This is a genomic window from Bacteroides sp. MSK.20.12 (genome assembly GCF_019052435.1).
In the GTDB taxonomy this organism is placed as follows: Bacteria; Bacteroidota; Bacteroidia; order Bacteroidales; family Bacteroidaceae; genus Bacteroides; species Bacteroides xylanisolvens.
Genome location: NZ_JAHQVH010000007.1, coordinates 1 through 115,343, shown reverse-complemented (window position 1 = coordinate 115,343; position 115,343 = coordinate 1). Strand labels below are relative to the sequence as shown.

Annotated in this window: 82 protein-coding genes and 3 pseudogenes; 39 read left to right on the top strand and 46 right to left on the bottom strand. The window is 43.0% G+C overall.

All coding sequences use genetic code 11. The annotated features are described in order from the left end of the window. Positions 1 to 83 precede the first annotated feature (83 nt). The 6 genes from KTR06_RS05925 to KTR06_RS05900 form a co-directional block, all read right to left on the bottom strand. Entirely contained in the window at positions 84 to 923 is an 840-nt protein-coding gene (locus KTR06_RS05925) for a FecR family protein (protein WP_004304423.1), read from the bottom strand. A 10-nt stretch (positions 924 to 933) separates the two neighbouring features. Then, the gene (locus tag KTR06_RS05920; protein ID WP_008025991.1) at positions 934 to 1,524 is read right to left on the bottom strand and encodes an RNA polymerase sigma factor; all 591 of its coding nucleotides are present in this window, start codon (positions 1,522 to 1,524) and stop codon (positions 934 to 936) included. 77 nt (positions 1,525 to 1,601) lie between these two features. Continuing rightward, positions 1,602 to 3,176 carry a peptide chain release factor 3 gene (locus KTR06_RS05915; protein ID WP_004304425.1) on the bottom strand — a complete coding sequence of 525 codons (1,575 nt, stop codon included), beginning with the start codon at positions 3,174 to 3,176 and terminating at the stop codon, positions 1,602 to 1,604. A 90-nt stretch (positions 3,177 to 3,266) separates the two neighbouring features. After that, positions 3,267 to 4,133, bottom strand: coding sequence for a dTDP-4-dehydrorhamnose reductase (gene rfbD, locus KTR06_RS05910; RefSeq protein WP_004304426.1), 867 nt, complete (start codon positions 4,131 to 4,133; stop codon positions 3,267 to 3,269). Further along, positions 4,134 to 4,679, bottom strand: a complete 546-nt coding sequence (locus tag KTR06_RS05905) for a DUF4924 family protein (protein WP_004304427.1) — start codon at positions 4,677 to 4,679, stop codon at positions 4,134 to 4,136. Positions 4,680 to 4,690: 11 nt separating this feature from the next. Further along, positions 4,691 to 5,344: a LysE family translocator gene (locus KTR06_RS05900; RefSeq protein ID WP_004310295.1), complete on the bottom strand. Its 654-nt coding sequence runs from the start codon at positions 5,342 to 5,344 to the stop codon at positions 4,691 to 4,693. Positions 5,345 to 5,602: 258 nt separating this feature from the next. Here KTR06_RS05900 and purL point away from each other — a divergent pair, with 258 nt between their 5' ends. The 4 genes from purL (at position 5,603) to KTR06_RS05880 (ending at position 14,792) form a co-directional block, all read left to right on the top strand. Further along, the gene (purL, locus tag KTR06_RS05895) at positions 5,603 to 9,307 is read left to right on the top strand and encodes a phosphoribosylformylglycinamidine synthase (protein WP_009040525.1); all 3,705 of its coding nucleotides are present in this window, start codon (positions 5,603 to 5,605) and stop codon (positions 9,305 to 9,307) included. 268 nt (positions 9,308 to 9,575) lie between these two features. Further along, positions 9,576 to 13,586, top strand: a complete 4,011-nt coding sequence (locus KTR06_RS05890; RefSeq protein ID WP_008644839.1) for a two-component regulator propeller domain-containing protein — start codon at positions 9,576 to 9,578, stop codon at positions 13,584 to 13,586. Further along, positions 13,583 to 14,125, top strand: coding sequence for a chromate transporter (locus KTR06_RS05885; RefSeq protein WP_004300957.1), 543 nt, complete (start codon positions 13,583 to 13,585; stop codon positions 14,123 to 14,125). Before KTR06_RS05890 ends, KTR06_RS05885 begins: the two co-directional genes overlap by 4 nt. Before the next feature lie 118 nt (positions 14,126 to 14,243). Next, on the top strand, positions 14,244 to 14,792 hold the full coding sequence (locus tag KTR06_RS05880) for a chromate transporter (protein ID WP_004300958.1): 549 nt from the start codon (positions 14,244 to 14,246) through the stop codon (positions 14,790 to 14,792). A 111-nt stretch (positions 14,793 to 14,903) separates the two neighbouring features. Here the strand turns inward: KTR06_RS05880 and KTR06_RS05875 are convergent, their stop codons facing one another. Further along, the gene (locus KTR06_RS05875) at positions 14,904 to 16,490 is read right to left on the bottom strand and encodes a glycoside hydrolase family 10 protein (protein ID WP_004321541.1); all 1,587 of its coding nucleotides are present in this window, start codon (positions 16,488 to 16,490) and stop codon (positions 14,904 to 14,906) included. 16 nt (positions 16,491 to 16,506) lie between these two features. On the opposite strand from KTR06_RS05875, the gene uvrA reads away from it, so the two are divergent. Beyond that, positions 16,507 to 19,278, top strand: coding sequence for an excinuclease ABC subunit UvrA (gene uvrA / locus KTR06_RS05870; RefSeq protein WP_004321543.1), 2,772 nt, complete (start codon positions 16,507 to 16,509; stop codon positions 19,276 to 19,278). 97 nt (positions 19,279 to 19,375) lie between these two features. On the opposite strand, the gene KTR06_RS05865 is transcribed toward uvrA, so the two are convergent. Genes KTR06_RS05865 through KTR06_RS05855 form a run of 3 tightly spaced genes read right to left on the bottom strand, consistent with a single transcriptional unit; the run spans position 19,376 to position 21,523 of the window. Further along, entirely contained in the window at positions 19,376 to 19,861 is a 486-nt protein-coding gene (locus KTR06_RS05865; RefSeq protein ID WP_004300961.1) for an outer membrane beta-barrel protein, read from the bottom strand. Positions 19,862 to 19,865: 4 nt separating this feature from the next. Further along, positions 19,866 to 20,096, bottom strand: a complete 231-nt coding sequence (locus tag KTR06_RS05860) for a hypothetical protein (protein ID WP_004300962.1) — start codon at positions 20,094 to 20,096, stop codon at positions 19,866 to 19,868. Beyond that, positions 20,093 to 21,523 (bottom strand): carbon starvation protein A, encoded by a 1,431-nt coding sequence (locus KTR06_RS05855; protein ID WP_004310289.1) that lies wholly within the window; start codon positions 21,521 to 21,523, stop codon positions 20,093 to 20,095. The genes KTR06_RS05860 and KTR06_RS05855 overlap by 4 nt, the downstream gene beginning before the upstream one ends. 108 nt (positions 21,524 to 21,631) lie before the next feature. Between KTR06_RS05855 and KTR06_RS05850 the strand changes: the two genes are divergently transcribed. Next, complete coding sequence (locus tag KTR06_RS05850) at positions 21,632 to 23,098, top strand: glycoside hydrolase family 10 protein (RefSeq protein ID WP_217290054.1); 1,467 nt, start codon at positions 21,632 to 21,634, stop codon at positions 23,096 to 23,098. A gap of 832 nt (positions 23,099 to 23,930) precedes the next feature. After that, positions 23,931 to 25,487: an ATP-binding protein gene (locus KTR06_RS05845; RefSeq protein WP_004300977.1), complete on the top strand. Its 1,557-nt coding sequence runs from the start codon at positions 23,931 to 23,933 to the stop codon at positions 25,485 to 25,487. A gap of 10 nt (positions 25,488 to 25,497) precedes the next feature. Here KTR06_RS05845 and KTR06_RS05840 read toward each other — a convergent pair whose 3' ends face one another. Continuing rightward, positions 25,498 to 26,700 (bottom strand): hypothetical protein, encoded by a 1,203-nt coding sequence (locus KTR06_RS05840; RefSeq protein ID WP_008025966.1) that lies wholly within the window; start codon positions 26,698 to 26,700, stop codon positions 25,498 to 25,500. 162 nt (positions 26,701 to 26,862) lie between these two features. Here KTR06_RS05840 and KTR06_RS05835 point away from each other — a divergent pair, with 162 nt between their 5' ends. Together KTR06_RS05835 and nifJ are read left to right on the top strand one after the other, a co-directional pair. Then, entirely contained in the window at positions 26,863 to 28,041 is a 1,179-nt protein-coding gene (locus tag KTR06_RS05835; protein WP_004311727.1) for an ATP-binding protein, read from the top strand. A 32-nt stretch (positions 28,042 to 28,073) separates the two neighbouring features. After that, entirely contained in the window at positions 28,074 to 31,622 is a 3,549-nt protein-coding gene (nifJ, locus tag KTR06_RS05830) for a pyruvate:ferredoxin (flavodoxin) oxidoreductase (protein ID WP_217290053.1), read from the top strand. Between the two features lie 152 nt (positions 31,623 to 31,774). Here nifJ and KTR06_RS05825 read toward each other — a convergent pair whose 3' ends face one another. The 4 genes from KTR06_RS05825 to KTR06_RS05810 form a co-directional block, all read right to left on the bottom strand. Next, the gene (locus KTR06_RS05825; protein WP_087318462.1) at positions 31,775 to 32,641 is read right to left on the bottom strand and encodes a glycine betaine ABC transporter substrate-binding protein; all 867 of its coding nucleotides are present in this window, start codon (positions 32,639 to 32,641) and stop codon (positions 31,775 to 31,777) included. A 20-nt stretch (positions 32,642 to 32,661) separates the two neighbouring features. Next, positions 32,662 to 33,486 (bottom strand): proline/glycine betaine ABC transporter permease, encoded by an 825-nt coding sequence (locus KTR06_RS05820; RefSeq protein WP_008025959.1) that lies wholly within the window; start codon positions 33,484 to 33,486, stop codon positions 32,662 to 32,664. Next, positions 33,483 to 34,709 (bottom strand): glycine betaine/L-proline ABC transporter ATP-binding protein, encoded by a 1,227-nt coding sequence (locus tag KTR06_RS05815; RefSeq protein WP_004300984.1) that lies wholly within the window; start codon positions 34,707 to 34,709, stop codon positions 33,483 to 33,485. Before KTR06_RS05815 ends, KTR06_RS05820 begins: the two co-directional genes overlap by 4 nt. A gap of 299 nt (positions 34,710 to 35,008) precedes the next feature. Further along, positions 35,009 to 35,347: an MGMT family protein gene (locus KTR06_RS05810; RefSeq protein ID WP_120067339.1), complete on the bottom strand. Its 339-nt coding sequence runs from the start codon at positions 35,345 to 35,347 to the stop codon at positions 35,009 to 35,011. Positions 35,348 to 35,430: 83 nt separating this feature from the next. On the opposite strand from KTR06_RS05810, the gene KTR06_RS05805 reads away from it, so the two are divergent. Continuing rightward, positions 35,431 to 36,819: an LruC domain-containing protein gene (locus KTR06_RS05805; RefSeq protein WP_217290052.1), complete on the top strand. Its 1,389-nt coding sequence runs from the start codon at positions 35,431 to 35,433 to the stop codon at positions 36,817 to 36,819. An 80-nt stretch (positions 36,820 to 36,899) separates the two neighbouring features. Here KTR06_RS05805 and KTR06_RS05800 read toward each other — a convergent pair whose 3' ends face one another. The 3 genes from KTR06_RS05800 to KTR06_RS05790 form a co-directional block, all read right to left on the bottom strand. Continuing rightward, positions 36,900 to 39,725 carry a substrate-binding domain-containing protein gene (locus tag KTR06_RS05800; protein ID WP_317196110.1) on the bottom strand — a complete coding sequence of 942 codons (2,826 nt, stop codon included), beginning with the start codon at positions 39,723 to 39,725 and terminating at the stop codon, positions 36,900 to 36,902. A 436-nt stretch (positions 39,726 to 40,161) separates the two neighbouring features. Continuing rightward, positions 40,162 to 41,049, bottom strand: a complete 888-nt coding sequence (locus KTR06_RS05795; RefSeq protein WP_008025948.1) for a carbohydrate kinase — start codon at positions 41,047 to 41,049, stop codon at positions 40,162 to 40,164. 35 nt (positions 41,050 to 41,084) lie between these two features. After that, complete coding sequence (locus tag KTR06_RS05790; RefSeq protein WP_120067341.1) at positions 41,085 to 42,251, bottom strand: MFS transporter; 1,167 nt, start codon at positions 42,249 to 42,251, stop codon at positions 41,085 to 41,087. 196 nt (positions 42,252 to 42,447) lie between these two features. Between KTR06_RS05790 and KTR06_RS05785 the strand changes: the two genes are divergently transcribed. Further along, positions 42,448 to 42,621 (top strand): hypothetical protein, encoded by a 174-nt coding sequence (locus KTR06_RS05785; protein WP_165450467.1) that lies wholly within the window; start codon positions 42,448 to 42,450, stop codon positions 42,619 to 42,621. 106 nt (positions 42,622 to 42,727) lie between these two features. On the opposite strand, the gene KTR06_RS05780 is transcribed toward KTR06_RS05785, so the two are convergent. From KTR06_RS05780 to KTR06_RS05760, 5 genes are all read right to left on the bottom strand, one after another. Continuing rightward, complete coding sequence (locus tag KTR06_RS05780) at positions 42,728 to 44,563, bottom strand: DUF4980 domain-containing protein (protein WP_217290051.1); 1,836 nt, start codon at positions 44,561 to 44,563, stop codon at positions 42,728 to 42,730. 100 nt (positions 44,564 to 44,663) lie between these two features. Further along, complete coding sequence (locus KTR06_RS05775; RefSeq protein ID WP_217290050.1) at positions 44,664 to 46,232, bottom strand: glycoside hydrolase family 32 protein; 1,569 nt, start codon at positions 46,230 to 46,232, stop codon at positions 44,664 to 44,666. Between the two features lie 17 nt (positions 46,233 to 46,249). Further along, positions 46,250 to 47,635 (bottom strand): DUF4960 domain-containing protein, encoded by a 1,386-nt coding sequence (locus KTR06_RS05770; protein WP_120067344.1) that lies wholly within the window; start codon positions 47,633 to 47,635, stop codon positions 46,250 to 46,252. A 26-nt stretch (positions 47,636 to 47,661) separates the two neighbouring features. After that, a complete protein-coding gene (locus KTR06_RS05765; protein ID WP_120067345.1) occupies positions 47,662 to 49,374 on the bottom strand; it encodes a RagB/SusD family nutrient uptake outer membrane protein in 1,713 nt (570 codons plus the stop codon). 27 nt (positions 49,375 to 49,401) lie between these two features. Continuing rightward, positions 49,402 to 52,515, bottom strand: coding sequence for a TonB-dependent receptor (locus KTR06_RS05760; RefSeq protein WP_217290049.1), 3,114 nt, complete (start codon positions 52,513 to 52,515; stop codon positions 49,402 to 49,404). Between the two features lie 291 nt (positions 52,516 to 52,806). On the opposite strand from KTR06_RS05760, the gene KTR06_RS05755 reads away from it, so the two are divergent. Both KTR06_RS05755 and KTR06_RS05750 read left to right on the top strand, forming a co-directional pair. Then, positions 52,807 to 53,679: a Bro-N domain-containing protein gene (locus KTR06_RS05755; protein ID WP_120067347.1), complete on the top strand. Its 873-nt coding sequence runs from the start codon at positions 52,807 to 52,809 to the stop codon at positions 53,677 to 53,679. Positions 53,680 to 53,707: 28 nt separating this feature from the next. Continuing rightward, positions 53,708 to 54,580, top strand: a complete 873-nt coding sequence (locus KTR06_RS05750) for an aldose 1-epimerase family protein (RefSeq protein WP_217290048.1) — start codon at positions 53,708 to 53,710, stop codon at positions 54,578 to 54,580. 171 nt (positions 54,581 to 54,751) lie between these two features. Here KTR06_RS05750 and KTR06_RS05745 read toward each other — a convergent pair whose 3' ends face one another. Beyond that, positions 54,752 to 56,632, bottom strand: a complete 1,881-nt coding sequence (locus tag KTR06_RS05745; protein WP_217290047.1) for a DUF4980 domain-containing protein — start codon at positions 56,630 to 56,632, stop codon at positions 54,752 to 54,754. Positions 56,633 to 56,857: 225 nt separating this feature from the next. Between KTR06_RS05745 and KTR06_RS05740 the strand changes: the two genes are divergently transcribed. After that, complete coding sequence (locus KTR06_RS05740) at positions 56,858 to 57,880, top strand: YafY family protein (protein WP_217290046.1); 1,023 nt, start codon at positions 56,858 to 56,860, stop codon at positions 57,878 to 57,880. 90 nt (positions 57,881 to 57,970) lie between these two features. Here the strand turns inward: KTR06_RS05740 and KTR06_RS05735 are convergent, their stop codons facing one another. Further along, on the bottom strand, positions 57,971 to 58,816 hold the full coding sequence (locus KTR06_RS05735; RefSeq protein ID WP_004301000.1) for a patatin family protein: 846 nt from the start codon (positions 58,814 to 58,816) through the stop codon (positions 57,971 to 57,973). Further along, entirely contained in the window at positions 58,797 to 61,019 is a 2,223-nt protein-coding gene (locus tag KTR06_RS05730; protein WP_217290045.1) for a cation:proton antiporter, read from the bottom strand. The genes KTR06_RS05735 and KTR06_RS05730 overlap by 20 nt, the downstream gene beginning before the upstream one ends. Positions 61,020 to 61,203: 184 nt before the next feature. Between KTR06_RS05730 and KTR06_RS05725 the strand changes: the two genes are divergently transcribed. Then, positions 61,204 to 61,731: a hypothetical protein gene (locus KTR06_RS05725; RefSeq protein ID WP_004314253.1), complete on the top strand. Its 528-nt coding sequence runs from the start codon at positions 61,204 to 61,206 to the stop codon at positions 61,729 to 61,731. Here the strand turns inward: KTR06_RS05725 and KTR06_RS05720 are convergent. Together KTR06_RS05720 and KTR06_RS05715 are read right to left on the bottom strand one after the other, a co-directional pair. Beyond that, complete coding sequence (locus KTR06_RS05720; protein ID WP_008025926.1) at positions 61,695 to 62,009, bottom strand: hypothetical protein; 315 nt, start codon at positions 62,007 to 62,009, stop codon at positions 61,695 to 61,697. The two genes, KTR06_RS05725 and KTR06_RS05720, sit on opposite strands and share 37 nt — an antisense overlap. Further along, positions 61,996 to 62,229, bottom strand: a pseudogene (locus KTR06_RS05715) (hypothetical protein); the annotation flags it as partial. The gene KTR06_RS05720 and the pseudogene KTR06_RS05715, both read right to left, overlap by 14 nt. Positions 62,230 to 62,353: 124 nt before the next feature. Here KTR06_RS05715 and KTR06_RS05710 point away from each other — a divergent pair. Beyond that, positions 62,354 to 63,538, top strand: a complete 1,185-nt coding sequence (locus KTR06_RS05710) for an aminopeptidase C (protein WP_049703468.1) — start codon at positions 62,354 to 62,356, stop codon at positions 63,536 to 63,538. 707 nt (positions 63,539 to 64,245) lie between these two features. On the opposite strand, the gene KTR06_RS05705 is transcribed toward KTR06_RS05710, so the two are convergent. Further along, on the bottom strand, positions 64,246 to 65,097 hold the full coding sequence (locus KTR06_RS05705; RefSeq protein WP_004314250.1) for an AraC family transcriptional regulator: 852 nt from the start codon (positions 65,095 to 65,097) through the stop codon (positions 64,246 to 64,248). A 239-nt stretch (positions 65,098 to 65,336) separates the two neighbouring features. Here KTR06_RS05705 and KTR06_RS05700 point away from each other — a divergent pair, with 239 nt between their 5' ends. The 13 genes from KTR06_RS05700 to KTR06_RS05640 all read left to right on the top strand — a co-directional run bounded on the left by KTR06_RS05700 (position 65,337) and on the right by KTR06_RS05640 (position 85,353). Further along, positions 65,337 to 66,695 carry a DUF4925 domain-containing protein gene (locus tag KTR06_RS05700; protein ID WP_074705352.1) on the top strand — a complete coding sequence of 453 codons (1,359 nt, stop codon included), beginning with the start codon at positions 65,337 to 65,339 and terminating at the stop codon, positions 66,693 to 66,695. 31 nt (positions 66,696 to 66,726) lie between these two features. Next, a complete protein-coding gene (locus KTR06_RS05695; protein ID WP_120067353.1) occupies positions 66,727 to 69,573 on the top strand; it encodes a TonB-dependent receptor in 2,847 nt (948 codons plus the stop codon). 135 nt (positions 69,574 to 69,708) lie between these two features. After that, entirely contained in the window at positions 69,709 to 70,389 is a 681-nt protein-coding gene (locus KTR06_RS05690; protein ID WP_120067354.1) for a hypothetical protein, read from the top strand. Between the two features lie 40 nt (positions 70,390 to 70,429). Continuing rightward, on the top strand, positions 70,430 to 72,304 hold the full coding sequence (locus tag KTR06_RS05685) for an alpha-L-fucosidase (RefSeq protein ID WP_217290044.1): 1,875 nt from the start codon (positions 70,430 to 70,432) through the stop codon (positions 72,302 to 72,304). Between the two features lie 103 nt (positions 72,305 to 72,407). Next, complete coding sequence (locus KTR06_RS05680; RefSeq protein WP_049703455.1) at positions 72,408 to 72,722, top strand: nucleotidyltransferase domain-containing protein; 315 nt, start codon at positions 72,408 to 72,410, stop codon at positions 72,720 to 72,722. Then, positions 72,719 to 73,132, top strand: coding sequence for a HEPN domain-containing protein (locus KTR06_RS05675; protein WP_049703454.1), 414 nt, complete (start codon positions 72,719 to 72,721; stop codon positions 73,130 to 73,132). The genes KTR06_RS05680 and KTR06_RS05675 overlap by 4 nt, the downstream gene beginning before the upstream one ends. A 704-nt stretch (positions 73,133 to 73,836) precedes the next feature. Then, positions 73,837 to 74,709, top strand: coding sequence for an electron transfer flavoprotein subunit beta/FixA family protein (locus KTR06_RS05670; RefSeq protein ID WP_004314244.1), 873 nt, complete (start codon positions 73,837 to 73,839; stop codon positions 74,707 to 74,709). A 2-nt stretch (positions 74,710 to 74,711) separates the two neighbouring features. Next, positions 74,712 to 75,731, top strand: coding sequence for an electron transfer flavoprotein subunit alpha/FixB family protein (locus KTR06_RS05665; RefSeq protein ID WP_055278939.1), 1,020 nt, complete (start codon positions 74,712 to 74,714; stop codon positions 75,729 to 75,731). 6 nt (positions 75,732 to 75,737) lie between these two features. Next, positions 75,738 to 77,444 (top strand): acyl-CoA dehydrogenase family protein, encoded by a 1,707-nt coding sequence (locus tag KTR06_RS05660; protein WP_007748504.1) that lies wholly within the window; start codon positions 75,738 to 75,740, stop codon positions 77,442 to 77,444. Positions 77,445 to 77,595: 151 nt separating this feature from the next. Continuing rightward, on the top strand, positions 77,596 to 79,350 hold the full coding sequence (locus KTR06_RS05655; RefSeq protein ID WP_217290042.1) for a rhomboid family intramembrane serine protease: 1,755 nt from the start codon (positions 77,596 to 77,598) through the stop codon (positions 79,348 to 79,350). A gap of 7 nt (positions 79,351 to 79,357) precedes the next feature. Then, positions 79,358 to 79,777 (top strand): hypothetical protein, encoded by a 420-nt coding sequence (locus KTR06_RS05650; RefSeq protein WP_004314240.1) that lies wholly within the window; start codon positions 79,358 to 79,360, stop codon positions 79,775 to 79,777. A gap of 37 nt (positions 79,778 to 79,814) precedes the next feature. Next, entirely contained in the window at positions 79,815 to 84,875 is a 5,061-nt protein-coding gene (locus KTR06_RS05645) for a DUF4132 domain-containing protein (RefSeq protein WP_217290041.1), read from the top strand. A 7-nt stretch (positions 84,876 to 84,882) separates the two neighbouring features. Further along, positions 84,883 to 85,353: a GAF domain-containing protein gene (locus KTR06_RS05640; RefSeq protein WP_009039291.1), complete on the top strand. Its 471-nt coding sequence runs from the start codon at positions 84,883 to 84,885 to the stop codon at positions 85,351 to 85,353. A gap of 112 nt (positions 85,354 to 85,465) precedes the next feature. Here KTR06_RS05640 and KTR06_RS05635 read toward each other — a convergent pair whose 3' ends face one another. From KTR06_RS05635 to KTR06_RS05610, 6 genes are all read right to left on the bottom strand, one after another. Continuing rightward, positions 85,466 to 85,780, bottom strand: a complete 315-nt coding sequence (locus tag KTR06_RS05635; RefSeq protein WP_008025905.1) for a chaperone modulator CbpM — start codon at positions 85,778 to 85,780, stop codon at positions 85,466 to 85,468. A 14-nt stretch (positions 85,781 to 85,794) separates the two neighbouring features. Further along, a complete protein-coding gene (locus KTR06_RS05630) occupies positions 85,795 to 86,760 on the bottom strand; it encodes a DnaJ C-terminal domain-containing protein (RefSeq protein WP_217290040.1) in 966 nt (321 codons plus the stop codon). 94 nt (positions 86,761 to 86,854) lie between these two features. Next, positions 86,855 to 88,558: a phosphoethanolamine transferase gene (locus KTR06_RS05625; protein ID WP_217290039.1), complete on the bottom strand. Its 1,704-nt coding sequence runs from the start codon at positions 88,556 to 88,558 to the stop codon at positions 86,855 to 86,857. Further along, positions 88,545 to 89,744: a BamA/TamA family outer membrane protein gene (locus KTR06_RS05620; protein ID WP_217290038.1), complete on the bottom strand. Its 1,200-nt coding sequence runs from the start codon at positions 89,742 to 89,744 to the stop codon at positions 88,545 to 88,547. The genes KTR06_RS05625 and KTR06_RS05620 overlap by 14 nt, the downstream gene beginning before the upstream one ends. Before the next feature lie 89 nt (positions 89,745 to 89,833). Continuing rightward, on the bottom strand, positions 89,834 to 90,847 hold the full coding sequence (locus KTR06_RS05615) for a low specificity L-threonine aldolase (RefSeq protein WP_217290037.1): 1,014 nt from the start codon (positions 90,845 to 90,847) through the stop codon (positions 89,834 to 89,836). Between the two features lie 171 nt (positions 90,848 to 91,018). Next, positions 91,019 to 91,237 carry a winged helix-turn-helix domain-containing protein gene (locus KTR06_RS05610; RefSeq protein WP_120067363.1) on the bottom strand — a complete coding sequence of 73 codons (219 nt, stop codon included), beginning with the start codon at positions 91,235 to 91,237 and terminating at the stop codon, positions 91,019 to 91,021. A 134-nt stretch (positions 91,238 to 91,371) separates the two neighbouring features. Here KTR06_RS05610 and KTR06_RS24715 point away from each other — a divergent pair. Then, positions 91,372 to 92,370, top strand: a pseudogene (locus KTR06_RS24715) (thiamine pyrophosphate-binding protein); the annotation flags it as partial. 235 nt (positions 92,371 to 92,605) lie between these two features. On the opposite strand, the pseudogene KTR06_RS24710 reads toward KTR06_RS24715, so the two are convergent. After that, positions 92,606 to 92,674: pseudogene (locus KTR06_RS24710) on the bottom strand (hypothetical protein); the annotation flags it as partial. Here KTR06_RS24710 and KTR06_RS24690 point away from each other — a divergent pair. The 4 genes from KTR06_RS24690 (at position 92,674) to KTR06_RS05590 (ending at position 95,728) form a co-directional block, all read left to right on the top strand. Continuing rightward, positions 92,674 to 93,213: a thiamine pyrophosphate-dependent enzyme gene (locus tag KTR06_RS24690; RefSeq protein ID WP_284515549.1), complete on the top strand. Its 540-nt coding sequence runs from the start codon at positions 92,674 to 92,676 to the stop codon at positions 93,211 to 93,213. The pseudogene KTR06_RS24710 and the gene KTR06_RS24690 overlap by 1 nt on opposite strands. A gap of 155 nt (positions 93,214 to 93,368) precedes the next feature. Then, positions 93,369 to 94,286, top strand: coding sequence for a DUF2157 domain-containing protein (locus tag KTR06_RS05600; protein ID WP_120067364.1), 918 nt, complete (start codon positions 93,369 to 93,371; stop codon positions 94,284 to 94,286). After that, the gene (locus KTR06_RS05595) at positions 94,270 to 95,244 is read left to right on the top strand and encodes a DUF4401 domain-containing protein (protein ID WP_120067365.1); all 975 of its coding nucleotides are present in this window, start codon (positions 94,270 to 94,272) and stop codon (positions 95,242 to 95,244) included. The genes KTR06_RS05600 and KTR06_RS05595 overlap by 17 nt, the downstream gene beginning before the upstream one ends. Then, the gene (locus KTR06_RS05590) at positions 95,231 to 95,728 is read left to right on the top strand and encodes a GDYXXLXY domain-containing protein (RefSeq protein ID WP_120067366.1); all 498 of its coding nucleotides are present in this window, start codon (positions 95,231 to 95,233) and stop codon (positions 95,726 to 95,728) included. The genes KTR06_RS05595 and KTR06_RS05590 overlap by 14 nt, the downstream gene beginning before the upstream one ends. Positions 95,729 to 96,014: 286 nt before the next feature. Here KTR06_RS05590 and KTR06_RS05585 read toward each other — a convergent pair whose 3' ends face one another. The 4 genes from KTR06_RS05585 to KTR06_RS05570 all read right to left on the bottom strand — a co-directional run bounded on the left by KTR06_RS05585 (position 96,015) and on the right by KTR06_RS05570 (position 102,295). Next, positions 96,015 to 98,867, bottom strand: a complete 2,853-nt coding sequence (locus KTR06_RS05585; protein ID WP_120067367.1) for a PL29 family lyase N-terminal domain-containing protein — start codon at positions 98,865 to 98,867, stop codon at positions 96,015 to 96,017. 374 nt (positions 98,868 to 99,241) lie between these two features. Then, on the bottom strand, positions 99,242 to 100,180 hold the full coding sequence (locus KTR06_RS05580) for a site-specific integrase (RefSeq protein WP_004314005.1): 939 nt from the start codon (positions 100,178 to 100,180) through the stop codon (positions 99,242 to 99,244). A 161-nt stretch (positions 100,181 to 100,341) separates the two neighbouring features. Beyond that, positions 100,342 to 101,979, bottom strand: coding sequence for a chaperonin GroEL (gene groL, locus KTR06_RS05575; protein WP_004314006.1), 1,638 nt, complete (start codon positions 101,977 to 101,979; stop codon positions 100,342 to 100,344). Positions 101,980 to 102,022: 43 nt separating this feature from the next. Beyond that, positions 102,023 to 102,295, bottom strand: coding sequence for a co-chaperone GroES (locus KTR06_RS05570; RefSeq protein WP_004314007.1), 273 nt, complete (start codon positions 102,293 to 102,295; stop codon positions 102,023 to 102,025). 244 nt (positions 102,296 to 102,539) lie between these two features. On the opposite strand from KTR06_RS05570, the gene KTR06_RS05565 reads away from it, so the two are divergent. Next, positions 102,540 to 103,589: a L,D-transpeptidase gene (locus KTR06_RS05565; RefSeq protein WP_120067371.1), complete on the top strand. Its 1,050-nt coding sequence runs from the start codon at positions 102,540 to 102,542 to the stop codon at positions 103,587 to 103,589. Between the two features lie 410 nt (positions 103,590 to 103,999). Here the strand turns inward: KTR06_RS05565 and KTR06_RS05560 are convergent, their stop codons facing one another. From KTR06_RS05560 to KTR06_RS05550, 3 genes are all read right to left on the bottom strand, one after another. Then, a complete protein-coding gene (locus tag KTR06_RS05560) occupies positions 104,000 to 104,707 on the bottom strand; it encodes a DUF5039 family protein (protein ID WP_087322711.1) in 708 nt (235 codons plus the stop codon). A gap of 59 nt (positions 104,708 to 104,766) precedes the next feature. Next, positions 104,767 to 105,315, bottom strand: coding sequence for an NUDIX hydrolase (locus KTR06_RS05555; protein ID WP_004314010.1), 549 nt, complete (start codon positions 105,313 to 105,315; stop codon positions 104,767 to 104,769). Between the two features lie 70 nt (positions 105,316 to 105,385). After that, positions 105,386 to 105,559: a hypothetical protein gene (locus KTR06_RS05550; protein WP_008015767.1), complete on the bottom strand. Its 174-nt coding sequence runs from the start codon at positions 105,557 to 105,559 to the stop codon at positions 105,386 to 105,388. Between the two features lie 147 nt (positions 105,560 to 105,706). On the opposite strand from KTR06_RS05550, the gene KTR06_RS05545 reads away from it, so the two are divergent. From KTR06_RS05545 to hydF, 4 genes are all read left to right on the top strand, one after another. Further along, positions 105,707 to 107,176: a 4Fe-4S dicluster domain-containing protein gene (locus KTR06_RS05545; RefSeq protein WP_004314012.1), complete on the top strand. Its 1,470-nt coding sequence runs from the start codon at positions 105,707 to 105,709 to the stop codon at positions 107,174 to 107,176. Further along, entirely contained in the window at positions 107,157 to 108,233 is a 1,077-nt protein-coding gene (hydE, locus tag KTR06_RS05540) for a [FeFe] hydrogenase H-cluster radical SAM maturase HydE (protein WP_217290036.1), read from the top strand. Before KTR06_RS05545 ends, hydE begins: the two co-directional genes overlap by 20 nt. 52 nt (positions 108,234 to 108,285) lie before the next feature. Beyond that, complete coding sequence (gene hydG, locus KTR06_RS05535) at positions 108,286 to 109,707, top strand: [FeFe] hydrogenase H-cluster radical SAM maturase HydG (protein ID WP_217290035.1); 1,422 nt, start codon at positions 108,286 to 108,288, stop codon at positions 109,705 to 109,707. Between the two features lie 76 nt (positions 109,708 to 109,783). Beyond that, positions 109,784 to 110,974: a [FeFe] hydrogenase H-cluster maturation GTPase HydF gene (gene hydF, locus KTR06_RS05530; RefSeq protein WP_149964458.1), complete on the top strand. Its 1,191-nt coding sequence runs from the start codon at positions 109,784 to 109,786 to the stop codon at positions 110,972 to 110,974. A 172-nt stretch (positions 110,975 to 111,146) separates the two neighbouring features. On the opposite strand, the gene KTR06_RS05525 is transcribed toward hydF, so the two are convergent. From KTR06_RS05525 to hisS, 3 genes are all read right to left on the bottom strand, one after another. Further along, complete coding sequence (locus tag KTR06_RS05525) at positions 111,147 to 112,418, bottom strand: agmatine deiminase family protein (RefSeq protein ID WP_217290034.1); 1,272 nt, start codon at positions 112,416 to 112,418, stop codon at positions 111,147 to 111,149. A gap of 87 nt (positions 112,419 to 112,505) precedes the next feature. Beyond that, complete coding sequence (locus KTR06_RS05520; protein ID WP_004301083.1) at positions 112,506 to 113,750, bottom strand: leucine-rich repeat domain-containing protein; 1,245 nt, start codon at positions 113,748 to 113,750, stop codon at positions 112,506 to 112,508. Between the two features lie 93 nt (positions 113,751 to 113,843). Then, entirely contained in the window at positions 113,844 to 115,208 is a 1,365-nt protein-coding gene (hisS, locus tag KTR06_RS05515; RefSeq protein ID WP_004301086.1) for a histidine--tRNA ligase, read from the bottom strand. Positions 115,209 to 115,343: the final 135 nt, after the last annotated feature.

The window sequence follows — 115,343 nt, the reverse complement described above, 5'->3', positions numbered from 1 at the left end:
TGTTGTTTTTTTACCAAGAAAAAATGAAGAAAATTTGAAGAAAAACAAAAAAGCCTCTTCTGGATAGTCAGAAGAGGCTTTTTTTATTGCAAAATAATTTCTTTCCCTCGAATTTGATAACTGATCCCACACGATCCAAAGACTTTTTCCAGTGTGGCGTTCAGGTCTTTCGTTAAGACCGTCCCGTTGTAGGTCAGCCCCTCGCATTTCTCATGTCCGACGACTGTTACTTCAAATATATGCTCAATATCTGCCACTACATTTATTAGCGGATCGTCTTCATACCCCAACACCTCGGGGAACTCCGATTCTTCTGCCTTTTTCTCTACCGGCACAATCTTGTTCTCATCGCAATGAACGCTTTCCCCGGCAAGCAATGTACGCTTACCTACAGCAGTCTCGACTTGCACACTTCCTTCCTCACAGTTGACGGTCATCTTCTTTCCTTGCTGATCGATGAGGAATTTCGTTCCCAGTACGGTTACGTCGCCGGCTTCTGTACGGACCGTGAATGTCTTGCCTTTGGTTACGTTAAAAGAGGCTTTACCCAATAGTTGCAATTTGCGCTCCCAAAGCCATGTGATATGATTGTAAGTCAGGCGGGAATTTTCCATCACCTGCACAGTACTGCCATCCGGCAATTCATAGTTCATAGCAGTGTTATCAGTCACCACCTTTTCTTCTGCCAGGAAGTAACCGCCTATCCCCAAAAGAAGGACAACTGCCGCTGCCACTCCCCATGAGAAAGAGAAACTTCTCCCCGCACCTTGCTTTCTTCTCCGGCTTAAGGCGATCTTATGGCTCTCCTCACGTTGCAACTTCAGCTTATCACCTATTTCTTTTTTACGAGAAAAGATTTCGCCAACCAGAGGAAGTTTTCCTTCTTCTAAGTATTTATCTAAAGATTCTGTCCACTTTTCCATATCTCACACCTCAATTAAAAATCCACAAATTAGCTGCTACCAACAACAAGAAAGATTTGCTCATACGCTCCCGCAAACTGGAGATAGCCATATGAGTAGTATTGTAAACCGTACGTGAAGTGAGTCCCATCACCTGGGCTATTTCTTCCGGACTCATCTTCTTATAATACTTAAGATACAATACCTCCCGCTGTTGCTTTGTCAAATTGTTCAGCTCTTTCTGCAAAACTTCTAGCTGTTCTTTTTCTAACTCTGAACGGATAATAGCAGTTTCAATATCAATCTCCAGATCAAACTGATATTCATTTGTGCCTACTTCATCCAGTGATTTTAATGAGCCACTATTCTCCTTTTTCAGTTCGTTCACTATCATGTGTCTCAACGAAACACATAAGTAAGCGGGTATGGATTGAGGAGCCGTGCAAGTTTCTCTTTTCTCAAAGATGTAAACAAACAACGACTGTATCGCCTCGGTTACCAGAGTCTCATCACCGGCTATCTTCATGCCATATCCATACAGTAAATCTGCATATTGCTCATAAAGCTGCCGGAATGCCTCTTCATCCCCTTGCTGAATTTTATCCCAGGATAGTGTCTTCATTTCTATTCACTCATTTATATGAGATATTTTTTTCCTTTTTTTACCTGATTTTTTAGTTAAAATCAACGGAATATGTTTTAAAACTCACTTGTAAAGTGGAATTTGATGTGTTTAAAGTCCATCTGCGCCATCTGAAGTACATAACCGGAGTCTGCCAGGAACACATCGCGCCCTTCTCTATCCTTTGCCATATACTGGTATTTACGTTTCTTGAAGGCTTCCAGTTCTGCGGGATCATCGCTTTCTACCCAACAGGCTTTATAAAGACTTACCGGTTCCCAGCGACAGGACGCATTGTATTCATTCAACAAACGGTACTGAATGACCTCAAACTGCAACTGTCCCACCGTACCGATAATCTTACGGCCATTGAACTGATTGACAAACAACTGTGCCACACCTTCATCCATCAACTGATCGATACCTTTCGCCAACTGTTTCTGCTTCATCGGATCGGCATTTTCAATATACTTGAACATCTCCGGCGAGAAGCTCGGCAATCCGCGGAAATGAAGCATTTCACCTTCTGTCAGCGTATCGCCAATCTTAAAGGTACCATTATCCGGCAGACCGATAATATCTCCTGCATAAGCTTCATCAATCGTTGTTTTACGCTGTGCCATAAACTGGGTAGGCGACGAAAAACGCATGGTCTTTCCATGACGGACGTGTGTATATGGAGCATTGCGAACAAACTTACCGGAACAAATCTTACAGAATGCCACACAAGAACGATGGTTGGGATCAATGTTGGCGGTTATCTTAAAGATGAATCCGGTAAATTTCGGTTCGTCAGGTTTCACTTCACGCTCTTCTGCCTGTACAGGACGAGGGCTGGGAGCTATCTCTACGAAACAGTTCAGCAACTCTTGCACACCGAAGTTGTTCAGCGCTGATCCAAAGAATACAGGCGCACAGTCTCCTGCCAAATAGGATTCAGAATCAAATTCCGGATAAACACCCTCAATCAGTTCCAAATCGCCACGCAGTTTGTCTGCCAACGACTTGCCAATCTGCTGATCCAGTTCTTCCGAATGAATATCGACTGCCACTTTCTCTGTTACCATCTGTTTGGATGGCTGATACAAGTCCAGTTTCTGTTCATAGATATTGTATACCCCTTTAAAACGTGCTCCCTGCTCTATCGGCCAGGACAAGGGACGAACCTGAATCATCAGTTCTTCTTCAAGTTCATCAAGCAAATCGAACGGATCTTTTCCTTCACGGTCCATTTTGTTGACGAAGATTATTACCGGAGTCTTTCTCATACGGCACACCTCCATCAGTTTACGTGTCTGCGTTTCCACACCTTTCGCACCGTCTACAACGATGATAACACTGTCTACAGCTGTCAGTGTGCGATATGTATCTTCGGCAAAGTCCTGGTGACCGGGAGTATCGAGAATGTTAATCTTATAGTCCCGATAGTCGAATTCCATCACGGAAGTCGTTACCGAAATACCACGTTGTTTCTCGATTTCCATCCAGTCGGACGTAGCCGTCTTTTTAATCTTATTACTCTTTACAGCACCTGCTACCTGTATCTGACCACCGAAAAGCAATAGCTTTTCCGTCAATGATGTCTTACCGGCATCCGGATGCGCAATAATGGCGAACGTTCGCCGTCTCAAAATTTCTGTATTATCTGCCATATATTAATATGAATGAAGAATGAAGAATGATGAATGATGAATGATGAAAGAAGAATTGTTACGCTATCTATAAAGCCGCATCGAAATTCTTCATTCTTCATTTTTCATTCCTAATTTTATCAAGCATTGTTTGAGGCTCTCCTCCCAATGAGGAATCTCTATATCGAACGTTGTTTTTATTTTTGTTTTATCAAGCACGGAATATGCCGGGCGGTTTGCTTTCGCGGGATATTCGGCTGTATGCAAAGGTTTCACTTTGCAGGTGGTTATTCCTGCCAGACGATGAATAGCTACCGTGAAATCATACCAGGAACAAACTCCCTCATTGCTGAAATGGTAGATACCGCGAACAATACCTTTATTAATAATAGCATAGATGGCCCGTGCCAGGTCATTGGCATACGTCGGAGTCCCGATCTGGTCGAAAACAACTCCCAGGCTGTCACGCTCTTTTCCAAGACGAAGCATCGTCTTTACGAAATTATTGCCAAAAATAGAATAGAGCCATGCGGTACGGATAACGACTGCTTGCTCGCAGTGATTCATTACCTCCTTTTCTCCTTCCAGTTTAGTGGTGCCGTATACAGAATCCGGGCAAGGATTGCAGTCTTCCGTGTATGGAGTATGCGCAGTACCGTCAAATACATAGTCAGTAGATACTTGTATCATGGCAGCACCATTGGCTTGTGCTGCACTTGCCAGTTGTTTCGGTGCTTCACAATTCAATTTGTATGCTAATTCTTGATTATCTTCAGCTTTATCTACAGCTGTATAAGCAGCACAATTAACAACAAGCTCAATCTGCTTCTCTGCCATATAAGTCCACACAGCTTGCTTGTCACAGATATCGAGTTCCTGCACATCTGTGAAATAATACGTATGTTGCGGGTTCTCTTTCGCAAGCACCTGCATCTCATTGCCAAGCTGACCGTTGGCACCCGTTACTAAAATTCTCATTTATTCATCCAGTTTTAATTCACCTTTACGGTCTTTATCATAATAATTTGCCAACATAGAAAGGAAACTAGTGATAGCTTCCACTGCCTTGGCAGTTCCTTCGCTGATAGGCTTCTTTTGAAGACGAAGCAGGAGTACTCCATACAACGCTTCAAAACAGGTTTCCAGTTCGGGTTCATCTTTCTTGCCGTTTTTATTCCGTAATTCTACGATAAACGGTAATGCCTTGAAATAAGCAGCACTGTAAAAAGGAAATTTAGGAGAAGAGGACAATGCGTTGTGCAACTCTGTCAGATTGATAATTACATTTTTATTAATCTGCAGATGACCCTTTTCCCGTACTCCTTCCTCGCCCATCATCGTAATCAGGTTGGTATACCATTCTCGCATGGCAGGCCGCTGTTCTTCCGGATAGCGGGCAATTACATTTGCCTCCATCTCTTCCGGTTCACAATGATTGGCACGGATCAAGTCTTCCTCTTGCCACATATATATAAGGTATTCGGCAATATTCTTCTCTTTCAGTTGTTGTGCTATCTGATTCATTATGTTATCTCTTAATAAAGTGACTCTCCCAACAAAGTATAAATCAATCCGGCAACAGATACCAGCATTACGATACTTCCTACAACACGATTCAGTATCCAGATACCACGTAAATTGAATTTAGTGCGCACCTTATTCACAAAATAAGTGATACCCAACCACCAGGTCAATGCTCCTATAGCAATTGCAAGATATCCCGTGATCTCTTCAAAGACCAGCACCCCCGGCTGCACAAAGGCAAAACGGGCGAAAAGTCCGATAAACAGAAAGATTATCAAGGGATTGGAGAGAGTGACGAAAAATGCGGTAATAAAGTTATGGAAATAAGAACCTTTGCTGGAGGAAGCCGGACGAATGGACTGCACCGGGTTGCTACGAAAGGTATATATACCAAAAAGGAGTAGCATGATGCTCCCCAATAATTGCAGATAGAAAATATTCTTATTAATATAATCGAACACAAAGCTCATCCCGTAGCCGGTGAGCAAAGCGTATGCTATATCGCTCAAAGAGGCTCCCAGACCTGTTACAAATCCATACCAACGCCCCTTATTCAAAGTCCTCTGGATGCATAATACGCCCACCGGACCGAGGGGTGCGGACACAACAACGCCAATAATAAAGCCTTTCACTAATATATCGAATATTGTCTCTATCTGAATCATGTCGCAAATATCGCACTTTTTTGTGATATGGGGATAGTATATTAACGTTTTTTCCACACAAGAATCACTATATATAGCGATAATAAGTAAAACGTACATCGAAAATAAACATATTAAATAAGGTATAGGAATTTATTCTCTATTTTTTTCCTACCACCAACGAAATTGATTATCTTTGCGCCACAGAAAAAGAGAAGAGTTTCTCCTGCAGGAACTTCAATCGTAAAATCGTAAATCGTAAAATCGTAAATATACAACATGATTCTTTTTTTCAGAACCCCTTCCAAGAGCGTGATTGCCGTAGAGAGCAACCATCAGCTCACCCCTGACGAAAGTAATAAACTCTGCTGGCTTTTTGGCGAAGCCGTGATGGAAAGTGAAGAAAACCTGAAAGGCTGTTTCGTTGGCCCACGCCGCGAAATGATCACTCCCTGGAGTACAAACGCAGTAGAAATCACCCAAAACATGGGGCTCGAAGGCATAAGCCGCATCGAGGAGTACTTCCCTGTTAAGGACGAAAATGCCGATTACGACCCGATGCTCCAACGCATGTACAAAGGACTCGACCAAAACGTATTCACGACAAACCGTCAGCCGGAACCAATCATCTACATTGAAGATCTCGAAGTGTACAACGAAAAAGAAGGTTTGGCTCTTTCCAAAGAAGAAATGGACTACCTGAAGAAAGTAGAAAAGGACCTCGGACGGAAGCTGACCGACTCTGAAGTATTCGGTTTCGCACAAATCAACTCCGAACACTGCCGCCACAAAATTTTCGGCGGAACGTTTATCATCGACGGCGTAGAGCAGGAATCTTCCCTGTTCCAGATGATTAAAAAGACTACACAGGAAAATCCGAATAAAATAATCTCTGCTTATAAAGATAACGTAGCCTTCGCTGAAGGTCCGGTTGTGGAACAATTTGCTCCGGCAGATCATTCAAAACCTGATTTCTTCCAAGTAAAGGACATCAAGAGTGTTATCTCACTGAAAGCGGAAACTCATAACTTCCCTACTACTGTTGAGCCATTCAATGGTGCTTCTACCGGTACCGGCGGTGAAATCCGCGACCGTATGGGTGGTGGTAAAGGTTCATGGCCGATTGCGGGTACTGCAGTCTACATGACTTCTTATCCACGCACAGAAGAAGGACGCGAATGGGAAGAGATTCTTCCGGTACGCAAATGGCTATACCAGACTCCGGAACAGATTCTAATCAAAGCATCCAATGGTGCTTCCGACTTCGGTAACAAGTTCGGCCAACCGCTGATCTGCGGTTCGGTACTGACTTTCGAACATACAGAAAACAAAGAAGTTTATGGTTACGACAAAGTAATCATGCTTGCCGGTGGTGTTGGTTACGGTACACAACGCGACTGCCTGAAAGGCACACCGGAAGCTGGAAACAAAGTAGTGGTTATCGGTGGTGACAACTACCGTATCGGACTGGGTGGCGGTTCCGTATCTTCTGTTGATACCGGTCGTTACAGCAGTGGCATCGAGTTGAATGCCGTGCAACGTGCCAACGCAGAAATGCAAAAACGTGCCAATAACGTAGTACGCGCTCTTTGTGAAGAAGAGGTGAATCCGGTGGTTTCTATCCATGACCACGGATCTGCCGGACACGTAAACTGTCTGTCCGAACTCGTGGAAGAATGTGGTGGTTTGATCGATATGAGCAAGTTGCCTATCGGTGACAAGACTTTGTCTGCCAAAGAAATCATCGCTAACGAAAGTCAGGAACGTATGGGTCTGCTGATTAAAGAAGAGGCTATTGAACATGTACGTAAGATTGCCGAACGCGAACGCGCTCCAATGTACGTAGTCGGTGAAACAACCGGTGATCATCGTTTCGCTTTCCAACAGGCTGACGGTGTACGTCCGTTCGACCTTGCCGTAGAACAGATGTTCGGTTCTTCTCCCAAAACCTATATGGTAGACAAGACCGTAGAACGTCATTATGAAATGCCGAAATACGAATTGTCTAAACTACATGAATATCTGACGAATGTATTGCAGCTTGAAGCTGTAGCCTGCAAAGACTGGTTGACAAACAAGGTAGACCGTTCGGTAACAGGCAAAGTGGCTCGTCAGCAATGTCAGGGTGAACTTCAGTTGCCGTTGAGCGACTGCGGTGTCGTAGCACTCGACTACCGTGGCGAGAAAGGTATCGCTACCTCTATCGGACATGCTCCGCAAGCAGCATTGGCTGATCCGGCTGCCGGCTCTATTCTTTCTGTATCCGAAGCGCTGACCAATCTTGTTTGGGCTCCAATGGCGGAAGGTATGGATAGCATTTCACTGTCTGCCAACTGGATGTGGCCTTGCCGCTCTCAAGAAGGTGAAGATGCCCGTCTTTACACAGCTGTAAAAGCTTTAAGCGATTTCTGTTGCGCGCTGCAGATCAATGTTCCTACCGGAAAAGACTCTCTATCTATGACACAGAAGTATCCGAACGGCGAGAAAGTGATTTCTCCGGGAACTGTGATTGTTTCTGCCGGTGGTGAAGTTTCCGACGTGAAGAAAGTGGTATCTCCGGTATTGGTTAACAATGAAAAGACTACGCTTTATCATATTGACTTCAGCTTCGATGAACTGAAACTGGGTGGTTCGGCTTTTGCACAATCTCTGGGTAAAGTTGGTGACGAAGTACCTTGCGTACAAGATGCCGAATATTTCCGTGATGCTTTCCTTGCCGTACAGGAACTTGTCAACAAAGGATTGATTCTTGCAGGACACGATATCTCTGCCGGTGGTTTGATCACTACATTGCTCGAAATGTGCTTCTCTAATGTAGAAGGCGGTATGGAAATCAGCCTCGACAAGATGAAAGAACAGGATATCGTTAAGATTCTGTTTGCTGAAAATCCGGGTATCGTTATCCAGATCAGCGACAAGCATAAGGATGAAGTGAAGAAGATTCTGGAAGATGCAGGCGTAGGCTATATAAAGCTGGGTAAACCGACTGACGAACGCCACATTTTGGTATCTAAAGACGGTGCTACTTACCAGTTTGGTATCGATTATATGCGTGACGTATGGTATTCTTCTTCTTACCTGCTCGACCGCAAACAATCTATGAACGGTTGCGCAAAAGCACGTTTTGAAAACTATAAGATGCAACCTGTTGAATTCGCTTTCATGCCGGAATTCAAAGGTAAGCTTTCTCAATACGGTATTACTCCGGATCGTCGTACCCCAAGCGGTATCCGTGCGGCTATCATCCGTGAGAAGGGTACAAACGGTGAGCGCGAAATGGCTTACTCACTCTATTTGGCAGGTTTCGACGTAAAAGACGTTACAATGACCGACCTCATCAGCGGACGCGAAACACTGGAAGACGTAAACATGATCGTTTACTGCGGTGGTTTCTCTAACTCCGATGTACTGGGTTCTGCTAAAGGATGGGCAGGCGCATTCCTGTTCAACCCGAAAGCTAAAGAAGCATTGGATAAATTTTATGCACGCGAAGATACATTGTCATTGGGTGTCTGCAACGGTTGCCAGCTGATGATGGAACTCAATCTTATCAACCCGGAACTGAAGAAGAAAGGAAAAATGCTACATAACAATTCACACAAATTCGAATCACGCTTCCTTGGTCTTACTATCCCGACTAACCGCAGTGTGATGTTCGGCTCTTTAAGTGGAAGCAAACTGGGTATCTGGGTAGCTCACGGAGAAGGAAAATTCTCTTTGCCATATGACGAAGATAAATATAATGTAGTAGCGAAGTATAGCTATGATGAATATCCGGGCAATCCGAACGGTTCCGATTATTCTATCGCAGCACTGGCCAGCGCAGACGGACGCCACTTGGCTATCATGCCTCACTTGGAACGTTCCATCTTCCCATGGCAGAACGGTTGCTATCCGGCCGACCGCAAGAACAGCGATCAGGTTACTCCATGGATAGAAGCGTTTGTCAATGCCCGCAAGTGGGTGGAAGCGAAAATGAAATAAATCATTTCCATATTTTACAGAGGCTGGTACTTTAAATAGTGCCAGCCTCTTATTTTACGGAACTTTCCATTCTACCGGAAGACTTCTGATAGATACCAAAATACCGAAAACAAACAGTATATACAAATAGTTATAAAATAGTCTATTTTCTTCATTTTTGGAGCGCTGTTATCTTTCATCAAAATTTTGTAATATCAAAAAATCTTCTTAATTTTGTCAAACTTTCCCCCTCATAAAAGATTCAATAACCCTTAAAAGTCCTATTTGTATGAAAAAATGGCTTTTTCTAATCTTATTGTTTCCTCTAATTTGTGTCGCGCAGACGTATCGATATCTCGGAGTGGAGGATGGGTTAAGTAACCGGCGGGTTTACTGCATTCAAAAAGATAAAACCGGATACATGTGGTTCCTCACGCACGAAGGTATTGATCGATACAATGGAAAAGAGTTTAAACGATATAAGTTAATGGATGGTGACGCAGAAGTGAACTCTCTGTTAAATCTAAACTGGCTTTATATTGATCAGGAAGGAGTCTTATGGGAAATCGGGAAAAAAGGAAAAGTATTCCGGTATGACCAGATTCACGACTGCTTCAGTCTTGTATATAAATTACCGATGGAAAGTTTCAGCGAACAGCCGGACCCGGTCACTTATGCCTGGCTCGACCAGAACAAACACATCTGGCTATGCAATAAAGATACTATCTTTCTCTATAATACGGACACCAAACAAGTCACCCATATAAAGAATGATATAAGTGAAGAAATCACTGATATTGAACAAATAGACGAATCGCATTTCTTCATCGGTACGGAAATGGGGATTCATTATGCCCAATTAGAAAACAACGCATTGAAACTTATCAATTGCGATAAGTTGGAGAGCGTGAAAGCCCAAGTAAGCGATTTACACTTCGACAAAAAGATTCGGAAACTATTCATCGGCACTTTCTTGCGGGGAATTATGGTTTATGATATGAATACCAAATCCGTCATACGACCGGATTATAACCTGAAAGATATCAGTATCACACGGTTCAAGCCGCTAAATGACAAAGAGTTATTAATAGCTACCGATGGCGGAGGAGTACACAAAATAAATATGGATACTTATCAAATAGTACCCGAAATTGTGGCTGATTATAACAGTAATTGTGGCATGAACGGTAACAGTATCAATGACATTTTTGTGGATGATGAAGAACGGATATGGCTGGCTAATTATCCCATCGGAATCACGATACAAAACAACCGTTATACGAGCTACAAATGGATTAAGCACTCCATCGGTAACAAACAGTCTTTAATCAACGATCAAGTAAATGCCATTATTGAAGACAGAGAGGGAGATTTATGGTTTGCAACGAACAATGGCATCAGTTTTTTTAATTCAAAGACCGGACAATGGCGATCGGTGCTTAGTGCTTTTGAAGAGTCGCAAGGTAATAAAAGCCATATCTTTCTTACTATATGCGAAGTGGCTCCCGGAATTATCTGGGCAGGCGGGTACTCTTCCGGTGCTTACCAGATAGATAAGAAAACGTTCAGTGTCAGCTATTTCATGCCGCCTTTGTACACTCATACAAACAAGCGACCGGATAAATATATACGTGATATTCGTACAGATATGCAGGGTTATATCTGGTCGGGAGGATTCTACAACCTCAAGCGTATTAATCTGAAGACGCAGGAAGTACGGTTTTATGATGGATTAAATTCCATTACCGCCATCGTTGAGAAAGATGAAAAAAGTATGTGGATCGGTAGTGCCACCGGCCTATGTCTTTTAGATAAAGAATCCGGAAAATTCGAGCGCATAAAACTTCCGGTAGAGTCGAACTATATCTATTCCCTGTACCAAGCAAAAAACGGTTCATTGTATATAGGTACCAGCGGGTCGGGACTATTGATTTACGATATTAATAAAAAACTGTTCACTCATTACCACACGGAAAACTGTGCTTTGATATCCAATAATATCTATACCATATTATCGGATGCGGACAAAGATATAATCATGAGTACAGAAAGCGGATTGACAAGTTTTTATCCCAATGAGAAAAAATTCTATAACTGGACCAAAGATATGGGATTGATGACCACCCATTTCAATGCGCTATCAGGTACGTTACGGAAAAACAATAAATTCATTTTAGGCAGTTCTGACGGAGCAGTGGAATTTGACAAGGATATGAAATTGCCCAGAAGTTATTCTTCTAAAATGATTTTCAGCGATTTCAAGCTTTTTTATCAAACAATCTATCCGGGTGATGAGGATTCTCCGTTGAAAGCAAGCATCAATGATACAAAGGTACTAAAGTTAAAATACAATCAAAACAGATTCTCTTTGCAGGTTTCTTCCATCAACTATGACTATCCTTCCAATATTCTTTACTCTTGGAGGCTAGAAGGTTTCTATGATAAATGGAGCAAACCCGGAACAGAGAACACGATTCGTTACACCAATCTTGCCCCGGGCAAATATACGCTAAGGGTACGTGCCATCTCCAATGAAGACAAACGCATCATGCTTGAAGAAAGAAGTATGGATATTATCATAGCCCAACCTTTCTGGCTGACATTCTGGGCCATGCTGGTTTATACAGCTATCCTTTGTCTCATTGCCATCGTCCTATTGCGTATACTGATTTTGAGGAAGCAACGCAAAGTCTCCGATGAGAAAATACACTTCTTTATCAATACGGCACATGATATCCGTACCCCATTGACGCTTATCAAAGCACCTTTGGAAGAACTACGCGAGAAAGAGGAGTTGAGTAAAGAAGGTATTTCGAACATGAATACGGCATTACGAAACGTAAATGCCCTATTACGTCTTACCACCAATCTTATCAACTTTGAAAGAGCGGACGTATATTCTTCCGAATTATATATTTCAGAGCATGAGCTAAACACGTTTATGAATGAAATATTCAACGCGTTCCAGCAGTACGCCAACATCAAACATATCAACTTCACTTATGAAAGTAATTTCAGGTATATGAACGTATGGTTTGATAAAGAAAAGATGGAATCTATCTTTAAGAACATCATTTCGAACGCACTGAAATATACTCCGGAAAATGGAAATGTACAGGTTTTCGTTTCAGAAACATCTGACTCATGGAGCGTGGAAGTCAGAGACACAGGAATCGGCATCCCGGCCAATGAACAAAAGAAATTGTTCAAACTTCATTTCCGTGGCAGCAATGCTATTAATTCCAAAGTAACAGGAAGTGGTATCGGACTGATGCTTGTATGGAAGCTAGTCCGCCTGCATAAAGGAAAGATTAATCTGTCAAGCATCGAAAACCAGGGATCGGTTATCAAAATAACATTCCCTAAAGACAGCAAGCGCTTCCGGAAAGCACATCTGGCAACTCCGAGCAAACAGCGTATAGAAAATACGATTGATAACGTTCCGCCTCCATCACCTGAAATTTACGAAAATGCACAAAAGAAAGAGAACATTAATCATCGTCGCATCTTGATTGTGGAAGATAATGATGAGTTGCGCAACTATCTGTCGCAAACGTTATCCGAGGAGTATTTCGTACAGGTTTGCTCCAATGGAAAAGAAGCATTGACGATTATTCCCGAGTACAAACCAGAGCTGGTTATTTCAGACATTATGATGCCTGAAATGCGGGGGGATGAATTATGCCAAGCTATCAAGAATAATATCGAAACCTCCCACATTCCTGTTATCCTGCTGACTGCTTTGAATAATGAGAAAGATATTCTCTCGGGACTTCAGATTGGTGCGGATGAATACGTTGTGAAGCCATTCAATATTGGTATATTGAAAGCTAATGTTGCCAATCTGCTGGCTAACCGTGCACTATTGCGCAGCAAATTCGCAAATTTAGATCTGAATGATGAGGAAAATGATGAAGACTGCATCAACTGTTCGCAAGACATTGACTGGAAATTCATAGCAAACGTCAAAAAGAACGTGGAAGATAACATTGACAATCCTGCTCTCACGGTAGATGTATTATGCAGCCTGATGGGAATGAGTCGCACAAGTTTTTACAATAAATTAAGGGCATTAACCGATCAGGCACCGGGAGATTATATCCGGCTGATTCGTCTGAAACGTGCCGTACAATTACTAAAAGAAGACACACATAGCATAACAGAAATTGCAGAAATGACGGGATTCAGTGACGCCAAGTACTTCCGCGAAGTATTTAAGAAGCATTATAATGTAAGTCCCAGTCAATATGGCAAAGAGAAAAAAGCAGTTAGTAAGGAAGGAGGAGAAAAGAAAGAATGAACATTTATCTCGAAGCATTTGGAATCTTTTTTAAAATAGGCGCCTTTACTATTGGAGGAGGATATGCAATGGTGCCACTGATTGAAAATGAAATTGTCACCAAACGGAAATGGATTGCGCAGGAAGATTTTATCGATCTGCTGGCTATCTCCCAATCCGCACCGGGAATTTTGGCAGTCAATATTTCTATCTTTATAGGATATAAGCTGCGTGGAATCCGGGGAAGTATTATCACAGCATTGGGAACAATTTTGCCGTCTTTCATTATTATATTGGCTATCGCCCTGTTCTTTCATAGTTTCAAAGACAATCCGATAGTGGAACGTATTTTTAAAGGAATTCGCCCGGCAGTGGTGGCACTCATCGCGGCGCCGACCTTTACCATGGGACGATCCGCAAAAATCAACCGCTACAATCTGTGGATTCCTGTTGTCTCGGCAATATTAATCTGGCTGTTGGGCTTCTCCCCTATCTGGATTATTATTGCGGCCGGTGTAGGAGGTTTCCTGTGGGGGAAATTTAGAAAAGTTGAGAGTTGAGAATGGAGAGTTGAGAAGGCGCGGATTAACGCTGTTGTTTTACAGATTCATAATTCTAAAAGCCGGGAAATCCGTGTAATCCATGCCTAAAATTATTATATAATAAATTATTAATCACATGATTTACCTACAGTTATTCTATACATTTTTCAAGATCGGGCTCTTTGGCTTCGGTGGCGGTTATGCCATGCTTTCCATGATTCAAGGCGAAGTGGTAACCCGCTATGGATGGGTGAGTTCGCAGGAGTTCACGGATATTGTCGCAATCAGCCAAATGACTCCAGGACCTATTGGTATCAACGCAGCTACTTATGTAGGGTTTACTTCTACGGGTAGCGTATGGGGTTCCATCATTGCTACCTTTGCCGTAGTCCTTCCCTCTTTCATCTTGATGTTGACCATCAGTAAATTCTTCCTAAAATACCAGAAACATCCGATAGTAGAATCTATTTTTAATGGATTACGCCCGGCAGTAGTCGGATTACTCGCCTCCGCCGCGTTGGTATTAATGAACGCAGAAAACTTCGGTTCGCCTACGGAAGATACTTATTCATTCGTTATCAGTATCATTATCTTTCTGATTGCATTCATCGGAACAAGAAAATATAAAGCCAATCCGATATTAATGATTATCGCCTGTGGTATTGCAGGTTTGCTGCTCTATTAATAACGAGCGGCTGAACAGTAAACAAAAAAACAGTAAACAAAAAAACGGTGAATAAACTGCGTTATCATTCAGCAGAGTGTTCACCGTTTTATCGTTGTTTATTCTATACCTTTACAGTTTTAACTTCTTACTTACGGATTTCGATTCATTATGTAAACGATCTAAAGCTGTCACTACATAACGGCATTTTGTTTTTCCTGTTTCATAAGGAAGTCTATAGAATGGATTGCGCGTGATAGCTACAATATGAGAAGGATCGTCCAAATTCACCTTTTCTTTACTGTCAAAACGATAGACTACATATTGAACTGCCTTATCCATCTCTGTATCAGCTTTCGGAGCTGTCCAAAAAAGGATATAGCCATCTTCCGTCCATACCTTTTTCATTTTACGTACCTTGCCCGGAGCTTTATCATCCATAAAATCAAAGACTGGAATCAAAGCAGGATATTTATGATATTCACTGATTAAAGCATCGCGATATCTACCCTGGTTCTCAACAACAGCTGCTGCATACCATTGACAGCTACCTCCGATTGTTTGGTAAGCACGTTGCAAAGCCATCTTGCGGGGAAGCTGATTGATAGAAGAATTCTGCGGATCGGCAAACTGAACTGTCTTTGGCACCGACTGACCAATGAACAACGGCCGGTTTTCCGAATGAGTAGCCCACCATTTCACCAGTGTCTCATAGTCGGCAGCTTTGTGGCCAATCTCCCAGTAAATTTGCGGAATATTATAATCAATCCATCCTTCACGTGCCCAAAGGAGTACATCGGCATAAAGATCATCATAGTTCTGCAAACCATTGGTGTTGCTTCCCAATGGATCGCTCTTCTGATTACGATAAATACCGAACGGACTGATACCAAACTTCACCCAAGGCTTGATGCCACGAATCGTTTCGTGAAGCTTCTTTATCAACACATTCACATTACTACGACGCCAATCTGCCTTATTGGTGAAACCTCCACCATAACGGGCGAAACTTGCATCATCCGGAAAATCCAATCCATTAACCGGATAAGGATAGAAATAATCATCCATGTGAATAGCATCTACATCATAACGAGACACAATATCGGTCACAATTTTACAGATATGCTCCCGGCTTTCGGGAAGTGCCGGATCGAAATATAGCTGATCGCCATAAGTAACAAACCATTCCGGATGCTGGTGATAAATATGCTCCGGCGCCAACTTATTTTTTAATGAGGTCTTCACACGGTAAGGATTGATCCAGGCATGAAACTCCATATTCCGTTTCTGACATTCTTCAATCATAAACTGCATCGGATCCCACATAGGAGAAGGCATCTGACCTTGCGTTCCTGTCAGAAAACGACTCCACGGTTCATGCTGGGAAGCATATAATGCATCCGCTTCAGGGCGTACCTGAAAGATGATTGCGTTAATACCAGCTTCCTGAAGAGAGTTCAACTGACTAATCAATATTTGTTTCAGCCTCTCTGTGGGAATGCCACGAAACTGACCGTTAACAGCTTGTATCCACGCTCCACGGAATTCACGTTTAGGATATTTATTGCCTGATGGCACCTGTGCCCTCACTCCTACCACCAGAAGAAGAGCTAAAAGTAAAAGATAGTTTTTCAGCTTCATAATATTCTTAAATCGTAATAATGTGACGCAAAGATAATACAAACTCTCGATAAATTCGCTAACTTTGCCGACTACCATAAAAAAGGAGTATTTTATGTCAGAAAACAACTATATTTCGATCAAAGGCGCACGAGTCAACAACCTCAAAAACATCGATGTAGATATTCCCCGCAACAAACTTGTTGTTATCACCGGATTGTCGGGTTCGGGAAAATCATCACTTGCTTTTGATACCCTTTATGCAGAGGGACAACGCCGCTACGTAGAAAGCTTAAGCAGCTACGCGCGTCAGTTCCTGGGGAGAATGAGCAAACCGGAGTGTGACTTTATCAAAGGGATTCCTCCCGCCATTGCCATCGAACAAAAAGTAAACAGCCGTAATCCCCGTTCCACCGTGGGCACCTCGACTGAAATTTACGAATATCTACGCCTGTTATATTCACGGGTGGGGAAAACGTATAGTCCCATCAGCGGGCAGGAAGTGAAGAAGCACTCCACAGAGGACATCGTCAACTGTATGCTTTCTTATCCGGAAGGCACAAGATATACGGTACTGACGCCTATCCGCCTGCGTGAAGACCGCACATTACAACAGCAATTGGAGATAGACCTGAAACAAGGATTCAACCGTATCGAAGTGAACGGTGAAATGAAACGAATCGATGAATATACGCCTGTGGCAGGTGATGAAGTCTATCTGCTGGTCGACCGTATGGCGGTTGCCACCAGCAAGGACGCCATCAGCCGACTGACTGATTCTGCCGAAACAGCCATGTATGAAGGCGACGGAACCTGTATGCTGCGTTTTTTTCTATCGGATGGAACTACGAAACTTCATACTTTCAGCACTAAATTCGAAGCGGACGGCATCATCTTTGAAGAACCGAACGACCAGATGTTTTCATTCAACTCGCCTATCGGCGCTTGTCCGGCGTGCGAAGGATTCGGCAAAGTAATCGGCATCGACGAGCACTTAGTCGTTCCGGATCGTTCATTATCGGTGTATGAAGGAGCTATCGTATGCTGGCGTGGCGAAAAGATGGGCGAATGGAAAGAAGAATTAATTCATAATGCGGAGAAATTCGACTTCCCCATTTTCACTCCTTATTATGAGTTGACAGACGCGCAACGCAGGTTACTTTGGGAGGGCAACCAATATTTCCACGGCATCAATGATTTTTTCAAGATGCTGGAAGAGAATCAATATAAGATACAATACCGGGTGATGTTGGCGCGTTACCGGGGAAAGACGCTTTGCCCGAAATGCCACGGCACCCGCCTGAAACCGGAAGCCGGATATGTACGGGTGGGCGGAAAGAATATTTCCGAACTGGTGGATTTGCCTATCACAGAACTGAAGCAATTCTTCGACCATCTGGAACTGGATGAGCACGACAGCAATGTGTCCCGACGTATCCTGATTGAAATAAATAGCCGAATTCGCTTTTTAATCGATGTAGGTTTGGGCTATCTGACGTTGAACCGACTTAGTAATTCCTTATCGGGTGGAGAAAGCCAGCGTATCAATCTGGCAACCTCGCTGGGAAGTAGCCTTGTGGGTAGTCTTTATATTCTCGACGAGCCAAGCATCGGACTGCATAGCCGTGACACAGACCGTCTGCTCCATGTGTTGCGTCAACTGCAACAATTAGGAAATACGGTAGTGGTGGTAGAGCACGATGAAGAAATTATCCGTGCAGCCGATTACATTATCGACATAGGTCCCAATGCCGGACGCCTAGGTGGAGAAGTTGTCTACCAGGGAGATATGAAGGATTTAAAGAAGGGAAGCAACAGTTATACGGTACGTTATCTTTTAGGAGAAGATGAAATACCCGTTCCGAAGCATCGCCGGCCATGGAATAACTATATAGAATTGAAAGGCGCACGTGAGAATAATCTGAAAGGAGTAAACGTACGTATCCCTCTCAATGTAATGACAGTTGTTACGGGTGTTTCCGGTTCCGGGAAGAGTACATTGGTAAGAGATATTTTCTTCCGGGCATTGAAACGTGAATTAGACGAATGTAGTGACCGACCGGGAGAATTCACTTCAATCGGAGGAAGTTTGCGTGACCTGCGGAATGTAGAATTTGTAGACCAGAACCCGATTGGCAAATCATCGCGCTCAAATCCGGTGACTTACATCAAGGCTTACGACGAAATCCGCAAACTATGGTCCGAACAGCCTTTGGCGAAACAAATGGGATATACCCCCGGATTCTTCAGTTTCAATAGCGAAGGCGGACGTTGCGAAGAGTGTAAAGGAGAAGGAACCATTACTGTAGAAATGCAATTTATGGCAGACTTGGTATTGGAGTGTGAATCTTGTCATGGAAAACGCTTCAAATCCGACACGCTGGAAGTGAAATTCAACGATAAAAGTATCTACGATGTATTGGAGATGACCGTCAACCAAGCGATTGAGTTCTTCAACGAACATGGACAGAAGAAAATTGTGAAGAAGTTGCTTCCTTTGCAGGATGTAGGACTGGGATATATCAAATTAGGACAGGCTTCTTCTACCCTTTCCGGTGGTGAAAACCAACGTGTCAAACTCGCATTTTATTTAAGTCAGGAGAAAGCTGACCCAACGATGTTTATCTTTGACGAACCGACTACAGGATTACACTTTCATGATATCCGCAAACTGCTGGATGCTTTCGACGCATTGATTCGCCGGGGACACAGCATCGTTATCATCGAGCATAACATGGACGTCATCAAATGTGCCGATTATGTAATCGATCTCGGACCGGAAGGTGGAGATAAAGGCGGAAATATCGTAGCAGTGGGTACCCCGGAAGAAGTTGCTGCCTGCGGAGCAAGCTATACAGGGCAGTTTCTGAAAGAAAAACTAGGATAAGCAATCGTCAAAACTATAATAATACATTTATGTAATTAAGCCCTTGCAGAAATTCTATATCTGCAAGGGCTTAATATATGAAAAAAATCAATCTCTCTTACAAGTAGAAACCGAATCCAATCTTCACACCGAAACGTGACATATCTCCATCATTGAAACGCCATTTATAATAAACGGCAGGTTCAATGGTTACCGTACGCGAAAGAAAGTAAGCGTATCCGGCTTCGATACCCAGTCCCCAGTCTGTCTGATGTTTTCCACCACTCCAACGGAAGCGGTTCCAGTCGAGTCCACCACCCAGATAGATACCGGTTTTATTGAAGTAGAAGCGTACTCCTGTGCCCAGTGTATACTCATCTACCGGTTTCGACCAGTCGGCTCCGGCATTTACCATCAAGGCAATACCCTCGGCAAAGAATGTACCGACCTGTGCACCAACTCCAAACTTTGCTTTATCGTTTTTACTATACGAAAAGTCCAACCCCGACAATGAAGGATTAATAATCGTAGTTCCTTTCTCAAATTGCGCTTGTGCAGTAAAAGAGACTGCCAATAAGCAAAGAGCCAAAGCTAATTTCTTCATAAACTTACTTTTTTAAGTGAATAGATTGTTCGTCTTTTTTGCGGCGTTCGCGCATTTGTTCCTTTTTCCGAAGCACCAGCCAAAGAAGGAGGACGATGACATAAGAAACTGCCACCGTAATTATTTTCTCTGTCAGGCTGACTTCCGTATTACGAGGCAACAAATAAGCCGCTGTTACAGATACATAAATAAGGAATGCAAGCGCCACTCCTGTTGATTTTCTTATTTTCTTCATTCTGATAATTTTCTTGTTTTTTGCTTATTTATCCAGATATAGAACCAAACAGTCGCAACCATTACACACGCTATACCAACGCCATAGGAGACTGTATGCGAGAGTCCTAATCCTTCAGGAGCAATACATATATAAGTAGAACATACACATGTCATAAACAGTGCCGGTACCAAAGTAATGATATAAGGTTTCTTGGATACCGCCAGAAAAACTGTTATAGCCCACAAGGTAAACACAGCCAATGTCTGATTTGCCCAGGCAAAATAACGCCATATCATATTAAATCCGTTTGCATCACGCAAACTATACAAAAGCAAACCAATAGCTAGTACAAACATCGGAATACAAATGTACAAACGACGGCGCATACTTTTTTGTTCCATCCCCAGGAAGTCTGCCACAATCAGACGTGCCGAACGGAAAGCCGTATCACCCGAAGTTATCGGAGCGGCAATCACCCCCAAAATAGCGAGTACTCCGCCGATTGCCCCTAACCATTCTTTTGTGATGGCATCAACGATAACAGAAGCATTGCTTTCTTCCATTCCGTTTTCATGGAAAAAATAAGTAGCGGCAGCAGCCCAAATAAGAGCAACAATGCCCTCGGTAATCATTGCACCGTAAAATACCGGACGTCCATGCCGTTCCGAAGTCATACAACGGGCCATCAATGGGCTTTGCGTAGCATGGAAACCTGAAATGGCACCACAAGCAATACTCACAAACATAATCGGGAAGATAGGAAGTTCGCTCGCTTCCGGGTTAGTATTTTGCAATCCGTCCCATAACTCCGGCAAAGCCGGATGGTTAACGTAGAGCATCACCAAAATGCCTACTGCCATAAACAACAAGGCAACCGCAAACAACGGGTAGATTTTACCAATTATTTTATCAACAGGCAGCAAAGTAGCCAGAATATAATATGCAAATACAACGATAATCCAAAACGTAGCATCCAAACTTTCCGGAGTGAGTTTTGCCAACAATCCGGCAGGACCTGCAACAAAAACCGAACCCACCAGAATCATTAAAATGACAGTGAATCCTCTCATCACCTGCTTGGTAGTCAGTCCCAAATAACGACCTATTATTTCCGGCAGGCTTTCACCTCCATTACGCAAAGAAAGCATTCCGGCAAAATAATCATGCACTGCCCCCGCAAAAATACTTCCCAGCACAATCCACAAGTATGAAGAGCTACCAAATTTCGCTCCCATGATTGCCCCGAAAATAGGACCTAATCCGGCAATATTAAGAAATTGAATCATGAAAATCTTCCAGGTAGGCAATGGAATATAGTCCACTCCATCCGCCTTGGTAAGAGCCGGTGTTTTACGGTCGTCAGGACCAAAGACGCGTTCCATGAGGCGTCCATACGTAAAATAGCCTACTATCAACGCCAGCAGGCATAGAGTAAATGTAATCATAGCGTGTCGTTTTTTAACTTGGCAAATGTAACATAATCTCACGAAACAGCCCAACAATACCGACACTTTTACTAACTTTGCAGGGATTTAAAACAAAAAATAAAGGATATGCGCTATACTATTTTCATTCTTTCACTTTTGTTTCCTTTCCTCTCAATTGTTGCGCAACCCAAGCACGAAGTTCGTGCCGCATGGGTGACAGCGGTGTACGGACTGGATTGGCCTCGCACACGTGCAACAACCCCTCAAACAATCCGCAAGCAGAAAGAAGAGTTAATAGATATTCTTGATAAGTTGAAGGCTGCCAACTTCAACACTATCCTATTTCAAACCCGTACTCGTGGAGATGTATTATATCCTTCGGCAATCGAACCTTTCAATTCGATCCTGACCGGAAAGACAGGAGGAAATCCGGGATATGATCCACTGGCTTTTGCCGTTGAAGAATGTCATAAGCGAGGGATGGAATGTCATGCCTGGATGGTAACTATCCCACTAGGGAATAAGAAGCATGTTGCTTCGCTCGGCAGTCAGTCTGTCACCAAGCGGATGAAAGAAATATGCGTTCCTTACAAGCGCGAATATTTCCTCAACCCGGGACATCCGGCAACGAAGGAGTACTTGATGAAACTGGTGCGGGAAGTCGTTAGCGGTTATGATGTAGACGGAGTGCATTTCGACTATCTGCGTTATCCGGAGAATGCTCCTCTTTTTCCTGATAAATATGATTTCCGACGATACAATAAAGGACGCACACTGGATCAGTGGCGCCGGGATAATATCTCCGAAATTGTACGTTATATATATAAAGGTATAAAAGCTATGAAACCTTGGGTGAAAGTTAGTACCTGCCCGGTAGGTAAATACCGTGATACTTCTCGTTACCCCTCCCGTGGATGGAATGCTTTCTTTACCGTTTATCAGGACCCGCAAGGTTGGATGGGAGAAGGTATTATGGATCAGATTTATCCGATGATGTATTTCCAGGGAAACAATTTCTACCCTTTCGCCCTCGACTGGCAGGAACAGAGCAACGGACGGCAGGTGATTCCGGGACTCGGCATTTATTTTCTCCATCCCGATGAAGGTAAATGGACACGCGACGAAATAGATCGTCAGATGAACTTTATCCGCAAGCAGAAAATGGCGGGTGAAGGGCATTACCGGGTGAAATACCTGATGGAGAACACGCAGGGGATTTATGATGAATTATCTGAGAATTTTTATGCATACCCTGCTTTACACCCCCCGATGCCTTGGCTGGACAATGTTCCGCCTACGGCTCCTTCTGCACTGAAAGTTACTCATATTGATAATGGATATACGGAATTAACCTGGCAAGCGGCTACTGACAATGACCAGCGTAACAAGCCTATGTATGTTATTTATGCTTCTAATGATTATCCGGTAGATATCAACCGACCAGAAAATATCGTTGCACAAAATATTCGAGAGACGAGTTACGTATATGCCCCTATCCTGCCTTGGAATGCAAAAAAGCACTTCGCAGTGACGGCTATTGACCGCTATGGAAATGAAAGTACAGCGACACAGGAGCAAACGGTCCAGCAGTAAACCAAGTATTTAGAATCGACTTATTTGTTTCAAAACAGTATAAAAAAGAATGAAACGGTGCAGAAATGAACGAAAGTTTTTCCTACTATAAAGTTGAAAAACATAAAAACATCTGCCACCTGCAACCAAACGCATGTAATACAGTAGTTAATAAGTAGTTAGAACGTGGCAGATACCTGTGGCAGATAGGTTGCAGATAAAGTATCTGCAACACGTTATATAATCAAAGAAAAAGCCTTGATTCCTTTATGCAAAGCTATGGGATAATTGGGATCACTCTATGGAGAAATGACAGTGTCTCTACGGGGAAACGACAGTATCCTTACCTAGAAACTGTAGTGTCCCGCCTTAGAAACTCTCGTTTCCTGCCGTGGAAACTGTAATTTCTAATGCCGGAAACGACAGTTCCCCGCCTGGAAACGGGAAGTTAATGTATACAATAAACTTTTGCACTCATGGAGAATTAGTTTATGTAAGGTTTATACTGTGTTGCAGATACTTTATCTGCAACCTATCTGTCGCAGGTATCTGCAACGCTCCAACTACTTATTAACTACTGTATTACATGCGTTTGGTTGCAGGTGGCAGATGTTTTCATGTTTTTTCAACTTTATAGAGGAGGATTACGCATTAAAATTAGGGTCACAACCGTAAGTCATAAAACAAATTCACCTCTGTGTCCTCCGTGTCCTCTGTGGTGAAAACCGTGCAAGAATGAGCTAAATGATAATTTTCCAGTTAAACAAAATTATAACGCCCGTTCTTTGAGATATTGAAAACGAAATATTACGAAAATAATGATTATCTTTGAACCACTAAAAGGAAAATAACAATGAATGACCTGCTTCGTAAACTCCCTATCGGGATACAGACCTTTGAGAAACTTCGTAAGGGCGATTATCTATATGTAGATAAAACAGAGCTTGTATGGAAAATAGCTTATACATCTACTCCATACTTCCTGAGCCGTCCACGCCGTTTTGGTAAAAGTCTTCTTCTCTCTACCTTTGAAGCCTACTTTGAAGGAAAGAAAGAACTCTTCGAAGGGCTTGCCATTGAAAAACTGGAAACGAAATGGGAAAAGCATCCTGTGCTGCATCTGGATTTAAATGCCGAGAAGTACGATTCCCCAGAAAGACTTTATGATATCCTCAGCCGTCAACTCACCTTATGGGAAATCCAATATGGCAAAGGAATAGACGAGAACACTCTTTCCGGTCGTTTCTCCGGCGTCATCCGTCGTGCCTACGAACAAACCGGTAGCAGCGTCGTAGTTCTGGTAGACGAATACGACAAACCTCTATTGCAAGCTTTAGGCAATGATGTCTTACTGGATGAATACCGTAAAACTCTGAAAGCCTTTTACGGAGTATTGAAAAGTGCCGACCGCTACCTACGTTTCGTCTTCCTCACAGGAGTAACGAAATTCTCACAAGTAAGTGTATTCAGTGACCTCAACCAATTGCAGGACATCACTTTATGGCCCGATTACGGAACCCTTTGCGGCATCACTCTTCAAGAATTATTGGATACCTTCCAGCCGGAAATCAAGATACTGGCAGCCAATAATTCCATTTCTTATGATGACGCGGTACAACGAATGACACGTCTCTACGATGGCTATCATTTTTGCATTAATTCAGTAGGTATCTTCAACCCGTTCAGTGTACTGAATGTCCTGAAATCAAAAGTGTTCGACAATTACTGGTTCCAGACCGGCACACCGACTTTCCTCGTCGAGATGCTGCAAGAAACCGAATACGACCTGCGTACTTTGCTTGACGGGATCGAAGCACCGTCTTCCATGTTCTCCGAATATCGTGTAGATTCCAATAATCCGATTCCGTTAATTTACCAAAGTGGCTATCTGACGATAAAAGATTTCGATAGGGAATTTGGTAACTATCTATTGCAATTTCCTAATGATGAAGTCCGCTACGGCTTCATTAATTTCCTGGTTCCATTTTACACCGGAGTGAGAAACAGTGACCAAGGATTTTACATCGGCAAGTTTGTACAAGAACTTCGTTCGGGAGACTACGATGCCTTTCTCACCCGCCTGCAAGCCTTCTTTGCCGATTTCAACTACGAATTGAACGAGCAGACAGAGCGTCACTACCAAGTGGTTTTCTATATTGTCTTCAAACTTATGGGACAGTTCACCGATGCCGAAGTACGCAGCGCCCGCGGTCGTGCAGATGCCGTAGTGAAAACACCTAAATATATCTATGTCTTCGAATTCAAGCTGCATGACACGGCAGAAGCGGCATTGAAGCAGATCGACGATAAAGGCTATCTGATACCGTATCAGGCAGACGGACGTGAAGTGATAAAGATCGGGGTAGAGTTCAGTGCGGAAAAACGCAATATCAGTCGCTGGCTGGTGTGAACAGATAAAGTTAAATATTATCAGGAGTTACCCATATCCACGCCCGATAACAACTTCTCCTATGAACAGGAACCAAAGGTAAATAACCGGAGTACACTCTACCTTCCCTGATTTTCAACGGATAAGTTGCGGACATTCGTTCATGTTCCTGCAAGGCTTCACCTTCCGAAGGATGATAATCAATCACAAAACGCCCTATTGAACCTGGATGTACATAATGGTCATATAAAAAACGCGCAACAACTCCCATATTCATGCGCAGATTGATTTCCACACAGGGATGAATCCGAAAAACCGGCTTTTCATTTTCCGGAAACCGACAAATCATCATATCAACTCCAAGATAACCTTTATAAACGGTTCCTACCAACGCAGAAAGCCTATATTTCAAGCAGTTCTCCAAATCCGTCAGAACCTTTGAAGGGACATATTGCGAAAGTTGTTTCCAGATTGCCTCATTAGAAAGCAAACGATTCCCTTCATACATCCCACTCTTTCCGGTATGGAAGAGGGAATATCCCATAAATGTCACTTCACCTGTACCATCGGAATAAAACTCCATGGCAAAATCCTCTACCTTATTATATATAGGTTCCGCAATGATTCCACCCTGCGAAGCAGCCACACGCGTACACCAACCGGAAATAAAAGGAGTAAATATGCCTTTACACCAGTTCAAGCCTTTACCGCTTCCCGAAAGCGGAGCTTTCAACAGGCAGCATTCCCGCTCTTCCACAAAAGTTTTCCATTCTTCCAGTGCCTTCAAATAATAAGATTCTCCGCAGAAATATTCATTCAGTTGTAATTCCGGAAGTAACGAGACGGCTTTAGAACGATGGGAGTATTCCCGCAAACCGTTTAATTGCTCCATAGAAGGAAGCAGGGCTTCGTCCACGCCCAGCCCTAAAAGCCGTTTCCGCAAAGCTACATCCCACCCCCAAGGACGAATATCCAAATCCGGTCCGACAGCAAGTTCCGGTTCAGTCATCAAATGAATCGAAACTCCCAGCAATTCCTGCATTTGCTTCAAATAATCCAGATTATAAGCGGAAGAAGCTAATACAGCACTCCCCTCCTCTGCATACCACATCGGAAGCAAAGCCAACTCGGAAGCCATACGTCTGGCCGAAGCTGGAGCCATATAATTAGTTTCACCGCTGGCCAACGCCAAGTCATGTTCCGGATTGAATATATAAAGAGCCTTTTTTGTCATTTCAAATGAATTCAAAACTTTATTCTGCAAATATATACAGGAAATAGTCAGGAATGACTACAATAAACAGAAAGTTGGAATTAAACACACAATTTTGCCATCTCTACTTTGCAAATCCTAAAAAAAGCAGTATATTTGCCACCCGAAAAACAAAGAACTGAAATGGAATCATTCTACCGCACACACGCCTACCTCGTTGAGCACACCAATGCCCCCGTTCGCCGCGATCTTATGGACGAGATCGACTGGAGCGACCGCCTGATTGGTATCAAAGGGACACGTGGCGTAGGAAAAACCACTTTCCTTCTCCAATACGCCAAAGAGAAATTCGGGAACGACCGTTCCTGTCTGTTCATCAACATGAACAACTTCTATTTCTCGGGCCACAGCATTGTAGACTTCGCCAACGAATTTCAGAAACGTGGCGGAAAAGTATTGTTGATCGACCAGGTGTTCAAACATCCGGAATGGAGCAAAGAGTTACGCATGTGTTACGACCGTTTTCCTAACCTGAAAATTGTCTTCACCGGCTCGTCCGTGATGCGACTGAAAGAAGAAAATCTTGAATTACGTGATATCGCCAAGAGCTATAACCTGCGTGGATTCTCTTTCCGTGAATTCCTAAACTTGCAAACAGGCATGAAATTCAGGGCATATAGCCTCGAAGAAATTCTTAGCACTCACGAACAGATTGCCAAAGGAGTACTCTCCAAAGTCCGTCCGTTGGATTATTTTCAGGATTATCTGCACCACGGATTCTATCCGTTCTTCCTTGAAAAACGTAACTTTTCGGAGAATCTGCTGAAAACGATGAACATGATGGTGGAAGTAGATATACTTCTCATCAAACAAATTGAACTGAAATATCTTTCAAAGATAAAAAAATTGCTATATTTGCTCGCTGTCGACGGGCCGAAAGCTCCAAATGTGAGCCAACTGGCAAGCGACATACAGACATCTCGCGCCACGGTGATGAACTATATCAAGTATCTGGCAGATGCGCGACTCATTAATCTGGTTTATCCGAAAGGGGAAGAATTCCCTAAAAAACCTTCAAAGATAATGATGCACAACTCCAACCTGATGTATTCCATCTATCCGGTGAAAGTGGAAGAGCAGGATGTGCTCGACACATTCTTTGCAAATTCTTTATGGAAAGACCATAAGGTACATAAAGGAGATAAAAACGTCTCTTTTATGGTAGACGAAGTAATGCCGTTCAAAATTTGCCAGGAAGGCGCAAAGATCAAGAACAATCCGAATGTAACGTACGCGTTGCATAAGGCTGAAATAGGTCGGGGCAACCAGATACCTCTCTGGATGTTCGGCTTTTTATATTAAAAGATTTATTTACTTAAATATTTAATTTAGTTATGACTAAACAGAAGAAATTCATCACTTGTGATGGTAACCAAGCTGCAGCGCATATCTCGTATATGTTCTCTGAAGTAGCAGCTATCTACCCCATCACTCCTTCTTCGACTATGGCTGAGTACGTAGACGAATGGGCTGCCGCAGGACGTAAGAACATCTTCGGCGAAACAGTATTAGTACAGGAAATGCAATCTGAAGGTGGTGCTGCCGGTGCAGTTCACGGTTCTCTTCAGGCTGGTGCGTTGACTACTACTTACACTGCTTCCCAGGGTCTTCTCCTGATGATCCCTAACATGTACAAAATTGCCGGTGAGTTCTTGCCTTGCGTATTCCATGTGTCTGCTCGTACATTGGCTTCTCACGCATTGTGTATCTTCGGTGACCACCAAGACGTAATGTCAGCTCGTCAGACTGGCTTTGCTATGTTGGCTGAAGGCTCTGTACAGGAAGTTATGGATTTGGCTGGTGTTGCTCACTTGGCTACCATCAAATCTCGCGTTCCGTTCATGAACTTCTTCGATGGTTTCCGTACATCTCACGAAATCCAAAAGATTGAAATGTTGGAAAATGATGATCTTGCTCCGCTGATCGACCAGGAAGCTTTGGCTGAATTCCGTGCCCGCGCACTGAACCCGATGAAACCGGTAGCTCGTGGTATGGCTGAAAATCCTGACCATTTCTTCCAACATCGTGAATCATGCAACAACTACTATGAAGCAGTTCCTGCTATCGTAGAAGAATACATGAATGAAATTTCTAAGATCACAGGTCGTAAATACGGTTTGTTCGATTACTATGGTGCAGAAGATGCAGAACGCGTAATTATCGCTATGGGTTCTGTAACAGAAGCTGCCCGCGAAGCTATCGACTACCTGGTAGCAAACGGCGAAAAAGTGGGTATGGTTGCCGTACACCTATATCGTCCGTTCTCTGCTAAACACTTCTTGGCTGCTGTACCTAAGACTGCTAAAACTATCGCAGTTCTTGACCGTACTAAAGAACCGGGTGCTAACGGCGAACCTCTTTACCTTGACGTTAAAGACTGCTTCTACGGTGCAGAAAATGCTCCGGTTATCGTTGGCGGTCGCTACGGTTTGGGTTCAAAAGATACTACTCCTGCTCAAATCCTTTCAGTATTCGAAAACTTGGCTATGCCAATGCCGAAGAACCACTTCACTATCGGTATCGTAGACGACGTTACTTTCACTTCTCTTCCTCAAAAAGAAGAAATCGCTTTAGGCGGCGAAGGTATGTTCGAAGCTAAATTCTACGGTTTGGGTGCTGACGGTACAGTAGGTGCTAACAAGAACTCTGTAAAGATTATCGGTGACAACACTGACAAACACTGCCAGGCTTACTTCTCTTATGACTCTAAGAAGTCGGGCGGTTTCACTTGTTCTCACTTGCGTTTCGGTGACAATCCAATCCGTTCTACTTATCTGGTAAATACTCCGAACTTCGTTGCTTGTCACGTTCAGGCTTACCTGCACATGTACGATGTAACTCGTGGTTTGCGTAAGAACGGTTCTTTCTTATTAAACACAATTTGGGAAGGTGAAGAACTGGCTAAGAACCTGCCTAACAAGGTTAAGAAATATTTCGCACAGAACAACATTTCTGTATACTATATCAACGCAACACAGATTGCACTGGAAATTGGTTTGGGTAACCGTACCAACACAATCCTTCAATCTGCATTCTTCCGTATCACAGACGTTATTCCTGTAGAACAAGCTGTTGAGCAGATGAAGAAATTCATCGTTAAGTCTTACGGCAAGAAGGGTGAAGACGTTGTTAACAAGAACTATGCTGCCGTTGACCGTGGTGGTGAATACAAGACTTTGGCTGTTGATCCTGCTTGGGCTAACCTTCCGGATGACGCAAAAGCTGAAAACAACGATCCTGCATTCATCAACGAAGTAGTTCGTCCGATCAATGCACAAGACGGTGACTTGTTGCCGGTATCTGCATTCAAGGGTATCGAAGACGGTACTTGGTATCAAGGTACTGCTAAATACGAAAAACGTGGTGTAGCTGCATTCGTTCCTGAATGGAATCCGGAAAACTGTATCCAGTGTAACAAGTGTGCATACGTTTGTCCTCACGCTTCTATCCGTCCGTTCGTACTCGACGCTGAAGAGCAGAAGGGTGCTAAGTTCGAACAACTGAAAGCTGTAGGTAAAGCATTCGACGGTATGACATTCCGTATCCAGGTGGACGTTCTCGACTGTCTGGGTTGCGGTAACTGTGCTGACATCTGTCCGGGTAATCCGAAGAAGGGTGGCAAAGCATTGACAATGAAACACCTCGAAAGCCAATTGGCTCAAGCTGAAAACTGGACTTACTGTGCTGAAAACGTGAAGACTAAACAACATCTTGTTGATATCAAGGCTAACGTGAAGAACTCACAGTTCGCTACTCCGTTGTTTGAGTTCTCCGGCGCTTGCTCTGGTTGTGGTGAAACTCCATACGTGAAATTGATTTCTCAATTGTTCGGTGACCGTGAAATGGTTGCTAACGCTACTGGATGTTCTTCTATCTACTCTGGTTCTGTTCCTTCTACTCCGTATACTACAAACGAAAACGGACACGGTCCTGCTTGGGCTAACTCACTGTTCGAAGACTTCTGTGAATTCGGTTTGGGTATGGAATTGGCTAACGAAAAGATGCGTGCTCGTCTCGTGAAAGTGATGAACGAGGCTATTGCTGCTGATTGCACTCCTGCTGAAGTGAAAGAACTGTTCGCTGAATGGATCAACAATATGCTGGATGCGGACAAGACTAAGGAATTGGCTGCTAAGATCATTCCGGTTGTTGAAGCTAACAAGGATAAATGTAACCACTGCAAACAAATCGCTGAACTGCAACAATATCTTGTAAAACGCAGCCAGTGGATCATTGGTGGTGACGGTGCTTCTTACGATATCGGTTACGGTGGTCTTGACCATGTAATCGCTTCCGGTAAGGACGTTAACATCCTCGTTCTGGATACTGAAGTTTACTCTAACACAGGTGGTCAGTCTTCTAAAGCTACTCCGGTAGGTGCTATCGCTAAGTTCGCAGCTGCTGGTAAGCGCGTACGTAAGAAAGACCTCGGTCTGATGGCTACTACTTACGGTTATGTATATGTTGCACAGATCGCTATGGGTGCTGACCAAGCTCAAACTCTGAAAGCTATCCGTGAAGCTGAAGCATATCCGGGACCATCTTTGATTATCGCTTATGCTCCGTGTATCAACCACGGTCTGAAAGCAGGTATGGGTAAGAGCCAGGAAGAAGAAGAAAAAGCTGTTAAGTGCGGTTACTGGCACTTGTGGCGTTACAACCCGGCTTTGGAAGAAGAAGGCAAGAACCCATTCCAATTGGATAGCAAAGAACCGAACTGGGAAGATTTCCAAGGTTTCTTGAAGGGTGAAGTTCGTTACGCTTCTGTAATGAAACAATATCCTACTGAAGCTGAAGAACTGTTCAAAGCTGCTGAAGAAAACGCTAAATGGCGTTACAACAGCTACAAACGTTTGGCTAGAGAAAACTGGGGTGCTGAATAATAGTAATACCCTATAAATATAAAACGGTAATCTTGTAGAAGATTACCGTTTTTTTATTGTATGAACTCTGTCTAACATAAACAATACTCCCTTTTTCCCACTAGAGTTCATGTCTATTTTATATTTAAAATTAAGAATAACAATGCTCCAATCTATTTATTCTCAGACTTCGGAATCCAACTATCCACCAACTGCCGATGTTCATCCCTCCATTTGCGGGCTATTTCTTCTTCATCCATCCGGGCATCCTTCATAGCTGTCATAAAAGAGCTAAGTTCTTCTGTCGTTAGTTTAATGTTGCCAAAGAATTCGGCAGCAAACGGATCTTTCTCACTGAATCCTTTCCATGCAATAGCATGTATTTCTTCCAAGTCTCCATATACTTTCTTCGGATCATCCAAGAATTTCAAGTCAAACTGGTCGAACATCCAATGCGGTGTCCACCCCGTGATGACAATCCATTCTCCTTTGTCCATCGCTTTTTTCAAAGAAGCCAGCATGGTGGAACTACTTGAAGTCATGAGGGTATACCCATCAAGTCCATAAGCAGCAATGGCCTTATCGGTCGTCTTCATTATCCCTGCTCCGGCATCAATTCCCACTATTTCGGAAGAAAAACGGTCTTTGTTAGCTTCCAGCTCACTAATAGACTGGAACGTAACATATTGAGGAACAACCAGTCCTACACGGGCTTCTCCATATACCTCACCCAGGAATTCGATGCTGTCTCCATACTGATCCATATAATCTTTCATCGTTATTGGTAACCAGGCATCCAGAAAGACATCAGATTTCTTTCCTGACATAGATACAAAGATGGGGGCAAGGTCAGCATTTTGCAGTTCAACCTCATATCCATGTTCTTCCAATACCACCTTAGCCAAATGACTCATGGCAATACCTTCCAGCCAATTGGCATAGGCTATTTTTACTTTCTTTTTCTCTAAGTCTGAATTAGTACAGGAAGCCAGCAAAAGTATAGCTGACAATACTATTCCTACTATTTTATATATTCTCATACGTATTTTATCCTTTCCGTTTAGTTCTTATTTTTTCGTCCTGCCATTCCTTGTGTGATACGGTCTAAGATGATAGCTAAAATAACAACTGCGATACCACCTTCAAACCCAAGTCCGATTTTCATTTGGGTAATACCTTTCAATACAATTTCTCCCAGACCACCGGCAGCAATCATGGCAGCAATGACAACCATAGAAAGCGACATCATTATTGTCTGATTGACACCTGTCAGGATGGTTGGCAACGCCAAAGGAAGCTGCACTTTATACAATAACTGCCAACGGGTAGCCCCGAACGAACGGGAAGCTTCCACTACATTTTTAGGAACTTGCCGTATTCCCAATCCGGTAAGACGGACCACAGGAGGCATAGCAAAGATAATGGTGGCAAACACTCCCGGCACTGCTCCCAATCCGAAAAATAAAACGGCAGGAATCAGATAAACAAAAGCAGGCATCGTCTGCATCAAGTCGAGAACAGGACGGAGTATTTTCTCTGCACGCGGACTGTTTGCCGTCCACACTCCTAAAGGTACACCAACAATCAGAGCCAGACAGGTAGATGAAAAAACGAGAGCCAGGGTTTGCATAGTAGCCTCCCAAAATCCCATTCCATAAATCAGTAATAATCCCAATGCGGTGAAAATTGCCGTACCACGTCCTGCCTTCATCCATGCGAGTGCAGCAAGCACTAGAATGGTTATATAAAAAGGTATTCCAAAAAGTACGTGTTGGAATCCTATAATAAAACTACCGATGCCTGCATTTATGGCATCAAAGAAAGTGGAAAAATGTACCATCATCCAATTGATGGCCATCTCTATATATTGTCCTATATTTATCATAAATCTATTGCGTTTTGAATTATTTCGTTTATTTCTTCTTTATCTTTCCCCGTCACTTCGATGATTAAGGAGGAAAGCGGGATTGTTCCTAAAAACTCATGCGTCTCATCAATCACCCATACCGGCGAATTGCTCTTTGTCATTAAAGGAAGTATATCCTCCAACACTGTATCCTCCAATACAGAATGTACTTCTGTACGCACAATCGTTTCAATGGATTTTTCCTGTCTGCTACGTAACTTAAGCAGGTCGTTCAGACGTACTTCTCCGACCAGTTTATCATCGGCGTCTATGACAGGTAATACGGTGATATTCTTCGCACGCATCTTACGAATCAATACTTCAGGTCCCTCTTTCTTCAAACGGGCCACCAGTGGTTTGTCAATCATTAAAGAAGAAGCGGTGATAATTTTACTCCTGTCCACGTTTTCAACAAAACGGGCTACATAATCGTTAGCCGGTTCGGTCAGTATTTCTTCTGAAGTACCTACCTGCACCACCTCTCCGTCTTTCATAATGGCAATACGGTCGCCCAGTTTAATCGCTTCACTCAAGTCATGGGTAATAAAGACAATTGTTTTTTTCATCTTCGATTGCAAAGCCAACAGTTCATCCTGCATTTGCACACGAATCAGAGGATCGAGCGCAGAGAAAGCCTCATCCATTAGAAGTACTTCAGGATTATTAGCCAGGGCACGGGCCAGTCCGACACGCTGTTGCATTCCACCGGAAAGCTCGCCTACCATCTGATTTTCGTATCCTTTCAATCCGACAAGCATCATGCTTTCCATAGCTTTCTTCTCACGTTCCTCCTTCTTCACTCCCTGAAGTTCGAGACCGAATGCAATATTACTCAATACGGAACGGTGAGGCAACAGACCGAAATTCTGGAAAACCATCGCCAGCTCTTTCCGACGAACCTGCAATAACTCTTTTTCGGATATTTTAGATATATCTACTCCGTTTACAAGCACTTGTCCGGCAGTAGGACGTATCAGACGATTGATACAACGCAGTAATGTCGATTTTCCACTTCCCGAGAGTCCCATTATCACAAAAAACTCTCCTTCATTAATTGAAAGATTGGCATCTTTCACTCCTACCGTACAACCGGTATCTTTCAGAATTTCCTCTTTACTCTTATCTTTTTTCAACATCTTGAGTGCTTTCTGCTTCTCGTGACCAAAGATAAGGTACAAATCCTTTATTTCTATTTTACTCATATAATATATTGGTTTAGATTATAATAGTTGTTTTGTTTTCAACTGCTGCGTTCCTCATTCTCACTTACGATAAACAAGTTGAATGTTCGCATGGTTCAGTCATGTCACATGACAACATGATGATCCGACGTTTTTTAAAATGGTTTTAAAAGACAGACTGAGTAGTTTAAAAGGAATAGAATTTGATAAGATTATCCTCTCAATGAACAGTAGAAAACAGTATTTTCATAAATAAATAACAGTCTGTTCTTGCATATTGTTGGCACAAAGGTAAGGAAAATAGATTAAATATGCAAATTTCATTCAGATACGGAGTAATTCCAAAGATGCTTTTTCAAGTCTACGCATCCATTTTGCTTGAAAGAGATCCCTTCTTCCAACAAGAGTTGTTTCTGCTCTGTCCACCCCGGAACAAGGCGTCCCGATGCATTGACAACCCGGTGACAAGGCGTAGATAAATCATCCGGAACCTGTTTCAAGGCACGCCCCACCATACGGGAACATTGAGGCATTCCCAATAATGCGGCAATTCCCCCATAGGTAGAAACTTTACCTACCGGAATTTCCCGAACAACCTGATACACCTCTTGACAAAAGGATGCGGAGAGACTCGCTTTGTCTACTTTATAATCTTTCATCACTCAAACATTACTTTATTTCAGTTCCAAAACTAGATAAAAAGAAAAGAATTTGCAAATAATAAAAGCATTTCAAATAAAATATGCAACTTTATTTGCTTTATTTACAAATAATCCCGACCTTTGTACCCATTAAAAGCAACCCTATTATTAACAAAACAAGCACTGCTGTTATGAAAAAGAAGACAATTCTATTCGCTTCTTGTTTATTTGGAGTATTCGCTTTCAGCTCCTGTGAGAAGAACCTTTATGATGAAAGCAAGCAACCTGAAAAAGAAATTCAAGTAAAAGACCTGAATATACCCGCAGGCTTTCAATGGAAATTAACTCAAGTAGCCGCAGGAACAGTAGCTGCTACTACCCCCACTATGGTTTCCTTCTTTTTGGATGAAGCATGTAGTAAAGAAGAGAAAATAGCCGACATTCCTGTAGATACAGAAATTTCAAGTCTCCCTTTGAGCATCCCAACCTACGTAAATACATTGTATGCCCAGTACAAAACCAGCACCAATGAAACAAAAAAAGTAGCCATACCTGTAAATGCAGATAGAAGTTTCTCACTGAACATTGCTAATGATGCCAAATCCAAATCTAACACCACCCGGTCAATCACTCGTGGGCATGATATAGAAGATGACATCCAATTGGCAAAAGGAGTCATTTCTCATCCCAAAGATGGTTGGGGAACAATCATGTTTGAAGACCAATTCCCATCATTAGGAGATTATGACTTTAATGATTTTGTAGTCAATTATAAGGTGCAGTTCCAAGGTATTAAAAAGGTTGACAAAAAATACACTGCGCAGTATATACAAATAGGATTACGTCTAAAAGCTATCGGAGGAATATTCCCTTATTCTCCTTATTTAAGACTGAAAGAAATAGATTCTGACGAAGTGGAAAGTATAGAAGTTTATGAAACTAAAAACGTGATTCCTGCGATCGACGGAGTAGATCTTGTCCCCAATAAACATCTTATCATTGATTACAGCCCTTTAATTAAGAATCTGGCTAAACCTGCAGGCAGCCAATATTATAATACAGAAAAGAATGCTTTGGTAGCAACAAGTGATTTACCGGAGATCAATATTCTGATCACCCTAAAGAAGAGAAAAGAAGTAAAGGAAATATTAGAAGGCGATGAATTCGACTTGTATTTAAAACGTAATGATAGCGGAACAGAAATCCATATGAATGGTATTGAACCGATCACTTACCAATATCCATTCAATGATAAAAATCTGCTACCGGTATATACAAACGGGGACGAAGAAGATGATAATTATTATTTTAGTGCAGGACGCCTGATTTGGGGATTAAGAGTACCAGGCAACGCAGCACATGCTATTGAAAAAGCTAATTTCTTGGAAGCCTATAAAGGATTCGCAAAATGGGCGCAAAGTAGTGGCAAAAACGAACAAAACTGGTATAATCAAGGAAACGCAGATAAAAGTTTATTGATTCATAACTAACACATATCAATAAATCCCGGTAAACATTGAAAATTCAAGTTACCGGGATTTATTGTATTCTGACGTGAATAGTTTTGATTCTATCCTTTCCTTTTCAGCAAATCTGTCGGACTTTCACCAAACTGCTCTCTATAACATTTAGTAAAATAAGAAGGAGAACTGAAACCAACTTCATAACCTATCTCTGCCACTGTCATATCCGACGAAGCAAGCAGGGAAGCAGCTTTCTTTAAACGAGCGATACGAAGCAATTCATTCGGAGAATAATTAGTCAGGGATTTTATTTTGCGATAGAGTTGCACACGACTTAATCCCATATCCTTACCCAAATCCTCTACATTCAAATTTGAATCTCCCATCTTTGCTTCAATCAAAGCCTTGAATTTTTCCACAAAGTCTTTATCCATATCGCAAACATCCTCTTTTGCCAACGTTTGTCCGTCACCAAAGAACTGCTTCAGGCGGCGATGTGAATCTATCAGATTACGAACGCGTGCCAACAGCAATTGCGAACTGAAGGGCTTGGAGATATAAGAATCCGCACCTCCGTCATATCCCTGAATCCGTTGTTCATCCAAAGAACAGGCTGTCAATAAGATGACAGGGATATGGCAGGTTTGCAGTTCGCTTTTCAGCCGACGACAACACTCTATTCCATCAATACCAGGCATCATCACATCAGAGATTATCAAGTCCGGGACATATTTCATTGCTTTGCGGATGCCCTCCGAACCGTCTGCTGCTTCAATAACAGTATAATCGGTATGGAGTAATCCGCGTACATACGAACGGATATCCGCATTATCATCAATTACCAAAACGGAAGGCTTGGAAGAATCATAGCCTTTTTCCAGTTCCTCTTCTTCGACAGCTAAAGTTTCATTCAGGTCGGAAGAGGCGGAAGAGGCGGGAGAACCGGGATTTAAAGGAACTGCAGAGATTGATGACTTTAGAGAATCTTCGGCCAGAATAGTTTCACAAGTCTGTACCGGTAAATCAACGGTAAAGACAGTGCCCTGCTTTTCATCACTTTCCACAGAAATTGTACCTTTATGCAATTCAACGAAAGCTTTGACCAATGCAAGTCCGATTCCCGAACCGGCATGGTGCATGTCTATTTTATAAAAACGATCGAAAATGCTCCGGATATGTTCGGCGGAAATCATTGAACCGGTATTGGCTATAGTAAAACGAATCCAGCGAGTATCCTCTTTCGTCAAGGAGGATAAACGAACCGTTATCTTTCCATTTTCCGGTGTGAACTTGAACGCGTTGGAAAGCAGATTAAAATAAATACGTTCCAACTTTTCCATATCCGCCAATGTATGGTAATCCGTATCCGGCATATTATCAAAAGAGAAATGAATGTGTTTCTTCCGGGCCGCTGCAAGGAATGATTCGTTCCAGCCCTCAAAAGAGGAAAGAACATCTACCTGAACAGGTGTATATTCCATCTTACCGTTCTCGTATTTACGGAAATCCAGAATCTGATTAACAAGACGCAAAAGGATATTCACGTTTCGTTGAATCAGCATCAACATTCGATGCTGATCTCCACTTAGTGTATGATCGGCCAATAAATGTTCTACCGGATCGGCAACCAATGTCAGCGGAGTACGGAAATCGTGAGATATATTTGTGAAGAAAACCAGTTTGGCATGCGTTGCCTCTTCCAGTTGATGAGAAAGCTGGATGAGCTGATCCCGTTGCTCTTCCAGTTTGTCCCGCTGTTCTTCTAATTGGTCGCGTTGTTCCTCTAACTTGTCCCGCTGCTCTTCCAACTGTTTCTTCTGCTCGGAAAGTTCCTTATTCAGACGATTTTTAGCACGGAGAGATTTATAGACTACCAATAATAAGCCTGCCACCAATAGAAGAATGACCAAACCGCCATACATCACCACCTGCTGTGTAGCAACACGAGACAGATATCCGCCGATACGTCCGTTCAATGTTTCAATCTTCTGATCCAGTTCCGAGATGTGAGTTGTCTGAAGTTGCATGACATGCGCATTCGTACGGTCGACCACCGCAGTGTTCATGACCGTTTCCCGGGGATAAGGCTTTTTCTCAAGGATATTCATTGCCAGTTGCATCACTTTGTCGCCATTGGTCGGATAAATAAAAGTAGCATTCAACACACTGTCGAGCACCATTTCCAATCCGTTGCCTTTGCCGGGGAGAGCATCGATACCGACAAAAATCATTTCCTTCTCCCGTCCCACTTTCTTTGCAGCCTGATAAGCTCCCGGAGCAATACGGTCATTATGCGCATACACGGCGTCTATCTTCGGATGCCGACGGAGCATACTATCCATTTCCACTTCCGCCGGTTCACGCTCCCACGCAGCATCCGCTTTATCAATCAGTTTGATATCCGGAAAGTTACTGATAGCAGCCATAAATCCTTGATGGCGTTCCATGGCAGGAGTTGAGCCACCCAGTCCGGTAAGTTCCACCACATTCCCTTTTCCTTTCAGGCTCGATGCAATGTAGTTTCCTACCGCACGTCCTATTTCATAATTGTCGGCACCGATATAGGCAGTATATTTATCAGAAAGAATCTTTCGGTCTACCAAGATGACAGGTATTCCCTTTTGATAAGCTTCCTCTACAATCGGAGTCATGGGGGCCGCTTCGTTGGCAGAGATAATCAATAAGTCAACCCCTTCATCTATAAAATAATGAACGTCCTCCGCCTGTTTGCGATTATCATCCGCAGCCGACCGGATTTCAACCGATACTCCATCATAAAACATTGCTTCGCGGAGAATTTCATCATTCATCTTATGCCGCCAGGAGTCATCGCTGCATTGCGCCACCCCGATACGGAAACGCGGTGCATCCTGCCGACAAGCCGTCATGCCAAGAAGACAGAGCAAGACTGCTATCCACTTCGTATATCCCATCATTCTAATCATTCTCATTTTTTTCGTATTTCTTTCTATGACCCAAATGGACGATTGAGAACAAAAATAAGAAATAAAACTGTGAGTATGCTATCTATCACCCAATTATTCTCATCATTACCCCTCCAAAGAAATGCAAAACAGTTCCCAATATTCAACCGGAAACTATTAACAAAAGTATAAAGCGTAAGACAAACACTCAATAAATGTTATAAAACATCTCTTTTTATTTGGATTATTTGCAGATTTAGCAGAAGTCCGTATCTTTGCAATGTGTTTTTCATAGTATTAGATTTAAGGTTAACAAAGGTTGGAGCAAGGCGTTGCTCCTTTTTTTATACCCCTACCTCTCATATCATACGAATCATGCAAAAAGAACAAGAGGTATATTCCCACGGAATGAGATATACCTCTATACTTACTTTCCATCAAACAATTACATTAGTCTGTCTTTCAAAACCTGCGGAAGTTCGGGCATTGCACCGCTTTGCGTGCAGACATAAGCAGAAACTTCAACAGCAAGTTTGTGAGCTTCGGGAACCGGTTTTCCATTCAAAATGGAAGCACAGAAAGCAGCCGTAAAGGAATCACCTGCCCCCACCGTATCGGCAACCGGAACTCTCGGTGTCTCCTGGAAAGAGACAACACCCGGGGTAAACACATAACTGCCATTAATTCCGCAAGTCAGAATCAGCATCTTCAGGTTGTATTTTGCCAACAGAATCCAACATTTATCCTGTAAGTCGATGCCGGGATAGCCAAACATACGGCTGATGGTCACCAGTTCTTCGTCGTTTATCTTCAGAATGTTGCAACGGCGGAAAGATTCGCGCAATACCTCTTTGGTGTAGAAGTCCTGGCGGAGATTAATATCAAAGATTTTCAGTTGTCCGTCTATATCGGGCATCGTATCCAGAAAACGGTTGATAGTGGCACGGCTCACTTCATTACGTTGAGCCAGGGAACCGAAGCAAACGGCACGCGTACTCAATGCCAAACGTTTCAGTTCATCCGTAAAAGGTATGTTATCCCATGCCACGCCTTCTTTGATTTCGTAACAAGGTACACCCTCGTTATCCAGTGTCACCTGTACCGTACCGGTAGGATAATCCACTTGTTCAATCTGCGTTTTCAGTTTCTTCTCGTTGAATACGTTCAGAATCTCATCTCCCAACTCATCCTTGCCCACGGCACTCACCACGCGACTGTCAAAACCAAACTGTGATACATGATAGGCAAAGTTTGCCGGAGCACCACCTATTTTCTTTCCTTCGGGCAACACATCCCAAAGTGCCTCGCCCATTCCTACGATTATATTATTCATGATCTACGGATTTTATTGTTTCCAAAGTTATAAAATTATTTTTTAATACGGAACGTATAGAACAAGAGATAAAGCACGCCCACTGTCATTACGGCTACTGCCCCACTCTGTCCCATGGCATCGGATGCTACTCCCATAGCCAACGGAAATACCGTGCCGCCGAACAGTCCCATAATCATCAGACCGGAAACTTCATTTTTCTTACCCGGCAGGTAAAGCAATGCCTGCGAGAAGACTACGGAGAACACATTGGAGTTACCGAAACCAATCAGACCGATGCATACATAAATCATTGTCTTGTCATGGAATATAAACAAACCTGCCATCGCTATCAGCATCATCACAACGCTAATCCCGAAGAAAGACTTCGGTGACATCTTACGTAAAATGAAAGAACCGAGGAAGCAGCCTGCCGTACGGAAGATGAAATAAAGGCTTGTTGCAAAAGCCGCATCATCAAGGCCCATGCCGAGACGTTCCATCAAAATCTTGGGGGCAGTGGTATTTGTTCCCACATCAATTCCAACGTGACACATGATACCGATGAAAGAAAGCAGGATAAACGGTTTGCCAAGCAAAGCGAGACATTGTCCGAAAGTAGACGGTTTACCTTCTTCTTTTTCCTCTTTAATCTGTGTGACATTGAGCAACAGGATAGCAATGACGGCTACAATCATATAAATCGGGAACAGGATGCGCCAGCCTAAATCGAAAGTCGGGATGGCTTGTGTTGCTCCCCACATGGCAATATAAGGAGCAAGGAAAGAGGCAATGGCTTTCACAAACTGGCCGAAAGTCAGGCTACTTGCCAAACGGTCGCCACGTACGATGTTAGAAAGCAACGGATTCAGGGAAGTCTGCATCAATGCATTTCCGATACCCAAAAGGGAGAAAGAAATCAGCATCAGCATATAGCTGTCTCCGAAAACCGGCAATAACAAAGAAGCAAAAGTGACAATCAAACTAAGCAACACGGTTTTCTTCTGACCGATGCGGCTCATCAGCATGCCTGTGGGTACGGAGAAAATCAGGAACCAGAAGAATACCAGTGAAGGGAAGATATTCGCCTGCGAGTCCGACAGACCGAGGTCTGCCTTCACATAATTGGAGGCAATGCCTACCAGGTCAACGAATCCCATGGCGAAGAAGCAAAGCATCACCGGGATTAGTTTGGAAAGGGAAGAGTTTTTACTATTTTCCATTGATTTATCTTTTATATTAAGTAGTAATTCTAAAAATCATCAGACGTACGATTAGAGTGTTTCATTTATGATCAGATGATTTACGATGTACAATTGAAGTCAGTATTACGAATTAGCCGTGTATACATAGGCGTTTATGATTTCAATAGTAATATCAATCGTACATTGTCAATCGCCTCATCGTAAAATCAGTTCAATGTACACGTCAGCCCTTTATATAGTTGGTGTATATCCCGTTCCTTGTTGTGCTAAAGCTACGTTATTGTTACCTTCCCACGGCCGTGGTGACTTCTCTTCACGGCTGTGGGAAGAAGCTACCACGGCCGTGGTAGGATCTCGTCACGGCCGTGAAGAATTACCAATAGCTTAAGTTTAGAGCAACTATATCCCCGCTTTATGGGTACTCTCTCATTGGGAAAGAGAAACTCTGCCCTAAGGAAACAGGGAAAGAACGCATGGAGCGGAATAGAACGGGCTTATGGTTTCAACTTGTAAACTACAAATGAGTCTACCTTATAAGCTCCTCCTTTACTGTAAAAGTCGATATGATTGTAAGGCTCCGAAGGGAATACCTGATTGGTCATCGCAAAGCGTCCACCGTCTCCAAAGGCCTCAACGCTGGATTTATCAACAAACAGGCGAAGTTTTAATGCATCTTTTCCGCTTTCAATAGCTGTCCAGGTCAACATCGGGAAATTCTCATTGAAGCTGACCTCTCCGCTCTTGCGACGATCCATCGAGAATTTCTTTTCTTTCATGTCATACTGCATATCCACTTCTTCGCCTTTGTCATTGTAGAGACGGAAGCCGATTACGTCTGCATGTTGATTTTCAATCGTCAGTTCTATTTCGTATGCACCGTCATTGCCGGGAATCATTTCTTTGATTGTGCGTGTTCCGTTCACTTTGAACGAGCGTTTCTTGGAAGCATCGCGCAAAGCCAGCAGTTCGGGAGAGGGAGCTGATTGGAGGTAAGTCTCACCATCTACGGTAAACAGGCTCAAGTCGCGGGGAACGGAGTTCGGACTACGGTATTGGGAGGTAGGAACATCGTTTGCGTATTGCCAGTTGCTCATCCATGCGATAGCGATGCGGCGGTTGTCGGGAGCATCACTCCAAGTCACGGTGGCATAATGGTCTTTTCCCCAGTCCATCCATTTGGTTTTGGAGGGTGATTCGTTTACAAACTCTTTTCCGTTGAAGGAGCCTACAAAATATTGAGTAGCCGAGTCACCGAAAGGACCGTCGCCGAGGCTGCAAAGCAGTACCCATTTCTTTTCATTTGTTCCTTCTACCGGGAGTTCGAATAAGTCGGGACATTCCCAAACGTTTCCGTGTGCGCCGTGTCCTTTGCCGAAGCTGCTTTCAAATGTCCAGTCTTTCAGGTTGGGGGAAGAGAAGAATTGCATTTCCTGCCCTACTGCCAATACCATGATCCAGCGTTTGGTGCCTTCGTACCAGAATACTTTCGGGTCGCGGAAGTCACGTGCTTCGGATACTAATACAGGATTGTTTTCGTATTTGGTAAAGGTACGTCCGTTGTCGGTGCTGTAAGCAATACTTTGCACCTGACGGTCGCCGTTTTGTGTATAGATGGCGACGATGGCGCCTGCACCAAAGCCGGCGGTATTATGATGATCTATCACGGCGGAGCCACTGAAGATAGTGCCGAATGCATCCGGGGCGATTGCCACGGGGCGATGTTCCCAGTTTACGAGGTCTTTGCTGATTGCATGTCCCCAGTTCATATTTCCCCATTTTGAACCGTAAGGGTTGTATTGGTAGAAAAGGTGGTATTCGCCGTCTTTATATACCATTCCGTTCGGGTCGTTCATCCATCCGTAGAGGGGAGAAAAGTGATAGGTGGGACGGAACTTTTCACGGTTGCTTGTATCGAACGTGTCGGACAATTTCATTTCCTTGCAGCAAGCAGTGTTATCCGGTGAAAGGTTGACACGCACCGGGTCGTTGGAGTTCATTTTAAATTTGAAAGAGATTAGTTTGCCGGAATAGTCGGAAAGGTCTACCGGAACAAAGTAATCGACTTTATGGATGGCCAGACGGACATCGAAGTTCTTTACCTCTTTATTATTAACAATCATGCTGATACGCACATCGGGCGATGCATCTTCTACGGGCAACAACAGATACTTCTGGTTAGTGTTGACACGTACGAGGCAATGTCCTTCTCCTAAATCTTTAATTAATAGAGGAGAGTTATCCGCACGGGCGGATAGAGAGATATTCATCACAATCATACAAAATAAAACCGCGAAGGTTTGAATTTGTTTGGAAGAGAGTCTTAAATTCATGCTTTATGGTATTAAGGTTGTTACAGTGCAAAGATAGGCGCTCCGGGATGAAACGCCTATCACTTTTGTTTCAAACACTGTAAAAGATGTTACTTTTCTATTAATAGGTGCTCACTTGAATATCTGAAACAGTGATTTCGCCTTTATAACAGCAGAGTGCCCACGGATTCTTCTGCATTTGATAGATGCGGTTCGTGAAAGATAACTGGTCGTTGATGTAAGTCACACAAACCGACTGGTCACTGTAAATCGTCACCCGGTATTCATGATCCGCCGGGATGTTGAATTTGTTATCAAACAAGTATTTGGCATTGTCACCGTCTTTCTCGAAGTTGGCTTTACCCTCGTCAGCGTTGACGTGGATGCTATACCATGATTTGGAGTCCGTTCCACGGACGAAAGAGATTCCAAAACGATCTGTATTCGAGGATGCTTTTACGGTAAAGGAAATCTTGTTGTGCACTTTCAACCGGTTGAAGATGACGGAAGCTCCTTCGGCCAACGTATAGGTTTTACCGCTTTCTGTTACGTTTCCGTCTTTAGCCATCACTTTTACCTCTTGTGCAGAAGTGTATTTACGGTCGATTGCATCGGGAACTCCAAGGGTCAACGTACCGTCTTCGTGCTGAATCAGACGTTGTGCCACCAAGTTGCCAGCCCATTCGGGTTCTACATCTCCTACGTTTCCATTATCATTGCCGGCACGGGTGGGACACCAGCCCCAAATATAACGGTTGGTTCCATCGGAAGCGGTCTTGCCTGCATAGAATGCACGGCTGTCCAACATACCTTCCCGATTGTCCGGCCATATTCCGGCATCATTGGCGGTGGTTGCTTTCAGTTCTTCAAGTGTTCTGCCTTTGAAGTATTGTACCTTGCGCATGAAGGAAGCTTGTTCCGAATAGACCAGATACCACCAGTCTCCCATCTTGAATACGTCCGGACATTCGTAGAAACGGTCCCACATCATGGTCATAAATGTGCCGGCAGACGCCCACTCTTTCAGGTCAGTAGAGGTGAATTCGGCAATGTGTCCTTTTCCGTTTTTACGGGTGGCAATCAGCATGTGATAAACGCCGTCTTCGGTCTGGAACAGGAACGAGTCGCGGAAGTCATTCTTGTCATAGCCGTACGTATCTCCTTTCAGATAGAAAGTGCGGTTCTTGGTCCATGTTTTAAAGTCGGGAGAGGTGGCTACCATGACTACCTGTGCATTCTGGTCGGAAGAAGGTTTGAATTTATTGCCGGTGTAGAAGGTATAATAGAGTTTATCAGTCGGATTGTAAATCGTACCTCCTGTACCGATGGCAGCATCCTGTTCGTCACGACCTCCACAGGGAATCAGTTCGCCGAGAGATTCATAAGTAGCACCGTCTTTGGTGGCCACCCCGAAAATGGGGTGGTAAGTAGCTTCGGGGTTCGGACGGTAGTCTTGCAGGTACATCACTTTAAAGTCTTTGGCAACCGGATCATAAAATGGCATCGGGTCACCGACAAAGCCTACCTGCGGTTTATAGTACATCGAGAAGCCATGCTCGTCGGCCGATTGGAAGTAAGTGGCTGTACCGTCCCAGTCTCTTTGAGTCAATACGGGATCCATTTCATCACTGCAAGCGCTCATTGAGGCCAACAGCGTGGTGATTGCTATATGTAAGATCATATTTTTCATAATTATTGCTTATTCTTTTATTTACATAAGTAGTTGATTGCATTCAGAGTCATTTGCTCTACGTTGTAGTGGTAGTAGTCGGCAGAAGCGTCTACGCCTTTACCGTACCAGTCGTAACAACCGGAGCCGATACAGATCGTGCGTCCGCTGTTGGCGCGCGGCTCGAATTCGGCAATGACTACCGCACCGTCACCTCCACGTGCCAGGTCAATTCCTCCTGTCAGGTTACGCCATTCGTTCAAGTCAGCATAACCTCCCCAGTCTGTTCCGATATGCCATTGTGCTGTACTATTGGTTATCGCATAGCCGGCATCACAAGTATATACTGTCGATTTGTCGCCATCTTTCCATCTTAAATCCTGGAACAACGGATGCGATTCGCTACCGGTAATCGGGAAGCTCCACGGAGAAGACGTAATTTCGGGTGAGTCTTCGTTTCCTCCCCAACTGTTATTGGGTACACGCTCGTCTTTTGCAATGCTAAGGTCCTTAATATAGAAAGTTGCATAGCGGGTCAGCAATAGGTTACCACCGTTTTGATAGTAGACTTTAAATTTCTCTACGGCAGCTTTCGCATCATCCGGCAAAGGAGGATTATCGCCATTGTCCGCATGGAAATGCCACCAGATTGCAGTATATTTACCTAAATCGACTTTTCCGTCTACTACATCTTTGAATGAGATGTATTCGGACATGGATATATTATCCATCATCCACTGGGCAGCGGCTTTTTCTTCAGGACTTGTCAGTTGGCTCACAGAAGAAGCTGTGCCGATAAAGGCAGTCGGAATTACATTTCCTTGAGTAACTGTTACTACATAAGGAGTCACTGCCGAACGGTAAGTTGCCGTATAAGTGACAGGGTTGGTAAAGTCCTGGATGCTGCCGGATGCCGGAGTTACAGTGACTCCATCCGATCCGGTGAATGTACCTTTCAACTGGGTGATATCCACTGTCAGTGGAACAACTACAGAGATTGTTTTTGATAGCTGGTCTACTTTTCCTACATAAGTATCATTCAACTTAAAGGTCAGTATCTTTGCTTCGTCTCTCTTCACAGTAATCGTATAGCTCATCTGTACGTCGCCATTTTTCACGGTCAAAGATACGGGAAGAGAAAAGTCGATTGTTTCACCAACAGCGATGCTCGCCATAGCACCTTCGGAAAGATTGATTTCACTGACGGCCATCCGGGTAACGTCATAATCGTAAGGTACTCCCACTACGATTGTCTTGTTTTGATAATCGATCGTTCCTGCGTATTCATCCAGTTTGATAGAGTTCACCCATACATCTCCGTCCAGACGAAGATTGGATTTGAAGTCATCACTACATCCCGCAACTGTCAGGCATGCTACAGTCACCAACAGGATGGTATAGAGTTGTTTTATGATTGATTTCATTTTATTCTTTGTTTTAAGATTGATGATTACCAACCGAAATTCTGTGTATAATTTCCGTTACTGGCACTGATCTGTTCGAATGGGATTGGGAGGTATTCGTTCTTATTTTCCGTGAAACCTGCATTCTTGTAAATAGAACAACGGGCTGCTTCGGTCACATAATAAGCATTGATAACGTCTTTGGCTTCTCCCCATCTTACGAGGTCAAAGAAACGTGAGCTTTCCATACCGAACTCTATACGGCGTTCCCATTTCAGCATTTTCATGGCTTCGTCCTGTGTATATGCTTTCAGTTCATAAGGAGTTACTTTAAAGTTTACTCCGTACTCTTCTTTGTAATTGAAGATCAGCATTGTACTTCCGGCTGCACGGCTGCGTACATCGTTGATAAGTGAGATGGCATCGGCAATGCGTCCGTCGTTCAACTGTATCAGGGCTTCGGCACGCATCAGCAATACGTCTGCATAACGGATGACGATATGATTCAGGGAACTTGCCCAATAAGAACCTTTCTTCAGGCAGTCACAGTCCGGGTCTACATTCTCTTTGAGCGAAACATAATATCCGTAAAGTCCCTTGCTACGGCTCCAGTCATCATTCTTCTGAATCAGGTAGCCTTCGTTGTATTTATAAGGGAAGCCCGGCATACCTACCGTGTGGAATAAACGGGGGTCTACATTGTCCGTCGTAACCTCGTAGTTCTCATTATCGTAGGTATTGAACAACGGTTTTCCCTGCGAGTCGGTTTTGAAAGCGTTCACCAGATTTTGGCTCGGTTTGTGGAAGTCACAGCAGCCTAGTATCTGCGGAGTTGTCAGTCCCATTCCCCAGTTCAGGTTACCGTTGTATGTTCCGTCGTTGATAGAATATTGAATCGCCCATACAGACTCTGCGCCATTTTCATATTGAGGCAGGAAGTTCATGCTATAATCATTTTCCAATCCGTAACCGGCTTTGGCCATGATGAGAGGGTCGGTATATTTCACTACCTGCTTCAGGTCTTCTTCGTCGATACCGGTAAGGTTGTTGTTCACTCCATCCTGACGGTAGGCTTTAAACAGGTAAGTCTTTGCCAGGTAAGCGGCAGCGGCAGCTTGTGTGGGACGTCCTTTTTCTATCTGCACTTCCGGCAGATTGTCGTAGGCAAACTGGAAGTCGTCTGCTATCTTTTGCCATTGTTCGTTATTGGTATAGGTAGTATTCGAAAGCTCGTTGTAAGCATCCGGGTCCATGTTTTCATCGTCTACTATGACGATCCTCTTAAACAGTTCCTTCAGCATGAAGTGGGCGTGTCCGCGCAGGAATCTCATTTCAGCAATGCGCTGGTCCTTCAACGGATAAGTCTTTTCATCCATCAGGTCAAGTGACTGCAAGGCTGTATTGGCACGGGTGATGCATTGATACAGTCTTTTCCATATATCGTTGATGTTCCAGTCGGTAGTGTTGATACCTTTAGAAATTTCCAGTGCGTTGAACACACCGCCATCTTCCGTACCGGAACCGCCTTTATAACAATCGTCGGAACGTACGTCATAATTCCAAAGCGAGAAGGAAGAGTTGATGTCGTCACCTGTTGCCCAAATGGCGTAGGCTGAAATCACGAGGTTGTCCACGTATTCGGGAGAAGCGATCTGATCGCCGGTCACAATACCCTGCGGAACCTGACGATCCAGAAAATCGTTGCAACTGCTTGTCAGCAAGGTAAATCCGATGGTTGCTATGTATAGTATCTTTTTCATGATAGTTCGTTTTATAAATGAAGTGAATTAAAATCCGATGTTAAGTCCGAAGGTGATATTCACAGGGATCGGATAAGAGAAGTTCGGGTTTTCGGGGTCTTCTCCCGTAAAGTCTTTACTCTTGATCGTCAGCAGATTTTGTGCGCTGCAATAGAAACGTAAACGTTCCATTCTCAACTTCTTGGAGATTACTGCCGGAACTGTATAGCCTAATTGGATATTACGCAGTTTCAGGAAAGAACCGTTTTCAACAAAGTAAGTGGAAACACGCTGTTCATTGTTTGTATCGCTGCGGGTCAATGCCGGAATCGTAGAGTTCGGATTAGTAGGCGACCAGGCATTGAGCAGACGGGTTCCTTTGTTCAGGAAGCCGACGTTGGATGCACTCCAGAAGTCACTTTTCTTCTTCACGTCACTGATGATATCTACTCCCTGAACGCCTTGCCAGAACATAGTCAGGTCGAAGTTCTTATATTCCAGGTAGATATTCAATCCGTAGCTGAAAGCAGGAGTCGGATCGTAAATCCATTCCTGGTCTTTTTCATCAATCACACCGTTATGGTCGATGTCGCGGTAGCGGATACGGCCTACGGCTGCACCTTCCTGCGTAGCGTGATTGTCCACTTCTTCTTGTGATTTGAAGATACCGTCGGCAATGTAGCCCACTTGTGAGTTGTATGTATGACCGACTACACTTTTTACTCCATTACCACCAAACTTTCCATTGGCAGCCACTGTCTCCGGCAGTTCAAGAATTTCATTCCGGTAAGTGGAGATGTTTCCGTTCAAGTCGTAAGTCAGTCCGAAGGCAGTCTTGTTGCGGTAGCCCAAGTTGAATTCAAAACCCTGGTTTTTCATTGCGCCCGAATTAATCCAACGGTTGCCACCTTCTCCCAATACTCCCACACCTGCCATTTCAGTCAGGATATCGGTTGTTTTCTTGTAGTAGTATTCCAATGAGCCGTACAGGGATTGTTTGAACAGGCTGAAGTCGATACCGACGTTCGTCTGTGTAGTTGTCTCCCACTTGATATTGTCATTACCAATCTGGTTACGTTTGAATCCGGAAGGCAGAGTACCACCTCCGTTAGAACCTGTAATATCGTATGCCGTACCGTAGCTTTGACCTCCAAATGAATCTGTTGTTCCATAATTAGGAGCGTAGATAGTGTAACGGGCAAGGTTGGAGATTTCCTGATTACCGGTCTGTCCCCATGAAGCACGCAGTTTCAGATCGTCCAACCAAGTCAGTTCCTTCATAAAGCTCTCCTGTGTGATGCGCCATCCCAAAGAAACGGAAGGGAAAGTGGCATAACGATGGTTTTTACCGAAGCGGGAAGAACCGTCACGACGGAGCGTCAATGAAAGCAGATATTTGTCAGCATAAGAATAGTTCATTTTGCCGAAGAAAGAGACAAGCGAGTAACCTTCGCCGGCACCGTAAGCCTGTGCTGTGCCGCTACCTGCATCGGGCCACATATAGTCGGGAGTAAGGATAGAGAAATCTTCTTTGTAGCCGGAGAAATGGCTGTCGTCTTCCCGGTTCAGCTCCATACCTGCCATGACGTCTCCACGATGCTTGCCTATTTCCAACTGGTAAGTGGCAACGGCATTCCACATCCATTTGGTCCAGTGTTCCTGTTTGGCTTCCACTGCACTCTTGCCGTTATTGGTCTGTGTTCCTTCCTGATAAGGATAGGTGAAGTAACGGGCTTGCTTGTTTGCGTAGTCCAAGCCAAAAGTAGAACGAACATTGAATCCTTTGAAGAGGCTTAGATTCACATAAGCATCACCGAACATACGCCAGTAAGTGTATCGGTTGTCTTTGTTGTATTCGAGTACGGCGCGAGGATTACGACGGTCCGGCCATCCGCCTACCGGTCCTCCCCATGAACCATCCGAAGCATAAACGGGGATAGCGGAAGGAATGTCCAAAGCAGTTTCAATAATTCCGCCGGGAGCTTGTACTTCCGAAGTACGGTTTAAGGTGAAATGCTGGCCGATAGTCAAGATATCATCTATTAATTTATAATCGCTGTTCATACGGGCGGAGAAACGGTCGAAGTCCGTATCTTTAATTACACCCAGGTTTTTGTAATATCCCAGAGAAAAGAAGGAAGAACCTTTCTCCGAACCGTTGCTGACAGAGAGATTGTATTGCTGGATAACACCTGTACGGGTAATTTCATCAAACCAGTCGGTATCTGCCACAGGCATTGTATTCTTTGAGTCCAGGTATTTGGAAAGACTCATACTGTGTAGTACCGGATTTCCGTTGGCATCGTAACCCCAATTGTAGTTATATCCCAAAGCATTGCCGTTCGGGTTCTCACCATCGTTTACATAGGCTTGCCACATGGCACGTCCGTACTGTTCCGTATTCAACACGTCCATCTTACTTTGATACATGGAAGCTGAAACCGAAGCATCAAAATTGATTTTAATCTGGCCTTTCTTTCCTTGTTTGGTAGTAATGACGATAACGCCATTTGCAGCACGCGAACCGTAGATGGATGCTGAAGCAGCATCTTTCAGTACTTGAATGGATTCAATGTCGTTTCCGTTCAATTCGTGCATACCGGCTTTGGTAGGAACTCCATCGATAATATAAAGAGGATCGTTGTTGTTCAGCGTACCGATACCGCGAATACGTACGGTAGCCGATCCGCTCGGATTTCCATCCGCTGTAATGTTCATACCGGGCACGCGGCCTTGAAGTGCTTTCACCGGGTTGTTCTCCCCTTGCTTCTGGATTTCGTCTACTTTCACTACGGAAACAGCACCGGTCAGGTCAGCTTTACGTTGAGTGGTATAACCTGTTACAACCACTTCATCTACCATTTGAGTGTCTTCTTCCAATAATACATTAATGATAGCAGCCGATTTTACGGTCACCGGTTTATAACCAATATACGTAATCTTTAAAGTAGAGTTAGCCGGAACCGAAAGGGTGAAATTACCATCTAAATCAGTAATTGTTCCATTAGCAGTAGCTGTAGCTTCAACAACAGAGGCGCCGATGACCGGCTGTCCGTCCGTTTTAGAAGTAACGTTTCCTTTCACCGTAATGCTTTGCCCCCAAAGGACTGACATGAAAGTAAACAGGAAACAAACGCTGCAAAGAAGTTTTTTGTTCTTCATAATACGATGCATTAGTTTGATGTTATTAAATTAAAAGTACGAATTTTATCTATATCGATAATGCAAATTACGGTTGATTTATATCAAACGACTAAAAAAAATGTTTCAAAGGCTATAACATTTGTTGCATAGAACGCTATTTTATAGGGTTTTATACATGTTTTCTTTCATTATGGGAATTCTTGGATTCATATTCTTTTATAATCGCAGAAAACGCTACCTTTGTATAGTGATATGAGCCCAAAGAAAGAACGACTCTTCATTAAATAATAAACTCTAAAAATAAGATTCATGACTAAGCAACAAGCTTTAAAACTCTTTGAAGAAAGAGGAGTACGTACAGTATGGGATGATGAACAAGAGAAGTGGTATTTTTCGATAGTAGATGTGGTGGCTGTTCTGACAGACAGCAGTAACCCTCAAACTTATTGGCGTGTATTAAAAAAGAGACTGCTAGCGGAAGGAAACGAAACCGTTACAAATTGTAACGGTTTGAAAATGCAGGCAGCGGATGGTAAAATGCGCCTTACCGATGTTGCCGATACCGAACAACTTCTCCGCCTTATCCAATCTATTCCTTCTCTTAAGGCAGAACCTTTCAAACTATGGATGGCTAAGGTTGCCAGCGAACGGCTCAACCAAATACAAGACCCCGAATTATCAATTGATCAGGCCTTAATGGATTATAAACGTATGGGATACTCTGATAGCTGGATTAACCAACGTCTGAAATCAATAGAAATCCGTAAAGACTTGACTGATGAGTGGAAGAAACATGGATTGCAAGAAGGCGTTCAATTCGCTACACTCACAGATATTATTTATCAGACTTGGTCAGATATGACATCTAAAGAGTACAAACAATTTAAAGGATTGAAAAAAGAAAACCTACGGGATAATATGACCAATAAAGAATTGGTATTAAATATGCTTGCCGAACTTTCTACTAAAGAAATATCTGAAACCAGCGATCCCGAAACATTCAATGACCACATAGATATTGCTCAACAAGGAGGAGAAGTAGCCCGCAATGCCCGACTGGAGCTGGAGGCAAAAACAGGCAAAAGAGTAATCTCTCCTCTTAATGCCAAAAGTGGTATCCTACTGAAAGGCAAACCTGAAGACATCTCGAAAGAAGGATCGGAAGATGAACTTAAAGATTAACTTTAAAATAATCCAATAAATAAACGATATGAAAACAATCTCCAACAAACAACTCACGATTCAAGTATCTCCTCACGGAGCTGAACTCTGCAGCATCGTCGCCAATGGAAAAGAATATCTGTGGCAAGCCAATCCTGCTTTTTGGAAACGTCACTCTCCTGTCCTATTCCCGATTGTAGGGAGCGTATGGGAAAATGAGTATCGGAATGAAGGGATTCCTTATACGCTTACTCAACATGGTTTTGCCCGTGACATGGAATTTACTCTTATTTCTGAAAAAGAGGATGAAGTACGTTACCGCCTTGTCAGCAATGAAGAAACTTTGCATAAATACCCTTTTCCATTCTGTCTGGAAATAGGCTATCGCATCCAGGGAAAGAAAATTGAGGTTATATGGGAAGTAAAGAATACTGGCGACAAGGATATGTATTTTCAGATTGGGGCACATCCAGCTTTCTATTGGCCGGAGTTCGATGCAAGCAATTCTGAAAGAGGGTTCTTCGGATTTGACAAGGAAAACGGTTTGAAATATATTCTCATTTCAGAAAAGGGATGCGCTGATCCTTCTACAGAATATTCTTTAGAGTTGACAGACGGATTATTACCACTGGACACGCATACTTTTGATAAAGATGCTTTGATACTGGAAAATGAACAGGTCCGTAAAGTTACCTTATATAATAAAGAGAAACAGGCTTATCTTAGTTTACATTTTAACGCTCCGGTAGTCGGTCTTTGGTCTCCACCTGCAAAGAATGCTCCTTTCGTCTGCATCGAACCTTGGTACGGACGTTGCGACCGCGCACATTATACTGGTGAATATAAAGATAAGGACTGGATGCAGCACTTACAACCGGAAGAGATATTCCAAGGAGGATATACAATTGAAATTGATGAATAATTGATGAATAAAAAGTAGCTGCCGGATTTCACATCTGACAGCTACCAAACACCTAATTCTAATCTACAAAACCTAACTTATAAATCTAACCTATGAATCTTTAAAAAGCAATCAATACTTGTTGCTTTCACTGAATCTATGCAAACATCTATTGTGTAACTTCTACTTCTATTATAAACCCAACCGATACGCATTGAATGAATCTACTTGAAATGAACCTCCTTTGCTATAAAAACACATACGGTTGTATGGTTCCGATGGAAAGATAAGATTAGTCATTGCTACCTTTCCTCCATTCAGGAATATTTCTACAGAACATTTATCAACAAAGACATCCAACGTATATTTATTCTCTTTCTTTATCGGTGCCCAGGTAGCTAATGCGAAATCATCTATATAATTGATGGAAGTCGTCTTTCTACGGTCGTGAACCTCTATTTCATGAGGTACACTCTTCTTTCCGAAATCCACGATACCACTTTTCGTCCGGTCCATAACCAATCTCTTTTCCGGAAGATTGAAGTAGATATCCACCTTTTCCCCTTTATCATTAAAGAGGCTGAATCCCATAATCTCCGCTTCCCCGGCGGTAATTTCCAATGCCAGTTCATAAGCACCATCATTATCAGCCAATAAAGAATCAATATGATAATCATTGGCAACCGTAAATGCCGGAATCTCTTTCTTTTCTTTTCGCAGAGTTTTTATCTCCGGTACCGGAGCTGCTGAAAGATAAATTTCACCGTCTTGTGTATAAAGACTTAACTCACGTGGCAAAGCGTTAGCACTACGGAATTGCTTTGTCGGAACAATATTACAATATTGCCAGTTACTCATCCAAGGAACAGCAATCGTCCGTTCTCCAGTGTTTGAGAAACAAACGGTAGCATAGTGATCTTTGCCCCAATCCAACCATTTCGTGACATTTGGCTGACTGTCACAACTGAATTTCTTTCCATCAAAGTCTCCTGTAAAGTATTGAGTGGCACTTCCTCCGAAATAACATCCCGGATTGACGTTCACTATCAATGCCCATTTCTTACGGTTCAGATCTCCATCCACCGGAAGTTCCACCATGTCCGGACATTCAAACTGACAAGGCTGTACCCCGTATCCTTCTCCGAAGCTACTCATATAGTTCCAGTCCTTCAGATTCTTAGAGTCATAGAATCGCATTTCTTTATCGGCGGAGACAATCATCACCCATTTATCTTCCGGTTCATACCGGAACACTTTCGGGTCACGGAAATCTCTCAAACCATCCGCAGGGCACAAGATGGGGTTCTTCTCGTATTTAGTAAATGTCCGTCCATTATCCTTGCTAAAAGCAAGACATTGGAGCTGCCCGTTTTTGTCACTGGCAGAAGTATAAAAAGCCAGGATACTCCCTGCTCCATAACCCGCTAGATTTTCCTGATCGACAATAGAGCTGCCCGAAAAGATATGTCCCAATGTGTCACGGGCGATAGCTGGGGCCAAATGTTCCCAATGTACAAGGTCCTTACTGACAGAGTGTCCCCAATGCATATTTCCCCATTTAGAACCGTAAGGGTTATATTGAAAATACAAATGATATTCTCCATCTTTATACACCAATCCGTTGGCATCATTCATCCAGCCATAGAGAGGAGTATGATGGTAAACAGGGCGGAACTTTTCCGTATTGGCTGTATCAAAAGTATCAGATAGCTTAATTTCTTTCCAGCAAAGTGCATCCTTTGATTTATTACGAACACGGACGGTAGCAGTCTTCGCTCCGGCAGGCAAGGCAAATGGAACGAAATAGTCCACTTGAGTTTGTGCCAGACGAATATCCATATCGGTATCCGCAGCCTCTCCGGTATCAAGTAGAACCTGACTTTCCGCTGCTTTCTCTTCTATAGGAAGCAATATATAATTAGTCGGATTGGTGATGTGGATGACAGTCAGGCTATCGCTTTTCTGTTCCAAGGTCAACTTGCTTTTAGTTGTGTGGCAATAAGTCAGTCCGTAAGAGACTGCTAACGCAAGTATTGCACCTTTACATAGTTTCATCCAAGGGTTTGTTTTCATGGCAACAAAGTATTCCTAGTTTATACAAGCTTTTAATCTAAAATAGACGAAGGCAAAGATAGGGGGTATCTTCGCCTTCGTCTATAAACTTTGTTTCAAAGGGTATCAAATTTGATACAAATCCTAAGAATTTTCTTTTTATCATCCAAGAATAAAGACCTGTAACCTCTTTGTTTTCCTGAATTTATTTTTCTACTTTTGAAGCAAATCTTTATTCTTCTACTTATGCCAGCAAATAGAAATGCCTTAATCCGTTATAAAACAATTGATAACTGTCTGCGTAATCCTTATCGACGCTGGACGTTGGAAGATTTGGTAGATGCTTGCTCAGATGCTCTTTACGAATACGAAGGCATTAATAAAGGCATAAGCAAACGTACGGTACAAATGGATATACAGATGATGCGTAGCGAGAAGCTGGGTTATAACGCTCCGATTGTGGTGTACGAAAATAAATACTATAAATACGAAGATCCGGAATACAGCATTACACAAACTCCGCTGAACGAACAAGACCTGAAAACGATGTCGGAAGCCGTGGAGGTGTTGCGGCAGTTTAAAGGTTTCTCCTATTTTACGGAAATGAGCGATATTATCAACCGTCTGGAAGACCATGTCGCTTCTGCCCGGATGAAAACCACTCCTGTCATTGACTTTGAAAAGAATGAATCGTTGAAAGGACTGGATTATCTGGATACGATCTATCACGCGATTGTAAACGAGCATCCGATACAGCTCAAATATCGTTCGTTCAAGGCACGTTCGGCCAACAGCTTTATTTTTTATCCTTATCTATTAAAAGAATATCGCAACCGGTGGTTCGTTTATGGTGTCAGAGGAAACGGACGAATCTTGCAAAATTTAGCTTTGGACAGAATACAATCATTGGAAGTTCTGCCACAAGAACATTACATAAAAAATACGTTCTTCGATCCGAACACGTTCTTCGATGATCTGGTAGGAGTCACTAAAAACTCCGGAAGCGTAGCGGAGAAAATCGGTTTCAAGGTAGCCGCTGCCGAAGCACCTTACATCATAACCAAGCCTATACACCGCAGCCAGCAAGTGGTGGAAAGATTGGCTGACGGAAGTGTCATACTGGAAATTGAAGTCGTCATCAACCATGAGTTAGAACGGGTATTCTTCGGATATGCCGAGGGAATACAAGTTCTTTATCCGAAGACTCTGGTAGAATTGATGGGTAGGAAACTAAAAAAGGCTGCTGAACAATATACCCATTCAAAATGAAAAGGGAACACGCCCAATTATCCTATCTGACATTCAAGAAAAACAAAAAAGCATGGAGAGCCTGTCTATTGTTCAACTATGGAGACTTGTTTATTCTTCAAGTAAGGCTCTCGCACATTCGTACCCTTCCTGATAAAACTCTGTCAGCTTTTGCACATCTTTCTCGATGCGGTCTACGGCTACAGGTTTTAACGGGCGAATAACGATAATCTGTCCTTCATCCTCCATGCGCTCTACCATTTCCAACTGCTCATTATAAACAGCACACCGCCGACTTAACGCTTCGCGCAACTTCGGATATTTCCGATATACAAACGAAGGGATACGAATGTCTTTCGAATCTTTCCGATACCCCCGGTTACGGGTGAGTACCACAACATTTCTCGTGCAGCCATCCTTAATGGCTCTTTGCAAAGGTATGGAATCTACAATTCCTCCATCGAGCATGGGCACCCCGTCTACATAAGTAATAGGACATACAAAAGGGAGACTGCTGGATGCGCGGACAATATCAATCACCCTGCGACTGTCTTTTTTCTCTTCGAAATAGTTGGCTTCTCCCGTGATGCAATTCGTAGTCACCATCACAAAACGCTCCGGTGAAGCAAAGTATGTTTCATAATCGTAAGGAAGAATATGTTCGGGGAACTCATTGAATAATAGATCAAAGTCCAGTATATTACGCTTTTTGAGCAAATGTTTCAGACCGATATAATCATACTTCTCCAACAAGTCAATGTTGCTGTATTTGGCACGTCCCCGTTGCCGTGATGCATACGACAACCCGTTGCACGCACCAGCAGACACTCCTATCGCATAGGGAAACCGGATATCGTGATCCATAAAATAATCAAGCACACCGCAGGTGAATACTCCGCGCATTCCCCCGCCTTCCAACACTAATCCCGTAGATTCATCAATTTTCAAGTCCTTCATTTTTATCTCCCGTATTCTTATTCCGGCGGATTACCAGCAAAGATGACAATTCACGCATCACAGCCTCATCCTCGGATAATTTCGTATAAGAAAGATGGCTCATTATCAATAACCCGTCTTTCTCTTCAGTCACTAAATCTTCTACTCCCGCAAACCACACTATCATCGTTTGTTCCGGATAACGCACCTGCAAATCGTCAATGCGTCCACGGAACTCTTCATCATCCGTATCAAAAAGGAAAAGACGCACCGAATGTCCGTTCTGCAACATCTTATCCAAATAGGAAAAAAGAAACAGATCAATCATTCCGCCGAGTACGAAACTGACCGTCGAGCCTTCCCGATACTGACGATTGACAAATACGGCCACGGGACATTTCACCTGCTCCATAATCTCATCAATCTTATCCCGGAAGAGCGTTAACCATAAAATTGCTCCCGGAGTTCCCGGCATATCCGAACGATAATGACTCCCAGCTCCCAAAAGCAGCATATCAGGATGTTCGTTACGGACAAAATGGATGATTTCCTGTACAAGTTTGTCTGTCACCCGATAATGGTTATCTACCTGGATATTCAATCTCGCTGCCTGTTGATTGAGCAAAGCAAAACTCTCGCTGGCATAATGTTCGGCATTCAACGGATTCAGATCCGTGCCCACCGTATAGTGTGCTGCAATCAAATGATTTTTCTTCAACTGCTTCCCAAATAACAAATCATAAATGGAAAGCAACACACGCCCGGATTCCGGACGCCCGAAACAAAATATCAATTTGTGCTTCAAAGATAATTTTTCTTCCCGACGTACGAAAATATGTTCCACCAAATGAAGCAAAGGAGTAGTCATAAAGGTCGTAACTAGCGCCATAATGACCAAAATTACGAATATAGAGGGAGGAAGAACTCCCATTTCATAACCGATATTCAAAGCGACAAGCTCCATCAATCCCCGTGTATTCATCAATGTCCCTATCGTCAAACTATCCTTCCACGACTCACCCACCAAACGGGCGGCAATGGCACATCCACCCAGTTTGCCGACAACAGCAACCGTCACCAACAGTAAACATACCATCCACAACTCCGGACTGTTTATCAAACCGATTTCCGTGCGCAATCCGGTGAAGGCAAAGAACAGAGGTAAAAAGAATACTAATGAAATATCCTCCACCTTTTCCATCATCACCTTCCGGAAACCCAGATTGGACGGCATCACTAGCCCTGCCATAAAGGCTCCGAATAGTGCATGAATACCAATAATTTCGGTCAGACAAGAAGAAATAATAAGAATGAGCAGAATAAATGCCACGAATGTTTTATTGATTGCTTCCCGGTTGGCATATACTTCTCCCACTTTCTTCAGAAATGGGCGAACGACCAAAAACATGACCGCAATATAGACAACTGCCAGCCCCACTGAATAAAGTGCACTGGCAAAACTTCCTGCTTTGGAGATAGCAATCACCACTGCCAACAGACACCAGGCTGTCACATCATCATTGGCAGCGGAAGCAATGGTCAGCGTCCCTAAAGGAGTCTTCGTCATATTCCGCTCCTGAATGATGCGCGCCAATACCGGAAAAGCGGTGATACTCATAGAAATACCTATAAACAAAGCAAATGGAAGAAACGGAGTTTGGGCAGCTGCATATTCTTCGTACACCCAGCAAGAAGACAAGATGCCCAGAAAGAAGGGTACTAGGATTCCGGCATGGCTAATCACCAGCGTTTCATTGATTTTATTTTTCAGTACACTGAAATCCAGCTCCATACCGATGACAAACATAAAAAGGATCAGTCCCACCTGACTCAACAGTTCAAGATTGGTAAGCGAGTGTGTCGGAAAAAGGAAATGAAAAGCATCTGGAAAGAAAAAGCCGAGTACGGAAGGTCCTAATACAATACCGGCAACAATCTCTCCAATCACTCCCGGTTGCCCGATCAGACTGAACAAATAGCCAAAAAGACGCACCATCAGCAGTACGGCTATAATCTGAATCAACAAGGTAGTGAGCGGATGATGAAGATTATCCTGTATAAACTGGAGAAACATAGTGAATGGATTCCCCTGTACTATGTTCTGCGCATTTACCGCATAGTGCGAAAACCGGTCACCCTCTTCAATAGCAACATAAATCAACCCTCCAAACAGGAGTAACATCAGTACATAAATGACATAATTCTTCCGGGCCCTGTTCCGCATAAACTTTATTTTTACGATTTGTGCATATTTATGGTAAAAACAAACGAAAAAGGCAGATAGTTTGGCGAAAATAACAAATTCTCAAACAAAATCTTGTTTTTTTGCTTCAATCTATGTAACTTTAGGCTAGCTTAATTGTTTAAGGAGGAAAAAATCAAAAAAGTCCTGCCCGCAGGCAAGCACCATGAGAATACAGTTTGAGATTAAAGAAAATTTGCCGGAAATTATCGAAGAAATCTTACACTCTGATAAGTGGCAAACTTCCGTGAAGGAAGAACTGAGCGGTCGGACGACCGTTGTGATCCGTGACCAAGCGTATGGTTCAGAAGCTACCATTGAAATTTATGCTACATCTATTGAAATCAAAACCGCATGGTCAAAGTACTCCTATCGTATATTTGTAACCAACGATATTGTATGGTGCGAATATAACGGTGCCTATCGTGGTCTGTTGGAACAAGTGCTCCTACCTACTATTACTCCTAAAGAAAACCTGCTCAATTCTGACGTGACTGAAAGTTCGCTCTACGGAAATGAGCATAAGAAATTGAGAGAGTATGCAGAAGATAACCTGAAACTGAAACAATTCCGCAGGGAAAACTTCAATGAACAGAAGAATGGAACCGCTCCATTCGATCATCCCAAGCGTGTGTATGATGAGTTTATCAAAGAAGATTATGTAGTAGCACCCAAAGAAGAAGAGAACAAATAATCTGTACTTAATGCTTTACCTTGTGCCATCGTATTGGCACTCCAGTGCCACCATATTGACACAGTCGTGCCAGTAAGGTGGCATGATTGTGCCAATAAAAAAGGTTGAACAATTATCAAACGCTCTCTCTCATAAATTTTATAGCCGTACCCACTACCTCCAACCCGGGTCACTTCCAAACGGTATCTATTTACCGGATGCACATACACATACATGATTCCCACTAAAAGCAGTAAGACAAAGCAACTAACACCTATTACTTTTTTATTTCTCTTCATATTCGTATGGTTTCAACTCCCAGGTATCATCGTAATAATAAGTGGAAGATCCTCCTGTAGCTATAATTCCCCGTTTTCCGGTAGAAAAACATACAGCTTTCGAGCGTGTGCTTCCTTCGAAATCGGTCAAATCCTCCCCATCCCACAGGTCTGTCAAAGGGTCGTAAATCCAGTAGTTAGAGCGGTAACTGCTTCCTGCAGTCTGTCCTAATCTCAATTTTCCTTTATCTTCCTCTGTGTCCTCTGCGTCCTCTGTGGTGAAATAATCTGTGTAAATCTGTGTAATCTGTGGTGAAACTTTCCTATATTTGTAGCCAAAACAATTTAATATTAATTTCATAGGAATGAAAAAGACAATCCTTATTGCTGCTTTAGGCTTGTTCAGCCTAAACATCATGGCACAAGATGCAAAACCTGAAGAAGGTTTTGTTTTCACGACAGTGAAAGAAAACCCGATTACTTCTATCAAGAATCAAAATCGTTCGAGCACTTGCTGGAGTTTCTCAACTCTCGGATTCATTGAATCAGAATTGCTTCGCTTAGGTAAAGGCGAGTATGACCTGTCTGAAATGTTTGTCGTACACAAAACGATGCAGGATCGCGGAGTAAACTATGTACGCTATCATGGTGACAGTTCTTTCTCCCCGGGCGGAAGTTTTTATGATGTAATGTACTGCATCAAGAATTATGGTATTGTTCCTCAAGAAGTGATGCCGGGTATCATGTACGGTGACACGTTGCCGGTGCATAACGAACTGGATGCTGTTGCTTCCGGTTACATCAATGCTATTGCGAAAGGTAAGTTGAGCAAACTGACTCCGGTATGGAAAAACGGACTAAGCGCTATTTATGATACTTATCTGGGAGCATGCCCGGAGAAGTTCACATACAAAGGCAAAGAATATACTCCGAAGACTTTTTCTGAATCACTGGGATTGAACTGTGACGACTATGTATCACTGACTTCTTATACACATCATCCATTCTATTCTCAATTCGCAATCGAGATTCAGGATAATTGGCGCAATGGTTTATCCTACAACCTGCCTATCGAAGAGCTGATGGCTGTAATGGACAATGCTATAAAGAAAGGTTATACTTTTGCATGGGGTAGCGACGTCAGCGAACAGGGATTCACACGTGACGGTATCGCCGTTATGCCGGATGTAAACAAAGAATCTGAACTTTCCGGTTCGGATATGGCTCGCTGGACCGGCCTGACTGCTGCTAACAAACGTCAAATGATGACAACCAAACCATACCCGGAAATCGACGTCACTCAAGAAATGCGCCAAGTTGCTTTCGACAATTGGGAAACTACGGACGACCACGGAATGGTAATCTACGGTATCGCTAAAGACCAAAACGGAAAAGAATACTTCATGGTGAAGAATTCTTGGGGTAAATCAGGCAAATACAATGGTATCTGGTATGCTTCCAAAGCATTCGTTGCTTACAAGACTATGAATATTCTTGTACACAAAGACGCACTGCCTAAAGAGATTGCTAAAAAACTGGGAATCAAATAAACGAGTACCCGTCCTTTATAAATAAAAAGCCTCATTAGCTACAAATAGCTTCTGAGGCTTTTTTAAGCAGTTATTTTCCGGGATTACTCCATGTTATCGAAACAAAAGTAAGACTGCTGTTTTCTTCCTCCAAATATAATCGACCAAAGAACGGATTTCAACGGTAAACAGTTTTGTTCTATTTTTAAGATTCTACCGTTTGACAGTGGCTATGAATCAAATCAAGCAGAGAATAAAATGCATAAATTAATGCAAGATTATACACATACAGCCCCTTATTATGCATAAATACAAGGAAAAACAGACGGTCTTTATGGTATAAATGCACCCTTGCTTTTAATGAAACGCAGGCTTGGTCGGTGAGAAACGCATCCTTGCTCACCGACCAAGCCAGCGTTCATCGGTGAGAAAGGATTTTTGGGCTGAAAGAAGAGCCATTTCTAAGTTAATTCACTTCAGAATCCATTGATTCTTTATATAGCAAATAGCTATATAATAGGAAAAGAATCAATCATTTACTCCGACTCTGAAAGCAAATAAGTACCAAAAAGATCTTCCATCAGCAAAGCGCTGTCTTTTCGCATTTCCCTGATACATATTTAAGCGATTTTTTATCAACCTCTTGCATACCGGCTCTGATTGACAGCAGGGAGAATGTATAAAACATCCCATTTTTATGTATAGTCCAATTTTAAGCAGACGCAGATTTATTTCTCGCGATATTCCAGCGGAGTCATCTTCACCTTTTTACGAAAGTATTTATTGAAAAAAGAATGATTGTTAAAGCCTAACGAGAAAGCTATTTCTTTCACCGGCAACCGGGTGGTTTTCAATTGGGCCTTCGCATTCATAATAATAATTTCTGTAATGATTGCCAACGGACTGTATCCGCTTGCCCGACGGATGGCACTTGAGAAATGTGCCGCAGTAACCCCACACTTCTCCGCATAAAACGCCACTTCATGCTCTTTGGTATAATGAGCCATCAACAACTGTATAAACTGCCTGTACAACTCCTGTTCTCTTCTCAAAGGTTCATCGAGTTTCTTGCCATAGCGTTTATACAATTCTTTCGTTCCCTGCAAAAAAATAGCCAGTACGGAACGTATGATCTCTTTATTTTCTAATGAATGTGGGAGTGTATAAGCACGAATCAGTAAAAGATATACATTCCGGTATAAGCCGGCAACATCCTCTTGTAGAGAAATGACCGGACTGTTCAATATCATAGGCATAAAGTCCAGCAGGATTTCCACATAATTGCCCGAAAGCATAAAATCGGACGAGAAACCGGCAAAAGAAATACGGGTATCAGACGAAACTTCGTGTATCTGAATGAATGAATTAGGAAGAACAACGATGAAATCATTCTTACGAATGACAATCTCCAACAAATTAATGGTAGCTCTGACCATCCCTTCCGTACAAAGCACAAAGACACCGGCTTTTATTTTGCAGGGGAAATTACCATAGTAGTTTAAGATATCTCCGGTGATACTGTCATCTGCTATAAAATCAACCGGAAGGTCAAATTTAGGAAAGGATTCGTTAGTTGTCATCGTCAGTTCTTTTTTAATTTACCAAAAATATCCATTTCATCCGGATTCCGGGCAACAAGTTCAAAAATGGTATATTATATCCTACAAATAGAACATTATTTTCTTCTTTATTAGGATTGTATTTAAGAAAATAGCAAATATAGAATATTGAATCCCAAGAATGGAGCTTGACGGCAGTCACCTATTAGCCGTACTTTGCATCGTTTTAATAAATATGTTGAAATAAAACCTAGAAGAGAATGAGAACTTTAAAAAGACTTTTTTATGTAGCTTGTACGGCTTTCCTCCTTACATCTTGCGAGGAAACCTATAATGACAAGCTATTCTGGCCGGGTGAACTCTGCCAGGAGTATGGCTCATACATCAAACCGGCTACCTTAAACCTGACCTACAGCGGGGAGAAACTCGTTGGAAAAACTGTTGACTTTAAAACAGAAGACAGTGAAAAAGGAACCTTGACACTGAATGACATTATCCCGGGAGAGAAACAAACTCCTCTTCCAATCAGTCTGTGCGAACAGGAAGACTCTTATACATTTAGCGGCAAAAACGTCACGATGGGAGGAGCAACCGTGACATACAGCGGTGCCATCACTCCGAAAACAATGAAACTAGATTTGGATGTAGTAATGCCGCAAAGTAAATGGAAGAAAAGTTATGGCATATCCAATTTCACTAAAGGAAAGAAAATGACTGTCACTTACAGCGGAGGGCAATATGTATGGAAAGAAACGAATGAAATCTTAACCGGAGGATTCTATGTCCATCTGGATGACGTGGAACTGACCAAAGCGGGCAGTACACTGTTTTTAAGGATGAAACTGATTCAAAATGCACTTTGCTATTTCATACCGCAACTTCTTCAGACAATCACCCTACAACCCGACGGTAACCTTGTAGCCAATTATACGACGAGTCCCGTTTACATCGGCAGCGTACCGATCAATAACATAGATCCGGATAAAGACGTCGGTACCATCGCAACATTTGTCACCAAGTTTATGATTGGTTTACTGACGGAAAAAGATATCAATAATGCATTGACAGACCGTACGTGGACCGCTTCACCAATTAATCTAATCACCTGGACAGAGGAGAGCGGTAGACTTAAAATAAACCTGAACTTACCGGCAATTATCAGTCTGGCAACCAAGGACGGTGAAACTCCTATCGATTCAGGACTGGTTTCCGGAATTATGGAAGCTCTTGCCCAATCCAATCCTGTGCAACTGAAACTGTTGCTCGGAATCGTGAACTCCATGATCGACAATCCACTACTCGGTATCATAACCAGTATGGATACGGCGAGCTTCCAGCAGGTATTCTACTTACTGACTGAAGGAATTATCTTTCATATAGAAGAGGAAGACGGACATACCCATCTTTACTTAACCAAAGAGTCGACAACTGCTTTCATTCAATTATTGCCCGGGCTACAACCGATAGTGGAAGGAATGTTGCCGGAAAGCATGGCTAACAATACTGTATTTAAAAACCTGCTCGGACTTCTCATGGGAAATGACGAAAACGGTCTGCCGGTTTTATGGAATGCAGCCAATACTATTGACCTAGGATTGGATCTTCTGCCACAAGAATAAACATCAACTATGAATATCAAAAAAGAAAACAATGAAGAAAATATATATTCTAAATTTGCTACTATGCTTCACCAGTCTTGGGAGTAGTTTTGCCCAAACGCTGAAAGGACATATATATGATGCAAATACCAATGAGCCATTGGTGGGAGCAGCCGTTACGTATAAGTTACAGGGTAATCAGGGAGTAGTGTCCGACATTCATGGGGCTTATGAAATCAAACTGCCCGAAGGGGGTGTCGATCTCGTATTCAGTTATGTGGGCTACGAAGATGTACTGATGCCGATCGTAATCGACAGACGTGAGGTAATTACCAAAAACGTCTACATGAAAGAAAGCACCAAACTATTGGAGGAAGTCGTGGTCAGCGCCGGACGCTTTGAACAGAAATTGAGTAATGTCACTGTTTCCATGGATGTAGTGAAAGCGGGTGACATTGCCCGTCAGGCACCAACGGATATATCGTCCACCCTCCGCACTCTTCCGGGAGTGGATATTGTAGACAAACAACCTTCCATACGTGGTGGTAGCGGATGGACATACGGAGTAGGTGCACGCAGTCAGATTCTGGTGGATGGTATGAGTACCCTGAATCCCAAGACAGGTGAAATCAACTGGAACACCGTACCTTTGGAGAATATCGAGCAGATTGAAGTAATCAAAGGAGCCTCTTCCGTTTTATATGGTTCATCGGCTTTGAATGGTATCATCAATATCCGCACCGCACGTCCGGGGTTAGCTCCGAAAACACGTTTCAGCGCATATCTCGGTATCTATGGTGATGCGGAGAATGACGAATACCAATGGAGTGACAAGAGTTTCTGGAAAGAAGATAAATATTCGGTCAAACCAATTCTACGCGGAAATCTTCTTAGTGGTGTGCGTAATCCGATTTACGAAGGATTCGATCTCTCCCACGCCCGTCGTATCGGTAATTTCGACGTCAGTGGCAGCCTCAATCTTTTCACCGATGAAGGATACCGCCAGCAAGGATATAACAAACGTTTCCGCATGGGAGGTAACCTAACCTATCACCAACCGGACATGGGAATGAAACTGTTGAACTATGGTTTTAATATCGATTTCCTGTCTAATCAATATGGTGACTTTTTTATCTGGCGTTCACCGACAGAGGTGTACAAGCCCTCTCCTTTCACCAACATGGGCAGGGAAGATAATAATTTCCATATCGACCCGTTTGTCAACTACGTGAATCCGGAAAACGGTACGTCACATAAGATCAAGGGACGTTTCTATTATAGTGCCGACAATATCGTACGTCCTACCCAGGGAGCATCCATCATGGATATTCTGGGCAATATGGGGACAGATGCCCAAACGATACAGAATATTGCAGGCGGTGATTACAGCTCGCTCTATCCGGCATTGGTGGGAATCGGTTCAGGACTAATCAATGGTAATCTGGAAGACGCCATGAATGGAGTATTCACTTCATTAGGCAATATCTTCCCTAACGCGACAACTGCCGATTATTGTGATCTGATTTCCTGGGTGATGGACAACGGACTACCCAGTGATTTGGGAGGACTGACGAACGGACAATTGCCTGGTGACCTGATTCCCTGGGTGTCCGACGTACTCAATCCTTCACGAAACACTCCTAAGACGCAGACTGATAAAAGCACTAACTATTATCTCGATTATCAGTTCAACAAGAAATGGGACAGTGGCGCACAAATCACTACCGGAGCCACTTATGAGCATGTACGGTATAATTCGGCCATCATGGACGAAGTCTACAAAAGCGATAACATAGCTGCTTTCTTCCAGTACGACCAACGTTTTTGGGATCGTCTAAGCGTATCTGCCGGCGTACGTGCCGAATACTATCGTGTAAACAATCACCATCGTGAAGCAGAAACAAAGATGTTCGGAACTAAAGTTCCATTCCGCCCCGTGTTCCGTGCCGGATTGAACTATCAGTTGGCAGATTACAGTTTTATCCGTGCCAGCTTCGGACAAGGTTACCGTAACCCGTCCATCAATGAGAAATACCTGCGCAAGGATATCGGAGGAGTCGGCGTTTACCCGAATCTGGATATCAAACCGGAAAAAGGGTTTAATGCGGAATTGGGATTCAAGCAAGGGTATAAGATTGGCAATTTCCAGGGATTTGTAGATGTTGCAGGATTCTATACGCAATATAAGGATATGGTCGAATTCCAGTTCGGACTATTCAATAATGCGGACTATACGATGATTAACAGCATCAGTGATGCCATCCGGATGATAACCGATGGTCAAGGTTTCGGAATCGGAGCACAGTTTCATAACGTATCGAAAGCACAAATCTACGGAGTGGAAATATCAACAAACGGCGTTTATAACTTCAACAAGAACACAAAGTTGTTCTATAACTTAGGGTATGTATACACCGAACCCCGTGATGCGGATTATAAGGAACGCAATGATGCGGAGGATCTTTATACTGATCCTCTTCAAATGAAAGAAAAATCTAACACCGGAAAGTACCTGAAGTATCGTCCGAAACACAGTTTTAAAGCGACGGTAGATTTCCAGTGGAAACGTATCAATCTGGGTGCGAACGTTGCCTGGAAGAGTAAAATCCTCGCAGTGGATTACCTGATGATGGATGAACGGCCGAAAGCACAACTCGACTTGATGGATTACGTTCGCGGCATCGCTTTCGGTTATTCTAAAGGAGAGACTTTGGCTACTTATTGGAAAAAACATAATACGGACTACGCCACTGTGGATATGCGCCTTGGAGTAAAAGCGTCCAAAGAGGTAGCTTTTCAGTTTATGGTCAACAACTTGTTAAATAAAGAATATAGCTACCGCCCGATGGCAGTTGCCGCTCCACGCACGTTTGTTGTTAAGATGGATATTACTTTCTAAATAACTTTTAGAATTTACAACCGATTCAGAAGCGGCTGCACGATGCAGCCGCTTTCTTTTTTTCCGCATCTGTCATCATTTATCTATATATTGCGTATCTTTACCCCGCGAAAACGAGAAAAAACAGTCGATAAAATGAAAAAACAAATCCTACTTATTGCTATCTTATTATGTACAGCCTTTGCACAGGCACAAGAAGTTTTTGTAACCGCAGATTTTGTAAGTAGCTACATCTGGCGTGGTATAGACAGCGGCAATGCAAGTGTACAACCCTCGCTCGGCCTCAACTGGAAAGGCCTGACCGTCTATGCATGGGGTTCTACCGAATTTCGCGAAAAGAATAATGAGATAGACTTGTCATTGGAGTACGAATACAAAAACCTGACTCTCTACGCCAACAACTATTTTACCCAAACAGAAGAAGAACCTTTCAAATACTTCAATTACAGTTCACATTCCACGGGACATACTTTTGAAGTAGGAGCCGGGTATATGCTTAGTGAGAAATTTCCATTATCAGTCAGCTGGTACACCACCTTTGCCGGAAACGACTACCGTGAAAACGGAAAACGTGCCTGGTCCAGCTATTGCGAATTGAGTTATCCGTTCAGCGTGAAAGATGTAAACATGAGTGTCGAAGCTGGTTTTACCCCTTGGGAAAGTATGTACTCCGACAAATTCAATGTAGTCAATATCGGATTATCCGCAACGAAAGAAATCAAAATAACATCCAACTTCTCTCTGCCCATATTCGGAAAACTAATAGCCAACCCCTATGAAGAGCAACTTTATTTTGTATTCGGAATTACGTTGTAGATGATTCTTACACTCAATTATTAACTAATAAATTACCCCCATGAAAAAACACTTTCTTATTTTCGGAGCAGGCCTCCTTCTATTAAGTGCCTGTAATTCGGTCAAAGCACCGGAAGCTATCCTGCCCATTCCCGAAGCCAAGCAGGTAGAATGGCAAAAAATGGAAACGTACGCTTTCGTACACTTCGGACTTAACACATTCAACGACCGCGAATGGGGATACGGTGATTCCGATCCTAAAACATTCAATCCTACCCGACTGGATTGCGAGCAATGGGTACAGACCTTTGTGAAATCCGGCATGAAAGGAGTGATCCTGACAGCCAAACATCACGACGGATTCTGCCTGTGGCCCACTCAACTGACAGAATATTGCATCCGTAACACCCCGTATAAAGACGGAAAAGGCGACATCGTTCGCGAACTATCGGATGCCTGCAAGAAGTACGGCATTAAATTCGCTGTTTATCTGTCTCCCTGGGACAGGCATCAAGCCAACTATGGTTCTCCCGAATACGTAGAATACTTCTATAAACAACTCAACGAGTTATTAACCAACTACGGTGATGTTTTTGAAATCTGGTTTGACGGTGCCAATGGCGGAGACGGCTGGTATGGCGGAGCAAAAGACAGCCGTACTATCGACCGCAAAACTTATTACGATTATCCGCGAGCCTATAAGTTGATCGACGAGTTGCAGCCACAGGCTGTTATCTTCTCGGATGGAGGTCCGGGCTGCCGTTGGGTAGGTAACGAAAACGGATTTGCAGGAGCTACCAACTGGTCTTTTCTCCGTGCCGGAGAGGTTTATCCGGGTTACCCCAAATATCGTGAATTGCAATATGGCCATGCCGACGGCAACCAATGGGTAGCCGCAGAATGTGACGTATCCATCCGTCCGGGATGGTTCTATCATCCGGAAGAAGACGACCGTGTGAAAACAGCAGATGCATTGACCGACCTGTATTACCGTAGCGTAGGTCATAACGCAACATTGTTACTCAACTTTCCGGTCGATCGTGACGGACTGATTCATCCGACAGACTCTGCCAACGCCGTAAACTTCCACCAGAACGTACAAAAGCAACTGGCACACAACCTATTGGCCGGACTTTCTCCCAAAGCATCGGACGAACGGGAAAAAACATTCTCTGCAAAAGCGGTGACCGATGGTGAGTATGATACTTATTGGGCTACCAATAACGGTGTCAACTCTGCCACAATCGAGTTTGACCTGCCTCAAACGGAAAAGATCAACCGTATGATGTTACAAGAATATATACCTCTGGGGCAACGTGTCAAATCATTCGTTGTAGAATACAACCAGGAAGGCGAATGGCTTCCGGTAAAATTGAATGAAGAGACTACCACTATCGGATATAAACGCCTTCTTCGTTTCGAGACAGTCACCACAGATAAGATTCGTGTCCGTTTTACAGATTCGCGAGCTTGCCTCTGTATCAATAACATAGAAGCCTATTATGCAGGAGAGACTTCCGATACATATACCGCAAAAGCAGAAGAGTTGAAGAGTTATCCGTTCACGCTCGTTGGAGTAGATGCGGAGGAAGCACAAAAATGTATGGATAAAAACAATCAGACCACCTGCTTCATCAACGGAAATACATTATTAATTGATTTGGGAGAAGAACACACAATTACCTCCTTCCATTATCTCCCCGACCAAAGTGAATATAATAAAGGGGTAATTGCGGCCTACGAAATATCTGTAGGTACGGACAGCAATGCTGTCAACCAGCTAGTAGCCAAAGATGAATTTTCCAATATAAAGAGCAATCCGATTTTGCAATCGGTTTACTTTACTCCGGTTAACGCCCGCTATATCCAACTGAAAGCAACACGGATGATACATGACGGGGAGCCAATAGGACTGGCCGAAATCGGTATACAATAAAATAAGTAACTGTCATTTTAACACTTAAAGAGAATAAATAGCTGTATCTCTTGGCTTCTCGAATAATTTATATAACTTTGTTCGTAAATAAAAAGCAATAAATATGAAACGTCCACAAATTGTAGAACGAATACGGAAGGCTTTAACACAGGTGGCACCGGAAGCGCAAGCTATTTTATATGGTAGTGAGGCACGTGGGGATGCCCGTCCTGATAGCGATATTGATTTATTGATATTGGTTGACGGTAATAAATTGACCGTCAAAGAAGAAGACCGTATCATCACTCCGCTCTACGATATAGAAATAGAAACGGGAGTGCAAATAAATGCACGTGTCTTGCTGAAAAAGATTTGGGAAAACCGTCCTTTTCAGACACCTTTTGCTATGAATGTAATGAAAGAGGGGATCGTACTATGAAAGAACAATTAAACAGGGAAAATATTGAGGCACTGTCAGCTTACCGTTTTCTACGTGCTAAAGAAACGCTGAAAGAAATACCCTATCTAAAACAACAAGGCTATTATAATACAGCTGTAAACCGTCTTTATTATGCCTGTTATTATGCAGCAGTCGCTCTGCTTATTAAACACGAGATAAATCCTGGTACCCATGCAGGTGTCAAACAGATGATAGGATTGCATTTCGTCGCTACCGGTCGTATGTCACGTGAATTGGGACGTTGTTTTTCCCTACTTTTCGAACGTCGGCATAGTAGTGATTATGATGATTTTGCCTATTCAAGCGAGGAAGAAATAGACGAATTGATGCCTAAAGCAACTGACTTTATTGGAGCCATCGAAGTTCTGCTGAAGGAGTCAAACGCTTGAGTCATGTTATCATCACTCTTACGCTCATCTTCCAGGAAGCAAGCATCTCATCTGACAAATACCCGCATTTCATATGCATTTCCCTTATTGTTTATGTGTCTTTGCTTAATAGTTATCAAGGGCTCACCTGTGTGAACAAACAGGCTATCAGTTGTAAACAAATATATCCACATACGTAAACAGCTTTGTTCACATGGGTGAGCCCTTGCAAAGCATTAGAGCTTAACAAAAGAACTACTAAGCATTAACGCATAAATACCTAAGAGAATACATAACAAGAATAGTTACTTTAAAACCAACATAAAGTGATGCCAATATTATTTTGGGTGAGGGTAAAAAGTTACCCTCACCTACCCTCACCTTTACCCTCACACCTACAACCCCGATGAATAAATGGATTGAGCCAGAGGGTGAGGGTGTGAGGGTAAAAGTATCACCAGCTTAATAGGAGGAAGAATGAAAGGTTTATGAATGCACATTAATTATAAGTTATTAAAGAGGAACCTTGAATTAAATCTATAAAAACCCTCCTATTTTGCTCAAAATTCTTAAACCTGTGCATTTTTTACTCGGATTTCTTGTCAGAACCAAGCGTTTGAGTAAATTTGCACGCTGATAGTTAACCGGATAGTTTGGATAGCAAGAGATTACTACTTGACTACTGGCTGCTAACTTGTAGAAATACTAATACTAAAATTTATAGCATGAGTTTGAAAATTGTTGTATTGGCAAAACAAGTTCCCGACACACGTAACGTTGGGAAAGATGCCATGAAAGCCGACGGAACGATTAACCGTGCGGCACTCCCCGCCATCTTCAACCCCGAAGACCTGAATGCTCTCGAGCAAGCTCTCCGATTGAAAGATGCTCATCCAGGCTCTACCGTAACCGTTTTGACAATGGGACCGGGACGGGCAGCCGACATTATTCGTGAAGGACTTTTCCGTGGTGCAGATAACGGTTACTTATTAACTGACCGTGCTTTCGCTGGTGCAGACACACTGGCTACGTCTTACGCACTTGCCACTGCCATCCGCAAAATCGGTGAGTATGACATTATTATCGGTGGCCGTCAGGCAATCGACGGTGACACGGCACAGGTAGGTCCGCAGGTAGCAGAAAAGCTGGGATTGACGCAAATCACATACGCAGAAGAAATTCTGGAAGTAGGCGATGGTAAGATTAAGGTGAAACGTCACATCGACGGTGGTGTTGAAACTGTAGAAGGCCCGCTGCCTATCGTGATTACTGTCAACGGTTCTGCAGCTCCTTGCCGTCCGCGTAACGCTAAATTGGTTCAGAAATACAAGCATGCCAAAACTGTGACTGAAAAGCAGCAAGGCAATCTTGATTATACCGACCTGTATGACAAGCGCGATTATCTGAATCTGGCAGAATGGAGCGTAGCCGACGTAAACGGTGACCTCGCACAATGCGGTCTGTCCGGTTCGCCGACAAAAGTGAAAGCCATCCAGAACATCGTGTTCCAGGCTAAAGAGAGCAAAACCATCAGCGGCAGCGACCGTGACGTGGAAGACCTGATTGTTGAACTATTAGCTAACCACACCATCGGATAATCATGAATAACTTATTTGTATATTGCGAAATAGAAGAAGGTAACGTTTTAGACGTTAGCCTCGAACTTCTGACCAAAGGTCGTTCGTTAGCCAACCAGTTGAACTGTCAGCTCGAAGCAGTGGTTGCCGGAACCGGCCTCAAAGATATTGAAAAACAAATCCTTCCTTACGGAGTAGACAAACTTCACGTTTTCGACGGCGAAGGACTTTACCCTTATACTTCACTTCCTCACACAGCTATCCTGGTGAACCTTTTCAAAGAGGAACAGCCGCAAATTTGTCTGATGGGGGCTACTGTGATCGGTCGTGACCTCGGTCCGCGCGTTTCTTCTGCTTTGACCAGCGGATTGACTGCCGACTGTACTTCACTTGAAATCGGTGACCACGAAGACAAGAAAGAAGGCAAGACTTACAAGAACCTGTTGTATCAGATCCGTCCGGCATTCGGCGGTAACATCGTTGCTACGATTGTGAACCCGGAACACCGCCCGCAGATGGCAACCGTTCGCGAAGGTGTGATGAAGAAAGAAATCCTCTCTCCGACTTATCAGGGAGAAGTAATCCGTCACGATGTGAAAAAGTACGTAGCTGATACGGACTATGTAGTGAAAGTAATCGAACGCCACGTAGAAAAAGCAAAGAACAACCTGAAAGGTTCTCCGATTATCGTAGCCGGCGGATACGGTGTAGGCTCGAAAGAGAACTTCGACCTGTTGTTCGACCTCGCTAAAGAACTTCACGCAGAAGTAGGTGCCAGCCGTGCTGCTGTTGACGCAGGTTTTGCAGATCACGACCGCCAAATCGGTCAGACAGGTGTAACGGTTCGTCCGAAACTCTACATCGCTTGCGGTATCTCCGGACAGATTCAGCATATTGCCGGTATGCAGGAAAGTGGTATCATCATCTCCATCAATAACGATCCGGATGCTCCGATCAACACGATTGCCGATTACGTAATCAACGGAACTATCGAAGAAGTTGTGCCGAAGATGATTAAGTATTATAAACAAAATAGCAAGTAAGGAAAGATGGCTAATTATTATACAGACATACCGGAACTCAAGTTTCACTTGAACAATCCGATGATGAAACGTATTTGCGAACTCAAAGAACGCAATTACAGAGATAAAGATGAATTCGATTATGCTCCGCTGGACTTCGAAGATGCTGTAGACTCTTATGACAAAGTGTTGGAGATTACCGGAGAAATCACAGGAGAAATCATTGCCCCTAACGCAGAAGGTGTAGACGAAGAAGGTCCTCACTGTGCCAATGGTCGCGTTGAATATGCATCAGGAACCAAACAGAACCTGGACGCAATGGTAAAAGCCGGCTTGAACGGTATGACCATGCCACGTAAGTTCGGCGGTCTGAACTTCCCGATCACCCCGTACACCATGTGTGCAGAAATCGTGGCTGCTGCCGATGCAGGTTTCGGAAACATCTGGTCATTGCAGGACTGTATCGAAACTCTTTATGAGTTTGGCAATCCCGACCAACACAGCCGCTTTATCCCACGCATCTGCCAAGGTGAAACGATGTCAATGGACTTGACAGAACCGGATGCTGGTTCCGACCTTCAATCTGTTATGCTGAAAGCTACTTACAGCGAAAAAGACGGATGCTGGTTACTGAACGGTGTGAAACGTTTCATCACAAATGGTGACGCGGATATTCACCTCGTACTGGCACGTTCGGAAGAAGGAACGAGAGACGGCCGTGGTTTGTCTATGTTCATCTATGACAAGCGTCAGGGTGGCGTGAACGTACGTCGTATCGAAAACAAACTCGGTATCCACGGTTCTCCTACCTGCGAATTGGTATATAAGAATGCAAAAGCTGAACTTTGCGGTGACCGCAAACTCGGTTTGATTAAATACGTAATGGCTCTGATGAACGGTGCCCGTCTGGGTATTGCCGCACAATCTGTAGGATTGAGCCAGGCAGCTTACAATGAAGGTTTGGCATACGCCAAAGACCGTAAGCAGTTCGGAAAAGCAATTATCGAATTCCCGGCTGTGTATGACATGCTGGCTATCATGAAAGGCAAACTGGATGCCGGACGTGCTTTACTGTATCAAACATCTCGCTACGTAGACATCTACAAAGCATTGGACGACATCGCCCGCGAACGTAAACTGACTCCGGAAGAACGCCAGGAACAGAAGAAATATGCTAAATTAGCAGACAGCTTTACTCCGCTGGCTAAAGGTATGAACTCTGAATATGCCAACCAAAACGCTTACGACTGTATTCAGATTCACGGCGGTTCAGGTTTCATGATGGAATATGCTTGCCAACGCATCTATCGCGACGCACGTATCACCAGCATCTACGAAGGAACTACCCAGTTGCAGACAGTAGCCGCTATCCGTTACGTAACCAATGGTTCGTACATCGCTACCATCCGCGAGTTCGAAACCATTCCTTGCTCACCGGAAATGGAACCGCTGATGTCTCGTCTGAAAAAGATGGCTGACAAATTCGAAGCAAGCACCAATGCAGTGAAAGAAGTACAAGATCAGGAATTGCTTGACTTCACCGCTCGCAAACTGGTGGAAATGGCTGCTGACATTATCATGTGTCACCTGTTGATTCAAGATGCCAGCAAGGCTTCCGAACTGTTCTCCAAATCTGCACATGTATATTTGAACTATGCAGAAGCGGAAGTAGAAAAGCACTCAAACTTCATCGAAAACTTCGATAAAGAAGACTTGGCATTCTACAAAAAGTAATAAATACTCTATCAAATCTCATAAAAGCATCCCTTCTTAGGAAGTGGATGCTTTTTTATTTGTCACATTCTATTATTTTTCATTATTATTCTATACATTTGTCAGTGAGATAAGTAATTTTTAATCGACGACTCTATATAAGAATAGAAATATGGCACTCAAACCTTCATATAACGACAAACTGCATTTACCGGGTTTATCAAAAACTGAAATCCTCATACTGGCTCTCGAAGCTTCGCAAAAGCTGGAGTGGAATATCGAGGAAGTCACTCCGGAAGGAGCACGATTCGAAGTCCCGTTCAATATGTATTCTCATGGAGAGGAAATAACCTTTACCATAGAACCGGGAAACGACGGAGAAGTAGCTGTGCGCAGCCAATCTTCTTCCGTACAATTTGTAGACTATGGAAAGAACAGAAAAAATATACAAAAGCTACGCGAGACGATGGAAGAAATAAAAACATCCCTTACCCCGGAAGAGCTAACCCAAAAGGCAAAAGATTTCGAGGAAGAGTGTAACCGTCCGCTCACAGAAGAAGAGAAAGCCTATCTGGAAGAAGAAAAGAAAAGGAACTCTTTCTGGTCGTTCTTTATTCCCCGCAAAGGTTTTATGGCAACACCTATCCTGATAGACCTCAACCTCCTTGTATTTATTGTGATGATTGCATCCGGAGTGGGAATTATGTCTCCTTCCACCTTATCACTGCTGAAATGGGGAGCCGACTTCGGACCGCTGACCCTTACAGGCGACTGGTGGCGTGCAGTGACCTGCAACTTCATACATATCGGTGCTTTTCATCTACTAATGAATATGTACGCTTTCATGTACGTAGGACTTCTACTGGAAGGACTGATAGGAAGCCGTCGGATGTTCATGTCTTATTTACTGACCGGATTATGCTCGGCGGTATTCAGTCTTTATATGCACGGCGAGACAATCAGTGCCGGAGCCTCCGGAGCTATCTTCGGACTTTACGGTATATTCCTCGCCTTCCTGTTCTTCCATCGCATCGCAAAGGAACAACGGAAAGCATTATTGACCAGTATCCTTATTTTTGTCGGTTACAATCTGGTTTATGGCATGAAAGCTGGGATTGATAACGCTGCACATATCGGCGGGTTATTAAGCGGTTTCCTACTGGGAATCATCTATGTATGCAGCTATAAATTTGAAAAAGCCGATGCGCAACGTACCGTTTCAATCCTTGGGGAGCTTGGTATCTTTTGCATTTTCCTGTTCAGCTTCTTGATGCTTTGCAAGAACGTTCCCCCTCTTTATCAGGACATACGCGGCGAATGGGAAAGCGGTATTGTAGAAGCCTATCTGAATGGTGAACTGGAAGAAGAAAACGAAAACGGTAACCAATCAGGCAGGGAGACTGCCAACAGTTCTTCTACCAGCCAATATCCTCCATACGTTCCGGTAGGCAATAACGATACATGGCTTTCTTATTACGATGCAGAAACAAATTTCAGTTGCCAGTATCCTACCAACTGGAGGAAAATAACAGGAGCGAAAGGATTGACTCCCAGCGCAGAACCTCCGTTGCTTAGGCTCGTCAACGGCGCCAACCAACTGACGGTTACCGCTCTGACCTACGATACACAAAAAGAGTTTGAACATATAAAGAAGTTATCGCTCACTCTCCCGCGAAATGCACAAGGAGAACCAGCGGAAGACTATAAGCAGAGCAATGTCAACATCAACGGGCTATCCATGACAAGAACTACAAACCCTCTGCACATCGGAGCTCCTGATGAACCGGGAGAAGACATACAACAAATTGTATTACACTATTTCCAAGAAAGCAAGAAGCGAACTTTTACCATTGTTATGCTTGTCTATGACGAAGAAGCCGAAACCGATCTGAATGCTATTACATCAAGTATTCAGATCACCCAATAAAGAGAATATGAGAGTATATGTCCAAGTCAAACAGTTAGGAAAGCGAAAGTGCAATATCGAAAAGATTCCTGTCGATTTTCCTGTTCCGCCTGTCGATGTACAGGGGTTGATTGAAGCCATCGTCAGTTGGCAAGTCTGTGAATATAATGAACGCTTGCAACAAAGCGAAGTACTGAAATACCTCACACAGGAAGAAGTGGAAAATAAAGCAACTTCCGGCAAGGTTGGGTTTGCAGTAAACTATAACGGCAAACCTGCCGCAGAAGTAGAGGCAATCACCAACGCCCTGCAATCTTACGAGGACGGAATTTTCCGTATCTTCATTGACGATACGGAAACTGAAGACTTATCCTCTCCCACCGGACTCAAAGAAGAATCTACCATCACCTTCATCCGATTGGCTATGCTGTCGGGAAGACTTTGGTAATCATTTTCTTATAAACACACTTAAAACGAAAATAATCATGAGACTCATTTATAATGACGCATTAAACAAACGGATTGCTCCGTACCTGGAAAGGTTAACGAAAAAGAGAACCAGTTTAGACAAAGAGACAATGACACTGTTGGATGTATTTATGCAATACTTCAACATGGATACCCGGTATGGCACATACAGCGATAAACTAGAGCCTTGCATCATACATATTATTCAGGAAGAGAAGATAAAGAGTGTTGCCAATCTTTTCGACGGAAAGTTGAACAAAGTGCTCCGTTATCTATTGGGAGACGAATATGCTAACCTGTTCCACACCTATCTGAAGCTCAAAGCACGGTGTCCGTACACTCATGGATATTCGCGCCGGTCACAGCGGTCGGCGAATCCTCTTCTGCATTTCAGTCACATCATAGATGCGCTGACGGAATTTCTAAAACTACGTGCCACCGGATTCAGCGAACAAGCCATACTGAACGGAGGAAACACTCCGGAAGAAATAGAGACATACAAGGATGCGATGAACTGCCAAAACTGGATGGCCGCCCAAATAGCAGAAGGCAACCAGACTGTCATTGAACACCTCAACAACGTATTGACCAGCGAGAATAATGCCAACCGCCTCAACCAGGGACATCTCCAGGCTATCGCCGTGAGCGGTTACCGCCCGTTGCTGGAACTGGAAGGGAAGTTACTGCTGGCAGCCAAACTGCAGGAAGGTCTCCGTCAGGCTATCGTGGAAACAATGGACGAAGGATGCCCCGAAAGTTATCTCCATCTGTTCTCGGTGATCTGCGACAACGGCCTGCAACGATTTGCCTCCGTGAAACGCGGCATTGCAGTCTGTACGGGTATCGGAGAACAAGACAGCAGCGAGCGTATCACCAACAAATATGTGGAACTGATCCGCCGTTTTCTGAACGACCGGGAAGAAGCACGCAAAGCCCTCCAAAGCAAAGACACGGTCGAACTTTATCTGGCTCTATGGAGTATCGGATTCTATAATACGGAAGAAATCCAGGCACTTGTTCCGGGAATAATTAAAGACGGTGCCAAATATCAGGTGCAGACCTTACTTTACTTTTTACGCTGTACGCAATACTCCGGCATGAACCACCGTATCAGTAAAGATGCTTTTGAAAAATGGTATAACGAACCGTCGGTAGTGGCGGCTATCCTGCCACTGTATCTGTCCGGACTCTATCTTAGCCGGTACGGAGGACATAAGGACGCCCCGTCGCTCCATGATTATTTTGATAGCAAAGAAGAAGCGATCCGTCATTATGACTATCTGAAGAACGTCTATCAGTCCATCTCTGCCAAAGAGATTTATTCTCCATACGTATTCCCATGGGAAAGTGCAGAGCTCACCCGTTCGGAAATCGTTCTCAAGATGGCGTATATCACCTGGATGACCAACGATTCTGCATTAAAAGACGATCTTTGCACCTGTCTGCCTTCTTTGGATACCTATATGCGGGCAGGCTATATCGGCGTCGTATTAAATCCCCCAACCAGCCATTTACAGGAAGAATATGTGCTGCAATCACTGGGCGACCGTTCGCAGGACGTTCGTGATGAAGCCTACAAAGTCTTGTCCGAGATGACTTTGGCGCCCGAACAGAATCAGAAAGTAGAAGAGTTGCTGCGCTTCAAATATAGTGAGATGCGTATCAACGCCATCAATCTATTGATGAAACAGCCGAAAGAACAATTGTCCGGCAGTATCCGCCGCTTACTAACAGACAAGGTGGCCGAACGCCGCCTGGCCGGATTGGATATGATGAAGACTATTCACAACATAGAATTCCTACAAGATACCTATCAGGAACTGATCCCTACCGTCAAAGAAATTCAGAAACCGAACGCGAAAGAAAAAGTGTTGATAGAATCTTTGATTGGAGACGGAACGGAAAAGAACACCGCACAGCACTATACCAAAGATAACGGCTTCGGTCTGTACGACCCGGCTCTTGAAGTCAATCTGCCGGAGATTGCCCAAGATAAAGGATTCAACGTGAAAAAAGCATTCGAATTCATTTGCTTCGGAAGGGCTAAACTTGTATTTAAAAAACTAAGCAAATACATCGAAATCTATAAGAATGAAGAGTTCAAGAATGGGTACGGAGAAGCACGCCTGGTAGGAAACAGTGTCCTGATAAACTGGAGTAACTACGGAGGATTGAGCGGACTCGGTTTCCCGGAGCTGTGGAAGGCCTTCTACGAAGAAGAGATCGGAAGCTATGACAAATTACTGATGATGAGTTTCATGCTTGCATCGACAGGCGCACCTAAAGACGATGACGACTACGATGAAGAGGATGAAGAAGACATCAAGGCAGACCAGAAATCAAGCAACACTTTCGAGCCGCTTGTCAACCGGATGTATGCCGGCATCACTTACCGCGGATTGCAGAAGGAACTCCGCAAGATGCCGTACTACGAACAGATGAGTGATATTATCGAAGCATTGTCATACGAGTATAAAGACGAAGCAGTCTACCAACGATTGGCTGTCAATATGCTGCTCCAACTGTTGCCTTTGCTGAATACTAAAAACATTTTCCGCCAGTACACCAACAAGCATGCATGGCTTCGGGACAAACTGGAATATGGAGAAAAAGAGATCGTTTATCCGATACACAACAACAAGTTCGTGAATTTCTGGCTTGAAATGCCTCAAAAGCCCATGAGTGATGATCTGTTTATCCGCTACTTCACAGTGCGCTACCAACTTTACAAGCTCACCAACTACATGGAACACACACCCGAACTGGAAGAAACAGACTCTTACCTTCATGCCACGGACTTCGCCCGTGCATGGATGCTCGGAATCATCCCGACAGAAGAAGTATACCGCGAAATGATGGGACGCATCAGCTCGCCCGCCCAGATCAAGGCAATCACCACAGTATTGAACGACAACGTTCGTTTCAATAAGGAAAAAGAAAGATACGCCGACATCAAAAACGTCGATTTCTCTCTCTTCCGTTCTCTTGCACAGAAGATAGTAGACCGGATTCTTGAAATCGAACTAAAACGGGGAGACTCCGAGACACAAGTAACCAGCCTTGCAGAGGAATTAAGTTATATTTATGGAGCGGACACATTTATCCACATTCTGCAAGCATTCGGCAAAGATACGTTCATACGCGACAGCTACAACTGGGGCAGTACCAAACGAGGTGTATTGAGTAGCTTGCTCCATGCTTGCCATCCCCTGCCGACAGATACCAGCGAAAATCTGAAGAAACTGGCGAAGCAAGCCGAAATCAGTGACGAACGACTGGTAGAAGCCGCCATGTTCGCTCCGCAATGGATTGAACTGACCGAAAAGGCAATAGGCTGGAAAGGACTGACAAGTGCCGCCTATTATTTCCACGCCCATACCAATGAAACATGTGACGACAAGAAAAAAGCAATCATCGCCCGCTACACCCCTATCGACGTGGAAGACTTGCGGGAAGGTGCTTTTGATATCGACTGGTTCAGGGATGCATTTAAGACAATTGGCAAACGACGCTTCGAAGTGGTCTACAATGCCGCCAAATATATCTCATGCAGCAATAGCCATACCCGTGCCCGCAAGTTTGCCGATGCCACCAACGGTGCAGTGAAGGCGGCAGATGTAAAGAAAGAAATAGTTGCCAAACGCAACAAAGACTTATTGATGAGCTACGGCCTCATCCCATTGGGACGGAAACCGGACAAAGAACTGCTGGATCGTTATCAATACCTGCAAAAGTTCCTGAAAGAGAGTAAGGAATTCGGTGCTCAAAGGCAGGAAAGCGAAAAGAAAGCGGTAAACATCGCCCTGCAAAACCTGGCACGTAACTCCGGCTACGGAGATGTTACCCGTCTGACCTGGAGCATGGAAACGGAACTAATCAAAGAACTTCTCCCCTACCTGTCTCCCAAAGAGATAGACGGTGTAGAAGTGTACGTGCAAATCAACGAGGAAGGCAAATCGGAGATTAAACAAATCAAAGACGGCAAAGAGCTCAACAGTATGCCTGCCAAACTGAAAAAGTATCCGTATATAGAAGAACTGAAAGCGGTACACAAAAAGCTGAAAGACCAGTATACCCGCTCCCGCGTGATGCTGGAACAGGCGATGGAAGACTGTACTCGTTTTGAAGAAAGCGAATTGCGCAAGTTGATGCAGAACCCTGTCATCTGGCCATTGTTGAGACATCTTGTCTTTATCTGTAACGGACAGACGGGCTTCTACACCGACGGATTGCTGGTGACTGTGAATGCCGTTTGCCTACCGTTAAAACCGAAAGACGAGTTACGCATCGCCCATCCCACAGACTTGTACGCAAGCGGTGACTGGCACGCTTATCAGAAATTCCTGTTCGACAAAGCAATCCGCCAACCTTTCAAACAGGTGTTCCGTGAACTCTACGTTCCGACTCCGGAAGAAGTGGAAGCCACTCAATCCCGCCGTTATGCCGGCAATCAGATTCAACCGCAGAAAACGGTTGCCGTACTGAAAGGCCGTCGCTGGGTAGCCGACTACGAAGACGGTTTGCAAAAGATCTATTACAAAGAGAACATCATCGCCACCATCTATGCGATGGCAGACTGGTTCTCTCCTGCCGACATCGAAGCTCCGACGTTAGAATATGTCTGCTTCCACAACCGCAAGGACTACAAGCTGATGAAAATCTCGGAGATTCCTCCTGTCATCTTCTCGGAAGTGATGAGAGACGTAGACTTGGCAGTAAGTGTAGCCCATGCCGGAAGCGTCGATCCGGAAACCAGCCACTCTACCATCGAGATGCGCAGCGTGCTGGTGGAACTGACAATGCCGTTGTTCCATTTCAAGAACGTGACGATAAAAGGAAGTTTCGCTCACATCGAAGGCAAACTGGGTAAGTACAATATCCATCTGGGCAGCGGCGTGATCCATCAGGAAGGCGGCGCGCAAATTGCCGTTCTTCCGGTACATTCGCAAAATCGCGGACGCCTGTTCCTGCCTTTTGTAGATGAAGATCCGAAGACAGCCGAGATCTTGACTAAGATTATCTTCTTTGCAGAAGACGATAAGATAAAAGACCCGAGCATCCTGAACCAAATCAAATAGAAAAGAGATGGCAGAGAATTTAATCATCGGCACAGGAAATAAGGAAGATAAATACCGGGAGTTACTTCCGCAACTACACGCTCTGGTAAGTACGGAAACGGATCTCATAGCTAACCTTGCCAACGTTGCAGCAGCGCTCAAACAGACTTTCGGTTTCTTTTGGGTAGGCTTTTACCTTGTGAAAGAGGATGAACTCGTACTGGGTCCGTTTCAGGGTCCCATTGCCTGCACCCGCATCCGCCTCGGCAAAGGAGTTTGCGGCACAGCTTGGAAAGAGGCCCGGACACTGATTGTTCCTGACGTAGAACAGTTTCCCGGACACATTGCTTGTAGTTCGGACTCGAAATCGGAAATAGTAGTACCGATCCTCCAACAGAGTGAAGTCATTGGAGTGCTGGATATTGACAGTGATGAACTGGATAGTTTCGACACCATCGACGCACGCTATCTGGAAGAGATTTGTACGTATATTGGATAAGTTGACAACCATGCAAACGTCCTGAAAAAACAGAGGCTCTGATTGAGTGAATCAGAGCCTCCGTTTACTATAAATAGAGCCTCTGTTCAGGTCAAACAGAGGCTCTATTTTTTTACCAGTCCATATCTTCTATTTCCCGTTCCCGGTACAGCAGAAGTTGTTTGCGAAGCGAACTCATTTCGCGTCTCATATCTTCCATCTTTTCCAGTAAATGATGAATGGCATCGATCCCTTCCATATTGATGGATAAGTCGTAGTACATTCTGCTGTAACGCTCCACGTTCGGGAGTTCCGACAAAAGCAGATAATGTTCGCCGCCTTCGGTATGTACGTTAATCAAACCGCCCTCTTCCAACAAGTCGATGAATGAAGGCTCAATATGACATTTGTGACAGTATTCACTGACAATAATTAATTCGGTCTGCATAGTGCTCATTCATTTTAGTTCATACTCTGTAATTGACGGAACAACTCTTTCTGTTTGTCGGTCAAGTTCGTAGGAATCTTGACGGAATAGGTCACAATCAAGTCACCGAATTGTCCTTCCTTCTTATAAACCGGGAATCCTTTACCTTTCAGTCGGACTTTCGTACCGTTCTGCGTTTCCGGTTTTATCTTCAGTTTCACTTTACCGTCCAGCGTGTCGATCACTTTCTCACCTCCCAATACAGCAGAGTAAAGGTCTACTTCCACATCTACGTACAGGTCGTCGCCCAGGCGTTTGAACACCGGGTCTTCGGCTATCACAAACGTAATGTACAAGTCGCCCGCAGGTCCTCCGTTGACACCTTCGGCTCCGTAGCCTTTCAGTTTAATAACCTGTCCGTCGGCTACACCGGCAGGAATGGTGATACGCACTTGTTTACCATTTACGGTCAATATCTGCTTATGCGTCTGAGCAGCATCACGAAGGGAAAGATGAAGTTCGGCATTAAAGTCCTGTCCGCGGAATCCCGCAGAGCCTTGTCCTCTTCCTCCCCGATGTCCGAACATGGATTCGAAGAAATCTGAAAATCCACTGGCATTGCCACCGGAGAATCCCTCTCCATCGGAACTATACCAATAACTTCCGTTACCGTCGGAGAAACCCTGACCCGCACCGCCGAATCCGCCGAAACCTCCTGCACCGCCAAAGCCTCCGGCTTGTTGCTGTGCACGTTTCTGCGCTTCGAATTCATCGGCATGTTTCCAATGTTCTCCGTACTCGTCATACTTTTTACGTTTCTCTGGGTCACTTAGTACTTCATTGGCTTCATTGATTTCCTGAAACTTATTCTTTGCACTCGGGTCATTAGGATTCAAGTCAGGATGATACTTTCGGGCCAACTTACGAAAAGCCTTTTTGATATCATTCTGCGAAGCACTTTTGTCTACTCCAAGAATCTTGTAATAATCTATATAGGCCATGTTTTATGAATTTAATCGTTCATACATCATACGGCAAATAACACGCCAATCCCGCTTTTGGATGCAGAAATTAACAAGGATTAATACCTAATACTTAATACTTGATATTCCTCTTTTCCAGCATCCGGAAGTCTTGCTTCTTCATACCCAAATCATCCAGCGGACGGGGTTCGTTGTGATCGTTCAGATAAACTCTCGGTTTTAGGACGTAGTGCGGAGCCGTTACAGATTGCGAATCATCCCGGTAAGGAGTTTCTATTCCGGCTAAAGACAACATGGTCGGGAAGAAAGAGCTGCTGGAAGAAATATTCTTATCCTTATTATCCACAGCATTTTTCCAATGTTCGGGATAGGTTTCAAGATAGTTGTCGGACATCCAGATGAGGAACGGTACATGAAGTTGATAATAAGAAGGTACGGGAGAAGCGTGGAGGAACAGATGGCGGGAATCGTCGAAAATATCCTCACCATGATCGGAAGTGTAGAGCATGGCCGCATCTATCTGCTGCTTTTCCAGCATGTGGATAAGGCGTGACAAGAAACCGTCCGTGTAACGGATGGAGTTGTCATAGGCATTGACCAGGTTATCCCGGTATTTTCTTTCTGCTTCCATCGGATAATCGGGCGTAAAGAAAGCACTCTCCGACGGGTAACGTTCGCGGTAGTTAAAGTGAGAACCGTAGGTGTGGAGCACGATAAATTGTTTCGTCGCACCTTTAGCCAGTTCCTGCTCCACCAATTTCAGAAGTTCGTCGTCAGAAGGATTGTAGGAGGAGCTGACAGAATCTTCTTTTATAAAATCATACGTATCGGCTTCCATTCCGAAGAAGTCGATAAACGAATGGTTGTAACGTTGGTTGGAGAAAAAGGCTGTCTGGAAACCTGCCTCTTTGAAAGCGGTGATGATTCCTTTCTGATGATAAATAGAATCGTAGTTGCAGGCGGTAACGTCCGACATCAACATGGGGACACTTTTATGTGTCGTATTCGACTCTGTCAGTACTTTCGAGAAAGCAATCAGACCCGGTTGCTGGGATAAGAGTGGGTTTGTTTCACGTTCGTAACCATATAATTGCCAGTTCAGGGTACGGGAGGTTTCTCCTACGACCATTACGTATACTTCACGTTTCTCTTTCGGATGCGTAGGCAGGGCATGGAAAGTAAAGTCCTTCGAAGTACGGTGATAATTCTGCGTCAAGGCGGTTCGTTGGAAGGCAAGACCTACGTTATAACACACGTTCAGCGGATATAAATCGGACTTCAACTCATATCCCGGGTCCTGCATATATGCTCCGACAAGGCTAAGGAGGGAAATCCCAAAGACTATGGAGGCTCTCTTCCGTTCTCTGCGTATAAATTCTGCCGTGAGTTTCCGCTTACGTACAATTGAAATGCTCCCTAATATCAGGGCAGGTACGTAGAGTATGATGACAGCAATAATGGCAGGTGTGAGATTATCAAGCAATTCGAGGGCTTCACTCGAATTGGTAGTCACCAGGTTCAGAAACATATCGACAGCGATAATGGACTGGCCGAACAAATAAAGCAATACAATCTGAAAGGCTCCGAAAAACAGGAACAGGAATAAAATCCAAAGCATCTTGCCACAGTTTCTCGACAAAGTCATCAACAGATAATAGCAGCCGAAAGGCAAAAGCACATTACACACCTTTGCCATCAACGGTAAAGGCTCTGTCAAACAGAGCACAAGATTGGGTACTATCAAGATGAAGAGGAACAGATAAAACAAATGTTCCTGATTCTCCAACCAATTCTTTATATTCTTAAAAAGCTTCATTGATATTAAAAATAAATCCGGTCTGATGTTTGCCAAACCCTAAATCCAAACGTACATTTACTCTCTTCTTAAACTCCCAACGATAACCGAAACCATAATTAGGCAGAATATGCTTCGGAGTAAACTCGGAGAGTCGTGGAAAAATCGTTCCCGCTCCTGCCCATACTGCCACTCCATTCCGTTCCCAGACGTGTTGCCGGAGTTCTATTTGCGCATCCATTGCTCCTTTGTCCCGATAGCGTCCTTCGTAATATCCGCGCATGGAGTAAGAGCTTCCCAGCGTTGCCATCAATCCCCACGGGGTATCGCCATAGGTAAGCAATGTGTGGAATTGTCCTGCCAGCACTCCGCCTTTCCATACGGGCTGATAATAGCTGGTAGTCAGTTCGGTGCTGCTAAACGCATATTTATTGCCGAGAAAAGCCGGGCTGAATCGCTGGTCTATCCGCAAGTAATAGCCGTGAAATGCATTTGTCAGGAAATCACGTGAATCGTAAAGGAGGGAAAGTCCCAGGCTGGTATTGGTGGTCCGTGCCGCCATTCCTTCCCATAGTTCCGGTTTATCAAAGTCCCGTCCGTCGATATAATCGAATATGGCCATCGGGCCGATGTAGAAGTTCTTTGCCAGCCGGAACATAAAATCGACTTTCACCTGTGCTTGAAAACGTTTATAGTCGCTTTCATTATCAGAGTTGGCTCCATTGTCATATCCCCGTCCCCAATACAGGCTGGGGAAAGAATAGAAATAGAGATTGTAATTCAAGCGGTATTTGTCTTGCGGAAACAGATGGTTCCCACGGACTCCCAACAGATAGAAGCCGACCGTCGACACATCTCCGTAAAGAGAGACATTGGAGGGAGGAAGAAGCGAATCGTTCCGATCGGTGCGATATAGTCCGGCTGCCACCAGTCCGAGTCCGAACTTGGTGTCACTGGAATAGTGAGGACCACCTATCACACTGAAATCAAACTTTTTATTCTTTTTTTCCTTATTGGCGTCATTGAAGTAATCAAGAAACTTTTTAAAGAAGCTGCGCTTTGCCGGAACAGAATCTTCCATGGTTACAGATATAGAATCCTCCGGCAGTTCAATTTTAGTAGAATGCAGCTGTGCGCCCAACGGGGTTTGTGTCAACAACAAAAGCGCGAATATGATTAGCCTGTTCTGTCTAGTATTCATAATCATAAGAAGTAGAAAACTTTGCGGACAAAGTTAGTTTCAAACTTCTTATTACAACAGAGTTTCAGAGGCTTTTGTTGTCCTGAATTTCCTTTTTAACGTTTCAAAATTCCTATAAACTCGTCCACATCTTCTTCTGTCGTATCAAAAGAAGTTACCAAGCGGATTTCATCCTTCTCTTCGTTCCAGAAATAAAAGAAATAAGACTCCAGCATCCGGTCGATAACCGGGCGGGGCAGGATGAGGAATAGTTGGTTGCTCTCGGCTTTTTGAGTAAAAGTAACTTCGGGCAGTTTCTCTAATTCCGCACGAAGTTTGGCAGCCATCGCATTGGCGTGGCTGGCATTCTTCAGCCAAAGGTCGTCAGTGAGGTATGCCGTAAACTGGCAAGAGAGGTAACGCATCTTCGAAGCGAGCTGGGCGGATTGCTTACGGATGAAACGGGCTTCCGGTTGTAGGTCTTTATTAAATACAATCACGCACTCTCCCATCATCAGTCCGTTCTTCGTTCCGCCGAAACTAAGAATATCGACTCCGCAATCCACCGTCAGTTCTTTAAGGGAAAGATTCAGGGCGGCACAGGCATTGGCTATTCTGGCTCCGTCCATGTGTACATACATACCATTCAGATGGGCAAAGTCAGTCAGGCGTTTCAACTCTTCGGGAGTGTAGATGGTGCCAAGTTCGGTACATTGGGAGATGTAGAGAGCTCTGGGTTGCGAATGGTGTTGGTCGCCGAAACCGTGCAGGTAAGGTTGCATCAATTCCGGGGTAAGTTTACCGTCGGGAGTAGCAATCGGGCGAATCTGACAACCTGTCATTTTCACGGGAGAGCCACACTCATCGACATAGATATGAGCAGTTTCCGCACAAAAGATAGAATGATACGGGCGGGTCATCAGTTGCAATGCTACTACATTGCTGCCTGTTCCGTTGAATACAAACAAAGGGACACAGTTCGGGGTGAAGGTTTCTTTGATCTTCGCTACGGCTTCTTCCGTCCATTTGTCATCGCCATATCCTAAAGAATGGTCTATATTGGCCCGGTTCAAGGCTTCCATTACCAACGGATGCACACCGGAATTATTGTCAGAGGCAAAACTTCTCATTGTTTCTTGCATTTTAATTCGTGGTGCAAAGTAACAGAATTATTTCCGGAAATCAACTGAAAGGAAGATACATTAAAAGGAAAAAGGATAAAAAACGAGAATCTCCGAAGGGCTGACCGGGCTGTCATCCCTCCGGAGATTCTGCTGTTTTCGTTAAAGTGCCAAATTCTTTTAGCCAATATAAACATTCACACAGAGATATACATAGAGTTCTTCATCACACTGATCGAACTCAATCTTGTTCTCTCTTGACAACCACCCTAAAGCGGCACCCAGCTCTTTATCTTTCAACCCGGATTTTCTCTTCAGAAGTCCGTAGCTCCACTTCTCGTTATTGCTAAGCAGTTGCCAAACCTTACCGGCATTTATACCGATTTCATTTCTATTCATTTTTCTAGAGTAATTAAGAGGTTTAATACATTAGGTTAAGATTTCGCCTATAAAGATAACAAAAGGATATTGCAATTGTTTATACGTCTTTACTAAAAAGTTGTTACAGAATTATTTTTAACATAAAAGCGGTGATGTGTCCCGACACAAAAGCGTTATTAGCATATGTTAAATTAGAACTTTTCCTTGCAGACATCTGTTATTACATAAAAATCAATCCTAAACCAATTACAGCTATGGCAAAAAAAATAGCAGAACAACTGATAGATACTTTGGTTAAATCCGGAGTTGAACGCATTTACGCCGTAACAGGCGACAGTCTGAATGAGGTAAACGAAGCAGTCAGAAAAAACGATCAAATAAAATGGATACATGTGCGCCATGAAGAGACAGGAGCGTATGCCGCTGCTGCAGAAGCACAACTGACCGGCCGTCCGGGATGCTGCGCGGGAAGTAGCGGACCGGGACACGTTCATCTTATCAACGGTTTGTATGACGCGCACCGTTCCGGGGCACCGGTAATCGCCATCGCTTCTACGATTCCTACCGGAGAATTCGGTACGGAGTATTTTCAGGAGACGAATACAATCAAACTTTTTAACGATTGCAGTTATTATAATGAAGTAGCCACTACTCCCAAGCAATTTCCACGTATGCTCCAATCGGCCATACAAACGGCTGTCACCCGTAAAGGGGTGTCCGTCATCGGGCTACCGGGAGACTTGGCAAAGGCTTCTGCCGTTGCTGTCGACTCGTCGGTCCGGAACTATCCTGCCCCACCGGAAGTTTGCCCGTCGGAAGAAGATTTGGCTCAATTGGCCGACTTGCTAAACAAACATACACGTATCACTCTTTTCTGTGGCATCGGTTGCCGGGGAGCTCACGAGGAAGTAATCGCGCTTTCCGAGAAACTGAATGCTCCGGTGGTATATACTTTCAAAGGAAAGATGGAGGTGCAATATGAGAATCCGTATGAAGTGGGTATGACGGGATTGTTGGGAATGCCTTCGGGATATTACAGTATGCATGAAGCTGAAGTGCTTCTCATGCTCGGCACTGACTTTCCATATTCTGCTTTCCTGCCGGATGACATCAAGATAGCCCAGATTGATATAAAGCCCGAACGTCTGGGACGTCGTGCAAAGGTGGATATCGGACTTTGCGGAGACGTCAAACTTAGCATCCAGTCTTTATTGCGTATGCTGAATCCGAAAACGGATGATTCTTTCTTACTGAAACAACTCAAAAGATACGAGGGAGTAAAGAAAGATTTGGCCGCTTACACAGAAGATAAAGGGGGCGTAAATAAGATTCATCCCGAATATGTGATGTCTGAAATAGACAAACTAAGTTCGGACGATGCTGTGTTTACGGTAGATACGGGAATGACTTGTGTATGGGGAGCACGTTATCTGCAAGCAACGGGCAAACGCCACATGCTGGGTTCCTTCAATCATGGTTCGATGGCAAATGCGTTGCCGCAAGCTATCGGTGCCGCGTTGGCTTATCCGGATCGTCAGGTAGTTGCGCTTTGCGGAGATGGCGGATTATCGATGACTTTAGGAGACTTGGAAACCGTTGTACAATATAAGTTGCCAATTAAAATCATCGTATTCAACAACCGTTCATTGGGAATGGTGAAGTTGGAAATGGAAGTGGACGGACTGCCGGACTGGCAAACGAACATGTTGAATCCTGACTTCGCTCAAGTGGCCGAAGCAATGGGAATGACCGGGTTTAATGTCAGCGATCCGGAAGAAGTGTTGACTACTTTATTGAATGCATTCGAACTGGACGGTCCGGTACTTGTTAATATCATGACCGATCCGAACGCACTGGCTATGCCTCCCAAAATAGAATTCGGGCAAATGGTGGGCTTTGCGCAGTCAATGTATAAGTTGTTAATCAACGGCCGTTCACAAGAAGTGATTGATACGATCAATTCTAACTTTAAACATATACGGGAGGTATTTTAAGTTATTCTATTTTTAATATTTTCATTACCTCTCTCAAAGTATGACTTACTATTATTGTCTATTGCAATAAGGTAAGTCATACCTTTTTATAGTCTATCTTGAGGTGATAATCATTTTATTTTCTTATGTTTGTAATCATCAAAAAGTAAAAACACATGGAAAAGACCGACTCTTCGCCTTTATCCCGACAAGCACTGTACGCTGATAAAAAACAATGGAATCAATTCCTTTCTGTTTTTTTATTGGCAGTGGGCGTTGGTTTTACAGTGGCAGGCATTATCTTCTTTTTTGCCTACAACTGGGATGAATTACCTAAATTTGCAAAGTTAGGAATAGTAGAGGTGTTATTAGTAGCTTTTGTCCTGCTCGCTACATTCACCCGTTGGAATAAGCTCGTCAAACAGATTCTCCTGACCGGAGCTACGTTCCTGATAGGTACGCTTTTCGCTGTCTTCGGACAAATCTACCAAACGGGAGCCGATGCTTACGATCTTTTCCTGGGATGGACTCTTTTCACCATTCTCTGGGCGGTTGCTATCCGTTTCGCTCCGTTGTGGCTGACGTTCATCGGATTACTTTGCACTACAATATGGTTGTACAATATACAGATAGCTAATACCAACTCTTGGGAAATGACTTTGTTGGCCAATGCAGTAACCTGGATATGCGCCTTGGCAACGATCATCACGGAATGGATGAGCACAAAAGGTCATTTGGACAGAAACAATCGTTGGTTTGTCAGTCTTCTTTCACTGGCTACTATTCTACACACCAGTTTTCTGTTAATGATGGCAATCTGCGAAGAGAACGCTATATTGTCTGTTCCCCTCATAAGCACTGTCCTTCTATTTTCTGCGGGACTTTGGTATGGATGGAAAGTAAAAAGCTTGTTCTATCTGGCTATCATTCCGTTTGCCGCATTAATAATTCTATTGACTACATTCATATCACAAAGTGATCTTAGGGATGTTCAGATATTCTTCTACGGAGGAGTTATTGTCATCACCGGAACAACTTTGCTCATTTACATCATTCTTCATCTAAAAAAGCAATGGTATGGCACAGAAGCATAACCTCACTATTCAAGTCGTATCCATTATCGGAGGAATCCTGACGGCTATTTTCTTTTTGGGATTTCTGGCACTTGCCAGAATCCTCCGCTCCGATATTTCTTGCCTGATTGCTGGAAGTATATTAATTCTCACTACGCTAACAATCAGCCGCATGGTGGTCCAGTCTTTTCTGGATGCAATGAACATCACTTTATACATAGCCGGATGTGTATTGATTGGCTTTGGTATAAATGCCAGCATTAATCTCCTCTTCATTACACTTATGGGAATCAGTATTCTCACATTCTTGCTATCAAGAGGGTTTATCCTCCCCTTTCTTTCAGTCATTCTGTTTAATATATCTTTCTTCGGAGAAGCTGCCCATGTCTTTTCTTCGTTTTATCCCTTGCAAATAGCCGTAGTCCCTATCCTTGGAGTGTTTCTATTTACCAACATCTTTGAAAACAAGTTGTTTGAGTGTATAGGAACAGAGAATTACCTTTCCAAATACAAATCATTTCATTTCGGATTATTCGTATCCGGTATCGTCTCACTGGGAGGATTATCAATCAATTACATGATATCAGAAACAAATAGTTGGCTTGTGTCCTGCATACTGTCTGTTTGTATATGGATCGGAATTCTTATCATGGTTCAACGAATCATGCAGGTCATGAAAGTGGATCATCCGGTGAATCAGGTTGGTATCTACATTCTTTGTATTGTTATCTGTCTGCCCACCGTGTTTGCTCCTTATTTATCCGGTAGCTTGTTACTGATTTTAATATGTTTCCATTATGGTTACAAAGCGGAGTGTGCTGCCTCGCTCCTTCTCTTTATCTATGCTGTTTCCAAATACTATTATGATTTGAATTTGAGCCTGCTTACCAAATCCATAACGCTTTTCTTCATCGGAATTGCATGTATTACAGCCTGGTATTTCTTCACTCAAAAAAGAACAAGACATGAAAAAGTATAGCCGAATATTGATTATCGTAAACCTGATACTGCTATTGGGGTATTTCAACTGGTCGGTTTATCAGAAAGAGCAAACCTTGAAAGACGGACAGTTGGTTTTGTTGCAGCTAGCCCCCGTCGATCCCCGCTCTCTTATGCAAGGAGACTATATGAGACTTAACTACAAGGAAGCCTCATCAAATCTGCCAGATGAGCAAACCGACACACGCGGTTATGCCATACTCCGAACGGACAGTAATCAGGTAGGAGAAATTGTACGATTACAAAACACGTTGGAACCTGTAAACGACAATGAGCTAGTCATCAAATATAAAATAATAAATAGACGCCTCTTCCTCGGCACCGAATCTTTCTTCTTTGAAGAAGGACAGGATACTCTTTATCAAAAAGCCGTATATGGCGGACTAAAAGTAGATGATAAAGGGCAAAGTTTACTCGTGGGATTGTATGATGAGGACTTTCATCTTATTCAATCCGATAAATAAAGACTAATAAGAAAACCCGGACTTTCGCAAGCCCGGGTTTTCTATATTCTCAAAACATCTCCTTAATCTATAGGGAAATAAGGGACTAGCAAATTGGTTTCTAGTGCAAATAAGGAGACGTTATGAAATAAAGGAAAGAGATACCTGTGGGAAATAAGGGAGGTATCCCTTTCTATAAGAAGAACAGAATTGGAAGGATTGACTTTCACAAGCCAAATCCTTCACTCTGTTTCTTCTCGGCGTATTCTTCACACAAGGTGAAGAAGGGTTTTCTTTTTATAGTTACTTAGTTAGCTCCATCAGCTTTCATTACTATCGGACATTTAACTTCTGTAACAGCTCCCCATGTATCTGTAATCTTCACTAAGGCATAACCTTCAACTTTAGATGCAATGGATAGGGTAGTAGCTTTCAATTGTACAGTTAATTCACCTTCAAACGCAACGGGAGTAGAAGTTGCCCCGGCTATTTCAGCATATTTGGCAATCTCTGAACTTAGTTCTATAGTAACATCTGTAACTCTACTATCTCTACTTGTCTTAGCAATTGTCACGGCAACGTCTTTTACATCTTTAACAGTAAAATCAGCAGGTTTAATCTTGAATAATTTTTCAGATTCCTTTATTGACAATACTTTAGCTTTACTAGCAGCAATATCAGGATGTGAACCTTCTTTGATTGCAGATCTTACAGTTAAGTTAAACTCTTTAGAAATTGTAGCCAAACGTTTATTTCCAAACGGCTGGTATGCAATAGTCATACGACGCGTTGAATATACACCATCATTCTTAGTTGATTTGTACAACGGAACTGCAATTACAGAGTTTGTTTTGTTAACTAACCAATTTGCACCCATTTCCGGATTATCATCAGTACCAAAGTTAGGAGCTTTCTCATCAAAAGATATATGTCCCTTATCTTCAGCGCTCATTTCATCAAAGAGTGCATACAAGTCTTGATTTACAACTGCATTAGATTTATCAGGGGTACCATAAGCAATAGCAGTTTCAGAACTTGTGAAATAAGCACTTAACGGTGTAAATGCAAATATACCTGCATTCTTAACTTCCACTTTCACATTTACCTTCTTAATTACTTCATCTCCCAATGTTGGTTGATAGTCCGGATTAATAATTTCCAAAACAGCATTATGCATTACAGCTGCAACCATAGTCGGATTAAATTGGAAGGCAATCTTATATCCTGTAACTTTACCTTTATTATCTGTTATAGTAACAGGTTGCGCACCAACAAGATCAATAGAACCACTTTCATAAGCATACTCATTGCCATTAACAGAAATCTTATCTCCAGCAGCAAATCCAATGCTCTTCAATCTTACAGTAGGTTTCTTCTTGCCAGTAAACTCTTTGTTCAGAATAGCGAATAAATCATCGGTTGAGTTAACAACAAGATCAGAGGTATTATTTGAAGGATCTGTGGCATCTGCACCCTTAGTCAGATTCCAAACAACAGCATCAGCGATAGTAATATCAGCACCCGTGTCATAAGTAAAGTTCACTGTAAAGGTTTTAGCATTACCTCCTTCAACTTTTGTACCGTCTGTTTTCAAGTAATTAACTTTCACTTCAATAGTACCTTGTTTTGTAGGTGAGGAAATAGTATTTGTAGCTTCGTCAAATACAGCACCAATAGCTTCCAAATCAGCCTTTTCAATAGAATAATAATGAGCTGCAACTTTGGACAATTCAGCAGCAAACAATTCATCAAGTTTTGCAGATGATGTATAAACCACATCTACTTCTTTATTAGTAATATCCAAAGCCTCATTTTTAGCAATAACCTTCACATCATAATTTGATATGATGTTATTTCCCCAAGCATCTTTAGCACGTAAAGCATAAGCTATCGCTTTATTATTCAAGTTATTATCGGCTGCTTTATCAGCAATCAAAGAAACTGTAAGATCATAAATTCCCTGATTCCATTTCTTTTCGCCATCCGCACGGGTGGTTAAAGGATTTTCAGAAAGATTCTTTTCTTTTGATAGAACTGTATAACAAACCTCCCCATGAGAATTAATCAATTCAACAGGATATTCAGAGAAGTCAACACTAACCGGATTGATTAATGCATGCATTACAGAGCTATTTGCACCAACTAAAGTAGTAGCTTTTTCTGTAGAACCATAAGTTACATTATGGAACTTAACAGTAGTACCTTTAGCCAATATACCATAATACATTGTTACCTCACTCATACCTTCACTAATTTTTCCATCAGCAATTGACACAACAGTCATACTTGACAATTTATCTGCTGTTGGCAATATAATAGTTTTATCAGTATAAGATCCATCTTCATTAAGTGCACCGACATGAAGTTCCCATGCTGGTCTGTCTGCTGCTTCAACAACATATACACTTGTTTGGGCATAATCTCCACGTACTAACTTACCTTTAGTTCCGTCTTCATTTTCAGCATTGATATCCCAATAACACCAATAACCATCCTCATCAATGAAAGGAGATACTCCGTCTGCACCTGTAGCCTGAGGACCTTGTACAAATTTGCTAGCGGCATCATCATAATAATACCAATATCCATCTTCAATATATGGAGATTTGCCATTTGTTCCTTCCGTAACTTCGCCTCGGTCGCCTTGTGCTTTATCTCCTTTTACGAAACCGCCTTTTCCATCATTAGCCTTATCATCCCAAAAATACCAATAGCCTTTATCACCATTAGTTCCATCCGCGATATAAGGTGAATGTCCGTCTGTAGCTTTTGCATACCATCCAGTACCTTTTTTATCAATTAACCATTCTCCGGTCTCCGGATCAATAGTCACTTTTGATCCCGGAGTTCCCTGACCACCAGCCACTCCCGGAGCACCTGTATCACCTTTGTCACCTTTATCACCTTTAGCACCATTTATGATACTATAAGATTTTCCATCGTTAAATGTTACCTTGAATCCACCAGTAACAGGTTCTACACTCTTCACCCAATTACCAGCATCTACAAATTTCTGCAGATCAGCGATGCTAGCCTTATTAGCATCAATCTGTGTTTGCAGATTGTCAATGTCATCATCGTAGTCTTTACAGCCTACATAAGTGACAGTAGAAAGTGCCAGCGCCCCGAAGAACATCACTTTTACAAATTTTCTTTTCATAACTACTTAAAAATTACATTAATAATATATTATTAAACACTAAGTTTCAATAATAGCATGCCCGTTACTTTGTAGGTAACGGAAGAACCTTTGTCCTGCTCTTCGGGAGTAGTCAATACTGAAAAACGATACGATATGCTACGAAACATTTTTACCCCTGCTTTTGAAAGCAAGTAGCGGGGAGGGGAAATCTTGTGCAAAATTTAGAAGTTAACAAAGCCCTAATACAAAGAATCCGCGTGTTTTATCTGTCCTATTCCTTTTTTGAGTGGTTTATTAGAAAAAATGTATGATTTCGTTTGGTTGTTTTAAGAAATATGCTCATATTTGCACCGGTATTTATTCCCGTTACCTACAAAGTAACAGACTATTTATCAAGCGATTAATCCACTAATAGTACGCTTCACAAAATCAACGACCTGTCTATTAGCTTCATCTATTTTCTTATTCCTGAAAGGCTTCAGATACGTTTCGGTTACAGTGATGGAAGAATGTCCCATTGCTTCGGAAATAATACCCGGATGAATCTCACAATAATAAGCTGTTGTAGCCCAGGTATGGCGGGCGGTATAAGAGCTCAATCTATCGCCCAACCCCAATAATTCGCCCAGCAACATCAACTGACGATTGAATGTGCGCAATGCCAACTGATATTCACGATAAGCCTCCGGAGTCCCTTCACGACTCTTTAACAAAGAAAACAGATAAGGAGAAGAACTGTCACGGTTCATATATCTCTTTACCAGAATCATCGCTTCTGCAGTTAGAGTCACCGACAAGGTGCGGCCTGTCTTACGTCTGCGATATGTAATCACATTGTCACGTAAATCACTTTTACGCAAATAGGCGAGATCGACAAAAGGCAAACCGCGCAATAAAAACATAAGGATAAATAATTCCTGTGCCTTGCGTAATGACGGAGAACCGACAAAAGCCTGTGATAACCTGGCAAATACTTTCTTTATATCCTCCTCACCTAACGCACGTTTATGATCGGCACGAGTACCGGTATAAACAGAACGGAACAAGTGAGGAACATAAGGTGCCTTACGAAGATCGACAGCACGATTATAAACTGCACGAAACGTGCGCAAATAAGTGGAGACGGTATTCCAACTACATCCACGACTACGAAGATGCACTTCGAACCCTTTTAACCACTCCGGACTCACCTCATAGAAGGTGAAATCCTCTTTCCCACAATAAGCAATGATGGCATTGAGACTGCTACGGTATACATGGGCAGTGCCAAAGTTTCCCTCCATCTGTAGCCCACGGGCTACTTGCTTCATAAATGTTACTACTTTCAACATCTCTCGATTTATTAATAAATTAGACAATAAATATAAGGGTATTCCAACAATCGAACAAATTGAAGGCAGAGATGTTGCAGGAATACAAAAAAAGAACCACCTCCCCTTATTAGGGAAAGTGGTTCTTATCTTCTTTATATATTCTTAAGCGAAAGCTGGAATTACATCATTCCGCCCATGCCTCCCATTCCGGGAGCGCCCATTGGCATTTCAGGTTTATCTTCCTTCTTTTCTACAATTACACATTCAGTAGTCAGGAACATACCAGCGATAGAAGCTGCATTTTCCAAAGCTACACGAGCAACCTTAGCAGGGTCTACTACACCGGCAGCATGCAAGTTTTCGTAAATATCCAAACGAGCGTTGTAACCAAAGTCACCCTTGCCTTCACGTACTTTCTGAACAACTACCGCACCTTCTTTACCAGCGTTAGCAACAATCTGACGAAGTGGTTCTTCGATAGCACGTTTGATGATTTCAACACCGGTTGTTTCGTCAGCATTGTCACCCTTCATGCCGTCGATAGCATCAATTGCACGGATATAAGCTACGCCACCACCCGGGATGATACCTTCTTCAATTGCAGCACGAGTTGCACGCAAAGCATCATCTACACGGTCTTTCTTTTCTTTCATTTCCACTTCTGAAGCAGCACCTACATAGAGAACAGCTACACCACCTGACAATTTAGCCAGACGTTCCTGCAATTTCTCACGGTCATAGTCAGACTTAGTTGCCACGATTTGTGCTTTGATCTGTTCGCAACGTTCTTTGATGCTATCTTTGTTACCTGCACCGTTTACAACAGTTGTATAGTCTTTAGTAACTGTAACTTTGTCAGCAGTACCCAACATTTCGATAGTAGCTTGTTCCAGTTTCAAACCTTTTTCTTCGCTGATAACAACACCACCTGTCAGGATAGCGATATCTTCCAACATTTCTTTACGACGATCACCGAAGCCCGGAGCCTTCACAGCACAGATCTTCAATTGAGAACGCAGACGGTTTACTACCAATGTAGTCAACGCTTCGCTATCTACATCTTCTGCAATTACCAACAGAGGACGACCTGTTTGTACAGCCGGTTCGAGGATAGGCAAGAAATCTTTCAGGTTAGAAATCTTCTTGTCATAGATCAGGATGTAAGGTTTCTCCATCTCACATTCCATTTTTTCTGTATTTGTCACGAAGTAAGCTGACAAATAACCACGGTCGAACTGCATACCTTCTACTACACCGATAGTAGTGTCTGTACCTTTTGCTTCTTCGATAGTGATTACACCGTCTTTAGAAACTTTACGCATAGCGTCAGCAATCAATTTACCGATTACCGGGTCGTTGTTTGCAGATACGGTAGCAACTTGTTCGATCTTGTCATAGTTGTCACCTACAGTTTCAGCCTGATCCTTGATTGATTCTACCACTTTGGCAACAGCCTTGTCGATACCACGTTTGATATCCATCGGGCTAGCACCGGCAGTTACGTTCTTCAAACCTTCAGCTACGATAGCTTGTGCAAGAACGGTTGCAGTAGTTGTACCGTCACCGGCATCGTCACCTGTCTTAGAAGCAACTTCTTTTACCAGCTGTGCACCAGTATTCTGGTAAGCATCTGCCAATTCGATTTCTTTTGCTACTGTCACACCGTCTTTTGTGATGTGCGGCGCACCGAATTTCTTCTCAATGATAACGTTACGTCCTTTCGGGCCCAGAGTTACTTTTACTGCATTTGCCAAAGCATCGACACCTTTTTTCAATTGGTCACGGGCATCGATATTGAATAATATTTCTTTTGCCATCTCTTTATTTACTATTTAAAGATTTACTATTTACTATTATTAATTAACCCAAAACAGCGAGAACATCGCTCTGACGCATGATAAGATATTTAGTACCTTCAACGTCAAGTTCTGTTCCGGCATATTTACCATAAAGAACTGTATCGCCTACTTTCAATACCATCTCTTCATCTTTCGTACCGTGACCTACTGCCACAACTTCACCCTTCAAAGGTTTTTCTTTTGCTGTATCAGGAATAATGATACCACCAATTGTTTTTTCTTCTGCAGGTGCAGGGAGGATAAGCACTCTGTCTGCTAATGGTTTAATGTTCATAGTTACTTGTTATATTTTAGTTATACATTTAATTGTAGATGTTATCCACCGTCTTTCAGGCGGAACGCTAAAGTTATTGCGAAAAGCGTGCCAAAGTAAATAAATGATTCTTTGTCAGAAATAGACTGACAAAATGACTGACAACTTGCACTGTATGGCAAAAAAGTATATTTGTCACCTACTTTTTAAACAAAACAAAAGGATTATTCCTTATAATGATGTATATTCGTAAACGAACCATCAAATGCACTGTATAAATAATATGAATAGAATAGCATCCGGCCTCATCATTGCCTCTTGCGTCTTCTACTCCTGCACTTCGCGTACAGGGGAGATTTCTCCTGTACATGAACAACAACAGACAGATTCGCTGTCGCAAGATACAATAACTCAACCCGAGGTTAAACCTGTTGAAAAGAAACTCACAGCAGAGCAAATACAAATCACCAAAGATTTATTGTATGACCAATATACATTGGAAGACACCTATCCTTATAAAGACACTACCCGGCAGTTTCAATGGGACAAAATCAAAGAACGGCTGGCTTTGCTTGAAAATATACAATTGCAGCCTTCCACTTGGGCAATTCTCCAGAATTACAAAAATAGAAATGGAGAAGCACCACTTGTGAAGAATTTCAAAAGAAACGCTTACGGACGGGTGGCGGATACTCTCGGCATAGAACGTTACCAATCCGTTCCGCTTTACTTGTTGACCGACACATTAGTGCCCGAACGATACGGTCAGGATGGAGAACTAACCCGTTTTATCGAAGATGGGGAAAAATTCATAAAAGCAGAGCCAATGTTTACCGGAGATGAATGGATGATTCCTAAAAAGTATGTCAAAGTAATCGGAGATACGATTGTTTTTAACAAAGCTGTTTTCGTAGACCGCCACAATCAGAATATCGCTGCTCTCGAACGTAGCGGAGAAGGGCAATGGATGGTTCGCAGCATGAATCCTTCCACTACGGGACGCCACCTGCCGCCGTATGCACAGGAAACTCCTTTAGGAATGTTTGTATTACAGGAAAAGAAGGCGAAGATGGTATTTCTAAAAGACGGTTCGAAAGAGACAGGAGGTTATGCTCCTTATGCGAGTCGTTTCACGGATGGAGCCTATATTCACGGAGTACCGGTCAATGCTCCCCGCAAGACACAGATAGAATATAGTCCGTCGTTAGGAACGACACCGCGTTCGCACATGTGCGTACGAAATGCAACTTCCCATGCCAAATTCATTTATGATTGGGCGCCTGTAAATGAAACTATTATTTTTGTATTGGAATAAACGTTGAACAAACATACACCACTATTCCCGAATCGCTACTACCTATCGTCCAAAGTATAACTAGAAAAGTTCTTTTCTATAAGGTGAGAACTTGCTTTTCTCTTGGGGAAAAGTTACTTTCCCCTTACTCCAATCTATAAACGCAAGTTGCAATTATAAAAACAAAGCTTGCAATTATAAAAACGAAGCCTTCATTTATATAATCAAAAGTTGCAATTATAGTTTGCTCTACAGCCTTAATAAGTTTCCTTCCTATGCAAAAGAAGTTTGCATAGGAGGGGAAAGAACTTTTCTATACGTACTTGAGGGAAAAGATAAAGAGGTCTGAACTTTTCAGTCCAGACCTCCCAATATAGAAAGGGATTTCTCCATCCCGTATTACCTTAATCAATTATGTGTGAAACTCTCTTTTATTTATCTTCAGTCTTACCCAACCCATACCTTGCTCTTGTTATATCCTGAACAAGTTCTCTCTGCACACTTTCCAATGCGTTTATTTCTTTCTGCAACAACTCCAAAGCAGAACCTTTCTGCAATAAATAAGACCGTTCAGCATATTTTATATAAGAAGTCGGAATCTCCTGCTTTTTTTCTTTATAATGGGCAATCACATACCGCAAAGCTTCTGCCCGATATTTGCTGATCGCTTTCCGTTCGGCATAATACAAATCTTTATAAGGATTTTCTTCACTTCTCAATTTCTTCCAGAATGCAGAAAAAGCAGTCGATACAGCATCCTTCTCCTCTTTGGTTACTGCTTCTTTCTGCTTCTTTGTCAGATCCTTATATTCCTTATATGTATTTAGAAACTTATCCAATTCATCTTTACTGGCTTTATGCGCCAGTCGGTAAGTTTCCAAAGAAGCAGGCCGTTCATATTCGACAACTGTTTGTAGATAAGGCAAGTCGTTCCAGCTTATATATTTATTGTTTGCTTCACAATAATCTGCATAAGCCGCCGCAAGCTGCCAACTATATTCTTTTGTCTTCTGATTCAAATCCTCATTGATAGCGGACAAGTTCTTTTCCATCTCTTGCAAGTCCTGCGCTGACACCGTTTGCATACTTCCCCATCCGGAGAGAAACAAACAAAGAATACTCCATAATATAGTTTTCATAATTAGATAATTTAAATTTTCTCCAAAGTTATTATTTCTCTACAAAATTCCAAACGATATTACAGATTTGCTATATATTTCCACAATGGAGCAGCATTCAGCGCCTGCATAATTTCGTTCTTATCAAGCAGGCTTCTCACCTCTTCCAACGTAAGCAGATGTACACTGATATCTTCAGTAGCTTCCAGATGCTGATGGTCTATCAGTTCCACGTCTGTAGCAAGAAAGCAATAAGTCAGATTAGTATGGGTGCTCGGATTAGCGGAAATCACCATATATTCCTGCCAGTTTCCTTTTCCGTAACCTGTTTCCTCCCACAATTCACGTTGGGCGGATACTAACGGTGAAGCGTCTTCCTTTTCACAGACACCGGCACAAAGTTCATAACAAGTTCGTTCAATTCCCGGACGGTACTGGCGGACAAAAACAAATTTACCATCTTTTGTAATGGCAATCGTATTTACCCAGTCGGGATACTCAAGGATATAATATTCGGGGATATGGTTACCGTTGGGAAGCAACATATCTTCGCAACGCACAGTCAGCCACGGACGGCGAAATAGATATTTACTACTCACCGTTTTCCAGGCTCTATTCTTTTCTTCCATAAGGTCTGTTTTTTCTTCCGGCAAAAATACAAATTTCCCCCGGGTTATCCTACCTTTCGGTTGCTTGTTTTTATTCGTCTGTGTCGATACAAGTGATCTCTATCCCTTGTATCTGCTCCAGATATTTTTTGGTAGAGCTTACCAAAGAACTTCCCATGTAGAATAAAAACAGCAGGCTGATAATAACCATCAATGCGCCAATCATGGCAAAACGACTACGTTGTTCGAAAATACTGCTATTCATAACTCTGCCTCCTCTTAGTTTTTTTGTCCACTACAAAGATAACACGCGATGGCTACAAAAAAGTTACAAGAATGTTTCAAAAAACTTAAATATTGAAATTCTGTTCGTATCTTTGCACCAACTAACTAACAACCTTTTTATTGCAATATGGCATTTACGAATAATATTATGATTGTCCGGCATAAATTGCTGGCAGACCTCGTTAAACTCTGGAAAAACGACGAATTAGTGGAAAAGATAGACCGGCTCCCGATTGAATTGAGTCCACGAAAATCAAAACCCCTAGGACGGTGTTGCGTACATAAAGAACGCGCAGTGTGGAGGTACAAGACTTTTCCTCTGATGGGACTGGATATGACAGACGAACACGACGAAGTTACCCCGCTTTCCGAATATGCGCGATTGGCATTGAGCCGCCCCGAACCGGACAAGGAAAATATCATGTGCGTCATCGACGAGGCCTGTTCTTCCTGTGTACAGATCAATTATGAAATAACCAACCTTTGTCGCGGATGCGTGGCACGTAGCTGTTACATGAATTGCCCCAAAGATGCGATACGTTTCAAGAAAAACGGTCAGGCAATGATTGACCATGACACATGTGTCAGTTGCGGTATTTGTCACAAGAGTTGTCCTTATCACGCTATCGTATATATTCCCGTGCCTTGTGAAGAGGCTTGCCCGGTAAAAGCTATCAGCAAAGATGAACACGGCATAGAACATATTGATGAAAGCAAGTGTATCTACTGCGGAAAATGCATGAATGCTTGTCCGTTCGGTGCTATCTTCGAAATCTCGCAAACATTCGATGTATTGCAACGCATCCGTAAAGGAGAAAAGATGGTTGCCATCGTTGCTCCGTCTATTCTGGGACAGTTTAAGACTTCTATCGGACAGGTGTACGGTGCTTTCAAAGAAATAGGATTTACGGATGTGATCGAAGTGGCCGAAGGTGCTATGGCAACCACCAGCAATGAAGCACACGAGTTACTGGAGAAATTGGAAGAGGGACAAAAATTTATGACTACTTCCTGTTGCCCTTCTTATATCGAGCTGGTAGAGAAACATATTCCGGATATGAAACCTTACGTTTCTACCACCGGATCACCGATGTACTATGCCGCACGGATTGCCAAAGAGAAGCATCCGGATGCTAAGGTTGTGTTTGTCGGCCCTTGTGTGGCTAAACGCAAAGAAGTACGTCGTGACGAAGCAGTGGATTATATTCTGACGTTTGAAGAAATCGGTTCGATTCTCGACGGGTTGGGTATTGAACTGGAACAGGTACAGGAGTTCTCTGTATTACATACGTCTGTTCGCGAAGCACATGGATTTGCACAGGCAGGTGGTGTGATGGGAGCTGTCAAAGCTTATCTGAAAGAGGAAGCGGATAAAATCAATGCAATACAAGTGTCGGACATCAATAAAAAGAATATCGCTCTGTTGCGTGCCTGCGCCAAGACAGGAAAGGCTGCGGGGCAGTTTATTGAAGTGATGGCGTGTGAGGGTGGATGCATCACCGGGCCAAGTACGCATAATGATATTGTTTCGGGACGTCGCCAATTGGCACAAGAGCTGCTCAAACGAAAAGAGAGCTATGAAACAATGGATCGATAAACTACGGCAGGAAAGAACACTTAGCCCGGAAGAGCTCCGGCAACTGTTGACCGGATGTGACGCAGACACCCTGCGTTACATCAATAAACAGGCGCAGGAAGTCGCTCTCCGCCACTTCGAAAATAAGATTTATATCCGTGGACTGATTGAAGTCAGCAATTGCTGCCGGAACAACTGTTATTACTGTGGTATCCGAAAAGGAAATCCCAATATCGAACGTTACCGGTTGAGCCGAGAGAGTATACTGAACTGTTGCAAACAGGGCTATGAACTGGGATTCCGCACCTTTGTATTACAAGGAGGAGAAGATCCTGCACTAACAAACGATCAGATAGAAATGACTGTTGCCCGTATCAGACAGGAGTATCCGGATTGTGCTATTACGCTGTCACTCGGTGAAAAATCACGTGAGGCATACGAACGTTTCTTCCGTGCCGGAGCCAACCGTTATCTGTTACGTCACGAAACATATAATGAGTCGCATTATCGGCAACTGCATCCGGCAGAAATGTCCGGCAAACAACGCCTGCAATGTTTAGCGGATTTAAAAGACATCGGCTATCAGACAGGAACCGGAATTATGGTCGGCAGCCCAGGGCAAACAGTAGAACATATCATCGAGGATATCTTGTTCATTGAAAAGCTACAGCCGGAAATGATTGGCATCGGTCCTTTCCTACCCCATCATGATACGCCTTTTGCCCAATATCCCAGCGGAACGGTGGAACGGACGATTCTTCTATTATCGATCTTCCGTTTGATGCATCCATCCGCATTGATTCCGGCAACAACGGCTCTCGCCACTCTTATTCCTGATGGTAGGGAGCGGGGTATATTGGCAGGCGCAAATGTGGTTATGCCCAACCTGTCTCCCCGGGAGGAACGGAGAAAATATGAATTATACAATGACAAAGCTTCACTCGGAGCGGAATCCGCCGAAGGACTGGCTACCTTACAAAAGCAGTTGAATACCATCGGTTATGAGATATCTACCGAAAGAGGCGACTTTAAGTGCACCACAGATTACACGGATTCACACAGATTTATTTCAAATTAAATTTTAATCTGTGTGAATCCGTGTAATCTGTGGTGAAAAAACAAAGAATATTATGATATACCAAAAAGATTCATCCAAAGCAGAAGAGTTTATCCATCACGAAGAAATTTTGGATACGCTGGAATATGCACAGAACAATAAGGATAATCGTGTCCTGATTGAACAACTGATTGAAAAGGCAGCGTTGTGCAAGGGACTGACGCACCGGGAAGCGGCTATTCTGCTGGAATGTAACCAACCTGACCTGATAGAACGTATCTTTCATCTCGCCAAAGAAATCAAACAGAAGTTTTATGGCAACCGTATCGTCATGTTCGCACCGCTTTATTTGTCGAACTATTGCGTAAATGGTTGCGTATATTGTCCGTATCATGCTAAAAACAAGACGATTGCACGCAAGAAACTGACGCAGGAGGAAATTCGCAGGGAAGTGATTGCTTTGCAGGACATGGGACATAAGCGGCTCGCTCTTGAAGCCGGTGAGCATCCGTCACTGAACCCAATAGAATACATCCTTGAATCTATTCAGACAATTTATAGCATTAGGCATAAAAACGGAGCGATCCGCCGGGTAAACGTAAATATCGCAGCTACTACAGTAGAAAATTATCGTCGATTAAAAGAAGCGGGTATCGGTACGTATATCTTATTCCAGGAGACTTATCACAAGGACAACTACGAAGCACTTCATCCCACCGGTCCGAAAAGCAATTATGCCTATCACACCGAAGCGATGGACCGTGCCATGGAAGGGGGAATCGATGATGTAGGTATTGGTGTGCTTTTCGGTTTGAATACTTATCGGTATGATTTTATCGGATTGTTAATGCATGCCGAACATCTGGAAGCCAAATTCGGTGTAGGTCCCCATACAATCAGTGTGCCGCGTATCTGTTCGGCGGATGACATTAATGCCGGAGATTTTCCGAATTCAATTTCCGATGAGATATTCAGTAAGATTGTAGCTGTTATCCGAATTGCCGTTCCTTATACTGGAATGATTATTTCCACACGTGAATCACAAGAATCACGCAAGAAGGTACTCGAATTGGGTATCTCACAAATCAGCGGCGGCTCACGTACCAGTGTAGGCGGATATGCTGAAACGGAATTACCCGATCATAATTCCGCGCAATTTGACGTAAGCGATACCCGGACATTGGACGAGGTGGTCAATTGGTTGCTCGAACTTGGATATATTCCCAGCTTCTGTACTGCCTGTTACCGGGAAGGACGGACAGGTGACCGTTTCATGTCATTAGTGAAATCCGGCCAGATAGCCAACTGTTGCGGCCCCAATGCCCTGATGACTCTGAAAGAGTATCTGGAAGATTATGCTTCCGAAGATACCCGTCAGAAAGGATTGAAATTGATTCTAAAAGAAACAGACCGAATCCCCAACCCCAAAATCAGGGAAATAGCTATCCGAAACCTCAAAGCCATAGCCGCAGGGCAAAGAGATTTTAGATTTTAAATCATACGCCAATGTGCTAATATGTCGATGTGCCAATTGGCTGTACATGAATTAACAGATTGATAAATTAGTAATTATGAGCTTAACAGATACTCCAAATGCAAGCAGACTTCATATAGCCCTTTTCGGTAGACGGAACAGTGGTAAATCTTCTCTTATCAATGCATTGACAGGACAGGATACCGCCCTCGTTTCAGATACTCCGGGAACGACTACCGACCTTGTATCCAAAGCTATGGAAATTCAAGGTATTGGTCCGTGTTTGTTTATAGATACTCCGGGGTTCGATGATGAGGGAGAACTTGGAGAGCTGCGTATCAGCCGGACTTTAAAGGCTATTGAGAAAACAGATATTGCATTGCTGCTATGTGGAGATACTACTTTTTCTCATGAAAAAGAGATGCTGGCACTATTGAAAGAGAAGAATATCCCTGTCATTCCGGTACTGAATAAAATAGATATACGAGAGAACAGTGATAGCTTAGCCACATATATTGAGGAAGAATGTAAAATACGCCCATTACTTATCAGCGCCAAAGAAAAGACAGGAATTGAACAGATCCGGCAAGCCATTCTCGAAAAATTACCCTCGGACTTCGGTCAACAGAGTATCACCGGGGAACTTGTGACAGAAAACGACCTTGTACTTCTGGTTATGCCGCAGGATATTCAAGCTCCAAAAGGCAGACTGATTTTACCACAAGTGCAGACTATCCGTGAATTGTTGGACAAAAAATGTCTCGTAGTGACTTGCACCACTGACAAGTTTCCGGCAACCCTGCAAGCCCTTGCCCGTCCTCCGAAGTTAATCATCACCGATTCACAAGTTTTCAAAGCGATCTATGAACAGAAACCAAAGGAAAGTGAACTGACTTCTTTTTCTGTACTTTTCGCAGGTTATAAGGGGGATATTCACTATTATGTAGAAAGTGCAACTGCGATTGAAAGGCTGACGGAATCGTCACGTGTACTAATAGCGGAAGCTTGTACACACGCTCCCCTTTCAGAAGATATAGGAAGAGTGAAACTTCCCCGTTTGTTACGGAAACGGATTGGAGAGAATCTGCAAATTGATATGGTAGCAGGAACCGACTTTCCACAAGACCTGACTCCTTATTCGCTGGTAATCCATTGCGGAGCATGTATGTTCAATCGTAAATACGTACTTAGCCGCATCGAACGTGCACGGGAGCAACACATTCCTATGACGAATTATGGAGTAGCGATTGCTTTCCTCAATGGAATACTAGATCAAATAAAATATTAAAATGAGACTATATTCTTCTAGTGTCATATCGTAGACCTATGATTAAGATACTCAGGATCTTGTCATTTATTTCTTTAGAAATAAGTAAACTATTACAAAATCCGAGAAGATATTCTCTGTTCAAAATTATTCAATCAGGATTAAGGTGTCGAAAGCGACCTACCCATCTTTATCATTGAAAACTATTCAACGTCCATGTAGTACAATTGAGAAGACCACCTTCCAAAGCTACCTCATTGTAGTCAATTGTTTCAACTATTTTATCAGGAAAGATTTCTTTGATTTTCACAACAGCTTCGGCATCCTTATTTCCGGGAACACCGAACACGGGAACTACAATCAGATTCTCAACTTTAAGGTAATTGACATATATCCCAATTGCATGTTCGGGATGTGCTTTATCTTTGTAGCCATAAAAAAATGGCACATCAATATATTGTAGGTGATAAGTGCTGATTACTTTATCCATCTTCTCGCGCCAATACTTGAATTCTTCAGCACGGTCATTACCGAGAATTGTATCGCAGTTGACGAAGCGAACCATACCATCTGCATGACCTGTGAAATCGTCTTTCTGCGCTGGAATAATTATTATCTCGGCTTCAAGTAGGCGGCTAAGTTCGGCTTTCAAATCTTCCTCTTTTCTACCAGGATTTTCACTAAACACACGATCAGAGATGATAGCACGGTTGCCACAAATAAGGACATTTCCACCATCAAGATTGATGTCTGAGAAAGTCGGTTTAATACCATTTGCTTTACATACTTCACATACATTAGAACGTGATGCCTCGTATTTTTCATTGTTCTTCAAATATGAAGGGTCATATTTGAACTGAATAAGTTTGCCACTTGCCGTCTGTACCGGCATATAATCACGACACCATATATCGCGTGTTGCTTTGAGTAAAGCATACCCGACATTATGCTTATCCAAAATATCCGTCAGCCTTTTATACGTTTCAGGATATTTTTCCTGAAACAATGCAGATAAGTAGACAATCTGTCGTTTACCGTTCGTGATAGGTTGTTCCACCAACAATTGGGTCATTGATTGCGCAGGTTTATTTATATTTTCAATGTGCTGTTCATTCCATTTCGCACGAAATGAGGGAACGTCATACGTCAACATCCGTTTACACAGTTCCACAGTCGGTTCAATGTTATTTTTCAAACATATATCTTGAAATATAACCTCTTTCGATCTGCCACTGACGGAGAAATTCCTGATATAGCCGATTGACAATCCTTTCCCACTTAAATAGAGGTTTCTGCTGATTTTTTGAAGGATTGCCTGCTGACCTTTTACAGATGTATTTTTAGCAACAAGCTCGGTCATCAACGTTGACAGACTTTTCTTCTTACACCTTTGATAACCTGCATACACTAAACCGCCAATGGCAATAAGGCTAGCTGTAATGCTAAGAATTGATTCCACACTCATAGTTTTATAGTGAACGCATTGAGACTCCACCGTCCTATATGGCAGTTTTCCCTAAGAAATTGTCTCTTATTCACGAATATATAATTACTATTTAATCCACTTAAATTTTGTAGTATCTTCAAAATCGTACCTATACTGTTCCAGCCTTTTAGGCAATTCTACCTTTTTGAGATTTATACATCCTTGAAAGGCATTTGCCCCAATTTTCCTTAAAGACAAAGGAAAATTTATATTACTTAATGAGGTACATCCTCTAAAACTTCGTTTCCCAATTTCCTCTACTAAATACGGTAAATCAATTGATACAAGTGATGTGCATGATTCAAACGCTTCTTCTCCAATAAACTTTACTGAATCTAATAACTTCACCTCGGTCAAGGACGAACATCCATAAAATGTTTTTTCAGGAACTATGACACTCCCATATATAACTTTCTTTAGACCGCTACAATTATAAAATAATGATCCACCTATCCTCAACTTATTATTTTGTATTGAAATACTTTCTAAATCGGTACAACCATAAAAGACAGATTTCCCTAATTCTGTGAAAGAATCTGGAATTATTATATTTTTCACACCAGTCTTAGATAGTGCAAAATCTCCTAAATAATACAATGAATTTGGAAATTCCATGTTTTCCAATAAAATACATTCAGCAAAACAATAGTCCCTTATTATTTTCAAATTTCTTGGAAGTTTTATTGATTTCAATTTTCCACAACCACTAAACAAACCATTATGAAGAGTTTCCATGCTATCAGGCAACGATACATATTCAAGGCTTTCGCATGTAGCAAATGCTTCATCCCCAATTACGGTTACCCCCTCCGGTATAGTTATTTCTTTAAAATCACAACCTTTAAATGCTTCAACTCCTATACTCTTAAGCATCAGAGGTAATAATATTGATTTCAGAGCGTAACAACCAGAAAAAGTACATCGCCCAATCATCTTTACGGAATCAGGTATGTTGATAATTTCAAGTTTGGAACAATTTTCAAAAGCAAATTCTCCAATCTCTCGAACTGTCGATGGTATTTTTATTTCAGTAACTTTTCTACACCCTTGAAATGCAGCATATCCAATGCTAACAACGTCATATTTATTATCCTTATAAGTAACGACAGGAGGAATATTCACCACAAGAGGCAGACTTGAATTTCGGTCTCCAGGTTCGAGATTTAAAAATTCTCGAAGCCCAGACACTTCAACCGTACCATGTTCTTTTGTGAAATTATATGTAATTTCATCAATTACAAAATCGTATGCTTCCACTTTAAAAATAGGCAGGATGAGCAATAAAGCGATTATACTTATAATTTTATTCATGTACTTAGATTTTTATAATGGTTCGTTATAAAATTATATACTGATTTTTCTACTCTGTAAGTAGCCATGAAAAACAATTTCTAATATCTCTGCTTATTTCTTCACAACAGCAATCAGTTCTTCTGCCGAAACAAGATTTTGTTCTCCTGTCTCCATATTCTTCAACATGGCTTTGCCTTCGTTCATTTCATTCTCGCCGACAATAGCTACAAACGGAATATTCTTTGTATTGGCATAGCTCATCTGTTTCTTCATCTTGGCTGCATCCGGGAAAATCTCGGCACGGATACCGGCAGCACGCACTTTCGACAGAATTCCCATAGAGAATGCAGCTTCCTTTTCGCCGAAGTTGATGAATAGAAGTTCTGTTCCATTCACAGCTTCTTTCGGATAAAGTTCAAGTTGGTTCAATACGTCGAAGATACGGTCTGCACCAAAAGAGATACCCACTCCCGACACTCCTGCCATACCAAATACTCCGGTCAGATTATCATAGCGACCACCACCTGTGATACTACCAATCTGCACATCCAACGCTTTCACTTCAAAGATAGCACCTGTATAGTAATTCAGTCCGCGAGCCAATGTCAGGTCAAGCTCGATTTCATTCTTCAAGCCCATTGTTTCCAATGTATTCAGGATAAATTCGCTTTCTTCCACTCCTTTCAATCCTACTTCACTGGCCGATAATACATTTTTCAATGTTGCCAACTTTTCCGCATTCGTACCGCTAAGGAGAATAATCGGCTGCAACTTGGCAATAGCCTCATCACTGATTCCCTTCTCTTTCAGTTCGGCATTTACATTATCCAAACCTATTTTATCCAGTTTATCAATCGCTACAGTAATATCGACGATTTTATCCGATTCACCTATAATTTCAGCGATACCGGAAAGAATCTTACGGTTGTTTATCTTAATACATACACGAATATTAAAACGACTGAAAACAGTATCGACAATCTGCATCAATTCCACTTCGTTCAGTAATGAATCGCTTCCTACAACGTCAGCATCACATTGATAAAATTCGCGATAACGTCCTTTTTGCGGACGGTCAGCACGCCATACCGGTTGAATCTGATAGCGCTTGAACGGGAAAGTGATCTCATCACGATGCATCACGACGTAGCGAGCAAAAGGTACTGTCAAGTCATAACGCAAACCTTTCTCACAAAATTTGCTTGCCAGTTTGACAGCATTACGGCTTAACAATTCTTCGTCAGTAATCCCGGAAAAGTAATCTCCTGAATTTTGAATCTTAAAGAGTAGTTTATCCCCTTCATCGCCGTACTTTCCCATCAGTGTAGAAAGCATCTCCATAGACGGAGTCTCTATCTGTTGGAAACCATACAAATGATATACGTCACGAATCGTATTGAATATATAATTACGCTTCGCCATTTCTACCGGCGAAAAGTCACGAGTTCCTTTAGGAATACTTGGTTTTGCTGCCATAATATTACTGTTTATAATTTTAATGGCGCAAATTTACTGCAAATTTCCGAGCAATGCTTACATATATTTGAAAAAATCACGGCTCACCCGATAATCATTGGGGGTATGCATAAATCTTAGCCAGTCTAAAGAGGA

What these genes read in the sequence shown, in the direction of transcription:
- KTR06_RS05925 (WP_004304423.1), bottom strand. Translation starts at nt 923, where the DNA reads ATGGAAAAGTGGACAGAATCTTTAGATAAATACTTAGAAGAAGGAAAA.
- KTR06_RS05920 (WP_008025991.1), bottom strand. Translation starts at nt 1,524, where the DNA reads ATGAAGACACTATCCTGGGATAAAATTCAGCAAGGGGATGAAGAGGCA.
- KTR06_RS05915 (WP_004304425.1), bottom strand. Translation starts at nt 3,176, where the DNA reads ATGGCAGATAATACAGAAATTTTGAGACGGCGAACGTTCGCCATTATT.
- rfbD (WP_004304426.1), bottom strand. Translation starts at nt 4,133, where the DNA reads ATGAGAATTTTAGTAACGGGTGCCAACGGTCAGCTTGGCAATGAGATG.
- KTR06_RS05905 (WP_004304427.1), bottom strand. Translation starts at nt 4,679, where the DNA reads ATGAATCAGATAGCACAACAACTGAAAGAGAAGAATATTGCCGAATAC.
- KTR06_RS05900 (WP_004310295.1), bottom strand. Translation starts at nt 5,344, where the DNA reads ATGATTCAGATAGAGACAATATTCGATATATTAGTGAAAGGCTTTATT.
- purL (WP_009040525.1), top strand. Translation starts at nt 5,603, where the DNA reads ATGATTCTTTTTTTCAGAACCCCTTCCAAGAGCGTGATTGCCGTAGAG.
- KTR06_RS05890 (WP_008644839.1), top strand. Translation starts at nt 9,576, where the DNA reads ATGAAAAAATGGCTTTTTCTAATCTTATTGTTTCCTCTAATTTGTGTC.
- KTR06_RS05885 (WP_004300957.1), top strand. Translation starts at nt 13,583, where the DNA reads ATGAACATTTATCTCGAAGCATTTGGAATCTTTTTTAAAATAGGCGCC.
- KTR06_RS05880 (WP_004300958.1), top strand. Translation starts at nt 14,244, where the DNA reads ATGATTTACCTACAGTTATTCTATACATTTTTCAAGATCGGGCTCTTT.
- KTR06_RS05875 (WP_004321541.1), bottom strand. Translation starts at nt 16,490, where the DNA reads ATGGTAGTCGGCAAAGTTAGCGAATTTATCGAGAGTTTGTATTATCTT.
- uvrA (WP_004321543.1), top strand. Translation starts at nt 16,507, where the DNA reads ATGTCAGAAAACAACTATATTTCGATCAAAGGCGCACGAGTCAACAAC.
- KTR06_RS05865 (WP_004300961.1), bottom strand. Translation starts at nt 19,861, where the DNA reads ATGAAGAAATTAGCTTTGGCTCTTTGCTTATTGGCAGTCTCTTTTACT.
- KTR06_RS05860 (WP_004300962.1), bottom strand. Translation starts at nt 20,096, where the DNA reads ATGAAGAAAATAAGAAAATCAACAGGAGTGGCGCTTGCATTCCTTATT.
- KTR06_RS05855 (WP_004310289.1), bottom strand. Translation starts at nt 21,523, where the DNA reads ATGATTACATTTACTCTATGCCTGCTGGCGTTGATAGTAGGCTATTTT.
- KTR06_RS05850 (WP_217290054.1), top strand. Translation starts at nt 21,632, where the DNA reads ATGCGCTATACTATTTTCATTCTTTCACTTTTGTTTCCTTTCCTCTCA.
- KTR06_RS05845 (WP_004300977.1), top strand. Translation starts at nt 23,931, where the DNA reads ATGAATGACCTGCTTCGTAAACTCCCTATCGGGATACAGACCTTTGAG.
- KTR06_RS05840 (WP_008025966.1), bottom strand. Translation starts at nt 26,700, where the DNA reads ATGACAAAAAAGGCTCTTTATATATTCAATCCGGAACATGACTTGGCG.
- KTR06_RS05835 (WP_004311727.1), top strand. Translation starts at nt 26,863, where the DNA reads ATGGAATCATTCTACCGCACACACGCCTACCTCGTTGAGCACACCAAT.
- nifJ (WP_217290053.1), top strand. Translation starts at nt 28,074, where the DNA reads ATGACTAAACAGAAGAAATTCATCACTTGTGATGGTAACCAAGCTGCA.
- KTR06_RS05825 (WP_087318462.1), bottom strand. Translation starts at nt 32,641, where the DNA reads ATGAGAATATATAAAATAGTAGGAATAGTATTGTCAGCTATACTTTTG.
- KTR06_RS05820 (WP_008025959.1), bottom strand. Translation starts at nt 33,486, where the DNA reads ATGATAAATATAGGACAATATATAGAGATGGCCATCAATTGGATGATG.
- KTR06_RS05815 (WP_004300984.1), bottom strand. Translation starts at nt 34,709, where the DNA reads ATGAGTAAAATAGAAATAAAGGATTTGTACCTTATCTTTGGTCACGAG.
- KTR06_RS05810 (WP_120067339.1), bottom strand. Translation starts at nt 35,347, where the DNA reads ATGAAAGATTATAAAGTAGACAAAGCGAGTCTCTCCGCATCCTTTTGT.
- KTR06_RS05805 (WP_217290052.1), top strand. Translation starts at nt 35,431, where the DNA reads ATGCAACTTTATTTGCTTTATTTACAAATAATCCCGACCTTTGTACCC.
- KTR06_RS05800 (WP_317196110.1), bottom strand. Translation starts at nt 39,725, where the DNA reads ATGGGATATACGAAGTGGATAGCAGTCTTGCTCTGTCTTCTTGGCATG.
- KTR06_RS05795 (WP_008025948.1), bottom strand. Translation starts at nt 41,049, where the DNA reads ATGAATAATATAATCGTAGGAATGGGCGAGGCACTTTGGGATGTGTTG.
- KTR06_RS05790 (WP_120067341.1), bottom strand. Translation starts at nt 42,251, where the DNA reads ATGGAAAATAGTAAAAACTCTTCCCTTTCCAAACTAATCCCGGTGATG.
- KTR06_RS05785 (WP_165450467.1), top strand. Translation starts at nt 42,448, where the DNA reads ATGTACACGTCAGCCCTTTATATAGTTGGTGTATATCCCGTTCCTTGT.
- KTR06_RS05780 (WP_217290051.1), bottom strand. Translation starts at nt 44,563, where the DNA reads ATGAATTTAAGACTCTCTTCCAAACAAATTCAAACCTTCGCGGTTTTA.
- KTR06_RS05775 (WP_217290050.1), bottom strand. Translation starts at nt 46,232, where the DNA reads ATGAAAAATATGATCTTACATATAGCAATCACCACGCTGTTGGCCTCA.
- KTR06_RS05770 (WP_120067344.1), bottom strand. Translation starts at nt 47,635, where the DNA reads ATGAAATCAATCATAAAACAACTCTATACCATCCTGTTGGTGACTGTA.
- KTR06_RS05765 (WP_120067345.1), bottom strand. Translation starts at nt 49,374, where the DNA reads ATGAAAAAGATACTATACATAGCAACCATCGGATTTACCTTGCTGACA.
- KTR06_RS05760 (WP_217290049.1), bottom strand. Translation starts at nt 52,515, where the DNA reads ATGAAGAACAAAAAACTTCTTTGCAGCGTTTGTTTCCTGTTTACTTTC.
- KTR06_RS05755 (WP_120067347.1), top strand. Translation starts at nt 52,807, where the DNA reads ATGACTAAGCAACAAGCTTTAAAACTCTTTGAAGAAAGAGGAGTACGT.
- KTR06_RS05750 (WP_217290048.1), top strand. Translation starts at nt 53,708, where the DNA reads ATGAAAACAATCTCCAACAAACAACTCACGATTCAAGTATCTCCTCAC.
- KTR06_RS05745 (WP_217290047.1), bottom strand. Translation starts at nt 56,632, where the DNA reads ATGAAAACAAACCCTTGGATGAAACTATGTAAAGGTGCAATACTTGCG.
- KTR06_RS05740 (WP_217290046.1), top strand. Translation starts at nt 56,858, where the DNA reads ATGCCAGCAAATAGAAATGCCTTAATCCGTTATAAAACAATTGATAAC.
- KTR06_RS05735 (WP_004301000.1), bottom strand. Translation starts at nt 58,816, where the DNA reads ATGAAGGACTTGAAAATTGATGAATCTACGGGATTAGTGTTGGAAGGC.
- KTR06_RS05730 (WP_217290045.1), bottom strand. Translation starts at nt 61,019, where the DNA reads ATGCGGAACAGGGCCCGGAAGAATTATGTCATTTATGTACTGATGTTA.
- KTR06_RS05725 (WP_004314253.1), top strand. Translation starts at nt 61,204, where the DNA reads ATGAGAATACAGTTTGAGATTAAAGAAAATTTGCCGGAAATTATCGAA.
- KTR06_RS05720 (WP_008025926.1), bottom strand. Translation starts at nt 62,009, where the DNA reads ATGAAGAGAAATAAAAAAGTAATAGGTGTTAGTTGCTTTGTCTTACTG.
- KTR06_RS05710 (WP_049703468.1), top strand. Translation starts at nt 62,354, where the DNA reads ATGAAAAAGACAATCCTTATTGCTGCTTTAGGCTTGTTCAGCCTAAAC.
- KTR06_RS05705 (WP_004314250.1), bottom strand. Translation starts at nt 65,097, where the DNA reads ATGACAACTAACGAATCCTTTCCTAAATTTGACCTTCCGGTTGATTTT.
- KTR06_RS05700 (WP_074705352.1), top strand. Translation starts at nt 65,337, where the DNA reads ATGAGAACTTTAAAAAGACTTTTTTATGTAGCTTGTACGGCTTTCCTC.
- KTR06_RS05695 (WP_120067353.1), top strand. Translation starts at nt 66,727, where the DNA reads ATGAAGAAAATATATATTCTAAATTTGCTACTATGCTTCACCAGTCTT.
- KTR06_RS05690 (WP_120067354.1), top strand. Translation starts at nt 69,709, where the DNA reads ATGAAAAAACAAATCCTACTTATTGCTATCTTATTATGTACAGCCTTT.
- KTR06_RS05685 (WP_217290044.1), top strand. Translation starts at nt 70,430, where the DNA reads ATGAAAAAACACTTTCTTATTTTCGGAGCAGGCCTCCTTCTATTAAGT.
- KTR06_RS05680 (WP_049703455.1), top strand. Translation starts at nt 72,408, where the DNA reads ATGAAACGTCCACAAATTGTAGAACGAATACGGAAGGCTTTAACACAG.
- KTR06_RS05675 (WP_049703454.1), top strand. Translation starts at nt 72,719, where the DNA reads ATGAAAGAACAATTAAACAGGGAAAATATTGAGGCACTGTCAGCTTAC.
- KTR06_RS05670 (WP_004314244.1), top strand. Translation starts at nt 73,837, where the DNA reads ATGAGTTTGAAAATTGTTGTATTGGCAAAACAAGTTCCCGACACACGT.
- KTR06_RS05665 (WP_055278939.1), top strand. Translation starts at nt 74,712, where the DNA reads ATGAATAACTTATTTGTATATTGCGAAATAGAAGAAGGTAACGTTTTA.
- KTR06_RS05660 (WP_007748504.1), top strand. Translation starts at nt 75,738, where the DNA reads ATGGCTAATTATTATACAGACATACCGGAACTCAAGTTTCACTTGAAC.
- KTR06_RS05655 (WP_217290042.1), top strand. Translation starts at nt 77,596, where the DNA reads ATGGCACTCAAACCTTCATATAACGACAAACTGCATTTACCGGGTTTA.
- KTR06_RS05650 (WP_004314240.1), top strand. Translation starts at nt 79,358, where the DNA reads ATGAGAGTATATGTCCAAGTCAAACAGTTAGGAAAGCGAAAGTGCAAT.
- KTR06_RS05645 (WP_217290041.1), top strand. Translation starts at nt 79,815, where the DNA reads ATGAGACTCATTTATAATGACGCATTAAACAAACGGATTGCTCCGTAC.
- KTR06_RS05640 (WP_009039291.1), top strand. Translation starts at nt 84,883, where the DNA reads ATGGCAGAGAATTTAATCATCGGCACAGGAAATAAGGAAGATAAATAC.
- KTR06_RS05635 (WP_008025905.1), bottom strand. Translation starts at nt 85,780, where the DNA reads ATGCAGACCGAATTAATTATTGTCAGTGAATACTGTCACAAATGTCAT.
- KTR06_RS05630 (WP_217290040.1), bottom strand. Translation starts at nt 86,760, where the DNA reads ATGGCCTATATAGATTATTACAAGATTCTTGGAGTAGACAAAAGTGCT.
- KTR06_RS05625 (WP_217290039.1), bottom strand. Translation starts at nt 88,558, where the DNA reads ATGAAGCTTTTTAAGAATATAAAGAATTGGTTGGAGAATCAGGAACAT.
- KTR06_RS05620 (WP_217290038.1), bottom strand. Translation starts at nt 89,744, where the DNA reads ATGATTATGAATACTAGACAGAACAGGCTAATCATATTCGCGCTTTTG.
- KTR06_RS05615 (WP_217290037.1), bottom strand. Translation starts at nt 90,847, where the DNA reads ATGAGAAGTTTTGCCTCTGACAATAATTCCGGTGTGCATCCGTTGGTA.
- KTR06_RS05610 (WP_120067363.1), bottom strand. Translation starts at nt 91,237, where the DNA reads ATGAATAGAAATGAAATCGGTATAAATGCCGGTAAGGTTTGGCAACTG.
- KTR06_RS24690 (WP_284515549.1), top strand. Translation starts at nt 92,674, where the DNA reads ATGCTGGGTTCCTTCAATCATGGTTCGATGGCAAATGCGTTGCCGCAA.
- KTR06_RS05600 (WP_120067364.1), top strand. Translation starts at nt 93,369, where the DNA reads ATGGAAAAGACCGACTCTTCGCCTTTATCCCGACAAGCACTGTACGCT.
- KTR06_RS05595 (WP_120067365.1), top strand. Translation starts at nt 94,270, where the DNA reads ATGGCACAGAAGCATAACCTCACTATTCAAGTCGTATCCATTATCGGA.
- KTR06_RS05590 (WP_120067366.1), top strand. Translation starts at nt 95,231, where the DNA reads ATGAAAAAGTATAGCCGAATATTGATTATCGTAAACCTGATACTGCTA.
- KTR06_RS05585 (WP_120067367.1), bottom strand. Translation starts at nt 98,867, where the DNA reads ATGAAAAGAAAATTTGTAAAAGTGATGTTCTTCGGGGCGCTGGCACTT.
- KTR06_RS05580 (WP_004314005.1), bottom strand. Translation starts at nt 100,180, where the DNA reads ATGTTGAAAGTAGTAACATTTATGAAGCAAGTAGCCCGTGGGCTACAG.
- groL (WP_004314006.1), bottom strand. Translation starts at nt 101,979, where the DNA reads ATGGCAAAAGAAATATTATTCAATATCGATGCCCGTGACCAATTGAAA.
- KTR06_RS05570 (WP_004314007.1), bottom strand. Translation starts at nt 102,295, where the DNA reads ATGAACATTAAACCATTAGCAGACAGAGTGCTTATCCTCCCTGCACCT.
- KTR06_RS05565 (WP_120067371.1), top strand. Translation starts at nt 102,540, where the DNA reads ATGCACTGTATAAATAATATGAATAGAATAGCATCCGGCCTCATCATT.
- KTR06_RS05560 (WP_087322711.1), bottom strand. Translation starts at nt 104,707, where the DNA reads ATGAAAACTATATTATGGAGTATTCTTTGTTTGTTTCTCTCCGGATGG.
- KTR06_RS05555 (WP_004314010.1), bottom strand. Translation starts at nt 105,315, where the DNA reads ATGGAAGAAAAGAATAGAGCCTGGAAAACGGTGAGTAGTAAATATCTA.
- KTR06_RS05550 (WP_008015767.1), bottom strand. Translation starts at nt 105,559, where the DNA reads ATGAATAGCAGTATTTTCGAACAACGTAGTCGTTTTGCCATGATTGGC.
- KTR06_RS05545 (WP_004314012.1), top strand. Translation starts at nt 105,707, where the DNA reads ATGGCATTTACGAATAATATTATGATTGTCCGGCATAAATTGCTGGCA.
- hydE (WP_217290036.1), top strand. Translation starts at nt 107,157, where the DNA reads ATGAAACAATGGATCGATAAACTACGGCAGGAAAGAACACTTAGCCCG.
- hydG (WP_217290035.1), top strand. Translation starts at nt 108,286, where the DNA reads ATGATATACCAAAAAGATTCATCCAAAGCAGAAGAGTTTATCCATCAC.
- hydF (WP_149964458.1), top strand. Translation starts at nt 109,784, where the DNA reads ATGAGCTTAACAGATACTCCAAATGCAAGCAGACTTCATATAGCCCTT.
- KTR06_RS05525 (WP_217290034.1), bottom strand. Translation starts at nt 112,418, where the DNA reads ATGAGTGTGGAATCAATTCTTAGCATTACAGCTAGCCTTATTGCCATT.
- KTR06_RS05520 (WP_004301083.1), bottom strand. Translation starts at nt 113,750, where the DNA reads ATGAATAAAATTATAAGTATAATCGCTTTATTGCTCATCCTGCCTATT.
- hisS (WP_004301086.1), bottom strand. Translation starts at nt 115,208, where the DNA reads ATGGCAGCAAAACCAAGTATTCCTAAAGGAACTCGTGACTTTTCGCCG.